97 protein-coding genes, 3 rRNA genes, 4 pseudogenes and 1 riboswitch (1 of these 105 cut by a window edge) are annotated in these 115343 nt (G+C 29.8%); of the genes and pseudogenes, 18 read left to right on the forward strand and 86 right to left on the reverse strand.

Features of this window, described 5'->3' with window-relative positions; genetic code table 11:
- On the forward strand, nucleotides 1-80 hold the end of the coding sequence (locus JJC01_18035; protein ID UDN58036.1) for a hypothetical protein. Its footprint begins 274 nt before the window's first position; 80 of the gene's 354 nt are visible here — the last part of the coding sequence; the start codon falls outside the window, past its left edge; it ends in the stop codon at nucleotides 78-80.
- Here the strand turns inward: JJC01_18035 and JJC01_18040 are convergent.
- The 4 genes from JJC01_18040 to JJC01_18055 form a co-directional block, all read right to left on the reverse strand.
- Nucleotides 64-342, reverse strand: coding sequence for a DUF4368 domain-containing protein (locus JJC01_18040; GenBank protein UDN58037.1), 279 nt, complete (start codon nucleotides 340-342; stop codon nucleotides 64-66). The genes JJC01_18035 and JJC01_18040 overlap by 17 nt on opposite strands.
- A 114-nt stretch (nucleotides 343-456) precedes the next feature.
- Nucleotides 457-2574 carry an AAA family ATPase gene (locus tag JJC01_18045; protein ID UDN58038.1) on the reverse strand — a complete coding sequence of 706 codons (2118 nt, stop codon included), beginning with the start codon at nucleotides 2572-2574 and terminating at the stop codon, nucleotides 457-459.
- A gap of 251 nt (nucleotides 2575-2825) precedes the next feature.
- Entirely contained in the window at nucleotides 2826-3680 is an 855-nt protein-coding gene (locus tag JJC01_18050) for a helix-turn-helix transcriptional regulator (protein ID UDN58039.1), read from the reverse strand.
- Nucleotides 3681-4016: 336 nt separating this feature from the next.
- Nucleotides 4017-4772 carry a LysR family transcriptional regulator substrate-binding protein gene (locus tag JJC01_18055; protein ID UDN58040.1) on the reverse strand — a complete coding sequence of 252 codons (756 nt, stop codon included), beginning with the start codon at nucleotides 4770-4772 and terminating at the stop codon, nucleotides 4017-4019.
- Between JJC01_18055 and JJC01_18060 the strand changes: the two genes are divergently transcribed.
- Nucleotides 4771-5025 (forward strand): hypothetical protein, encoded by a 255-nt coding sequence (locus JJC01_18060; protein ID UDN58041.1) that lies wholly within the window; start codon nucleotides 4771-4773, stop codon nucleotides 5023-5025. The two genes, JJC01_18055 and JJC01_18060, sit on opposite strands and share 2 nt — an antisense overlap.
- 196 nt (nucleotides 5026-5221) lie before the next feature.
- Here the strand turns inward: JJC01_18060 and JJC01_18065 are convergent, their stop codons facing one another.
- The 5 genes and pseudogenes from JJC01_18065 to JJC01_18085 all read right to left on the reverse strand — a co-directional run bounded on the left by JJC01_18065 (nucleotide 5222) and on the right by JJC01_18085 (nucleotide 11029).
- Nucleotides 5222-5578, reverse strand: coding sequence for a VOC family protein (locus tag JJC01_18065; GenBank protein UDN58042.1), 357 nt, complete (start codon nucleotides 5576-5578; stop codon nucleotides 5222-5224).
- A 312-nt stretch (nucleotides 5579-5890) separates the two neighbouring features.
- Complete coding sequence (locus JJC01_18070) at nucleotides 5891-6370, reverse strand: GyrI-like domain-containing protein (GenBank protein ID UDN58043.1); 480 nt, start codon at nucleotides 6368-6370, stop codon at nucleotides 5891-5893.
- 426 nt (nucleotides 6371-6796) lie between these two features.
- A pseudogene (locus JJC01_18075) lies at nucleotides 6797-7641 on the reverse strand (PRD domain-containing protein).
- Between the two features lie 24 nt (nucleotides 7642-7665).
- Entirely contained in the window at nucleotides 7666-9072 is a 1407-nt protein-coding gene (locus JJC01_18080) for a glycoside hydrolase family 1 protein (GenBank protein ID UDN58044.1), read from the reverse strand.
- Between the two features lie 85 nt (nucleotides 9073-9157).
- Complete coding sequence (locus JJC01_18085) at nucleotides 9158-11029, reverse strand: PTS glucose transporter subunit IIA (protein ID UDN58045.1); 1872 nt, start codon at nucleotides 11027-11029, stop codon at nucleotides 9158-9160.
- A gap of 341 nt (nucleotides 11030-11370) precedes the next feature.
- Here JJC01_18085 and JJC01_18090 point away from each other — a divergent pair, with 341 nt between their 5' ends.
- Nucleotides 11371-12558, forward strand: a complete 1188-nt coding sequence (locus tag JJC01_18090; protein ID UDN58046.1) for an MFS transporter — start codon at nucleotides 11371-11373, stop codon at nucleotides 12556-12558.
- A 24-nt stretch (nucleotides 12559-12582) separates the two neighbouring features.
- On the forward strand, nucleotides 12583-13275 hold the full coding sequence (locus tag JJC01_18095) for a FadR family transcriptional regulator (GenBank protein ID UDN58047.1): 693 nt from the start codon (nucleotides 12583-12585) through the stop codon (nucleotides 13273-13275).
- A gap of 438 nt (nucleotides 13276-13713) precedes the next feature.
- On the opposite strand, the gene JJC01_18100 is transcribed toward JJC01_18095, so the two are convergent.
- The 19 genes and pseudogenes from JJC01_18100 to JJC01_18190 form a co-directional block, all read right to left on the reverse strand.
- Complete coding sequence (locus JJC01_18100; protein ID UDN58048.1) at nucleotides 13714-14178, reverse strand: glyoxalase; 465 nt, start codon at nucleotides 14176-14178, stop codon at nucleotides 13714-13716.
- A 163-nt stretch (nucleotides 14179-14341) separates the two neighbouring features.
- Entirely contained in the window at nucleotides 14342-14605 is a 264-nt protein-coding gene (locus JJC01_18105) for a hypothetical protein (protein ID UDN58049.1), read from the reverse strand.
- A gap of 18 nt (nucleotides 14606-14623) precedes the next feature.
- Nucleotides 14624-15046 (reverse strand): hypothetical protein, encoded by a 423-nt coding sequence (locus tag JJC01_18110; protein UDN60215.1) that lies wholly within the window; start codon nucleotides 15044-15046, stop codon nucleotides 14624-14626.
- Between the two features lie 100 nt (nucleotides 15047-15146).
- The gene (locus tag JJC01_18115) at nucleotides 15147-15518 is read right to left on the reverse strand and encodes a DUF2089 domain-containing protein (protein UDN58050.1); all 372 of its coding nucleotides are present in this window, start codon (nucleotides 15516-15518) and stop codon (nucleotides 15147-15149) included.
- 339 nt (nucleotides 15519-15857) lie between these two features.
- Nucleotides 15858-17096: pseudogene (locus JJC01_18120) on the reverse strand (ABC transporter permease).
- Nucleotides 17097-17984: pseudogene (locus tag JJC01_18125) on the reverse strand (ABC transporter ATP-binding protein).
- Nucleotides 17985-18117: 133 nt separating this feature from the next.
- Complete coding sequence (locus JJC01_18130; GenBank protein ID UDN58051.1) at nucleotides 18118-19176, reverse strand: HAMP domain-containing histidine kinase; 1059 nt, start codon at nucleotides 19174-19176, stop codon at nucleotides 18118-18120.
- Between the two features lie 28 nt (nucleotides 19177-19204).
- On the reverse strand, nucleotides 19205-19720 hold the full coding sequence (locus JJC01_18135; protein UDN58052.1) for a VanZ family protein: 516 nt from the start codon (nucleotides 19718-19720) through the stop codon (nucleotides 19205-19207).
- 35 nt (nucleotides 19721-19755) lie between these two features.
- A complete protein-coding gene (gene vanR, locus JJC01_18140; GenBank protein UDN58053.1) occupies nucleotides 19756-20451 on the reverse strand; it encodes a VanR-ABDEGLN family response regulator transcription factor in 696 nt (231 codons plus the stop codon).
- A 574-nt stretch (nucleotides 20452-21025) separates the two neighbouring features.
- Nucleotides 21026-21274, reverse strand: a complete 249-nt coding sequence (locus JJC01_18145) for a DUF961 family protein (GenBank protein ID UDN58054.1) — start codon at nucleotides 21272-21274, stop codon at nucleotides 21026-21028.
- A gap of 20 nt (nucleotides 21275-21294) precedes the next feature.
- Nucleotides 21295-21509: pseudogene (locus tag JJC01_18150) on the reverse strand (DUF961 family protein).
- Nucleotides 21510-21517: 8 nt separating this feature from the next.
- Nucleotides 21518-21937, reverse strand: a complete 420-nt coding sequence (locus tag JJC01_18155; protein UDN58055.1) for a BlaI/MecI/CopY family transcriptional regulator — start codon at nucleotides 21935-21937, stop codon at nucleotides 21518-21520.
- A 506-nt stretch (nucleotides 21938-22443) separates the two neighbouring features.
- Complete coding sequence (locus JJC01_18160) at nucleotides 22444-23496, reverse strand: restriction endonuclease subunit S (GenBank protein UDN58056.1); 1053 nt, start codon at nucleotides 23494-23496, stop codon at nucleotides 22444-22446.
- Nucleotides 23489-25321: an SAM-dependent DNA methyltransferase gene (locus tag JJC01_18165; GenBank protein ID UDN58057.1), complete on the reverse strand. Its 1833-nt coding sequence runs from the start codon at nucleotides 25319-25321 to the stop codon at nucleotides 23489-23491. The genes JJC01_18160 and JJC01_18165 overlap by 8 nt, the downstream gene beginning before the upstream one ends.
- Nucleotides 25322-25365: 44 nt before the next feature.
- Nucleotides 25366-26253, reverse strand: coding sequence for a hypothetical protein (locus JJC01_18170; protein ID UDN58058.1), 888 nt, complete (start codon nucleotides 26251-26253; stop codon nucleotides 25366-25368).
- Between the two features lie 228 nt (nucleotides 26254-26481).
- Nucleotides 26482-26676 (reverse strand): hypothetical protein, encoded by a 195-nt coding sequence (locus JJC01_18175; GenBank protein ID UDN58059.1) that lies wholly within the window; start codon nucleotides 26674-26676, stop codon nucleotides 26482-26484.
- Nucleotides 26677-26683: 7 nt separating this feature from the next.
- On the reverse strand, nucleotides 26684-28036 hold the full coding sequence (rlmD, locus tag JJC01_18180) for a 23S rRNA (uracil(1939)-C(5))-methyltransferase RlmD (protein UDN58060.1): 1353 nt from the start codon (nucleotides 28034-28036) through the stop codon (nucleotides 26684-26686).
- A gap of 32 nt (nucleotides 28037-28068) precedes the next feature.
- Nucleotides 28069-28791: an rRNA pseudouridine synthase gene (locus JJC01_18185; protein UDN58061.1), complete on the reverse strand. Its 723-nt coding sequence runs from the start codon at nucleotides 28789-28791 to the stop codon at nucleotides 28069-28071.
- Nucleotides 28791-29120: a DUF1904 domain-containing protein gene (locus JJC01_18190; GenBank protein ID UDN58062.1), complete on the reverse strand. Its 330-nt coding sequence runs from the start codon at nucleotides 29118-29120 to the stop codon at nucleotides 28791-28793. The genes JJC01_18185 and JJC01_18190 overlap by 1 nt, the downstream gene beginning before the upstream one ends.
- Before the next feature lie 203 nt (nucleotides 29121-29323).
- Here JJC01_18190 and fba point away from each other — a divergent pair, with 203 nt between their 5' ends.
- The gene (gene fba, locus JJC01_18195; GenBank protein ID UDN58063.1) at nucleotides 29324-30250 is read left to right on the forward strand and encodes a class II fructose-1,6-bisphosphate aldolase; all 927 of its coding nucleotides are present in this window, start codon (nucleotides 29324-29326) and stop codon (nucleotides 30248-30250) included.
- A gap of 147 nt (nucleotides 30251-30397) precedes the next feature.
- Here fba and JJC01_18200 read toward each other — a convergent pair whose 3' ends face one another.
- The 8 genes from JJC01_18200 to hadA form a co-directional block, all read right to left on the reverse strand.
- On the reverse strand, nucleotides 30398-32029 hold the full coding sequence (locus JJC01_18200) for a sigma 54-interacting transcriptional regulator (GenBank protein ID UDN58064.1): 1632 nt from the start codon (nucleotides 32027-32029) through the stop codon (nucleotides 30398-30400).
- A 477-nt stretch (nucleotides 32030-32506) separates the two neighbouring features.
- A complete protein-coding gene (locus JJC01_18205) occupies nucleotides 32507-33544 on the reverse strand; it encodes an electron transfer flavoprotein subunit alpha/FixB family protein (protein ID UDN58065.1) in 1038 nt (345 codons plus the stop codon).
- Nucleotides 33545-33562: 18 nt separating this feature from the next.
- The gene (locus JJC01_18210; protein UDN58066.1) at nucleotides 33563-34348 is read right to left on the reverse strand and encodes an electron transfer flavoprotein subunit beta/FixA family protein; all 786 of its coding nucleotides are present in this window, start codon (nucleotides 34346-34348) and stop codon (nucleotides 33563-33565) included.
- Nucleotides 34349-34380: 32 nt separating this feature from the next.
- The gene (locus JJC01_18215) at nucleotides 34381-35514 is read right to left on the reverse strand and encodes an acyl-CoA dehydrogenase family protein (GenBank protein ID UDN58067.1); all 1134 of its coding nucleotides are present in this window, start codon (nucleotides 35512-35514) and stop codon (nucleotides 34381-34383) included.
- A gap of 47 nt (nucleotides 35515-35561) precedes the next feature.
- Nucleotides 35562-36689, reverse strand: a complete 1128-nt coding sequence (gene hadC, locus JJC01_18220; GenBank protein ID UDN58068.1) for a (R)-2-hydroxyisocaproyl-CoA dehydratase subunit beta — start codon at nucleotides 36687-36689, stop codon at nucleotides 35562-35564.
- On the reverse strand, nucleotides 36689-37915 hold the full coding sequence (gene hadB / locus JJC01_18225; protein UDN58069.1) for a (R)-2-hydroxyisocaproyl-CoA dehydratase subunit HadB: 1227 nt from the start codon (nucleotides 37913-37915) through the stop codon (nucleotides 36689-36691). Before hadB ends, hadC begins: the two co-directional genes overlap by 1 nt.
- A 14-nt stretch (nucleotides 37916-37929) precedes the next feature.
- A complete protein-coding gene (gene hadI / locus JJC01_18230) occupies nucleotides 37930-38730 on the reverse strand; it encodes a 2-hydroxyisocaproyl-CoA dehydratase activator HadI (GenBank protein ID UDN58070.1) in 801 nt (266 codons plus the stop codon).
- Nucleotides 38731-38768: 38 nt separating this feature from the next.
- Entirely contained in the window at nucleotides 38769-39968 is a 1200-nt protein-coding gene (gene hadA, locus JJC01_18235) for an isocaprenoyl-CoA:2-hydroxyisocaproate CoA-transferase HadA (GenBank protein UDN58071.1), read from the reverse strand.
- Nucleotides 39969-40656: 688 nt separating this feature from the next.
- On the opposite strand from hadA, the gene JJC01_18240 reads away from it, so the two are divergent.
- From JJC01_18240 to JJC01_18250, 3 genes are all read left to right on the forward strand, one after another.
- Entirely contained in the window at nucleotides 40657-41655 is a 999-nt protein-coding gene (locus tag JJC01_18240; protein UDN58072.1) for a D-2-hydroxyacid dehydrogenase, read from the forward strand.
- 371 nt (nucleotides 41656-42026) lie between these two features.
- Nucleotides 42027-42554 carry a TIGR04002 family protein gene (locus tag JJC01_18245; protein ID UDN58073.1) on the forward strand — a complete coding sequence of 176 codons (528 nt, stop codon included), beginning with the start codon at nucleotides 42027-42029 and terminating at the stop codon, nucleotides 42552-42554.
- 26 nt (nucleotides 42555-42580) lie between these two features.
- Nucleotides 42581-43177, forward strand: coding sequence for a TIGR04100 family radical SAM protein (locus JJC01_18250; GenBank protein UDN58074.1), 597 nt, complete (start codon nucleotides 42581-42583; stop codon nucleotides 43175-43177).
- Between the two features lie 484 nt (nucleotides 43178-43661).
- On the opposite strand, the gene JJC01_18255 is transcribed toward JJC01_18250, so the two are convergent.
- The 11 genes from JJC01_18255 to JJC01_18305 all read right to left on the reverse strand — a co-directional run bounded on the left by JJC01_18255 (nucleotide 43662) and on the right by JJC01_18305 (nucleotide 53228).
- Nucleotides 43662-44525, reverse strand: coding sequence for an EamA family transporter (locus JJC01_18255; protein ID UDN58075.1), 864 nt, complete (start codon nucleotides 44523-44525; stop codon nucleotides 43662-43664).
- Nucleotides 44526-44596: 71 nt separating this feature from the next.
- Nucleotides 44597-45529 (reverse strand): hypothetical protein, encoded by a 933-nt coding sequence (locus JJC01_18260; protein UDN58076.1) that lies wholly within the window; start codon nucleotides 45527-45529, stop codon nucleotides 44597-44599.
- 85 nt (nucleotides 45530-45614) lie between these two features.
- On the reverse strand, nucleotides 45615-46166 hold the full coding sequence (locus tag JJC01_18265) for a helix-turn-helix domain-containing protein (protein ID UDN58077.1): 552 nt from the start codon (nucleotides 46164-46166) through the stop codon (nucleotides 45615-45617).
- Nucleotides 46167-46400: 234 nt separating this feature from the next.
- Nucleotides 46401-46892, reverse strand: coding sequence for a hypothetical protein (locus JJC01_18270; protein UDN58078.1), 492 nt, complete (start codon nucleotides 46890-46892; stop codon nucleotides 46401-46403).
- 28 nt (nucleotides 46893-46920) lie between these two features.
- Complete coding sequence (locus JJC01_18275) at nucleotides 46921-47481, reverse strand: hydrolase (GenBank protein UDN58079.1); 561 nt, start codon at nucleotides 47479-47481, stop codon at nucleotides 46921-46923.
- A gap of 151 nt (nucleotides 47482-47632) precedes the next feature.
- The gene (locus tag JJC01_18280) at nucleotides 47633-48790 is read right to left on the reverse strand and encodes an SAM-dependent methyltransferase (protein ID UDN58080.1); all 1158 of its coding nucleotides are present in this window, start codon (nucleotides 48788-48790) and stop codon (nucleotides 47633-47635) included.
- A 33-nt stretch (nucleotides 48791-48823) separates the two neighbouring features.
- Entirely contained in the window at nucleotides 48824-49774 is a 951-nt protein-coding gene (locus tag JJC01_18285) for a hypothetical protein (GenBank protein UDN58081.1), read from the reverse strand.
- Nucleotides 49775-49860: 86 nt separating this feature from the next.
- Nucleotides 49861-50553: a metallophosphoesterase gene (locus JJC01_18290; protein ID UDN58082.1), complete on the reverse strand. Its 693-nt coding sequence runs from the start codon at nucleotides 50551-50553 to the stop codon at nucleotides 49861-49863.
- Between the two features lie 109 nt (nucleotides 50554-50662).
- Nucleotides 50663-51475, reverse strand: a complete 813-nt coding sequence (locus JJC01_18295; GenBank protein UDN58083.1) for a GTP pyrophosphokinase family protein — start codon at nucleotides 51473-51475, stop codon at nucleotides 50663-50665.
- A 50-nt stretch (nucleotides 51476-51525) separates the two neighbouring features.
- The gene (locus tag JJC01_18300) at nucleotides 51526-52437 is read right to left on the reverse strand and encodes an MBL fold metallo-hydrolase (GenBank protein ID UDN58084.1); all 912 of its coding nucleotides are present in this window, start codon (nucleotides 52435-52437) and stop codon (nucleotides 51526-51528) included.
- Nucleotides 52438-52481: 44 nt separating this feature from the next.
- On the reverse strand, nucleotides 52482-53228 hold the full coding sequence (locus JJC01_18305) for a YkgJ family cysteine cluster protein (protein ID UDN58085.1): 747 nt from the start codon (nucleotides 53226-53228) through the stop codon (nucleotides 52482-52484).
- Between the two features lie 88 nt (nucleotides 53229-53316).
- Between JJC01_18305 and JJC01_18310 the strand changes: the two genes are divergently transcribed.
- From JJC01_18310 to JJC01_18320, 3 genes are all read left to right on the forward strand, one after another.
- On the forward strand, nucleotides 53317-53568 hold the full coding sequence (locus JJC01_18310; GenBank protein ID UDN58086.1) for a hypothetical protein: 252 nt from the start codon (nucleotides 53317-53319) through the stop codon (nucleotides 53566-53568).
- 230 nt (nucleotides 53569-53798) lie between these two features.
- Nucleotides 53799-54218 carry a hypothetical protein gene (locus tag JJC01_18315; protein ID UDN58087.1) on the forward strand — a complete coding sequence of 140 codons (420 nt, stop codon included), beginning with the start codon at nucleotides 53799-53801 and terminating at the stop codon, nucleotides 54216-54218.
- Nucleotides 54219-54242: 24 nt separating this feature from the next.
- On the forward strand, nucleotides 54243-59309 hold the full coding sequence (locus tag JJC01_18320) for a DUF4132 domain-containing protein (GenBank protein ID UDN58088.1): 5067 nt from the start codon (nucleotides 54243-54245) through the stop codon (nucleotides 59307-59309).
- Nucleotides 59310-59487: 178 nt separating this feature from the next.
- On the opposite strand, the gene JJC01_18325 is transcribed toward JJC01_18320, so the two are convergent.
- Both JJC01_18325 and JJC01_18330 read right to left on the reverse strand, forming a co-directional pair.
- Nucleotides 59488-60225, reverse strand: a complete 738-nt coding sequence (locus tag JJC01_18325) for a response regulator transcription factor (GenBank protein ID UDN58089.1) — start codon at nucleotides 60223-60225, stop codon at nucleotides 59488-59490.
- Between the two features lie 18 nt (nucleotides 60226-60243).
- Nucleotides 60244-61179, reverse strand: a complete 936-nt coding sequence (locus tag JJC01_18330; GenBank protein ID UDN58090.1) for a GHKL domain-containing protein — start codon at nucleotides 61177-61179, stop codon at nucleotides 60244-60246.
- Nucleotides 61180-61386: 207 nt separating this feature from the next.
- Here JJC01_18330 and JJC01_18335 point away from each other — a divergent pair, with 207 nt between their 5' ends.
- The 3 genes from JJC01_18335 to JJC01_18345 are packed head-to-tail and all read left to right on the forward strand — an operon-like array spanning nucleotide 61387 to nucleotide 65027.
- A complete protein-coding gene (locus JJC01_18335; protein ID UDN58091.1) occupies nucleotides 61387-63972 on the forward strand; it encodes an FtsX-like permease family protein in 2586 nt (861 codons plus the stop codon).
- A gap of 11 nt (nucleotides 63973-63983) precedes the next feature.
- Complete coding sequence (locus JJC01_18340; GenBank protein ID UDN58092.1) at nucleotides 63984-64646, forward strand: ABC transporter ATP-binding protein; 663 nt, start codon at nucleotides 63984-63986, stop codon at nucleotides 64644-64646.
- Nucleotides 64647-64685: 39 nt separating this feature from the next.
- Complete coding sequence (locus JJC01_18345; GenBank protein ID UDN58093.1) at nucleotides 64686-65027, forward strand: hypothetical protein; 342 nt, start codon at nucleotides 64686-64688, stop codon at nucleotides 65025-65027.
- Between the two features lie 419 nt (nucleotides 65028-65446).
- Here the strand turns inward: JJC01_18345 and adhE are convergent, their stop codons facing one another.
- Complete coding sequence (gene adhE / locus JJC01_18350) at nucleotides 65447-68089, reverse strand: bifunctional acetaldehyde-CoA/alcohol dehydrogenase (protein UDN58094.1); 2643 nt, start codon at nucleotides 68087-68089, stop codon at nucleotides 65447-65449.
- Between the two features lie 854 nt (nucleotides 68090-68943).
- Here adhE and JJC01_18355 point away from each other — a divergent pair.
- The gene (locus tag JJC01_18355) at nucleotides 68944-70542 is read left to right on the forward strand and encodes a putative manganese-dependent inorganic diphosphatase (GenBank protein ID UDN58095.1); all 1599 of its coding nucleotides are present in this window, start codon (nucleotides 68944-68946) and stop codon (nucleotides 70540-70542) included.
- A gap of 761 nt (nucleotides 70543-71303) precedes the next feature.
- Here JJC01_18355 and JJC01_18360 read toward each other — a convergent pair.
- From JJC01_18360 to JJC01_18435, 16 genes are all read right to left on the reverse strand, one after another.
- The gene (locus tag JJC01_18360) at nucleotides 71304-71828 is read right to left on the reverse strand and encodes a peptidylprolyl isomerase (protein ID UDN58096.1); all 525 of its coding nucleotides are present in this window, start codon (nucleotides 71826-71828) and stop codon (nucleotides 71304-71306) included.
- A 64-nt stretch (nucleotides 71829-71892) separates the two neighbouring features.
- Nucleotides 71893-72645 (reverse strand): patatin-like phospholipase family protein, encoded by a 753-nt coding sequence (locus tag JJC01_18365; GenBank protein UDN58097.1) that lies wholly within the window; start codon nucleotides 72643-72645, stop codon nucleotides 71893-71895.
- Between the two features lie 30 nt (nucleotides 72646-72675).
- Nucleotides 72676-73974 (reverse strand): M18 family aminopeptidase, encoded by a 1299-nt coding sequence (locus JJC01_18370; GenBank protein ID UDN58098.1) that lies wholly within the window; start codon nucleotides 73972-73974, stop codon nucleotides 72676-72678.
- 16 nt (nucleotides 73975-73990) lie between these two features.
- Entirely contained in the window at nucleotides 73991-76255 is a 2265-nt protein-coding gene (locus JJC01_18375; protein ID UDN58099.1) for a DUF3553 domain-containing protein, read from the reverse strand.
- Between the two features lie 248 nt (nucleotides 76256-76503).
- On the reverse strand, nucleotides 76504-77325 hold the full coding sequence (locus JJC01_18380) for an energy-coupling factor ABC transporter ATP-binding protein (GenBank protein UDN58100.1): 822 nt from the start codon (nucleotides 77323-77325) through the stop codon (nucleotides 76504-76506).
- Nucleotides 77318-78016 carry a cobalt ECF transporter T component CbiQ gene (gene cbiQ / locus JJC01_18385; GenBank protein UDN58101.1) on the reverse strand — a complete coding sequence of 233 codons (699 nt, stop codon included), beginning with the start codon at nucleotides 78014-78016 and terminating at the stop codon, nucleotides 77318-77320. The genes JJC01_18380 and cbiQ overlap by 8 nt, the downstream gene beginning before the upstream one ends.
- A gap of 2 nt (nucleotides 78017-78018) precedes the next feature.
- A complete protein-coding gene (locus JJC01_18390; GenBank protein ID UDN58102.1) occupies nucleotides 78019-78303 on the reverse strand; it encodes an energy-coupling factor ABC transporter substrate-binding protein in 285 nt (94 codons plus the stop codon).
- Nucleotides 78293-79045, reverse strand: a complete 753-nt coding sequence (locus JJC01_18395) for an energy-coupling factor ABC transporter permease (protein ID UDN58103.1) — start codon at nucleotides 79043-79045, stop codon at nucleotides 78293-78295. The genes JJC01_18390 and JJC01_18395 overlap by 11 nt, the downstream gene beginning before the upstream one ends.
- A gap of 184 nt (nucleotides 79046-79229) precedes the next feature.
- A riboswitch (cobalamin riboswitch) is annotated at nucleotides 79230-79423 on the reverse strand.
- A gap of 137 nt (nucleotides 79424-79560) precedes the next feature.
- A complete protein-coding gene (locus tag JJC01_18400; GenBank protein ID UDN58104.1) occupies nucleotides 79561-81336 on the reverse strand; it encodes a nitric oxide reductase activation-like protein in 1776 nt (591 codons plus the stop codon).
- A gap of 13 nt (nucleotides 81337-81349) precedes the next feature.
- Nucleotides 81350-82279, reverse strand: coding sequence for a MoxR family ATPase (locus JJC01_18405; protein UDN58105.1), 930 nt, complete (start codon nucleotides 82277-82279; stop codon nucleotides 81350-81352).
- Between the two features lie 142 nt (nucleotides 82280-82421).
- Nucleotides 82422-83030 carry a DedA family protein gene (locus tag JJC01_18410; GenBank protein UDN58106.1) on the reverse strand — a complete coding sequence of 203 codons (609 nt, stop codon included), beginning with the start codon at nucleotides 83028-83030 and terminating at the stop codon, nucleotides 82422-82424.
- A 192-nt stretch (nucleotides 83031-83222) separates the two neighbouring features.
- Nucleotides 83223-83339 (reverse strand): 5S ribosomal RNA (rrf, locus tag JJC01_18415).
- Nucleotides 83340-83453: 114 nt separating this feature from the next.
- Nucleotides 83454-86349 (reverse strand): 23S ribosomal RNA (locus JJC01_18420).
- A gap of 263 nt (nucleotides 86350-86612) precedes the next feature.
- Nucleotides 86613-88115 (reverse strand): 16S ribosomal RNA (locus tag JJC01_18425).
- Together the 16S, 23S and 5S rRNA genes form the textbook arrangement of a ribosomal RNA operon.
- A gap of 538 nt (nucleotides 88116-88653) precedes the next feature.
- Nucleotides 88654-91044 carry a cadmium-translocating P-type ATPase gene (gene cadA, locus JJC01_18430; GenBank protein ID UDN58107.1) on the reverse strand — a complete coding sequence of 797 codons (2391 nt, stop codon included), beginning with the start codon at nucleotides 91042-91044 and terminating at the stop codon, nucleotides 88654-88656.
- A 22-nt stretch (nucleotides 91045-91066) separates the two neighbouring features.
- Nucleotides 91067-91432 carry a helix-turn-helix domain-containing protein gene (locus tag JJC01_18435; GenBank protein ID UDN58108.1) on the reverse strand — a complete coding sequence of 122 codons (366 nt, stop codon included), beginning with the start codon at nucleotides 91430-91432 and terminating at the stop codon, nucleotides 91067-91069.
- 202 nt (nucleotides 91433-91634) lie between these two features.
- On the opposite strand from JJC01_18435, the gene JJC01_18440 reads away from it, so the two are divergent.
- Nucleotides 91635-92495 (forward strand): hypothetical protein, encoded by an 861-nt coding sequence (locus tag JJC01_18440; GenBank protein UDN58109.1) that lies wholly within the window; start codon nucleotides 91635-91637, stop codon nucleotides 92493-92495.
- A gap of 902 nt (nucleotides 92496-93397) precedes the next feature.
- Here JJC01_18440 and JJC01_18445 read toward each other — a convergent pair.
- Nucleotides 93398-94486 (reverse strand): hypothetical protein, encoded by a 1089-nt coding sequence (locus JJC01_18445; GenBank protein UDN58110.1) that lies wholly within the window; start codon nucleotides 94484-94486, stop codon nucleotides 93398-93400.
- A gap of 125 nt (nucleotides 94487-94611) precedes the next feature.
- Between JJC01_18445 and JJC01_18450 the strand changes: the two genes are divergently transcribed.
- Nucleotides 94612-95340 carry an HAD-IB family hydrolase gene (locus JJC01_18450; protein ID UDN58111.1) on the forward strand — a complete coding sequence of 243 codons (729 nt, stop codon included), beginning with the start codon at nucleotides 94612-94614 and terminating at the stop codon, nucleotides 95338-95340.
- A gap of 323 nt (nucleotides 95341-95663) precedes the next feature.
- On the opposite strand, the gene JJC01_18455 is transcribed toward JJC01_18450, so the two are convergent.
- The 4 genes from JJC01_18455 to JJC01_18470 form a co-directional block, all read right to left on the reverse strand.
- Nucleotides 95664-96161 (reverse strand): hypothetical protein, encoded by a 498-nt coding sequence (locus JJC01_18455; GenBank protein UDN58112.1) that lies wholly within the window; start codon nucleotides 96159-96161, stop codon nucleotides 95664-95666.
- Between the two features lie 10 nt (nucleotides 96162-96171).
- A complete protein-coding gene (locus tag JJC01_18460; protein UDN58113.1) occupies nucleotides 96172-96615 on the reverse strand; it encodes a hypothetical protein in 444 nt (147 codons plus the stop codon).
- Entirely contained in the window at nucleotides 96605-97444 is an 840-nt protein-coding gene (locus tag JJC01_18465; GenBank protein UDN58114.1) for a hypothetical protein, read from the reverse strand. Before JJC01_18465 ends, JJC01_18460 begins: the two co-directional genes overlap by 11 nt.
- 411 nt (nucleotides 97445-97855) lie before the next feature.
- Nucleotides 97856-98470, reverse strand: coding sequence for a TetR/AcrR family transcriptional regulator C-terminal domain-containing protein (locus JJC01_18470; GenBank protein ID UDN58115.1), 615 nt, complete (start codon nucleotides 98468-98470; stop codon nucleotides 97856-97858).
- 265 nt (nucleotides 98471-98735) lie between these two features.
- On the opposite strand from JJC01_18470, the gene JJC01_18475 reads away from it, so the two are divergent.
- Entirely contained in the window at nucleotides 98736-99380 is a 645-nt protein-coding gene (locus JJC01_18475) for a nitroreductase family protein (protein ID UDN58116.1), read from the forward strand.
- A gap of 365 nt (nucleotides 99381-99745) precedes the next feature.
- Here the strand turns inward: JJC01_18475 and JJC01_18480 are convergent, their stop codons facing one another.
- The 15 genes from JJC01_18480 to JJC01_18550 all read right to left on the reverse strand — a co-directional run bounded on the left by JJC01_18480 (nucleotide 99746) and on the right by JJC01_18550 (nucleotide 115169).
- Complete coding sequence (locus tag JJC01_18480; protein UDN60216.1) at nucleotides 99746-101131, reverse strand: amidohydrolase; 1386 nt, start codon at nucleotides 101129-101131, stop codon at nucleotides 99746-99748.
- A gap of 164 nt (nucleotides 101132-101295) precedes the next feature.
- Complete coding sequence (locus JJC01_18485; GenBank protein UDN58117.1) at nucleotides 101296-102039, reverse strand: cytoplasmic protein; 744 nt, start codon at nucleotides 102037-102039, stop codon at nucleotides 101296-101298.
- 19 nt (nucleotides 102040-102058) lie between these two features.
- Entirely contained in the window at nucleotides 102059-103321 is a 1263-nt protein-coding gene (locus JJC01_18490; GenBank protein ID UDN58118.1) for a M20 family metallopeptidase, read from the reverse strand.
- A gap of 154 nt (nucleotides 103322-103475) precedes the next feature.
- On the reverse strand, nucleotides 103476-104474 hold the full coding sequence (locus JJC01_18495; protein UDN58119.1) for a ribose ABC transporter permease: 999 nt from the start codon (nucleotides 104472-104474) through the stop codon (nucleotides 103476-103478).
- Entirely contained in the window at nucleotides 104458-105969 is a 1512-nt protein-coding gene (locus JJC01_18500) for a sugar ABC transporter ATP-binding protein (GenBank protein ID UDN58120.1), read from the reverse strand. The genes JJC01_18495 and JJC01_18500 overlap by 17 nt, the downstream gene beginning before the upstream one ends.
- Before the next feature lie 50 nt (nucleotides 105970-106019).
- Entirely contained in the window at nucleotides 106020-106976 is a 957-nt protein-coding gene (locus tag JJC01_18505; GenBank protein UDN58121.1) for a substrate-binding domain-containing protein, read from the reverse strand.
- Between the two features lie 47 nt (nucleotides 106977-107023).
- Nucleotides 107024-107917 (reverse strand): ribokinase, encoded by an 894-nt coding sequence (rbsK, locus tag JJC01_18510; protein UDN58122.1) that lies wholly within the window; start codon nucleotides 107915-107917, stop codon nucleotides 107024-107026.
- Between the two features lie 41 nt (nucleotides 107918-107958).
- The gene (locus JJC01_18515; protein ID UDN58123.1) at nucleotides 107959-108972 is read right to left on the reverse strand and encodes a LacI family DNA-binding transcriptional regulator; all 1014 of its coding nucleotides are present in this window, start codon (nucleotides 108970-108972) and stop codon (nucleotides 107959-107961) included.
- Nucleotides 108973-109201: 229 nt separating this feature from the next.
- The gene (gene bioB / locus JJC01_18520; GenBank protein UDN58124.1) at nucleotides 109202-110179 is read right to left on the reverse strand and encodes a biotin synthase BioB; all 978 of its coding nucleotides are present in this window, start codon (nucleotides 110177-110179) and stop codon (nucleotides 109202-109204) included.
- A 207-nt stretch (nucleotides 110180-110386) separates the two neighbouring features.
- Entirely contained in the window at nucleotides 110387-110650 is a 264-nt protein-coding gene (locus JJC01_18525; GenBank protein ID UDN58125.1) for a hypothetical protein, read from the reverse strand.
- A gap of 69 nt (nucleotides 110651-110719) precedes the next feature.
- Entirely contained in the window at nucleotides 110720-111793 is a 1074-nt protein-coding gene (locus JJC01_18530; protein UDN58126.1) for a DUF362 domain-containing protein, read from the reverse strand.
- A gap of 404 nt (nucleotides 111794-112197) precedes the next feature.
- Entirely contained in the window at nucleotides 112198-112956 is a 759-nt protein-coding gene (locus tag JJC01_18535; protein UDN58127.1) for an ABC transporter permease, read from the reverse strand.
- Nucleotides 112953-113870, reverse strand: a complete 918-nt coding sequence (locus tag JJC01_18540) for an ABC transporter ATP-binding protein (protein ID UDN58128.1) — start codon at nucleotides 113868-113870, stop codon at nucleotides 112953-112955. The genes JJC01_18535 and JJC01_18540 overlap by 4 nt, the downstream gene beginning before the upstream one ends.
- Entirely contained in the window at nucleotides 113870-114070 is a 201-nt protein-coding gene (locus JJC01_18545; GenBank protein UDN58129.1) for a PLDc_N domain-containing protein, read from the reverse strand. Before JJC01_18545 ends, JJC01_18540 begins: the two co-directional genes overlap by 1 nt.
- A gap of 4 nt (nucleotides 114071-114074) precedes the next feature.
- Nucleotides 114075-115169, reverse strand: a complete 1095-nt coding sequence (locus JJC01_18550) for a helix-turn-helix transcriptional regulator (protein ID UDN58130.1) — start codon at nucleotides 115167-115169, stop codon at nucleotides 114075-114077.
- Between the last annotated feature and the right edge of the window lie 174 nt (nucleotides 115170-115343).

Raw genomic sequence — 115343 nt, forward strand, 5'->3', positions numbered from 1 at the left:
TTTTCAACGTCAAGCACAGTGCACAAATTATTCAAACAGATATAATATCAACGAAAAAACTTATTAACACGATAAAATAAATTGATTAAACTGGAGAATCGTAAGTGATACCCCAGTTTCTTTCAAATAATGGCGACACGGGTTCTTGCCTTGATAAACTTCTGGTAAGGGCATATACGCCCTTAGCCAGCCATATCCTCTGATCGGAGGACTACCTTCTTGGCTACCCTTGCGGTAACGCTCATGCACAACAAGGATTTTTTCAACAAACTCATTAAGCATAGTTGTTGTCATGGTGTCAAAGTTTTTGTATTTGTCAATGAGGTCAATAAGCTCCCCCATTAAGAGTACAAGCGGAAAAGCACATGAAATCAGATTTTCAAGTAATTGAGTGTCAAGATGTTATACCTCATAATAAGTTAGAAAAATCAATCTTTACAATGTAAACTATATATCTCAATTAAGTTCTATCAACTGTGTTAAATTTCCAGTGTATGTAAGCTTAAGTTTATGCATAGCCCGTGTACAAGCAATATATAATAAACTACGGTCGTAATCATTGTAATATGTTTTATTATTTACTGAAGGAATAACAACTTCATCAAACTCTAGCCCCTTTGACATCTTAATAGAAGTAATTGATACACCTTTTACAAAACTAGAACTTTCAGGAGATATTAAATTAACATCATATTCTTGCTTAATAACATCATATATTGCTTTAGCCTTGCTGTTGGTTTTTAGTATAATACCAAGGGTAGCATTGTTGCTTTCCTCAAACTGCTCAATCTCCATTTTTATCTTATCTATCTCATCTGGTTCGTTACTGCATTTAATCACAACAGGCTCCTCACCATGTCTTTCAATAGCCTCCAGCGAAGTTATATTTTGAATTTTCTTGGCAAAATTAATAATCTCAAAAGTAGAACGATAACTCTTGTTTAACATTACTAGCTCTCCATCATCATAAATATGTACCATATCATCTAATGTATGTAAATGATTAGGGTTGATTAGTTGTCCAAAATCTCCAAGAATAGTTTTTTTACATTTGAAAAGCAAGTTTATTACAGCATATTGAATAGGAGTGTAATCCTGCATTTCATCAATAACAATGTGTCTTATCACTTTGTCTTCTTGTAATCCCTCATATGCAGCATGAAGATATATAAATGGATACACATCTGCCCACTCAAGAGTATTCTTTGATGGCATTACAAACATATCTTGAATATTCATCTGTTTGAAGAAGTCCTTATATAGTGCTAGAGTATTTTTTATTGTTAGCATTCTATTTAAACTTTTCAGTATATTTTTTACTTTTGGTAAGTCATCTTCCATAATATTATCTGATTCAAATCTATAATGAATATCTTCTGCTACCATCTCCAGTCTTCGCTTAACTGGATATTTATTGTATGCATCAAATCTTTTTCGTATCCAGTCACTTTTAGCTATAAAACCTCCAAAAGTGTAATCTTTAGGAATAAAGACCATATTTGGCATTTGCTTTATATATTTATCCATAAGCTTTAAAAAATCTAGTGTAGATTTGAAACGTACTCTTTTTTCCCATTGTGCATCATTTACTTCCAGAGAATCTTTTTCTCCCTCAAAATTAATAATTCTTTCTAATTGAACTTCTGCTATATCTTCAAAACTTAATTCACATAGTGGTTCTTCTCCTAGCTCAGGAAGTACATTAGAGATATAGTCACCAAAAACTTTATTAGGTGATAGAATAATTACATTATTTGCTGATATCTTATCTTTAAAACGATAAAGAAGAAAAGCAATTCTATGTAAAGCTATAGATGTTTTTCCAGAACCAGCTACTCCTTGAATAATGAGGGTGTCAGCCTTGTCATTTCTAATAATTTGATTCTGCTCTTTTTGTATTGTTGAAATAATGGATTTCATCTTTTCATCTGAAGTATTACTAAGTTCCTTTTGAAGAATATCATCTTGTATATTCATAGAACTTTCAAGTACATACTCCAGTGTTCCATTTTTAATTTTAAACTGTCGTTTACGTGTTATTTCTCCATCTATCCATCCAAGTGGTGCATTATACCCTGCTGGTCCTATCTCACAGTCATAAAACATACTGGCCATTGGAGAACGCCAATCTAGTATTAGAAGTTCATTTTCATAATCAAATGCAAATCGACCAATATAATACTTTGAATCATAACCTTCATCTTTTAGTTGAAAATCTATCCTAGCAAAATATGGCGAATCTTTCATTTTAGCAATCTTGTCTCGAACTTTTACCATAAAAGCCCCATAACTATCTATTTGCTTTAGTGCCAGTTCATTTTGGAACATTTCATGTGGGTCTATCTCTCCACGATTTTTTACCATATATAATTTAGCATCCATGTAATCTTTATCTAGTTTATCAACTGAATTTTCTGCATTCTCCAAAGCATTATCCAGCTTATTATTTATATCTATAAGGTATGCAATCTCATCTGGAAAAGATGTTGCTAACTCCATCTCTTGTCCAGATATATTATGTTTAGGATTGGATGTAATAGAATTACAACTTTCTAATTGCTGATTTTTAGACATTTGAATCCTCCTTGCCAATTAAGTATTATCTTAAATCATTATACTGAATTGAATTTTATATTTTTTAATCATTCTTGCTCTTTGATTCAAATTTAGTTTTTGCTTTAAATTTCAGCCTCAAAATTTATATTTCTTTTTAAATAAAAAATACATTTTCTTATATTTATAATCAAAATTATGAGAAACATGGACAGCAAAATAAATACACCTAAAAATGTAAAATTATTTTTTAATACAATAGATTATTAGTACTATTCAGTGTCTTTTTCATTTTCAGAAGACAGAATAAATTTTTGAGTAGGATACCCAAATTCAGTCAATAATTCAGCTTCTGCAAAACCTAACTTCTTTATCATATTCCGATGTCCTGTATCAGCTTTATCTCCTTCTCTAAAAGTTGTGATTGAGATAGATTTATCTATCAAAAAATTCTCAATAACCTTTTTTAGAAACACCTGTGCAATATCTGAATTACGATATTGAGGGTGTATTCCAAAAAAGTCAATGCTCCCAGTTTCTTTATTAAATACCATATTTGCAATAGCAATGTTATTAAACTTTAATATCAAGGCTCTTTCTTCCAAAATATATTGTTTTAATTGAGAGATATATTCTTCCTCCTGTAAGTTTGGGAATCCATCTATGACTAATCTCACTAAACTCATCCATGATGGTATATCAGATATTTTAGCAAGTGTAATATCTTTTTCTAATTCCGATATATCTTTTGAAAATAGATTTTCTTTTTTCAAAACAAATCTTAGCTGCAAAGGATAAAATTCTTGTTCTTTTCGATATTTATTTGGAGATTTTTTATACATATCTTTAAATACAGAAGTAAATGCTTGTTGACTTTCATAGCCAGCTATCAATGCAATTTCAATAATTGTTTTTTTAGAAAATACTAATAGTTTTGCTGCCTCTGTGAGTTTTCTTCGTTTTATATAATCATGCATTGTCAACCCAACAGAAGTTGTAAAAGTTCTATGTAGATGATATTTTGAATAATGAACAGCATTAGCAACTATATCTAAATCCAGCTTTTCTGATAAATGCTCCTCTATATAATCAATAGCAGTTATAACATTATTTACTTTATAAAACATTGCAGCTCTCCTCCTTTTATCCATGAGACATTATATCAATTACTTCTTAGTCATATTTAATAAATCTTGCTATTTTTTATAATGTGAAAATTATTTTTTATATGTTTATCTCATCCTGTAACCTATTTTTCAATTTTCTTACATATTTCTAACTTAATAATATCCATTTTTTCATATAATATAATCATTGAAAAAGAAAAATAGAGTATTTCATTTGAGATTCTTAATATTCTCTTGAAATACTCTTCTTTATATAAATATTTCTTTATTTTTAAATATACACTTAATTTATTTAACTCTAAATAAACTTTTAACTTTAAGATTTACTATCTTCTATTATTTAATTAAAGACTCCAACCCTTTAATTTTCAATAGTTTTTCGTTTAATAAATCTAAAAATTTATCTATTATTTCCTGTTTATTAGATTCTTTAACTAAATAATAAATAAACCTATCTGGTGGAGCATCTTTTATGTAATGTATCTCGATATTAGATATTTCTTTAAGGTGATATGCTACTGATACTGGCACAATGGCCCATACATTTTCTTGTCTCATAAAATACTCTAAAAGAGACATTTGGTCTAAAAATACTTTAGGTTGAAGAGTTGAACGAAACCAAAAATTATGCCACAAATCATATTCAGGATTCCATGGAAGTCTTATTTCATCGGCAACATCTAAAACAGATGGATGCAATTCTCCATTGTATTTTGAGCCATAACTTGTTACCAGTAACATGGCTTCTTTAAATATTGGTATTGTTTCTATGTCATTAAAAAACATATCATCTGAAATAAGAGCTATATCAACTTCCCCCTTGGAAACATAATCATATGCTTCATAAGAATGATAGTTATAAAAATTTACATTATACTCTGGATATGTATTCATAAAACAGGAAAATACATCTGGAAGTATGTATGAGCTAACACTTCCTATAGAGGATATATTTATAATTTTACTTCTATCAATCTTAGTTATATACTTAGCTTCTTGTAAGAGAGTTTTATATTTTTCTGCTAAGGCTAGTATTAAATTTATGATGAATAATGCCACTGATAGAATTATGGTAAATGGCATAGAGTACATGAAAACTATCGCTATTTTCTATGTTTTATGTTTTATAGGAAGTGCATTTGTTGGATGGTATAGAGGAAGTGGAAAAGTAAATATCCCTGTAATTGGAACCGTCTTACATATATCAATTCGTGTTATTATTTCTTATTTGTTTATTCAACAATTTGGTTTAAAGACAATTGCATTTGCTACTGGCATAGGATGGGTTTCTGTTGTGACATTTCAGTATATTATTTTTTGTAGGTCAAAAAAAATAGAAAGGTGAACTCTATCCAAAGTTCACCTTTTATGTAAATAACTTTTTTTATTTTGATACATATTAATCTAATTTATAATATATCAGAGTTAAGATTAACAAATTAAACTTTTGAGTATATAATATATTACCCTAAGCTATTTATTAATAACTCTATTTTAAAGTTAATCCTGTGTTTGAGTTAATCCCATATTTTGAGCTAATTTTATTTTGTATGCTGAACATACTCTATAATTGTGCCATCTGGATGTTTTACTGTCATATTATATCCTGTAGGAACTTTTTTCTTATCTCTTATTACTACTGCTCCACTTTGTAGCAGATGACTTCTCCATTCATCCACAGAATCAACCATAAAAGTAGCTTTCGTTTCTGTAAATGGCTTAAGAGCAGTATCAGAACCAGATAACAGCAAAACATTTCCTACTTGAGCCAACTCTAACCCCACTTCTTTATAAGAAAAACGTAAAGAACATTTATCTTTTAAAAGATTTTCATAAAAAGGAATTGCATTTTCTATATCCTTAATATAAAAACGTGTTAATACATCATATATCTTCATATTATTTACTCCTTTATTTATCTGTCTTGTTTCTTCTCGATTATATCATTTTGCAAATATTATGATAATATCTCAATCATTAAACCACAACTATAATAATTACCCTAACAAGTCCTTATTATCACATAACAGGTAGTAACTTTCAATAAAAACGTCTATTAGTCACTCATCAAGTAACAATTCAATCTGTCATATCATAAACAATCCATATAAAAAACAAGTTAACTACCATTCATAGTAAAATGGTAGTTAACTTGTTTTTTATTACAGCTAAACCTATGTATCCACAGAATTTCTATTCTGTTTTGTTATTTATAGAATAGGTAACATCATTTTAGTGAGATACTCACTTTCAGGACGATTTAAATCATTCAAGTACTGATAATAGATATCTCCATGAAGTTCATATCCACTATCCTTAGCCCACAAAAATAATTCTTCAAGTGTAGGGTCTTGCAGTTCATATGGTCCTAAATCAATTGCAGTTATTATTTTCTGTGTTGGAACAATCTTTTGCAAAATTTCATTTTCTGTATCCATATTATTAAATACAGAATGATTAGCTACAGGAAAACCTACTTCAACATCTAATTTTTCTAAGTCCATGTTATGAAAGCATACAATTGGTGCTCCTGCAGACAATATTCCCTTTTCTTCCAGATAGTTGGAAATTTTTCGAAAACTTTGCTGTGAAAACTCTGAAAATTCTACCATAAAGTCAATAGTTTTTCGTATTGCTAAAATGCAATACGAAGGCTGTTCAGCCATCGTTATATTAGATATTCTAGCCATTTCATATCCTCCATTACTTTATTTTTATTTCTTAGCCTCTGTTTCGTAGTTTTTATTCTTAGTTGCATCTTTATATTAACAGTATAACAAAACCAATATTATGATGCTTGTCACACAGTGCTCTTATTTTGAGTAAATACAAATGGATTGAAAATAATGAATAACTCAAATAAGAAATAGTACTGCTTATTATAAATCACTAGTATTCATCCTTGAAATTCATAAAGAAAATCAATATTAATCTTGTAGTTCTTCTAATATATAAATAACATTAGGATTAAACATATTTTCTAGGTTACTACTTTTAGAGTCATTTTTTGCATAAAATTAAGAGATAGTTTAATAGCTATCTCTTAAAATAATTCTACTATTTAAATTTAACTAAATCTTATTTTTATTATCAAGTTACTAATATACTAAAACATTTTAACAGTTTTCATCTAGCTCCCCTAGAATCTTATGAATATGAATCATTAAATATAATTCCTCCTGACGAGGCAATTTTCTAGAGTATTCCTTGTGTATATAGGCTCCTATTTTCTTTACACATTCATATTCTTCCTTACAATTTTTACGCACTTGATTATATATAAAATCTATCTTTTCTTTTGATGGTTCATTAGCCAGAAATCTTTGAGAAAAAGCCTTTAGATGCATTACAAATCTCATATAATAAAATGATTCTTTATTATATACAATAGAAAAGTGATAATGAACTATTTGTAAAATGGCATTCACAATTTTAGCACTTCTCTTGTTTCTATCACTATAAGGATTGTCTTGTTGTGCATTTATAAAATGGCCTGCTATATTACCAATTTCCTCTTCTGGTAGGTCTCAAGAACCTCCTTAAAAACAGTAATCGCATATTTTCCTATATCATATTCTTTTGGATTAAATTCTTTAATTTCAAACAAATAGTAATTCTCAATCATTATACCTTCTTTAAAGCGTCTCACTGCAAAGGCGATGTGGTCAGTTAAAGCCAAATATATATGGTTCATAAGTTTTAAATTATACTTTTCTATTCCATATGAGATTATCATTTGAGCTATACCAAAGTATTCTGCATCTATTTCTGATGCAAGTTGTACAATGCTCTTTTTTATATTTTCATCATGAAGAACGAAAGTTTTTTCTATATCTTCTTTATTTAACTCAGACCCAATCTTATAATTATGACCAATTCCTTTTCCCATCAATATTATCTCTTCGTCATTATCATCCTTTGCAAGTAGCAACGAATTATTTAATACCTTTGTAATGTACATACTAAAAACCTCAATATATTATATTTATTTTGTTATTCCATTACTCTTTATGACTTCTTTATACCAATAAAAACTATCTTTCTTTATTCTTTTTAAATCTAAGGTTTCATGGTCTGTTCTGTTTATGTAAACAAGCCCATAACGTTTGTTGAAACCTTGTGAAGAACTTAAAAGGTCTGTAAATGACCATAGACAATATCCCATCATTTCTACACCATCTTCAATAGCTAATTTACATGCATTTATATGAGTATTTAAATAATCTATACGATAGTCATCATGAATTTTACCATCTTCAAGGACATCTTTAGCTCCAAGACCATTCTCCGTTATTATAACAGGTAAGTGATACCTTTGCCAATATTCATTCAATGCAACTCTAAGTCCTGATGAATCTATTGATGCTCCATACTCTGAAGCCTTTAGATTAGGATTCATTGACATCTTAAATAATCCATACATACTAAAGTCAACGGTTCCTTCTCTTAGTCCAAATGGATGTTGTGAATCCTCAGGTAAGGCCTCTGCACAGTTTGTTCTATAATAATTTACAGCTATGAAATCCATTTTAGCTTTTTTAAGTACTTCTTTATCTTCATTTTCCATATGAGGGACTATATTTCTTTTCTCAAGATAATTCATATAATACCCTGGATACTCTCCATAATAATGCATATCAAGCATGTAGTACACTTTAAAGTTGTCATTCATTCTTGCTGCATATACATCTTCTGGTTTAGATGTAAGAGGATATGTTACAGATGATGATACTGCTGCTCCAATCTTGCTTCCTTCTACCATTTCATGGCATGCATTAACTGCCAATGCATGAGCTAAACAAAGATTATAATCCATTTGAGCACGCATTTTATCTATCTTCCATGGGTCTGTTTCATTATATATATTAATTCTCTCTTCTACTCTAACTATTAAATTCTGTTCATTATGAGGTTGCCAATATTTCACTCTATCTCCAAAATGCTCAAAGCATACTTTGGCAAATCTTTCAAAGGCATAAACAGTCTCTCTACCTTCCCAACCATTATACTTCTCCACTAGTGCAAAAGGTAGGTCAAAGTGATATAAAGTTACAAATGGCTCAATGTCACACTCTATTAATTTATCTATTACTTTATTATAAAAATCTATTCCCTTTTGGTTTATTTCTCCTTCCCCATCTGGAATTAGCCTTGCCCATGAAATTGAGAAACGATAAGTTTTCATTCCTAATTCTTTCATCAGTTCAATATCTTCTTCATAATTATGATAAAAATCTGATGCTACTTTAGTGTCTGCTTGCAAGTGAGACTTTTTAAAAGAATTGTAATCAGCCACTGTTTTTCCTTTATTATCTTTATCCCAAGCTCCTTCCACTTGAAATGCTGAAGATGATGCTCCCCATAAAAAATCTTTTGGAAATCCTGTATTCATAAGTGTCACTCCTTTTATATTAATGTTTTAATCGTTTTATTTGTTGCTTTATTGCACTAAGCCAATTTTTATAGTTCTAATCAATTTAATTATTAACTAATGAAATTATTTTATCATTTGTAGATACATGACTGGATTTACAAGAAATCACCTGTGCAAAATCAAATGTATTATTTACTATAACTGGTGTAGTTACATCATATCCAGCTTTTTTTATTTCATCTATATCAAAGGTTATCAGTTTAGAACCTTTTTTCACTAAATCTCCTTGATTAACATGTTTTACAAAGTGTTTTCCATTTAACTCTACTGTATTAATTCCAACATGTATCAACATTTCTGCTCCATTATCTAGCTTTAATCCTATTGCATGTAGTGTTGGAAATAAAGAAGCTACTTCACAATCAGTAGGAGCTATTATTACGCCTTTTGTAGGTAATACAGCTATACCTTCTCCCATAGCTTTTGATGCAAATACATCATCTTTTACTTCTGATAATTCTATACAATCTCCTTCCACAGGTGAAATTATATCAACAATGCCCTCTTTTGTTTCTACTTTTATAGTAGAGCTATTTCCTTTAGAAGATTCTTCTAAATCTTCAAACCCAACCAGATAAGTTAAAATAGCTGAACCAAAAAATGCTATAGCACAACCTCCTAGATAACTTAAAAAACCTAACGTTCCTGCTTCAGCATATACAGGTATAGTTAAAACACCTTGGTTTGCGAATGCGTTACCATAAGAGCCACCCATTCCCATTATGCCACCTCCAATTGCACCACATATTACAGCACATACCATTGGTTTTTTTAACCTAAGATTAGCTCCATATATTGCAGGCTCAGTTATACCAAATAGTGCCGTTATAGTTGCAGACATAGAGATTGTCTTTAATCCTTGATTTTTAGTTTTAAAGAATACCCCTAGAGCAGCTCCTGCTTGCGAGAAGTTTGCGGCTCCTGCAAAAGCCAATAAATTCTGTCTTCCAGTTTGAGCAACATCACTTATACCTATTGGTAGTAGTGCTCTATGTGCACCAAATATAACTAATACGCACCATAATCCACCTATGAATGCTCCACACAATGCAGGGCTTAGTTCATAAATATACTTGTAAACAAAGTTTATAACATTTCCTATATATATCCCAATTGGTCCAAATAAAAACAATGTTGCAGGTAAGATTATAACTAATGATAAAGTTGGAACCATTATTATTTTAATTACTTCAGGTATATACTTTTCCAGTATTTTTTCAACATATGAAAGAGCCCATATAGCAATAATTATTGGAATAACAGATGATGTATATGTGGCCTTTGTTACTGCTAATCCTAAAAATCTAACTGTTTCTTCCCCTGCCATCAAAGCTGTAAAGGCTGGATAACAAAGTGTTGCCCCTAATACCATAGATATTATTTTATTTGCATTAAACACTTTAGCCGCAGTATATCCTAGTATGATAGGCATAAAATAGAATATAGAATCAGCCATAGCATTTAGAATAATATAACTTTGAGTCTCTTTTATATCTACACCATTTTTATTCATATAGTACATAGCAAGAACTGATAAAATACCTTTAATCATACCAACCCCTGCTATAGCAGGTATTGTAGGTGTAAATATTCCAGCTACAGCAGATAATATAGAGTTCATGATACCTTGTTTTTCTTCATTTCCATTTTTATTATCTATTTCACTTGATTGAGGTACCATTTTTACAATCTCATCATACACTTTTTTTACTTTATTACCAATTACAACTTGTATCTGACCCATACTCTCTACAACAGTTATTACTCCTTCAGTTCTGGCTAACTTATCCTTATTAACCTTAGAGGTAATTTTAACTTTGAATCTAAGTCTCGTCATACAGTGAGTAACTTCATTTATATTCTCTTTTCCACCTACATTTTGTAGAATTTCTTGAGCTACTTTTTTATAATCCATATATAAATCCTCCATCTTTAATTATAGGCTTTTTGTTTTTATGGCCAATTAAACAAAAAAATCGAACCAAATAAATAGATTATACCCATAGTACTATATAGGTAACCTATAAAAATTGATTCGATCTTGCCTGCATCACCAGTAACACGTCTACTGTAATATTCAAATTTGTTAACTTTATAGTAACATAAGCGTTTTCTTAATTCAACTATAAAATATAATTTTTCAACAAATAATTCTTATTGTTATATCGAAATTTATTTTTAAAATTTTAAAATACTTGATTTACTAAACAAAATGGTATATTATTTCCATTATAAACATACCATTCGGAGGATAATATGAAAAAAATATTTAATCAAAAATTACTTTTACTCTCTATTGTTGTATTTTTCTGGTTTTCACAATACGTATACATACCTTTTCAAAATCCATATTTAAGTATATGTCACGTATCTACAAACATGATTGGTATAATAATAGGCTCATATGGAATCTCACAATGCTTACTAAGACTTCCTATTGGGGTTTTTGCAGATTCTATAAACAAACATAAAATATTTATACTATGTGGAATTTTATTTGCTGGTTTGGCATCTCTTATAAGAGTTATTTCTCCTGGAGGAGAAGGATTTCTTATAGCTAATATCTTATCTGGAATAGCATCATCAACTTGGATTTCTTACATGGTTCACTACACTGATTTTTTTTCCATAGAACATCAACAAAAAGCTACAAGTACAATAATTTTGGTAAACAACCTAGGAATGTTAATTGGATTTGTCATGAGTACCTTATTTTATGAAAAATTAGGAATGGTAAATTTGTGTATTATGAGTGTAATATCTTCAATCATTGGTACACTTCTAGCCTTAAATGTAAAAAATCATCACTCAGGAAAAATAACCGAAAAAATCCCATTTAAAAATTATTTATCTATATGCAAAGACAAAAGACTTGTATTTTTTTCTTTTATGGCATTGATTCAACAAGGAATCCAAATGTCTACAACAATGTCATTTACTACTCAAATTCTTAAAGAACTAGGCTCTAGCTCTACCATTATAGGCTTATCTTCTATATTTTACATGGTATGTGCTGTTGTATCTTCTGGATTTGCTTCTACTAAATTTTGTACAAAGCATGGACCAAAATTTTGGATTCCCTCAGTGTTTTTTTTGATTTCAGTTTATTGCTTTCTAGTTCCAACAGTAAAAAGTATTAATATAATATTTATGCTACAATCGTTACCAGGAATATCTACAGGTATACTTCTTTCTTACCTTACTAGTGAGTCTATGAAAAATATACCAAAATATCAAAAATCTACTGCAATGGGATTTTTTCAAGCAGTTTATGCTATAGGAATGTCTATATTTCCAATGCTAGTGGGTAAAATATCAGATTATATTTCAATACAATATGGTTATTTTACTTTAGCTTTTATTGCTATAATTGCTTCCATATTATCTTATACATACTATAAAAAATTAAATTTACCTCTTAATTGTGATATAATACACTCATAAAAAATTATATGTTTAGGAGTTTTTATGACAAATTTAAGTGCCACTGAACAAATTATTGATTATATTAAAGTAAATATTCTAAATGGAAATTTTAAAATTAATAGTAAATTGCCAAGTGAAAGAAAGATTGCTGAACTATTTAATATAAGTAGAATTCCTGTAAGGAATGCTATAGACAAACTTTGTAAAGAAGGAATACTTAGGTCTATTCCCTATTCAAGCCCCATAGTTGAAGGATTTAAAAAAGTTGACCTTTTTTCTGATAATGAAGTTTATAAAAATCATAATATACAAGAATTTTACGTTGAATCTTTAAGAGCAAGACAACTTATAGAAAGTGAAGCTACTAAGTTAGCCATTTTAAATGCTACTTCTGAAGAACTTCAGAGAATAAGATATGCTTACTTGAAATCTGTAGAAGAACTAGACAAAGTTTCACAAGGCTTAATAGAAGAATGTTATGACGCTGACCTGCAATTTCACAAAGAAATAATTTTAGCTTCTCATAATCCAATTTTTATAAAGTATTATGAATTAATACCTAAAACTGTGTCTTCTAATCAACACTTTGGCTTTAAATATAGAAATTCACTACAAGATATGATTAGTCATCACAATGAGATAATGATGGCTTTTGATAGTAAAGATGCTAATTTGGGTTATACATCAATGTATAACCATTTAGAGGGAGTTATTCAGTTATTTCAGCGTGATTAAACTTCTATTTGTAGGTCTTATAGTTAAACTCGTGAGAATTATAGGTCTAATAGTTCAGACTTATGAGAACTAAATATTTATAATATGTACTATAAAGAGCTTATTTTAATATACTACTAAATATAGTGTCCAAATAAGCTCTGTTTTACTATTCATAGATTATTTTATTAAGTATTATAATTAATATTAGATTGTATATAATCGTTACTTAAAAATAAAATTGACTGTAATATAAACAATTATAAAGCATTATTTGGCAGCCTTCTTTTTTCCTAGTTTAGGTATTTTTAATGATTATCATATCATTTCTTTAATTATGCATATAAAAAACAGCAAATCATGAGAATTTACTGTTTTATATTTTGATATTTAGAATTACTTAGTTTGATATTCAAACTTACTTAATTTGATATTGAGATTTACTTAATCAGCCATAATTTAGCCTTGTAAAATTTGATTAACATCATCAATAGTTATATCCATTCTTGTAGCTATTTCAGTAAGATTCATACCTTGTTCTTGGAATCTATTAACTACTGATTTCATAGACTCACCTATTTCAATTAAATGATTATCCAAGTCATAAATTCGAACTACCTTTTGCCCCCATGGTGCTTCTTCTACATCACGAAGTAAGGTAACATCATTTCTTGCATTTAGTTTTGATAGAAACTCTTCAAAAGACTCTGCTTCAAAGAATATTTCACAATTATTCTCTTTGTCTTTCATATCTTCTTTCGAGATTCCTGTCAACCAATCAAAATCTTGTTGCAATGACAATCCACCCTCAAATACAATGTTTTTTCCATAGTCAACAATAACTTTTAAATCAAATAATTCTTCATAGAATTTACGAGCAATTTGAATATCTTTTACTGCAAATAAACAACCTGCATATTTCATAAGTTACCTCCATCAACATTAGTAAATAGATTATAACATTAGTACTAGAAAAAAATATTGTAAAAAACGGACATGTTTTCGTCATTTTTAAGTCAATAAATATAAGTATTCTCAGTAAATGTAAGTTCTCTAAATAATAGTAATATACAAAATAAACACTACTTTATAAGCGAATGGATACAAAAGTGCCATCCTGAGTTTCCACATGAACAATCTCAAGTCCCTTGTACTGCTTAAGAACAGACTGACATTCTCGAACGAGTTCCTGTAGAAATTTTTTGTTAATGACTTCCTGATATGGCTCTGGAAGTGATTTTTTAATCTCTTCAATAACCGATTCTGGCAACAAAAGAACTGCAGTATTTGCTAGAAACAATGGTATGGGTAGCCACAAATTTGTTTCTTTTGAGCGGACAATAATGCGCATAAACCTATTCTCCTAGTATTATTTTATAAAAACTTTAACTGTAGTGCCATCAGCAGAGTCAACCTCTATGATATTGCCAAGTGTTTCATTATCCAGACATTCAAGAATAGAGGTAGTAAGAGCATCTAGGTCTATACCTTGCAAATCTTCACTCTTAATTGGCAACTTACCTGTCATTTTCAACACTTGACGTATAATCTTTACAGGAAGTTGCACATTTACTTTATCACCATCTGGAGTGTCCACAATAATCTTCAACATCTTATTTTCATATGAAGTACTGCTTTGTTTAGTAAAAGCTTGACTATCAAAGTCTTCTGAATAATTCGTATACTCCTCTTGAGATGTAGTTTTATCTAATGCATCAATCAAGTCAATTGCCTCTTTGGCAGAAAGCTTTCCCTCCTCTACCATTGTTAAAATCCTCATTTTTTCATCCATATTATTTTCCTCATTTCTGCTCTTCTGTATCCATTCCAACAGAAATAGCCTCATATTTTGGTCACTACTCCTGACTACTGTCAGAAATAGAGATAGAGCTTCATTTATTTTCTTTTATTTGTTCTAATGCCTCTGCTGGAGTGATTTCTCCTTTTTCCAGTGCATCTAAAATCTCCTTTTTATGTGAATCAGAAGAAGATGTCACATTAGATTTTCCGTCTAGTTTTTGGATAATATCATCTAACCTAGAACGAACAGTTGGATAAGAAATCTTTAGTTCTTTTTCCACTTCTTTTATATTACCACGACATTTTAAAAATGTTTCTGCAAAGAATAAATCATCTGCAGATAGATAGTCAAATGCACTGAGGCAGAAATCATTTTCAATCACTGTATCACAGTTTTCACATTGTAGCTTGACAACTTTAAGTTTTCTTCCGCAGACAGGACAGCGGCTGATAACTTGATACATCACATCACCTTCTTTCTATCTAATGTTTATAATATAAATCAAAAAATTAATAAAGTCAATATATACATTAAAATAATTAATATTTATATTAAAATAATTAATACATATCTAAAATCAGCAATAGATATATCAAGAATAGTAGATGTACCAATTGAGGAACTATTCATTTTCGATTAATTTTTGTATCATTGATAATATGTTTTAAATACACATTAGAAAATGGCTACTTTGATTTTATTTCAGATCCACCATTTTACTAACACCTATATTTAAGATGAAACATTTCTATTCCTAAACAAAGGTTTTTAACTACTAAACAGTTGTTCACAGAATGTTGATTTATATAACCTGATGTTTGTTATAAGCCCGTATAGCAAGAAGAAGAAATACAGGAATTTCAATTATTGATGCCACTATTATGACATAGGGTAACCAGATGCTTGCCTGTCCAATATGCAGATAATTAAAGCTAGTCAATTGGTACAGTAAACTATTTTGCATACCTATTCCTGCTGATGGTAAGATAAAAGTAAGCCAATTGGCTCCAGCCGAATACGTAAATATTGGAAGTAAACATGTTACAATAGCAATTAGGATAACAGAGAGTGAATCCTTGCATTTAGCTGATAAAAACAGTGTGAAACTGACAGTTGCCAGCAGTGAAATAAGCCCTCCTATTGCCAAAGTAATCTGAAGCTGCCCTAAATTAAGTGCAGGCAGACTGATAACTGAAAATAGCATCTGCATAGATGTTTTCATACACTCAGTTCCAAATGCTAGATTTGAAATTGTCAAATGAATTGAAATACATATGACAAATGCTACAGTAAAAATAGTAAGTGCAGCCATAATCTTTGCAATTGCCAATCGAGAATGTCCATGTTTTGTACAGCGCAAAATACTATCTGAACCCGTTTGGTATTCATTAGAAAACGTAGGGGTCACAGCCGCTGTACAAAGAATGACTAGGAGAAAAATAAATAGAATAATATAATCAAATGCATCTCTTGAATATCCAGTATAAAGCTGAAAAGGCGTATTTACTTCTACATATTCTTGTATCGCATGTTTCTGTGCGGTTGGATATTTCTTTTGCTCCATCTGCATGATATCTTTAAGATGTTGCGTAGTCTGCTCATAAAAACCATCTAATTTATTAGGAGAAATATCCATTAAGCTTATTCCCTGACCAGTCTTTGGATTAGAATAGGCTTCTGGCAGTCTTGCCAATAGAGATTGAATGGGAAATACCTTTTTTATATAAATATCTGTAGGGAATTCACCACTACTAAGGCTGTCTTCTCCATATGGCAAAACTGCACTTTGATAGATATTCAAAGCTTCTTTGAGTTTTTCCATAGTAACTTCTCCATTATTTTCAGAGCGAAGTGATTTTTTATAGGCAATTGCTTCCAGACCATTTAATTCTGCTACCTTGTTGCCGTTTTTATCATATTGATTGATGTCCTCATACAATACCGGAAGCCAAGCCATCACAACAGACATGAATAGTTAAATAAGTAATAAAATGATAGAACGACGTGATTTCAACACACGTTTTATTTCAAGACGATAAATTTACTTTCCCTCCTCACTTATTTCCTCTTGCGGAAATAACCATAAATATAAGTCCTCCAAACGGGGCGAAGCCATTATTGAGTCACTTGTTTTGGCTTCATCTGCCAAATAACGAACTGATACCTGATTATTACCTTCACTACGTTGATTAATAATACGAAGCTGCATTTCATACATAGGCATCTTTTAAGCAGGTATGATACAATTCCAAACTTTACCTGTAACTTGTTTGACCAATTCATCTGTTGTCCCTACATCAAGAATTCTTCCTGATTTCATAATGGCATTTTGAGTAGCAATATACTCAATATCAGATACGATATGAGTTGAAATAAGGACAATCCTGTCATGAGAGAACTCTGAAATAAAGTTTCGGAAACGAACTCGCTCTCCAGGGTCAAGTCCAGCTGTTGGTTCATCCATTATTAGAAGTTTCGGGTCATTTAACATTGCTTGTGCAATTCCCACTCGACGTTTCATTCCACCAGATAACTTGATAATTTTTTTATTTTTGACATCAGTCAAGGTAAGTGTATGCAGCAGACTGTCAATCTTTTTTCTTGTTTCTCTAGCAGGAACGTCCTTTAATGCAGACACATACTCCAAATAGTCCTTTACTGTAAAATCTTGAAAGAAACCAAAATCCTGTGGCAAGAAACCGAATAGATTTCTGTATTCTTCTCCCATTGAATGAATATCCTTACCATCAAAAACAATTTTTCCACTAGTTGGTTTTAGAATATTCGCAATCATTTTCATAAGCGTAGTCTTACCAGCACCATTAGCTCCAAGAAGCCCCCACACACCAGGTGTAAGATTTAAACAAACATCATCAACTGCGGTTTTATTCTTAAAATTTTTTTTAAGATTTGTAATTGTTAATTCCATGTCTTTTCTCCTTTTTTATAATACAAAGACAAACGTCCTTGTTCAGTTTTATTTTACTAAACAAGGACGTTTTAAACTTTAATATTAACAGGATAAATTCCTAAGAAAATCCTAATATCCAATTAATGTTTTCCTAAGACTGAATTGGAAGTAATACAGTAAAAATAATCCTATCATTTTCACTTTGAGCCAAAATTTCTCCACCATGTAAAAGAATAATTTCATTGGCAATAGAAAGCCCAAGACCTGCACCACCACTGTCCGATTTACGAGCATCATCTAAACGGTTAAATTTTTCAAAAATTGTAGATAATTGTTCTGGTGGAATAGTATGTCCTTGGTTTTCAAATTTAATTTTAATCTTATCCTGTTCCTTTTGAACGTAAATAAGAATTTCTGTATTAGGATAACTGTACGCAACAGCATTTTTGAGCATGTTGTTAAACACTCTAGCTAGTTTCTCAGAATCAGCATAAACCATCAAATTCTCATTTGCGTTGAGTATAACAGAATTTCCTTTAGCAGATAATACAGGATAAAACTCATCAATGAGTTGCACAAACATATAGTATAAATCTACATTTGTTTTTGTTAGTTGAATTTGCTGTGTATTGTACCTTGTGATTTCAAAAAATTCATCAATGAGCTTTTCCAGACGCATAGACTTCTTCAAAGCAATTCCAACATATTTTGCTTTCTGTTCTATAGGCATGTCAGGTGCTTCATCCAGCAGACTTAAATAACCTATTACAGAGGTAAGAGGTGTGCGAATATCATGAGCTAAATACATGACTAATTCATTCTTTTTGTTTTCAGCTTCTTTTACAGCTTGCTGGCTAAGTAGAACAGCCATTTTTATTTGGTTCATCTGCTTTTCCATATCTTTGAGTGGTTCAGATAATTCAATGGTGCTGTCATTTAGTTGATATATTACTTTAGTGGCATTCATAACTTCCTGCAAATATCCCCATGGTTTTTTCCAGTAATGATAAAAAGTACAGAAAAAACCTATAATCAAATATAGAAAATAAATTAAGTCAATTCTAAGATGTAGCCACGGAAAAAATGTGTTTGAAAATCTACTGAATCCATAATCGAATAATATTACCAAAATATACCCAGCTAAGGTATATATAATTAAGCTTATAAATAGTTTCATACGTAATTTCTTTTCTGTACCAATATTTGTCATTGCTATCACCTCCATATCTATACATTTATTAATTGGATAACAGAAGAACTGTCATCAGTGCTAAAAAAAGAACTGCAAAGATTCCAGCTAGAGTTGAAATTACTATATCTGTTTTTTGCTTATCTTTTAGTATTTTCAGCAGTAATGCATATAGACCAATACCAATTATTCCACCAAACATATTGGTGATTAAGTCTGTAATATCTGTACTTCCGATAGCAAGAATATACTGAATCATTTCAAGGATAAAACTGCTTCCAAAAATAATAAGAACTTTATTTTGTAGTTTCATTCTTGATGACAACATGGAAAGTAAAACTCCGAAAGGAATAAAAATTAAAATATTATCTCTCACTTCCTCAAAATGAAACTGTTCTCCAACAGAAGTAGAGTAATGAAATGGAGTCAAGTTGATACTCCTTATGTAACCTATATCGCTTATTCTGAATTGTAGTTTAAACAATATAATCCATACTAATAAAATTAAATAAAGTATGAATAATACACAACTAATTCTTTTTAAATGTTTCTTTTTTTTATTCATAGCGTAATTTTTCCTCTCCTCATAGTGAGTTGTAGTTAAATTTTATAACCGACTCCCCATATAGTTTTGATATATTTAGGTTTTTCAATAGTATCATCCATTTTTTCACGCAAATGTCGTATATGAACAGTGATTGTATTGTTACTTTTGCTATAATACTCATCTTGCCATATTTTATAAAATAATTCCTCTGAACTAACAACAGTTCCCTTGTTCTGTAGCAAAATACAAAGTATGGAATACTCCGTTGGTGTAAGTGAAATAGGATTTCCGTCAATTAGACAATCATATGTCTTAGTATTAATTTCTAAACCTAAATAACATAAAACAGAACTTGTATCAGATTCTTCTTGTATAGGATTGTATTTTTTATATCTACGCAGCTGTGCCTTTACTCTAGCAATTAATTCAAGGGGACGAAAAGGTTTTGTGACATAATCGTCAGCTCCTAAAGTTAATCCTGTGATTTTGTTAGTTTCCTCATCTTTTGCAGTTAGCATAATAACTGGAAAATTGTACTTCTCACGTATTTTTCGACAAATATCAAATCCATTTACATCAGGCATCATAATATCCAAAATAGCAAGGTCAAGCTCTGTATTTTCTATACAAGCAAGAGCTTCCTTAGCTGAATAATACTTAAATACGATATAGTTTTCATTTTGCAGATAGACCTCTATTAAGTCCGCTATATCATGTTCATCATCTACTACAAGAATTTTATCATTCATAACTGTTTTCCTCCTTTCGCGCATATACAAGATATTTTATTATTGTATCAAAAGAATCTTCACTATTTATGATTTCCTGCATAAGAAATTATTAAGAATTTCCTAACTCTACAACTTTTTACGATTATCTTTCGGTTTTTCTGCTTCTTTTTATATCCACCAGATACGACTAAAATGTATAATACTTGGTATTCATTTTCTTTACAGAGTTTTTGTACCTAAGTTCTGAAGTACCCCATTTTTTAGTAGCTTATGGGGAAAATATATAATTCATAATCATATTGTCCGACCTAAGCCAATACTAAAATTATATACAGTTAGCCGAATAATAATAATAAAATAGGTAATTTTCTCTTTGAAACAGAGAAACTAATACTTTAAAGAATCAGTCAGATTGTACCTGCTACCTTTACTACCACTTGTTTTCCAGAATCATCTTCGCCAGCTTTTGGCGGTTATAAAGCTATTTTACATTATCGCAGTGGTAATGATAAAACTCCAATACTGCCTCCATACACACAATATCTGCCACGCCCATACTAATAATCAAATAAGATATATTAATATTGTTTATCTACAAAAGGGAGAGGTTCTTCCAGTTCGTCTGCATGATTGCCTTGCCATAAAACAGTAGAGCAATTATCAGAAATATCTGGAGCATGCACCCCTGATCTTTCGATTTCAAATCATAGGTACACTCCTTAATCTCGTCAAACATGGCTTCGACTTCATTCTGGATATGAAGGTAACAGCGGAGAGTAGAAAAGTTAAAAGTAGCAAAGGTTGCTTCCTTATCAATTACAATTCCATTTGCTAATCTCATAAATAAATCTCTATCTTTCTTTATGCTTTTACCATATCATCAACGTGCAAAATATAGTTTGTAAAACTACGATTACCGATTTTGTAGCCCTCCGAATATCTGAGTACAGGTTAAAGTTGTGTGACAGTAGGGTCATTTTTCCGTTGATTCTTCACTGTTATACTATGTTTTCTCTGGCAAATTCCAGACTGCCGAATGTCTTTTCCTTGTTTGGGATAACAAATTTCAGCTTCACATGTTTTTCTAGCTGTCCTTTCTTAAAATCAATGGTTTACATATCCTCATTCTGCTTTGCGGATAATACTTGTCTGCTTCTAACTTATCTAATTTATCATAATCTAATTCTTCATCATCTCTATATAATGCTGAAATTAAACTCTTAACTGAATTTTTATGTATATTTTTTATAAATTCTCTTGTTTCAAATCTTTGATATTGCTTTTCCTTTACTAGTACCTTATAGTGAGTACGTTTATCTATTTTCTCTGTTTCTAAAAACTCTCTTCTTTGTAATCTTTTTAATACTGTAAAAATAGTAGTATCTTTCCATTTATGTTTTTGTTCCATGGCTTCAACGATTTCTCTTGATGTCAATATTCTATCTGATTTGCAAATACATCTCATAACTTTTAACTCTGCTTCTGGTAATTTACTAATTTTCATGTTATATACCCCCTTGTCGATTCATGTACAGATAAATTCTATCTTAATAAAGTTTTCCAAACAACATAATTAGCATAAATATCACTTCCAATTTATACCATATCATTCTTCTAAATTCCTATAATACTCTTCTAATTTATCCAATTTTACCTTCAACTAAATCTTTTAACTCTATATCTTTATAGCTTTCACTACCATATCCCTGACCCTTTTCTAAAGTGCTATACATATTATTTACATCTTCGTCATCAAAAAAACATATCATTTATGTAATTTTTCTTAATAAAAAAATGGCAAACAGATACACCATTTCTTTGATATATCTGTTCACCACTATTTTCCCATTTGTCGATTTTCGACAATGATGTTTGACAAGTTGTATCCATTCAATTATATTTCGTCACACCCATAATTGTCTCGGTGGATTTGCACATGAACTTGCCATTTACCTGATACCATCTGTCGGACTTTTGCTCGTAAACCTAGTTATATTAAACTATTAAATTTTAAATAAAGCAAGTAATAAGTTGCTCCGCTTTTGCTTGTATTTGTTGCATATATTTCTCCATGTAATCCCAATCTGGTGTACCATCAGTTATTATAGGCAATTTTATTCGAAAATCTCTTTTAATATGAGCATTCAATTCTTTAATAAAAGCCTGATAATTATTTTGACTTTCAACAAAAATTATGCTAGCAATAAATTGTTTAATATTATAGCTCATTTCACGATTGGGAATTAACACAACAACATTTTGACTCGTATAAAATTCATCCGGTTGAACAAAACATGACCCTAAGTATGCCCCACCTAAAGCTAAAGTAAGATTTCCTTTTTTATAAGGTTTTAAACCCTCTATCATTTTCACTTTTGCAGTAATTCCATTATTCATGTTAGAACGTCCAACAAAAGAAATCTCTTCATAATTCATATCCATCTTTACTTTATCCAGCTTTGTTCCTGCATCAATAGTAAACAAGTTTTTATCATAGAGATGAAATTCACCCCAATCAGAAACATCAATCTTTCTTTGTGATATATCTCTTACTGATTCTAAGTGTAATAATGAATTACAAACTCTACTCTTGATAGTATTCATATAATACTCCATGTAATCCCAATCAGGCTCACCTGATGAACTTGATGGAAGTTTTATTTTTTCTTTCACAATAACACTAGAACTTAACTGGTCATTATATGAATACTTAGTAAGTTGATTTCTTATTACGGATGCAATGAATAAGCCTCTCATTAAATTCAATTTGTCATTATATAAAAGAATAATTGCTGAACCAGCACCTCCACGCCCTAAAAAATCATCCTTTTGATAAAATGCAGACCCATCTAACGGACTAACAGTAATACAATTGCTTTTGTCAAGCTTTTCACCTTTCAAAGGCTGACAATATTTAATAATTCCATTATTATAATTACCAGATGCAACAAATGGAATATCACCATCATCATAATACGATTGACTTCTTTTTGTGGGTCTTTTGACAATAAATAATTTTCCTATTTCAAACTCTTTCCAGTTAGTGATATCTATTCTATTCATCAATACCACCATCCTTCAAGGCGATTTTCACACCATTTTCATCTGATGTAATATCACTACTGTACATTGTTTTTTGAAGTAATGTATTACCAAATTCTTTTACATCAATACCCCGTTTAAACATTTCATAATCCATTAAAGTTTTAATAAAATCTTCCTCATGAATTTGAAATGGTTTTTCAGGCATTTGATATGACAAATGTTCTTTCGGATTGACAACCTGAATAAATTTCCTCACATCATTTGCTTCACTGCAAATTGGATTCTCGATAATTTTCACCCATTTATCTTCAATCGCTTGCCATTTTCCTTTAATATCCTGACGACCTTGATTCTTAACTGTCTCAAGACCATCATCTTCAATATAACAAGCAAAAATCTCTTTCCCATCCTGTGGAACACCCGATTCAAAGATAAAAATACTTGTTGTAATACCAACTCCAAAGAAAAGATTTTCAGGCAACTTAACAATCTTTTTTAAAGTATGATTTTTCAATAATTTATTTCCATACTTCTTGTCTGTAAAATCCTTCTCAAGTTTTTTATCAGGCAAGATAAAAGCACATTCTGTATGTACTAGAACATTATCAAGAACGTTTTGAACAATCTGCATGCAACCATATTTTCTCTCATATGGTGGATTCATTAAAACCTTTGTAATGTCTTTACTTTTAATCCAATCACACGCTTCTTGTCCACGTGTATCTAACTGCTCGAGATTTGTTTTTCCATCTTTGTGAATAAGCATGTTAGCACATGCAAGGGCATAAATTTCTTTATCCCATTCGATGCCAAATAACTGTGCTTCTTTAATATCATCAGCCTTTGTGGTATTGATACCACCTGCTTCTTTAATCATATTGCACATTGCTTTCACAAGAAACGCACCACTTCCACAAGTTGCATCAAGAATTCTGTCATTCATATCACAATGAATTAAACGATACATCATTGATGTAACATGGTCTGGTGTGAAAATCTGACCATTTTCTGATTTTGCCTTGTATCTATTGAATTCATTGAAAAAGATACCCATAACATCCTCACCATTCCAGTTATCAGATGTAACATAGCCTGAAATCTCTTTCACCCAACCAATAAAATCATCAATTGCAGTTTGATTGTCAGGAGAATTCATTTCAATCTTTGTATAAATATCAGACAATAGCTGTAATTTATTATTTCTCTTTTTGCTTTCCCTTAATGATTTATTCAGCTGATTAAGGATGGCATTATGAAAGTCATTATAATCCATACCTTTTGCAAGCGTAGCACCTTCTTTTGTTGCTACTAATGCACATGCTGTAAAAATCATTCTATGATATAAATTCTTAACCCCAAAACGAATATGAAGACAATTATTGATTCTTGCTGTCAATGTATAAATAGCCTGCTTATCAACAGCCAACTGATTGTAAATAGAGAGATAATAAGATTTATCCTGTAATTTTTTTGATAATCCTTTTAACTCCTCATAATATTTGAAAATGCGAATATCCTGACCATTATAAAGAATACCAACAATTCTATCATATTGCATTTCAACAACTTTGATATTATCAAATAACTCTTGAACCCATTTGTGATTTGTCAAATCCTCTTTTTCAGATTTTGTTTCCAAAATCATTGCAGGCATACTTTTATCATTTGGTAAATACCATCCATCAGGCTTTCTGTTAATCCCCTGAAAGCCTAATTGATTAAATGTTGTAATCTGTCCTGTTCCTTGTTTGATGCCAACTTCTGTTTTATCAAATCCTAATATCAATTTTGCATCATCACGAACTTCATCCTCTGTTCTATATTTTGGTGTCACTTTGCTCATTTAAAATAATCCTTTCATCAACAAAGATGTTCTTACATCATTGTTTATTTTCGCTTAATAATTTTATTTAAGACTGGGTCATATAACAACAATACTCCACTATAAGTATTTGCAATTTTAACTGGTTCATACTTACCAGTCAGCCAAAACCAATTTACGCATTTTATCAATGCATCAACTCGCATTTCCTCATATGCATCTAGTTCTTCACTGAATTTTTCTTCAGCTTCCTTTTGTTTTTCTTGCTGTAATTGCTCCGCAGATTTCACTGTACCATATTCAAGAAATTCAGATGGCAAATTGTCAGGATTGGAAACCTTATTAGAATAAGATTCCTCAAACATATGAATAGCATAAATAACAGACTTGCCAAAACTCGTTAAGACTTTTTCTTTTGCTTTTCCCTCCAAACGTTGCATAATAGCTTTCATTGAGCCTTGCATCGTTTTAACTGCACTTAAATCATTATTAACAAATCCTTTGTTTATGAGAATATCAAAGTCAGTTTCTCGAATTCTCAATATCATAGGGAATCTTCGCCATACCTGATTTTCATCTTCGACTTGATGGAAAACACCATGTTTATCTGTATAAGTACCAACAAAACCATCAACAAATTCTTCATATGGCTGAGCACCATTAATAATATTCAGAGCATTCGTAAGAATCGCTCTGGAATGTTTAGCTTGCTGTGCTTCTTTATCTGGATGTGTATCCAATATATTATAAGTGACATTCGGTTTGAACTGTTGAATAAAGTCAGTAACACGAAAATCATTCCAGATAATAACTGATTCGCCATCATATCCGTAGAAAGATACTCTTTCATCATTTCCAATAGAAAAATAAAGTGTATCAAAAGCACCAAATAATGTTTGTGCAATATAACGACAAAACGATGTCTTTCCAATTTCCTGCTGAACCATCGACATAAATGTTAAATCGAAAAGGACAAGGTACTAAATCAAGAAGATAACATAATCTTAATGACGGAAGTGTACTTCTAATTTTTGCAAATAGGGTCATCATCTCTGCACACTCTCATTGTCCAACCAGCACGCATGACATGCATTCTCATAACATCTGATAATGTCTTTTCACCAGCAAGTTTTCCATATTGAGCACGATGAACTTGCAAATTTGTAAGTTCTTTTCTAAAATCAAATCCAGCCTATGCAACAATTATCAAATCCACATTTATCCTTTATCTGTGCTATATAAAGATTCTTTACATTAAAGCCGTATTCCTGCTTTATCCACTCACGAATCTCTTTATATGTAGCACTTCCACGCATACCCTTTAAATACTCTGAATCCTTTTGTTCATAGTCGAATATAAGAATATTGAATATCATCAGCATTTTACCTATCTAAAAGAACTACAGTCTCGCAATGTGGAGTATTTGGGAACATATCCATACACTTGACCAATTTAATCTCATAACCATAACTCTTAAAATCAACCAAATCAACAACCAAAGACTTAGGATTACAAGAAATATAAACAATCTCCTCCGCACCAAATCCACAAATATCTCTAATAGCATCCTTATGAATCCCTGGTCTAGGAGGGTCAACAATAATTAAATCAGGCTTATCCTTTAAATCTTTAACAACCTTAGCAACATCTCCAGCAATAAACTCACAATTAGTAAGTCCATTTAACTTGGCATTCTCATTAGCCGCAGCAACAGCTTCCTCAACTATTTCAATACCATACACCTTCTTAGCTGCACCAGCCATAACCTGTCCAATAGAGCCAGTCCCACTATATAAATCAAATACAACCTTATCATTGTAATTTCCAATAAAATCTCTGGCAATACTATAAAGAACCTCTGCTCCTTTAGTATTGGTTTGGAAAAATGAAAATGGAGAAATCTTAAATTTAAGCCCTAAAATTTCCTCTTGTATATAATCTCTTCCATATAAAACTCTTAACTCATCACATTGAACAGCATCTGCTAGACCATCATTAATAGTGTGAAGTACACCTACCAACTCAGCTTTTAAATTAAGTTCTAAAAGCATGTCCTTAAATTCATTCATATTAAAATCTTCCTGAGAAGAAGTAACTATATTAACCATAATCTCATTAGTATAAATCCCTTTTCTAACTACAAGATGTCTTAAATATCCCTTGTGATTCATTGTTCTATAATAAGGAAGATTTTTTTCATTGAAAAATTCTACACTAGATACTAATACTTTTGAGAAGTCTTCATCAACTAACATACATTCTTCAACAGTTTGTATATCTATATGCTTTCCTTTTTTATGAAGTCCTAATGTTAAAGGTCCATTTTTTACTTCATCTCCAAAAGTATATTCCATTTTATTTCTATAGTACTTGTTTTCAGGACTTCCTTCTATTCCCAAAAACTGAAACCCAAATAAGTCTTGCTTTAAAAATAAATCCATAACTTGTTTTTCTTTTATTTCTAATTGCTTTTCATATGGCACTGATAGTAATGTACATCCTCCACATTCTCTAAAGTGCTTACAAGGTGTTTCGGTTTCAAGAGGTGAATATTCAAGTAACTCCATCATCTTAACTTCTGCTTTTTTGCTTCTAACTTTTTTAACAGCAGCTTTTACCTTTTGACCACTTATTCCGCCCTTCATATGGATAACTCTATCTCCAACTTGGCTTAAGGATGTGCCTCCAAACTCCATTTTATCTACTTCAAATTCTATAATATCCTTTTTCTTCACAAATTCTCCTCCAATTTACTATAGTATCTTTATTATCTTTCTTCAATCAATTTTACTTCTTCATCTGTTAACTCTCTATATTCGCCTAACTCTAAACTTTCATCCAACTTTAAATTACCCATAGACAATCTTTTTAAGTATACTACTTTTTTATCTACGCTTTCAAACATTCTTTTAACTTGGTGAAATTTACCTTCATGTATTGTAAGTTCTATCTCTGATTCCTCATCACTCTTTAATATTTTTAACTGAGATGCCATAGTTTTGTACCCATCATCAAGTACTACTCCTTCTGCAAAAGCTTCTACATCTTTTTCAGTCACTATCCCATCAATTTTTGCATAATAAGTCTTAGGCACATGCTTCTTAGGCGATAAAACTCTGTGAGAAAGCTTCCCATCATTAGTTAAAACTAACAATCCCTCTGTGTCTTTGTCTAATCTTCCAACAGGAAATGGCTCAAATGCTAAGTATGATACATCAATCAAATCTAAAACTGTTGGGTCGTATTTATCTGTAGTTGCTGATATATATCCATCTGGTTTATTCATCATTAAATATATATATTCTCTATAGAAAACTTCTTCTCCATTGAATAATATTTCATCGTTTTCAGTATCCACTTGAGTCCCTGGGTTTGAAACTTCACTTCCATTTACTACTACAGAACCTTGCTTACAATATTTCTTTATCTCACTTCTACTTCCATAACCTAAGTTTGAAAGAATTTTATCTATACGTTGCTTCTTAGCCATTAAAAATGTTCTCCATTCTCATAATATTTTTCTTTTTCAAATAATGTAAATGCTAAATCCATACTTTCAACATCTAAATTATTTCTTATACTATCAGTTATTATTCTTGCTACTGTATCTTGTACTTCTTGTCCTCTATCAAACCATGCTATCTCAACAAAAGGATACACTTCTGCTATTTTACCATCTCTTATTGCAACTGATTTTATACATTCTATCTCAAAGTAATCTCTTGGACATTTTACAGCTTCAACTAAAGCATCTATCATTTTTTCACTTATTTTACATATATCATTTTCATGAATTCCTCTTATCTTTATCTGTGGCATATTGACTCCTTTATTTAACCCTTCTTTATTTTAATTCTTCCTAAATTGTTTCTATTCTTTATTATTCTGCCTAATCCTATTATCTTCTATTTAACATTATACTTGTAATTTATAGTTATTACAATTTACTATGTACTTTTTTTGATTTAACGTTATAATATAAGTGATGGGTAAATTTTAAAAGTTAATAGGAGGAGTTTAAAATGGCATTAATTAATACAAAAGAAATGTTTAAAAAAGCTTACGAAGGTGGATTTGCTATAGGTGCATTTAACATAAGTGACTTAGAACAATTACAAGGTGTTTTAAAAGCTGCTAAAGCTAAAAATTCTTATGTTATGATACAAGCTTCTATGTCAGCTGTTAAATATGCTGGACCTCATACTTTAGTTGAGATGGTTAAAGCTGCTTCTGATGAAATAGGTGTAGATGTAGCTCTTCACTTAGATCATGGTCCAAATATGGATGCTATTAAAACTTGTATTGATGCTGGTTTCTCTTCAGTTATGATAGATGGATCTCATTTTGACTTTGAAGAAAATGTTAAAATAACTAAAGAAGCTGTTGAATATGCACACTCTAAAGGTGTTGTTGTTGAAGCAGAACTTGGTGTTTTAGCTGGAACAGAAGATGATGTTACTTCTGATGTTCATAAATATACTCAACCTGCTGAAGCAGTTGAATTTGTTGAAAGAACAGGAGTTGATTCATTAGCAATAGCTATAGGAACTTCTCATGGTGCTTTCAAATTCAAAGGAGAAGCTAAATTAAGATTCGATATACTAGAAGAAATCCAAAGCAAATTACCAGGTTTCCCAATAGTTCTTCATGGTGCATCTGCTGTTGACCAAAACGCTGTTGCTACATGTAATGAATTTGGTGGAAATATAGCTGGAGCTAAAGGTGTACCTGTAGACATGTTAAGAAAAGCATCTTCTATGGCTGTTTGTAAAATAAACATGGATACTGACTTAAGACTAGCTATGACTGCTGCTGTTAGAAAATTCTTAGCTGAAAATCCAAAAGAATTTGACCCAAGAAAATACATTGGTGCTGGTAGAGATGCTATACAAGCTGTAGTTGAAAGTAAAATAGATGATGTTTTAGGTTCTGCTAACTCTATAAACTAATATAACTTTTAAATATTTATAAAAGAAAAGAGATGACTTAGAGTAATTAAATTTATTTCTAAGCCATCTCTTTTAAGTTGTATATAGGTTATGTATTTAAAAATATATTTTTTTATAAAATTAATTAATATAGCATATAATTATCTACTAAACACGAATATATCCGCTTTTTATCTTTCTATGTATTGTAGAAGGATATATGCCTATCACTTCGGCTGCCTTTGTTATTGAACCATATTTATTTATAGCCTTACTTATCATTATTTGGTCTACCATTTTATATGCATCATTCAGATTCATAATTCCATTTACCACTATTGGTGATAAATCATTTGATTCGTTATCAATCATATCCAGATTTATAAGCATATTAAATTCATCTTCTCCAATTACGTTTTTGGCTGATAATACTACAAATCTTTCAATAATATTTTTTAACTCTCTTATATTTCCTGGCCAAGAGTATTCTTCCAATAATTCAATAACCTTAGGTGAAACTTCTACTTCTCTATTGTACTTATCATTATAAAGTTTTAGGAAGTAGTCCACTAATGGAACTATATCTTCTTTTCTCTCTCTAAGTGGTGGTATCTTTACTGGAATAACACTCAATCTATAGTATAAATCTTGTCTAAATTTAAGGTTGTTTCTAAGGTCCTCATGAGAAATATTAGTGGCACTTATATATCTAACATCTATCTTTATAGGTTTACTCCCACCAATTCTAGTAATTGTGTTTTCTTGTATAACTCTAAGTAATTTTTTTTGCATTTGCATTGGCAATTCACCTATTTCATCCAAGAATATAGTTCCACCATTTGCTTCTTCAAAAAGTCCTTTTTTACCCTTTTTCTTAGCTCCAGTAAAAGAACCTTCTTCATATCCAAAAAACTCTGATTCCAATAATTCATTTGGTATAGCCCCACAGTTTATAGCTATAAAAGGCTTTTCCCTTCTTGAACTATACTTATATATTGTCCTAGCTATAATTTCTTTTCCTACGCCTGATTCTCCATTTATAAATATAGAAGAATCTGATGCTGCAGCTCTTTTGACAACTTTTTTTATATTGTCCATAGTCTTACTTTGGCTTATATACTCTGTATCTTCTGATACATCACTATATCTTATCTGAGATTCAAGTTTAATAACCCTTGATATATCTCTTCCTGTAAGTACTCCTCCTGTAAGTTTTCCTTTTGAGTCCCATATTGGAACGGCTGTATAAGCGATAAGCTTTCCATCAGGATAAACAATATTTCTATAAATCTTTTTCTTTACCTTAAGCATATTTAATATTATTGGTTCTTCAACTAACCCCTGTCTGACAAGATCTGTTATATTTCTACCAAGTACTTCAGTTCTTTTAAAAGGTAAAATCTCATCACTGACAGTATTCATCTTTTCAATTACTCCATCTTTGTTAAATACAACGACAACTTCATCTATATGTTCTATTATATCCTCAACTATTTTGTCAGATATTACAGACTTCTCAAATAAATAAACTATGTTATTTTCATTATCATTATCTTTCATATTATAAATATGTGCAGTCATTCTTAATTCTCTAAAAGCTATTTTCTTTTTATTATTCACCAGTATATCTTTTTTGTCAAAATTTGAATCTAATTCATTTATATTTTTAGGTCTTTTTATATCGAGAAAGCTAAAAATATTATCTATTAGATGATTACAGTATATTATTTCGCCTGACTCTTTGCATAAAATAACTGGATTTTCTACATGTTCTATAAGCCCTATCAAATTATTATCCATCAATATTCGCACCTTTCATTAAGTAATTTATTGAACTACATACAAAATTTATTGTTTGCTTACAATAAATACTATTAGCACATACAACCAACTCCTTATTTGTCTTTTTTTAATATCTTGCTTCATTAAAATACAACTTACAGATAATTTTAATGGTCATAGTTTGTTAAAAATTTCATTTTGCTTTTAATTGTATTTTATCACATATTCGGTAATTATTTGTCTGTTTAACACAATTTAATTAAAATTAGTGCTTATTTTTGAAAATAAAGATAATCCTTATAGAATATGACTCACATTTTGTAAGTAATATACATATAAGGATTATCTAGATATCTTGTATTATAAAATTTTATTCAAACAGACTTTTTAATAACTGACAAATACAATTTAGTAATAACCATATTATGTAATAATATTTATGTTACTAACTAATAAGGCTTATTTCATCAGTAATATTTAGGTACTTGTTACCTATTAAGCTTTTATAGCTTCTAATAAATCATCAACGCTATCTAATTTATCTATAAGCATTGGAACTATTTCATGTAAGTCACCAACTACTCCATAATCAGCAATTTCTAATATTGGAGCTGCTGGGTTTTTGTTTATAGCAATTATGAAATCTGATGATTGCATACCTGCTAAATGTTGTATTGCTCCTGATATACCACAAGCTATGTATAGGTTTGGTTTAACAGTAGTTCCTGTTTGACCTACTTGGTGAGAATGGTCTATCCATCCAGCATCTACAGCTGCACGAGAAGAACCAACTACTCCACCTAATTTGTCAGCTAATTGTTTAAGCATTTCAAATCCTTCAGGTCCACCTAATCCTAGACCACCTGATACTATAACATTTGCATCTGTAAGAGATACTAAATCTTTTTTACTCTTAACTGTTTCTAAAACAGTAGTTCTTATATCATCTTGAGTTATTTTGTAATCTAATGCTATAACTTCACCAGTTCTTGTTTCGTCTTTTTCAGCTTTATCCATAACTCCAGGTCTAACTGTAGACATTTGAGGTCTATGGTTTGGACAAATGATTGTAGCCATTATGTTTCCACCAAATGCTGGACGAGTTTGTTTTATTTTCTTATCTTCTGGGTCTATTTCTAGTTTAGTACAGTCTGCTGTTAATCCAGTTCCTACTCTTGAAGCTATTCTAGGTGCTAAGTCTCTACCTATATGAGTTGCTCCGAAAAGCATTATTTCTGGTTTTATTTCATCTATTGCATCTTTTATTACTTTTGTATATGCATCAGTTGTATATTTTTCTAAAAGAGCATCGTCTGCAACATAAACTTTATCAGCTCCATAAGAAATTAATTCTTTAGCTAATCCATCAACATCTTTTCCTAATAATACTGCACAAAGTTCTGCATCTACTTCTTTAGCTAATTTTCTTCCTTCTCCTAATAATTCGATAACTACTGGAGTTATTTTTCCATCTCTTTGCTCTGCAAATATCCATACGTTTTTATAAGAACTTAAATCTTTTATATCATTCATAGTTTGTACTCCTCCAACTTATATAATGTGCTTTTGTTTTAGACCTATTATTATTTTGTTAGCTATTTCGTCAGCTTTACCTTCTAAGATTTCTCCTTTTCCTCTTGGCTCAGGAGTAAATGATCTAAATACTTTAGTTGGTGATGCTTTTAAGCCAACTTCTTCTTTATTTACGTCTAAATCATCAATTGTCCAAACTTTTACATCATGTTTATATGCTTTAACTATTTTATCAACAGACATATATCTAGGTGCATTTAATTCTTTTACTGCTGTTAAAAGTACAGGTGTACTTACTTTAATTAATTCATATCCATCTTCTAATTGTCTTTGAACTATTATGTCTTTTCCTTCTATTTTGAAGTCTTGTACATATGTAACTTGAGGAATGTTTAATTTTTCTGCAATTTGTGGTCCAACTTGTGCAGTATCTCCATCTATTGCTTGTCTTCCTGCAAATATTATATCATAGTCACCTATTTTAGATATTCCTGCTGCGATAGTATTTGATGTAGCCCAAGTATCAGCTCCTCCAAATGCTCTATCACTTAATAATATTGCATCATCAGCCCCCATAGCTAAACACTCTCTTAGCATAAAATCTGCTTGAGGAGGTCCCATTGTTATAACTGTTATAGTTACATCATCATGCTCATCTTTAATTTTTAATGCTTCTTCTAATGCATTTGCATCATCTGGGTTTAATATACTTGGAACTCCATCTCTTATAAGAGTACCTGTTTCTTTATTTATTCTTACTTCGTTAGTATCTGGAACTTGTTTTACGCAAACTAATATTTTCAAAGTCTATACCTCCAATTTCATTAGATTATTTATTATTTTAATACGTTTGATGAAATTACCATTTTTTGAACTTCTGATGTTCCTTCGTATATTGATACGATTCTAGCATCTCTGTACATTCTTTCGATTTCATAATCTTTTATGAATCCATATCCACCGTGAAGTTGTAATGCTTTATAAGCAACTTCATTTGCAACTTCTGCTGCATAGTATTTAGCCATTGCAGATTCTTGAGCAACTCTCATTCCTGCATCTCTCTTTTGTGCTGCATCATAAACTAATCCTCTAGCTGCACAAACTTTTGTTTCCATATCAGCTATAGTAAATTGAGTATTTTGGAATTTAGCTATAGGCTTACCAAATTGAACTCTTTGTTTTGTATATTTAACAGCTTCATCTAAAGCACCTTGAGCAATTCCTAGAGCTAAGGCAGCAACACCTATTCTACCTACTTCTAGAGTACCCATTGCTATTTTAAATCCATTACCTTCTTTTCCTATAAGGTTTTCTTTTGGAACTTTAACATTTTCAAATATTAAGTCAGAAGTTTCAGTTCCTCTTATACCCATCTTATCTTCATGAGCTCCTGTTGAGAAACCATCCCATTTGCTTTCTACTATAAATGCTGATGTTCCTCTAAGACCTTTAGATCTATCTGTAACTGCTATTACTATAGCTATATCGCAGAATGGTCCATTAGTTATGAAAGTTTTTCTACCATTTAATATGTAGTGGTCTCCTACTAATTCTGCTGTAGTTTGTTGTCCACCAGCATCAGAACCAGCTCCTGGCTCAGTTAAACCAAATGCTCCTATTAACTCACCTGTTGCTAAACCTCTTAAGTATTTTTGTTTTTGCTCTTCAGTACCATTGTAAAGTATTGGTAATGTAGCAAGAGAAGAACCAGCTGTAACGAAAGTAGCTGTTGAAGCACATCTTCTAGCTATTTCTTCCATTATGATAGCGTAAGAAACATATCCTGCTCCCCCACCACCATATTCTTCTGGGATATTACTGCTTATAAATTTTGTTTCAGCTAATTTTTTGATTAATTCCTTAGGCATTACACCTGTTTTATCCATTTCTGCTGGTAAAGTATCTAATTCTTTACTAACAAAATCTCTTACTGCTTTTCTTAAAAGTTCTTGTTCTTTGTTATATAACATAGCTTCCTCCAATTTTCATATTTTATAGTAAATTTATTTTAATGAACTTAAGCTAAACTCATCATCTCAGCAAAAGTTTGAATACGAGTTCTTGCTTGTTCATTATTCTGAGTTTGTTGGTCAATTTCAACATATAAAGTAGGTATTCCACTATCTTCTATATCTTTCTTAACTAAAGGATAATCGTATTCTTCTGGGTCACAGAATTTCATCATACAGAAGATAACACCATCTACATCTTTCTTTTTAACTTCATCTACTATAAGTGACCCACGTTTTTTCTTAGGGTCATAAGCTAATGAACAACCTTCTATGTTTGACCATTGTCTTGCTAATCTTTCTAATGCATCATCACCTGCAGGTACATCTGTTCTGAATTGTCTTGTTTCTTGAGCTAAATCATCAGCTACTACTGCTATATTATTGTCTTCTAAAATATCTAATATATCTTTAGAATCTGCTAATATACCTGTCAATAAAACTTTCTTTCCAGAACAGACTTCTTCTGGCATTGTGTTTAATTTTGCTATCAAATCTTTTACTAATTTAGTGTGTTCTTCTTTTCTCATAAAGAATCCACTTTTAATTACTAAGCTTCTTATTGATGGTTTTATAGTATTAGAATGTTTATAAGCTACTTCAACAAAGTCTCTCATAGTTTTTCTATGTTCATTGTAAATTTCTATACTTTCATGAATTTTTGCTTCTTCTATTTCATAACCACATATTTCTTCAAGTTCTCTTTTTACACCTTTGTATTCACTGATTAGGTATTTTACACCAGCTTCAAGTTTTCTGTTTTGTGGGTGTACTAATGATATATATTTTATGTGAGGTACTGCTGATTTCCAGTTTTGTCCTAAACAAATTAATGTGTCACACATACCTGGTATGATAACTCCAGATAATTCATCATATGCACCTTTTAATCCATACTCTAGACATGATTGCATTATTGAACATGCAAATGCAGGGAAATATTGTTTAGCTAAATCTAATTCTGTTTGTCCTCCCCATATACCAACTGGAAGCATTCCAGCTGCATGTATAATTTCTTCTGGGCAATAAACTGGGAAACAACCTATAGCTTTTTTACCAGTTGCATTTTTATATTCTTTTACAGCCTTATTTGGATTTTCAACTACTTCTTTCATTTTAGATAAAATAGCTTCCATTATATCTCACCTCTATTAAGTTTTTTTCTTTCTTCCATTACTTCAACTAAACCTTGAATTCTTGTTTCAAATTGAGCATTAGTAAAGGCTCTAGGGTCAGCTTGGTCACCATCAAATCCAGCATATGGTAATCCAGTTTCTTCAGCTGCTCTTCTTTGCATTTCATATTGTATTAAACTCATAAGTTTACAGCTTCTGTTCATATGATAGAATGCTCCATCACATTTACCCTCTACTAAAGAATCAACTCTATATTTTGTCATACGGTCTAAGTTTACATTGTTAAACATAGTACTGTATGCTACTGCCATTCCATCTAAATCATTAACTTCATATTGTAATGCCCAAGCATGTGGATAAACACTACCTGTCATATTAACTCCAAATTTAGCTAATGTTTTCATTTTATATCCAATATATGGCCAGCAAGGTATACCTTCCATCATTATTCTATACTTTTCTTCTCCTCTGAAAGAAGATTTTCCAGTTTTCATATTATCTTCTAACTCTTCTATAAGTAATTTAAATGCTTCTGTAGTTTCTTTTTTACCTCTAGCACAAACTATTACAGCCATATAAGTAAATAAATCAAATCCATTCATTGGTGAAGGAGAAGAATCTGCTGGTAAACTCATAGAATATTTCCATAGTCTTCCGTTCTCAGCTGATACTTTCATTACTTCTTCAAATTTCTTAGGGTCAAATTTCTTTCCTGATATAATTTCTAACTGTTTTATAGCCTCTTCAAATTGAGCTTTTATATAGTCTATTCTAGATTGAGTTACTTCATCTTCATTATTGAAAGTTGTATCAATCATTATTAAAGGTATATCTAATTCTCTTGAAATATTTTCATACCATTTTATAACTTGATTACATATATTATTACAGCAAAGTAGGAAATCTGGAGCTGGCATATCTAAAGCTTCACATCCACCATTTTCTAAAAGACCAAAGTTTGTTCTTGCATATGCACATAGGTCGATAGAATATCCTTTAGATTCAGCCATTTCACATAATTCTAAAGAACCTTTTTTAGCCGCTACCCCAGCTGCTTGATTTTCTGGATATAATACATTTAAGTCAAATACTTCTGCTAACTCTTGAGGAAATACTGATGTTGACCAACCTACAGGTCTTCCTTCTTCTTTAGCTTTAAATGCATTTGCATATTGTTCAGCTAATAAATCGTTTATTACTACTCTAGCTTCTTTTTTTTCAGACATTGTCATCCCTCTTTTTATATATTTTTCACTTCTTTTTGTGATTCTTTTGCTTCATCAAAAGCATATAATGCTGCTCCTAAAGCACCAGTTAATTGAGGTATATCAGGTACAATAATTTCTGTATTGATTTCTCTTGCCATAGCTCTTACAATTCCACTATTTCTGGCAACTCCACCAACCATTACTACGTTTCTTTGTACTCCTATTCTTTTTGCTAGGCTAGAAACTCTCTTTGCTACTGAAGTGTGAATACCTGCTACTATATCTTCAATTTTTGCATTTTCTGATAAGTGTGATATAACTTCAGATTCTGCAAACACTGTGCATGTACTACTTATTGATACTTCATTTTGAGAATTCATAGATATACTTCCGAGTTCAGATACATCAACCTCTATTATTTTTGCCATTACATCTAAAAATCTTCCTGTACCTGCAGCACATTTGTCATTCATAAGAAAGTTTAGTAATCTTCCATTCTTATCTAGCTTTAGTACTTTAGCATCTTGACCACCTATATCAATAATGGTTCTTGTTTCTGGAATTATGAAGTTTACTCCTCTAGCATGACAACTTAACTCACTTATCTGTTTGTCAGCATCAGAATATTTCATTCTCCCATATCCTGTAACTACTATTTTTTCAATGTCTTCTCTTCCAAGACCTGACTCACTGTATAATTTTTCCAAAACTCTTGATGGTCCAGTAGTCCCAGTACCAGAAGATATCGTAGCTGAAGCCACAATATCCTCTCCATCTTTTAAAATTACTCCCTTTGATGCAGTTGAACCTATATCTAATCCCATTGTATACATCTTTAGTATTCTCCTTTCCCAAAATCTAGAAATACTAATTAGTATCTTACAACTTTATCTTCTTTTAAGTTATTTATTTTTGATTCGTCATATCCTAAAGTTTTTAATACTTCTATAGTATGTTCCCCTACTTTTGGTGCTGGTGTATAATCTTTTATTCCTTCATTTCTAAACATAACTGGAGTATTAACTAAAACACCTGTATTTCCACTATCATATGTCTTCTTAAATAAGAAGTCATTTGCCCAAGCTTGTTCATCATCTAGTAAATCTTCACAGCTTTGGATTTTTTCAAATGGTAAGTCTGCTTCTTCTAATAAAACTGACCACTCATCTAATGTTTTTTCTAACATAGCTTCTCCAACTATCTTAACTAAATCTTCAATGTGATTAACCATTGAATCTATGTTGTTGTATCTATCATCTTCTAATATATATTCTCTATTTATAACCTTACAGAATTTGCCTAACCATTTATTGTATTGTATTAAAGCTAATTGAATCCATCTTCCATCTTTACATTTATATGTAGTCATTAATGGGCTGTTTGGATTTTCTCTTGATAAAGGCATTTCATTTCCATATTGTGCTGTTGTTATCATTGTTCCCATTCCATATATAGCTGTATGGAAAAGACTTACTGTTACTCTTTCACCTACACCAGTTTTTCCTTTTTTATGTAATGCTGCTAAACTTCCTGCTGCTAATGCTAGACCTGCATAGTGGTCACCAAATCCTGCTGCTGTATTTGCTGGAGATGTTCCTTTTTCCATTACAGATTGGCTAACTCCTCCTCTTGCAAAGTATGCAGTATAGTCAAATCCTGGTTTATCTTTTAAAGGTCCTTTTTCACCATATCCTAATATTTGAGCAAATATTAGTCCTGGATACTTATCTTTTATTTGGTCATAAGCTATACCCATTTTTTCTAATGCTTGAACTCTAACATTAGTTACAAATATGTCTGCTTCTGATATTAATTTATGTAATATTTCTATTCCTTCTTTTGATTTTATATTAATACTTACACCCTTCTTATTTCCATTTTCTAATTCAAACATAGGGTTTTCATCATCTGATGCTGGAGATTTAAATGTTCCACCCATAACTCTTATTCCATCACCTTCTATAGGCTCAACTTTAATAACATCTGCACCCCAGTCACCTAACATTTTTGCACAACATGGTGCTGCGATGAAACTTGAAAGTTCTACTACCTTAACTCCTTCTAAAAGCATAACGTTTTCCTCCTTAATAGTATCAATTATAAAAATTCAATTAAATCACATATAAAGTACTTTTTTCTGATATTAACTATTTGATGTCAAAGTTCCTAATCTTATTGAGATAACTTATAAAATTATTAAAAGTTATAAATGATTATTTTTTATATTTTTTATTGTCTTACACCTATATTGTTAAGCATTTATCGTGCCAACTTTATATTTAAGCAAAATATCGCTTGATTTGAATGTTTTTTAACAATATACAATTGCATTATTAATTTCATATCGTGGCATCATGCAACTCTCCATAGCATTTTGCCATTTTTTTTATGCCTTTAAAAGTTTTTTTTATATATTTTTTTATGAAAAAGCTTGACTTTTCAAAAAAAATTTTCATTGCTAAACTCAAAAACACATGCTATCATTGTAATTAATCAATTGATTAGTTAACTAATTTAAAACTTAGATAATTTTTTAATAATATTTAATCTAAAAAATAACAATTTCTTTGATAAATGTTTAGAGCAATTATTATCTTAAATAAAAAATAACTAAATATCAAAATAACACAGGGAAAACAATTTCAAAACTAAATTTTTAACCTTAAAAATTTTGTATAAAAATATAACCTTATATTGCTACATATTATTTCTAAATGAAAAATTACCATATAATTTAATAATTACAGGAGGGTATTGATATGAAAATACTAGTATTTGGAGCACGCGATTATGAAGAACCAGTAATAAAACAATGGTCTGAAGAACATAAGGATGTTCAAGTGGATATTTATCCTGAAAACATGACTGAAGAAAATGTAGTAAAAGCTAAAGGATATGATGGTATATCTATACAACAAACTAACTATATAGATAACCCTTATATTTATGAAACTTTAAAAGATGCTGGGGTTAAAGTTATAGCTTCAAGAACTGCAGGGATGGACATGATACATTTTGGTTTAGTTAATGAAAATGGACTTATTGTTACAAATGTTCCTTCTTATTCACCTAATGCAATAGCTGAATTAGCTGTTACTCAAGCTATGAACCTTTTAAGAAAGACTCCTTTAGTAAAGAAAAAAGTCTGTGAAGGTGACTATCGTTGGATAGCTGAACTTCTTGGAACAGAAGTTAGATCTATTACAGTTGGTGTTATAGGTACAGGAAAAATAGGTGCTACTTCTGCCAAATTATTCAAAGGCTTAGGAGCTAATGTAATTGCATTTGACCAATATCCAAATAAAGATTTAAATGATATATTAACTTATAAAGATTCTTTAGAAGACCTTCTTAAAGAAGCTGACCTTATAACATTACATACTCCTTTACTTGAAGGAACAAAACATATGATAAATAAAGATACTTTAGCTATAATGAAGGATGGCGCTTACATAGTAAATACTGGTCGTGGTGGTTTAATTAAGACAGGGGACTTAATAGAAGCACTAGAAGCTGGAAAAATAAGAGCTGCTGCCCTTGATACATTTGAAACTGAAGGATTATTCTTAAATAAAAAAATGAACCCAGGTGAATTAACTGACCCAGAAATCAACAAACTTCTTTCTATGGAGCAAGTTATATTTACTCATCACCTTGGATTCTTCACTAGTACAGCGATAGAAAATATAGTTTATTCTAGTTTAAGTAGTGCTGTAGATGTTATAAGCACAGGAACTGCTGCTAATAGAGTAAATTAGTATTTTATAAATATATTTTTTCATTAATTAGCTATTATCTAACAAAATAGCCTTTAATTTCCCAAATATAAGAGAGTCTATTCAATATACATTGAGTATGACTCTCTTATATTATTTTTCTTATTTTATATTATTTGTATACACCTACTATTTGTTATATTTTATATCAAATTTACAACAACCTTTCTAATTATCCTATTAAATTATCCCAATTACAATCTACTTTTCCATCAAAAGACTTTGAATGGGTACAATTCACTTTTTACCAGAAAAATACCAAACAAACTATGAAAATTGTATGATTAATATTAATATATTTATAAGAAAACATTACAAGAATACTAGTTTGGGATTTTTGAGGAGGGATTATATTGGAAAAAATGAATAAAGCTACTTCTAAAAAGACGACCTGCATCGTCACTTCAGCGCTATTTGCGTCTATAATATGTTTGACAATAGCTTATATATTACATATTCCAGTTGGTGGAAACAATGGATATGTTCATATAGGAGATGCCTTTATTTATCTAGCTGCAACTATTTTACCAACAAACTATGCTATAGCAGCCTCTGCAATAGGCGCTGGTCTAGCTGATTTATCTACAGGAGCTGCAATATGGGTAATACCAACTATAATTATAAAGCCAATACTCGTATTATTTTTCACTTCTAAAAGTGACAAGATAATAAATAAACGAAATATAATTGCTTCATTTGTAGCAGGCATAGTAGGTCTAGTTTTATATATGTTTGCTGAGGGAATAATTATTGGAAGCTTTACAAGTGCTTTTGTAATGAGTTTACTTGGTTTGTTACAGCCAATAGGAAGCTTTATTGTGTTTGTACTTCTAGGGATAGCACTTGATAAACTTGATTTTAAAAGACGTTATTTTAACTAAAAACTTAAATTTATGGAGGGAAAATTATGAATATCTTATATACAATTGAAAACAGTATCTATGTAAATATGACTAATACATGTCCATGTAGCTGTGTGTTTTGCATAAGAAATGAAAAAGATGAAGTAGCAAATAGTGGTAGCTTATGGTTAGAACACGAACCAAGTATTAATGAAGTAAAAGAAGCCTTTGACAAATATAATTTAGATGAATATGATGAAATTGTATTTTGTGGATATGGTGAACCACTAATGAGAATAAATGAATTAATAGAAGTTGCTAAATTTGTAAAAGGGAAAAGTAATATCAAAACAAGAATAAATACAAATGGTCTAAGTGATTTAATACACAATAAAAAAACTGCTATTATGTTAAAAGATGTGATAGATGCAGTATCAATAAGTCTTAATGCTCCAAATAAAGAAGCTTATAATAGAGTTACTCAACCAAAGTTTGGAGAAAAATCATTTGACTACATGTTAGATTTTGCAAAAGATTGCAAAGAATATATAAAAGAAGTTGCCTTTTCAGTAGTAGATGAAATATCTCCAGAGGAAATAGAAGAATCTAAACAATTAGCAAAAGAACTTGATATACCACTTAGAGTTAGACATAAAAACTAACAATTATAAATTAGTATTTAAAACCTTAATACAAAGTTGACATATGAAAATAGTTAACTATAGGTGGGTCTTTAAAATAACGTAATAAAACATTATCTATTTAGTTAATGTTTTATTACTTTTAATACCTTTCTTGATAACAGAATCATTCTTTGCTATAACCCACATGTAAGTCAGAAGAAATATGACTATGTCTAACAAGACCAGAAAACTTTTTAAGAAAATACATAAAAAATAGAAAAAATAGAAAGTAGTGAATTAGAGAAAAAACTTGATAATATTTCCTTTGCCTATGATGGTATGGAAATTATAGTCTGAAGCATTGAATAATAAGCACAATGAAAAGTCAGAAAATATTAATATATAGTTTGTCTAAAGTCTGAGCTGGTGCAAATTCTCTGCACCAGCTACAACATGTTTTACCCCATCATGTTTCTGTTTATCTAGCCCTTTATAGACTTCCATCATCTCTCTGATTTATCAATTAAAGCAATAACAACCATCCACCAATTAATATAAGAATTGAACCTGGTATTTTCTCCTTGATATTTTCTTTAAATATAAAGTGAGCAAGTATTAAGGTTATTATCATAGAAACTTGAGAAAATGGTTCTGCTATACTGAGTTCTAAATTATTTAAAGCAATTAATAATGCTAGATAAGAATATCCATTAATAGCACCACTTAAAATTGAAAGTCCCTTCTTATTACTAAATATTTCATAGATTACTCTTTGTTTCTTTTTAAATGCTAAAAAGACAAATAGATTTAATCCAACAAAAAAGTAAAGTATCGTTGAATATAGTATAGGAGATACTTGAACATAAAATGCCTTATCTAATACCCTTCCTACTGATTGAAAAAATATGTACAAAAACATCAATCTACATGGTAGATTATTTAGAATGGCAGATGCATTTTTTAATAAAGAACTTACATTTTTTAATATAAATACTCCACCTATCATAATTATAATTCCTGCAACTTTTGCTAAACTAAAACTTTCGCCTAAAAATACAACTGATAAAAGCAATAGAAATAGTGAGTTTAAACTGTTTATTGGAGTTACAAGTGAAACTTCACCAGTTGCTAGAGATGTTACATATGCTACTGACCCAATCGAATAAACTAAGCTACTTATATAGCATGGTATTAAAAAGGACCAATCTCCAACCTTACTCATTATACTAAATGGTAGTAAACATACTCCACCTATAAAGAAAAATAAAAATGATGAAGCTATATTTTTATAAATATCGCCTTCTTCATCACCTAATAATCTTACAACTACTCTTTCAAAGGCTAACAGCACTACTCTAATTAATAGTGCAAAATAAGATATTATCATTTTTGACCTCACTTAAAAATTAATCTGAATTACTGAATATACTTACTAAATCTCATTATTATAAATCAAATCTACCATATAGGCAAATCTTTTGGGTTTTTCAATATCTTATGTTTAAACACAGGTACCTTAAGCTTTTCCCCTAACTTACGACATTGTTCTTTATAAGTCCCCTTTAATTTATCATGAAAAACTATACCATCAATTCCACCATCAATACTGTCTACACACTTTTCTAATTTTTCAAATCCATCTTCATTATCATACATTCCACTTACAATCCATTGATTTGGTAATACATGCCCAATTGATATATTGTATTCTCCATTTTTTATAATGTCTGAAAAAGAATTTTCAAAGTGAACTCCTCCTACACACAGTAAAGTTTTTATAGGCTCATCACTATCAAATACTCTAATTAGAGACTTCGATAATACTTGTATTGCTGTCTTATTATTAAAACTATTACTATTACTTCCTATCTCAATATCTAACATAGGTACAGAATATTCTGTAATTAATTTAGCTACTTCACCATATGTAGTTCCAGACCAGTGAGTTGCTTCTGTTAATGTAGTGAATTCATCAAGGGAGTTTTCATTTTTTATATCTTCAATTGCATTAATTAAGTTTCTAAAATATTTTGGATTTGAATTTCCAAACTCGCCTGTTGGTACATCTCCAATAGTATGAGCGGTTAGAATATTTTCTGGAGCATGCTCTCCTTCATGCCAATTCACAACTCCTGCAAAATCAAAATCTTTGAAATACTTATTTAAAATTGGCAGATAATATTTATAATCATGACTTATTACATTTTCCGTTTTTACAAACTGGAATAAGTTATTGTTTTCATCTATAAATTCTAATACAAAGTTATCATCAACAATAATATCAGTCTGCTTTAAATCCATTACTTCCTCACAACAGTTAATTACATTTTTAGCCACTGGGTCTTTATCTAAATTATTACAAAAGAAGAAAACTGCTTTTTTGTTATTCATCTATAAATCACACTCCTATTATTTAAATATTATATACTCTCCTACTTAAAATCATCTAAATATTACTATATACTCCATTCAATTATTATACATAATATACTACCATACTTATTTTAGCTACACCTCTCCCTGAGTTTCTATATACATGTGATACATCAGCTTTAAATCTTATAGAATTCCCACTAGATACAATATAATCCTCTCCATTTATTTTAATAGTTATTTCACCACTAAAAACTGTAATAAACTCTTGAGTTCCTGGAAGTTCCGCATTTGAATCCAACGTTCCACCCTCTTCTATCTCAATCATAAATATTTCAAATCTTCTCTTGGAATCAAATGGAAATATAGGATAACTTACATATTTTCCATCATCTTCAATAAAATGGTCTACATCCTTTTTATCAACCAATTCTATCTCACTTTCTTGTCTTTCCATCAATGATGTAAATGATATTTTTAATCCATTCGTTATTTTCTTGATAGTAGATATAGTTGGATTCACTTCACATTTTTCAATTTGAGACAACATACTCTTACTTACTCCACTAAGTTGAGAAATTTTATCTAAGCTAAGATGTTTTTCTTTCCTTATTTTTTTTAAGTTTTCAGCAATTATTTCATTTAAATTCTGCATAAATTCACCTCGACTATACTTATACAATCATAAGCATATTTAATTATTTTATCTAAAGACAGTAACTTATTTTAAAACATTCTAGACAATATACTGTACATTATGTTTAATATATAATACTTTTTTAAGAATGTAAATACTATTCTAAAGTTTTCTTTAAAAATAAGCAAATAAAAAAGCTAGAAGTTTATGTTTTTACAAGACTACTAGCTTTTGCTATCATAAAATTGTATTTTAACTATAAAACTTAGATGCTCCTATCAGTTGTCTTTTGGAAACAATCTTAGCTAGATTAGCTAATGAAGATATTTTTATATCCTTAAAAGAAACTAAAAATACAAACTTAAAATCAGTGAATTCTTGATTTATATTATATATATCAAAATAGCATCTCAAATTATCAAATAGGTAATTTTCTTGCAAATCTGCTTCTATTTCATCAGTAGCATCTTTTAAATATGCTCTTACATCTTCAAATAAGACATTGAAATAAGACTCATCTATTTCCTCACCCAATTCTTCTAATATTTCTTCTATATCTAAATCATCCATATCAAAAGAATTTCCTGTCAATTGACAATCAAACACCAATATATTCTCCTGATTTATAGTATTTGATATATCTTGTACATATTCAAAGTCTGGACGTAATTCTAAAATGTCTTTTATCTCACTACTCTTTACATGAATTTTTCCTTTTCTGTTTTCTAGTTTTAAATCTATCATATGCTCCCCCTTTCAAATTATAAGTCTTTTAATTACTTTCTTCTATAATCTTTTTAATATCTATCCAGTTATTAACTCTAATTATGTTTTGATGTTCAATATCTTTATTATAGTTAGTATCTAAAAGTATTACTTTAACACCTGCATCAGCCAATTGGACTGAGTTTAAAGGGTTATCTTCTATAAATATATCACAACTCAGTTCTCTTGCCTTTTCAACTTTATAATCACTTCCTAATAAGTAAACATCTATATCTAAAATTCCTTGTCTAATTAACCAGTTTTTAGTTACATCAGTTAAACACTCATGTCTAGCTGTTACAAAAGATAAATTATGCCCCTTAGATAATTCCTCTATTACTTCAATAGCTCCTTCTACAATTTCTGCTTCATCATATGAATGTACATACTTATCATTAAATTCTGCATATACATCCCTTATTCCTGAACCATATAATTCTTCCCAATTGTGAGTTATACACTCTGACTCTGTAATGTTTTTATTGAATATATCATTTAGGTATGGAAGAAAATGATAAGGGCTAGTTATTGTTCCATCTATATCAATACATATATTTAATTTGTTCATTTTTACCTCCATGTAACATTTATTGATTTTATTAATCAAATATTATAGCACAGCTTTAATTATAAATCAAAATCATATATATGACTATACCTATATAATACCAAAAAGCTTGCATATTTAAGCAAGCTTTTTGTAAATTTTACATTTTCAACTAATATATAAGTTTTTCTAAAGTTGGTTCTACTCCAAATTGTGTTTTTAGTTCTCTATATTCATTTAATGCTTTTTCATTATTTGTTTTAGTTTTTATTGCTCTTATCATTAAATTTTTTGGTGTATCTAATGGGGATATGTATTCTACCACAGAAGTATCGTATCCATTTCCTTCTAGCAATAACGTTCTTAAACCATCAGTTATTAAGTCTGCAAATCTAGCTTTAAATACTCCATGTTTTAATATTGGTTCCATAGCTTCATATTTATATTGTCCTAATAACTCCTTATGACAGCATGGTACTACTACTATAGCTTCTGATTTTGCTCTAATTCCTAATCCTATAGCCATATCTGTTGCTGTATCACAAGCATGTAAGCTTATTACAAGGTCAACATCTCTATTAGGTGTATAATTAGTTAAATCCTCTTTTATAAATGACATATTTTTATAGCCTAAGTTTTTAGCCATCTTCTTTGACGCTTCTATAACTACATCTGAATAATCTATTCCTATAAAATAACAGTTTTTCTTTAATACTTCTTTTATATAGAAATTTAGTACAAAACTTAGATATGATTTACCACAAGCACAATCTAATATTGTTATACAGTCTTTGTCTTTTATTTCTTTTAAAATATTGTCTATAAGCTCCACAAAGTGGTCTATTTGATTATACTTTCTTATTTTATCATTTTTTATTTTACCATCTTTTGTAAGTACTCCAATTTCTTTTAAAAGTGCATTTGCTTGTCCTACTTTTACATAGTACTCTCTGTTTTTTATTTGAGATGCTGTAAATTCATCTATTTTCGGTACTTCTTCTTTATTATCTAGATACTTTACATTTACTTTTTTATTGTCTCCTTCTATTACGACAATAGTACCTCTTTCAATATATCTAAATACTAGCCCATCATAATTTTCCGCTTCTTTAGATATATTTTTTAACAATTCACTAAATGTATGTAACTCTGACTTGCCTTTAAAATTAAATTTGTACTTACCTTCTTCTTCTATTGCAATTCCTTTAAATTCTTTTCTTCCTGATTTAAAAACTACTTCTAATTCAATAAAAAAATCTTCATTTTCAAGGTTTCTCTGAGTAATCCCCATAAAAAACATATTTAGTTTTCCTATACTCTGCTTATTCATACTAATCTCCCTTTTAACTTATCTCTTTAACTCTTAATCAATAGTATTTGACCCATCTATTTCTTCATTTAAATCATTCAATCTATTTTTAAAACTTTCTATCTGCTTATCTGATAAATCAAGATACTCAGTTATCTTGCCTATATATTTAGGACTTTTAGTATTTATTAATTTTAAGGCACTATCCATGGACTTTTGTCTAAGTTCATACGCCTTTTTTACATCATCTCTAGCACTACTTAATACCTTTGTATATTCATCCTTAGAAAGTTCTGGGATTTGCATATTCTCATATTCTTCTATAACTTCTTTACACTTATTTCTAGCATTTGTAACATCTTTTTTTATACTAGATAATTTAGTTATATTTTTTGCAATATCCTTAGTATAAGGTATACATTCTCTCATTGGTACTAAAGCTACTCTTTCTATATTATAAATTTCTTTCTTGAAAATTCCTATACTTTCTAGGTCTATTTTTTTTATATCTTCACTATCATTTTCTTTACTTGTATAAGTATCTTTGTTTTCTCCAGTATTTACTTGTTTTTCTGATTCACTATTTGTTGAAGTATTTCTTTCTAAATCATTATTCTTTGTTACATCTTTTTGATTTTCTTCTTTATTATTTTCTTCTTTATTATTTTCTGTACTTTGTGTATTTTTCTCTTGCTTATTATCTACTTTTTTGTTGTTTGATTCTTTGCTATTTTTTTTATCTTGTTTTAAATCTTCTTCTTCTTTTTCATTAAAATTTGATACATATTTCTCATCATATGTCTCATCAGAAATATAATTATGATAATACATAGATTCTTTTATCTTATTAAGTCCACTCATATAGATGTTACTTATCATTATTGTTGTAGCTAATACTACATAAATACTACTGTAGATACAAGACCTCTTAAAATTCTTGTAATTTCTGAATATCACTATCAAAGGAATAAGATATAAAAATATAAAAACTAATATCCACCTCATAAATCGTGTCTCCTTTCTCAAAACCGAAATCCCTCAAATATTTATTTTTAATCATGTATCTTATAGTATTTACCAATTTATGTTTTTTAATCGTGAACTTTTATTAAATTAAATTCTGTATAATCACAAGATGCTAATATATATTCAACTCCATTTCTAATTCCTTTTAGACCCATTTTAAAAGACTCTTTACCATGCAAGTGACCATAAATCACCTTTTCAACATTATATTCTTCAAATAATTTTGTAAATAAAGACTCCTCTAATCTATCATTTGTAGGAGGATAATGAGTGATTACTATTATTTTGGAATAACCTTTTTTACGGGCAGACTCTAATGACAGCCTTAATCTATTTTCTTCTCTTCTATAAACTTTTTCATCAGTCTCATCAAATTTAACATCATTGGGACATATCCAACCTCTACCTCCACAAATTGCATACTCTCTATATTCATAGAAATTTGTTTGAATAAAACGCATATTTTCATATAGCTTATTCAAACTTGTAACTGTTGTCCACCAATAGTCATGATTTCCCTTTATAAGTATTTTTTTACCTGGAAGTTCATTTATTATATCTAAGTCTTTTTTAGCTTCTGATAAATTAATTCCCCAAGATGTATCTCCTAATACTAATACTACATCTTCTTCTGTAACAACCTCTTTCCAATTATCTATAATCTTTTTTTCATGACCATCCCAATTACTGCCAAAGATATTCATTGGCTTATTTACTGATGTTGAAAAATGTAAATCACCTATTGCATATAAACTCATAACATCATTCCTTCCTTGATTAAACTAAATAGGCTGTCTCTTCTTAGAAATTATTTTCCATTAAGAGGCAGCCCCATTAATATTTAGTAAATTTTCTCTATAAGTAGCTTTATTGAACCACTCTATCATCTACCTTGTTATCCTTATATTGCTCTAATAACATATCTATTTCTTGTTTTAATTCTAAAATTTCGGTTATGTTTTTGTCTGTTTCAGTTCTATCCAACTTTCTTTGATACTGCATAGCTTTATGTGTATCACCTAAGTCATATAACTCTTGTATTCTATTTAGAGTGTCTCTAATTGCTATAGACTTCATTTGATACATAGCCTGAGCTTTCATTATGTCCTCTCTTATTTCACTCATTTCTTGGTCTAAGAGAAACGCAGCATCAGATGCTCTTCTAAGTCTTTCTGCTAGAGTCTCAGGTATGTAATGGTCATATTTATATTTTAATGAATGTTCTATTGTAGCCCAGAAATTCATTGCAAGAGTTCTTATTTGTATTTCACATATAATTTCTTTTGAGCCCGCAATTGAGTTTATAGGATATTTTATTATAACATGATAGCTTCTATAACCACTATCTTTGTAGTTTGTAATATAATCTTTTTCTCCTATTATAGTCATATCATTTCTTACTTTTATCAAATCAACTATATAATATATATCTTCAACAAACTGGCACATTATTCTTATACCAGCAATATCATCAATTTCAGTTTCTATATCTTTCGCATTTAGCCTTTTTAACTTAGATATTATGGAAGATATTTTTTTTGTCCTTCCTGTGACAAATTCTATGGGAGAATACTCGCCTTTTGCTAAATATTCTTTTCTTATATTTTTAAATTTTATTTTCAATTCTTCTACTGCATGTTCATAAGGTGCTAGTATTTCATTCCATTTTTCGTATTCCATATTGCTCACCCTTTATTTGTTTTTTATGACCTTCTTTATTTTATCATAATTTATTTTGTTTTTGTATAGTAAAGCAATTCTCCATCTTCTAAGATATACCCTATTTCGTCTAAATCAATTAGGTAACTTATAACAGATATCAATGAAGATTTAAAAAAATGATACTCTTTATAATTATTGCTTAAATTATTGTTATTTATAATATTTTTTAGTAAAATTTCTAAAGATTTTGGTTTTTCAAGTAATTGTCTTATTTGGTATAAATATTTCTCTAAAGCATTCAAATGCTTTTCTATTAATTTATAAGCATCTTCTTTTGATATCACTTGTTTTCCATGTCCCAAAACCAAATACTCAAAATCTATACCTTTTAACTTTTCTAACGAGTTCATTTGCTCTTGTATATCATATAAAAATAAGAAATCGAATTTTGATAGAATTTCATCTCCTATCAAAAGGTCTCCCACAAAAATCACCTTATCTTTAGTTAAAACAGCTATACTTCCAGGTGTATGTCCCTGAAATTCAATTATATCAAACATTTCATTATTTAGTTCCAGCCTACCTGCATCTATAGTTTTATCTATTTCTATATCATCTAACATTTTACTTTTTAAAATACTATCCATAAATATATTGCTTTTCCCCCCAACAATATACTTTGAAAATAATTCTGGGTTTTCTATATATAACTTATCGTATTTTGATGACATTACACACACATCTTTATAGTGTTCTTTAAATTGATTACATGCCCCATAGTGGTCATCATGACCATGAGTGTTTATAATATATCTAACTTGTATTTTATTTTCATCTAATACTTTGGTTACTCTTCTGGGCCTCGAACCACATAATCCTGGGTCTATCATAAGTGCTGTATTATCCTCAAACACATATATTCCTGTATTTGTACCACCTTTTATAAAAAAAGTATTTCCTTTTACTTTTGTTAGATTCACCATCTTCACCTCATTTTGACAATATTTATACTACAAGTTATTATTTATTTAATATAAGACTCTAGTAGAATAAGTCTTTTTATTCTATTAATAGTTCTTTTTTTTATTTTAGGTTCTTTAGATATCCTTATTTTTACATTATATGCTAAATCTCTGTAAAATAGCGATTCTATAAGATATTCAACTATGCCTCTATCCTTAAAATCTATATCTATAATGCTATTAGAATATAGTTTTGAATCTAGTATCATAAGTTCATCAAAAAAGCTTAATCTCTCAGATTTACTCAAATAATCTTTACTTGGAATAAAGCTTTCACAATAATCTATTCTATAATTTACCACTTCATCATTTATTTCAAATCCATGTTGTCTCTTCATCAAGTCTTTATAAGCATTATTTTTCTTAGTCACATTATCTAGATTTTTGTTATAGTCCTCTTTTTTCCAATGTCCAAATAATCTACAATTTAGTGGTCTGACTTCATATATTAAACACCTATTATTATCATCTTTGAATGGACATGAATTTTTTTTAGAATACTCTTCAAAATAATAGTCTACTATTTTAATTATACATCTTCTTCTTAAATCCGCTCTATCTTCAAGATAACAAAATATATTCAAAAACTCAATTAAATTTATACCTACCGACTCCATACAACAATTACCACAACCAGAACAATTTCCAGTTGGTAAAGATTCATATACATCATTTAATTTATTAAAGAGCTTATTTTTAGTGGAATAATCTATACAATTTAAAATATCTTTATTTTTTATACTAGTCATTATTATTACTCCTTGTTATAATTATTAAGTTAATACAAACAATTATTATAACATATTTTTTAAATTTAATCGCATGAGGAGGCATTTTATGAATAGATATACAAAAATCATTAATATGATGGGAAGTTACTATACAAAAGACTTTGAAAAAGAAAAAAAGAATGTAATAAAAGTTAGAGAAGTTAAAGAGGATACTGTCAGAAAATTTTTCTTACAAGGTGACTGTGAAGTTCTAGTAGTATTTGAAGATACTGGCAAAGAAATCCTTATTGACGATTTTTCTCCTGAAGAAGATATCAAAAAATACTTAGGAGTAAAATTTATAAATAAAAAAAGATAGTTATTAAAACTAAACATCTAAATTAAATTTTAATAACTACAAGTTATTATTATATGCTTTCATAATTAAAAGTTATCTTTTATCTCTTTTTTAGACTTTAAGATAGCTTTTTTTCTATTTTTTGTAAAATAATTCCATAATACACACTAATATTTCACAAAATGATATAATATAACAAATAGATAAATTTTTTAAGTTTCTTAATACTTAATATTTTGCGAGGTGATTTTATGCAAATTTATTTTAGAGTTAAAGCTGTTGGCAAACGTAGACCTATGCTAGAACTTACCCCCTTTGATTTATCTGACAACATCAATTGCCTAAAAGAGGCTATCTCTGAAATTGTATCTAAAAATGTTCTTGAATATAATGAAAAGACCCCAGAAAAATCAATAATAAGCTTTTTAACTAGTGAAGATATTGAGTCTCAAGCTACCATTGGAAAAGTTGGATTCGGCTCTATCTACAATGAAAACAAACAATCTATAGAAAAAGCTATAGAAGTTGCACTACAAGCATTTGAAGATGGAATCTATAAAGTTCTTATAAACGAAGATGTTATTGAAGAACTCAATTCTCCTATAAATTTAAAAGATAGTGATATATTCACTTTTATAAGACTCACTCTACTTGCTGGAAGGATGTTTTAAAATAAATAAATTGGAGGTACATAAATGTCAGAACGTACTAGAGTAGAAAAAAATCCTAAAATAATTGAATATTTTAAAAACAATCTTACTAAATCTTCTTCAAAACCATATTACGATTTAACTGAAGCTCTTTGGGATTGTGTAAAAGACGAATCATACTATTATGATGTAAAAGATGAAAATAAATTCTTAGATATGATAAAAAAATACTATAATTGTTATTACTATGAAATTGAAAGTGTAGACACATTACTCTCTGGCCCTTTAAAAAATGCTTTAGAATTAATGTTTACTTCTGAGCAAGTAGAAGAACTTTGTCAATTAATTAAAAGAAAAATGAATTATACATATTCAGGAGGATACTATCGTAAAGGGTATCGCTCAAATAAACTTAAAGATTATTTTAGAAGTATAATTAGGCTTATTTCACATTATGTGAGTTTGATATATTACGATTTTTCTGTATTAGATTATCTTACACTTCCAGATAAAGTTCTTCAATATGATTATATAATGAGTGATAAAATCGCATTAGAAATAGATAATGGAAATGATGATGTAATCAATGCTTTAGAAGAAGTAATTTTTGGAGAAAATCAAACTGCCCTACTTACTAGACAAATGATAATTGGTATTATGAAAAGTCATAGTGAAAAATGCTATGAAATGCTTTCTAAACTTCTTTTGGCTGCTAAGCAACAAGAAGGTCTTAGACAACAAATTGTAGAAAGCCTAGACGAAGGTACAATTCCTGCATCTGTCTATATGTTAAAAACTATCCTAGATAACAATTTAGAAAGATTTAGTTCTGTTATAAGAGCTTTAGATACATGGACAGGGCTTGGTTTTTCAGACCAAAAACCTGGAATAATTCGTAAGTGCTTAGAACTTTCATATAAATCATTGACTGATAAAGAGTTTTGTATAGAGTCAATTAACAGTAAGGATAACCTTGAAATTTATTTTAGTTTATGGGCAGCTGCAACTTACAATATCTATGATTCATACACTCTTATTGAAAAATTGCTTTCATATGATGAAAAGTACAAAAAACTTGTAGCTCTTTACTTCTTATCAAATACAGAAAGTACATATTTTAAACACTCTGTTGCATCTAAAAATATTAAAGGCGACGATTTAGAGATACTTGCATGGGTAGTTAGAAATTTCTATGTAGAAAGTTCTGTTGGTTACTACTATAATTGGCAAAACCAAAAAGTTGATTTTGACTTATCAAATTCTCCTATTAATAAAGACTTTGATGCTAGAAAGGAACAATTTGAAAATCTAAAACATACTTTAGAACTTTTAAATTCAAAAACTAAGGAATTTTCTGGCAGTGTATTTCCATGGTCTTGGGTCGAAATTTCTTCTTACAGTATCCTTAGATGCATGATGACATTAACAGCATATGATATGAATACTCAATTTATGGATGTTCTAATGGACAACTATCTTCTTATGAGTTCTGATTTAAGAGCTTCATTTATAGCTAATTTTATAAATGAGCCAAAAACAGATAAACAACGTAGTTTCTTATTAGAATGTTTGAGCGATAAGAGTGTTTCTAATAGAGAAATTGTATTAAGTCTACTTAAAGAACTTGACTTATCAGATGTAGAGTTAGACAGAATAAACAACTTACTTACTTTAAAAACAAGCTCTATCAGACAAACAGTAATAAAGATTTTACTTGAACAAGATGATTCAAAACTAGAAAATATTGCTTCTTCTCTAATAAAATCTTCAAATTCGCAAAAATGTCTTGGAGGACTTGAAATTGTAAACTTATTAAAAGACAATACTGATAGACAAGAACTATACAATAAACTTATTTCATTAGTGGAAAGTGTTGATAAGTCTAAAAAGAATACATCTCAAGTTCAGATATTAATTGATAATTTATTAGGTAAAGCAAAAAATGATTATTGTAAAGAAAATGGATTTGGGATATACAATCCTGAAAATAAGCTTCAAATTCCTGAACAATTTGATTTTAAATACGATTCCTCTACTCCATCAAAACTTAATAAGATTATTTCCAATTTAAGCTTATCTTCTAATGAGGATTCTGTTTCTATATCAACTAAAAAAGAAGCTAAGAAGATTCTCGATGTAGATATAAATAAAATATTAAAAGTATATGAAAAATTTGATGAACTTATTATTGAAAATGCAGATTATGAGTATGAGGTTGAGAGATGGTCAGGTAATATGGATAAAATACTTTTAGGTTACTCTACATATAATCTAACTCCTATTAAACATATAACTGGAAATAATAAGGATACTATTGATAATTATCCATTAGCTGAACTTTGGAGAGAAACTAGTAAGAAACTTAATTTAGATTATAAAATAATCCTTGATATTTTATTTTATAGCATACGCTCATGCTCTTATCATGAAATAGAAAAAAGTTGGTTTTCATCTATATACTCAAATGTCCTTGATGAAAAAAAACAAAAAAAATTATATACAAAATTAGATAAATTAAAATTTGATGTTCTTACAAGAAAAATACTTGCAGTATTACTAAATGAATTTGACCAGAAAGAAATGTTTGAATACTGTTTAGATACATACTACAAACTTAGAAACCTATTAACTACTGAACAATGTAAAAAGCAAAGAGTTGAGTTTACTAAAAACTACTATAGACAAAATGAATACTGCCCTGCTTTAGATGCACCAATTTTAAACTATTGGCTTGGAAAGGCACATTCATTTATTTATGATGATATTTCTTTTACTAAGTTCTTCTATACTACATTTGCAAATTATCAACTTTTAGAATATAAATTCCCATTTTATACTAATATAGATATATTTGCTCGTGCATATGAATTGGGATTAATGACTGAGGAACAAATCAATCGAGAAATTGTAACTGGATACAATGCAACAAATATAATACGAATTTTGACAAATCCTAGATGGGGTGGTGATACATTAGAAAAACATCCATGGCTTGAAAACAATATAAAAACAGTTACAAATAGAATTATAGAAATCGAATCACGTAGGGGTGATATGCCAACAGAAGTTTCTCATCTAGCTGATAATATACAACATTTTGAGGGTATGAATTATTTCGTAAATATCTTAGTTGCTCTTGGTAAAGAAACTTTCCAAAGAGGATATTCATATGGTAGTAATTATTCAAAAAAAGATGTTTTGAGTTCTCTACTTAAAAATTGTTATCCTACTAAAGAAGATAATTCTAAAGAATTAAAAAAATTACTTAAAACTACTGATATTACTGAATTAAGATTAATAGAAGCTGCTATGTATGCTCCTCAATGGGTAAATATAATTGAAAAATATTTAAACTGGAAAGGTTTAAAGAGTACAATTTGGTATTTCCATGCACATATAAATGAAGGCTTCTCTGCTCAAAAAGAATCAGAAGTTGCTCTATTCTCTCCTATATCACCACAGAGTTTCATGGATGGAGCATTTGATGTGGATTGGTTTTTAGATTCATATAAAACTATTGGAGAAGAAAGATTCAATCTCCTTTACAAATCAGCTAAATACATAACTAGTGGTGGAAACTCTCACAGACGTGCACAACTTTATGCTGATGCTACACTTGGAAAACTTGATAAAGATATGCTGATGAAAGAAATTGAAACAAATAGAAATCAAGATAAATTGAGAAGTTTCTCTTTACTTCCTATGAAAAAAGGAGACCTTAAAGAAGCAACTTTCCGTTATGAATTTATTCAAAAGTTTGCTAAAGAAAGTAAACAATTTGGTGCACAACGTCGTGAAAGTGAATCAAAGGCTTGTGCTATAGCAATGGAAAACTTAGCTAGAAGTGCTGGTTTTGAAGATATCAATCGTATGATGTGGGCTCTTGAAACGGAAAAACTAAATGAGGTTGCTCATATATTTAAACCAAAGAATATTGATGGAACTTCACTTTGGATAGATGTTGATGAAAAAGGAAAAACATCTATAAAAGTCCAAAAAGGTGATAAGACTTTAAAAAGTGTACCAAAAACTCTTGCAAAACATCCATATGTACTTGAACTTAAATCAGTACAAAGAGATTTAAAAAGTCAGTATTCTCGTGCAAAACAAAGTTTAGAGCAAGCTATGAAAAATGAAACAGTATTTACAGTTAAGGAAATCTCCAATATTTATAAAAACCCAGTTATTTGTCCTTTAGTTAAAAATCTAGTTTGGCTATGTGATGATACTATCGGATATATATATAATGATAAGTCTAAGTTCTTTATTTGTGATACAACTGGTGAACCTTATAGATTAACTGCAAAAAATAAATTAAAACTTGCACATCCAGTTCATCTGTTTGAATCTGGTAAATGGAGTGAATTCCAACATGACTTATTTGATAAGCAAATTGTTCAACCATTTAAGCAAGTGTTCCGTGAATATTATAGAATAAATGCTGACGAATTATCTGAAAAAACTATATCTCGTAGATATGCTGGCCATCAAATCCAGCCAAAGAAAACTGTAGCACTTCTTAGAAATCAACTTTGGACTGTTGACTATGAGGAAGGTTTACAAAAAGTATTCTACAAAGAAAATATAGTAGCAAAGATGTTTGCACTTGCAGATTGGTTTTCACCAGCAGACATTGAACCTCCAACTATTGAAACAGTAGAATTCTTTAATAGAAAGACTTATAAAAGCTTAGAACTAGCTTCTATACCGCCAATTCTTTTCTCTGAAGTTATGCGTGATATAGACCTTGTTGTAAGTGTTGCTCATGCTGGTGGTGTTGACCCTGAGACAAGCCACTCTACTGTAGAGATGCGTATAGCTATTGCTAAAGAACTACTATTGCTATTAAAGATTAAGAATGTCAATTTTGAAGGCTCTCATGCTCTTATAGCAGGTAATTTAGGTGATTATTCTGTACATATGGGTTCTGGTATTGTACATAAAAAAGGAATGGGTGCTTTAAATATACTTCCTGTACATTCTCAAAGTAGAGGTAAGATATTCCTTCCATTTGCTGATGAAGACCCTAAGACTGCTGAGATTATGTCTAAGATATTATTACTTGCTGAAGATAATAAGATTAAAGACCCTAGTATCTTAAGCAATTTATAAATATAAAACTATCTCTAAAATATATTGGACTTTCTAATTTTTTAAAGAAAGTCCAATATATTTTACACTATAACTTATATAAATTAACTCATAATTATAAATAATTTTTATATAAACTTTTCTTATATATCATCTTTATAATACTTATTGTATAACAGAATTTGTTCCTCTCTTTTCACTAGAATCTTTTAACCCTATAAAATCTATATAGAAAATCTTTTTCTAGAGATTTATTTAATATGGCATTTTCTTGAAAATTTATAAACCTTATCTCCAAGGAAGATTTATTTATAGGTATAATCTTATGTATAAGCCTTAAATTTACTATGTATTGTCTATGAGTCATAAAGAAATTAGGAGGTAGGCGTTTTTGCAAGTCATCAAAGTTCTCGTAAAATTTTATTGTATCTTCATCTTTAGTATATAGATTGATAGCCCTTGAATTTTTCTCAAACATAACTATATCATCAAAGTTAATCATATGTATCTGTTTCCTTATTTTATATACAAAAAGAGTGTCTTCTATAAAATTATTTTTAGCAATTTTATGAGAGTTAATATGGTCTATTGCTATGTTAATTGAATCAAGTATTTTTTCTTTTTTAAATGGCTTAACTATAAAATCTATAGGATGTACTTTAAAACTCTCAAGACTGTAATCAGCAAAACCTGTTACAAATACTATATGTATATCTTTATCTATAGAAAGAATTTCTTTGGCAGAATCAATCCCATTTTTATATGGCATATCAATGTCAATAATCAATAAATCTATTTTCTCATTTTTTATAAATTCAATTGCTTCTATACCATCCTTGACTTTCTTAACATAATCTACATATCCAGACTCTTTAACTATATTTGCTATATCATCTCTTACAATTTTATCATCATCACAAATCAAAACTTTTATCACAGACTTCTCTCCTCCTAACTAATAATATTTTGGTATTAAAATTACAAATTCAGTTAAAAAATCGTCACTATTTACAAGTATACTATAATCATACTTATCTAGTATATTTTTAACTAGATATAACCCAAAACCTCTGTCTTGCCCTTCTTTAGTGCTAAATCCATCCAAAAATATACTTTCGACATTATGTATTTTAGGACCATTATTTTTTATGGCTATAATATACTGAAATTCATCTTCATATGCATGTAATCTTATATACTTCTTTTCCTTTTGTATAGCAGACAAAGATTCTATTGCATTGTCTATTATGTTTAATAGCACTGAACTCATATCATTAGGTTCAATCTCTAAATTATCCATAAAATCTTGGATATATACATCAAAAGATATGTTCTTTTCAAGACATTCCTCATATTTTAAGGAAGCTATAGCATCTAAATAAGATACTTTCCCATATCTTGAATTTTTTGATTTAAAGCTATTTGATATATTCGTTATATATTCTTTGGCATCTTCAGCTAAGCCAGTATTTAATAGAGAATATACTACTTGTAAATGTTTTAAATAGTCATGTTTTTGACTTCTTAATTTTACGATTATATTGTCCTTATGATTTATTTTACTGTCTAATTTTTGTAGCTTATACTCTTGTTTATTGTTATTGTCTAGTAATCTTATAAATTTAAATCCTATATAAAAGCTTAAAATAATTAAAATTAAAAAAAGTATAATATTTAATACTCCTTCAAGTAAAAAATTATATCCTAAACTTAATTGTATATACTCAATACCCTCCATGAATAAAATCCATACAAAACACGATACAAAAAACGTTAATATTCCTCTTTTTAATATGTCTAATTCTTTATAAAACCTGTATTTATTCATTATAAGATTACTAAATATAAACAAAGTTAGTATTACTATAGGAAATATAAAATTATTCTCCATAATTCCCCTCCCATCTACACTTTATATGAGGATTATATCATTTTAGAAAAATTATGTAAAAAGTCAAATTTTACATGTACATTAATTAAACTTGCAAAAACACATATAAATTTGTACAATTAAGTACTCAAAACTTGAAGATACTTACTTTGCTATATATTTTAAATAAACATATAATTGAGTTAGCTAAGAAAGGAAGTGGTAAATATGAAAGATAATTTGAAAATAGTACTAAGATACATAAAAAGTTATAAAGCAAGATCTTTAGCAATTACTCTGAGTATAATTCTTGCTACATCACTCATTGTCGGTATTGGCACCCTCTCAAGAAGTGCTCAGCAAGCAACTGTAGATAGCTTTAAAAAAGACCTTGGAACTGACCATGTATACTTTAAGGATATAAATAAAAATCAATTAGAATACATAAAGTCTAGCAAAGATATTAAAAATTTAGGTATAACATCTCACTATGGCTATACAGATCCTAATGAAAAATTACCTATAAACTTAGAATATGCAAATAAAAATTACTTAACTAATCAATCTAAACTTATAAAAGGTCACCTTCCAAAAGCTAACAATGAGGTGGTAGTAGAAAAATGGGTTTTAAATAGTATGGGTCTAAAACCAGAAATAAATCAAAACCTTACGTTTAAATTATATCAAAAAGAAAAACCAGAGACATTTAAAGTTGTCGGAATACTTGAAGATAGATCTATTCAGAAAAAACAAGGTATGTGCGAAATTTTTTTGAATCTCAATGAATCAAAGTTGGATAAGTTTTCTTACACATATATTGAATTTAATGAGGGTAGTGATATAAATACAAATATAGATAATATAGTAAAAGCTACTATGTTGGATAAGAATAGTGTTGGAAAAAACAAAATGCTTATAGAAGCTACTATGGAAAATGGCACTTTAGATAACTCAAATAAATACACTGCAATTGCTATGAGCCTATTTTCTGGTATTGTAATATATAGTATCTATGTTATATCAATATACCAAAGAATACAGGAATATGGTATCTTAAGAGCTATTGGCGCCACTAACTTTAAGATTTTCAAGCTTATGTTTTATGAACTTTTCATACTTGCCTTAATAGCAATACCTATAGGTATATGTGTAGGTATTGGTGGTGCACAAATATTTAATAGGACTGCAGGAAATATTCAATTTGAAGGAAATGTAACAGTTACTCCTTTTGTTATCCCAGATAAAATAATCCTTTTATCAATTGGATGTATAATACTGACAATACTCATTATAAGTTTCTTTACATATTTAAAGATAAGAAGAATTTCTCCTATTGACGCTATAAGAAAAACTTTTGGAACTGATAAAAATATAAATAAGGTCAATTCTTTGATATCAAAATTAACTTTAAATATATCAGTAACAAAATCTATATCTGCTAAGAATATCTTTAGGAATAAAAAAGGATTCATTATAATTATATTATCTATGACTCTAGGAGGTATAATGGTCATAAAGGAAAATTATAAATATTCTTTTTCAGATATACAAAATAAAGATGGTCAAGAAAGAACATATATGAATGCAGATTTTATTCTAACAAATTATTTATTCAAGCTAAATGGAAACTATAAAGCTAATTCTTTCAAGGATATAAAAGGTCTTAATGATAATCAGATAGACAAAATTAAAAACATAGATGGAATTGACAAAGTCAAAACTGCCAGCATTTTAAATACAAGAATAGACTTGTATAAAATAAATAGATTAGATCACTACAAAATGGTGAATTCAACTCCTTATTATAAGGACTATCCCCTATTAATAAAAGATAATACTACTGGCAAATATACGATGAGACAAAGGTTAAGAGGTTACAACGACGAGATGATAAATTCATTAGAAAAATATCTAGTGCATGGAAGCATAAATCTGGATAAAATGAAAAAGGAAAATCTAGCTATATTATATGTCCCACAAATTTCTAAAACAAATAAATTCAATCATAATTATATTCCTGGCACAGGAACGCCTGTTGTAAATACAAAAGTAGGAGATACTATAAAAATCAAATATCCAAAAGGTGAAATAGATACAGAACTTTATGAAGGACAAAAAGATAATTATGAATATCTAGAATATGAGTTTAAAGTTGGAGCTATTGTAAGTTATCCTTTTGTAGATAATAATATGTATTCTGGAGATTTTGGTGTAGATGTAATAACAAGTAGCGAATATCTAAAAAAATTAACTGGAGTAGATAAATATAATGCAGTTTATGTAGATATTAATGAAAATGCAAACATAAAAAAAATAGATACACTCTTAGGTAAAATAGGAAGTGAATCTCCTGGAACTACAGTAGTAAATATGTCAGTGGAAAAAGAAAACTCTGATAAGATGACAGCTAGAGCTCTGATTTATGCTTATGGAATAGTAGCAGTAATGTTTATAATTAGTGTACTTAACATAATAAATAATATAAGTTATAACTTAACTTCAAGAACTAGCGAATTTGGAATGTTAAGAGCTATTGGTATCTCTGAGAGAGGATTTAAAAATATGATACTTTATGAAGGAATATTATATGGAGCACTCTCAAGTGTAATTACTATTGTGGTAAGTCTTATAATACAATTTAGAATGTATTACACTTGTAATTTTGTATCGTATGGCTTGGGATTTTCAATAGATTACAAAATATATATCCTAGTTGTTTTAGCAAACATAATTGTAGGTATTCTAGCTACATATATTCCATTAAGGAAAATAAATAAAATTAGTATAGTTGAAGCTATAAACATTACAGAATAGGAGGATTAATTATGCCTATATTAGAGATTCTTAACTTAGGTAAGATTTATGGAAAAAAGGAAACATCTGTACATGCACTAAAGGATGCAAATTTAAAAATAAATAAGGGTGAATTTGTTGCGATAATTGGTCCAAGTGGAAGTGGAAAAAGCACATTTCTACATTTAGTAGGCGGTCTTGAGAGACCAAGTAGTGGAACTATAAAAGTCGATGGTAAAGATATATGTTGCCTTTCAGATAAAAGATTAGCAAAATATAGAAGACAAAAAGTAGGATTTGTCTTTCAACAGTATAACCTAATTCCAGTATTAAATGTAAAAGAAAATATAGAATTACCACTAAAGTTAGACAATAAAAAAGTCGATGAAGAATATATCGAAGACATTATAAATTTATTGGGTCTTAGTGAGAGGAAAAATCATCTTCCAAATCAATTATCTGGTGGTCAACAACAAAGGGTTGCTATTGCACGCGCTTTATCTGCAAAACCAAGTATAATCCTAGCAGATGAACCAACAGGAAATTTGGATAGTAAAACTACGGAAGAAGTCATGGATTTACTAAAAAGTTCTATAAAAAAATATAACCAAACTCTTATAATAATAACACATAATGAAAATATTGCTAGAAAAGCAGATAGAATTATATCTATAATAGATGGAGAGCTTAGTTAAACTAATACTCTAAAACTACTTATAGAAAAGAGGATTTAAATGTTATTGGTTTTAGGTAATTTAAATTTAGACTTGGATTTTGACTATAGAATAATAAGAGAAGAAAACGATGATGTAGATGTATTTATAGATATTAATTATCGTAGCTTAGATATAGATACTGATGGTTCTAACTTATTTAATTCTAGAATCCAATTTCCATTTGTAAGAGCATTAATTCTAAGATTAAATAAGAACAAGCAATGTATGACAATTCATTTGTTAAGAGATATAGATTTATTTTCTGCCTTTGCTAACTTCGAGGTAGATTACAACGACTCTGTCATAAATATAAAAAATCAAAATGAGAAAGTTATTCTAAATAAATCTATCAAAAAGTAATAAGGGGGCCTTAATAGGCCCCAGTTTTTTTGTTTTCTATACCTATTATATCATGATAAATAGATTAGTCAATAGAATTTTCTGAATATTTTTATAATTTTTTCATAAAGTTTTTTATATATTATACTTTAAAATTATATGTAATAAAAAAATTTTGTGACTAATTTTAAAGTTAATTGATTAAATATACATATTCAAAATCAATATAAATTTTCTTACCTTTTATCATTTTTATTTAGGTTTTAAGTTATAATCTATCATTAACAAATATTTATATATAGCTCTAATAAAACTCTATTTATATGCAAATCTAATAATTTATATACAAGTCTAATAACTTATATACAAGTCTAATAACTTATATTCAAGTCTAATAACTTATATTCAAGTCTAATAGAATTAATATTCTAAAAGAAATATTATTTACCATAATAAACTTTTAAATATATCTCTTTTAATTCACTCATCAATGGATATCTAGGATTTGCACCTGTACATTGGTCATCAAATGCTTGTTCAACCATAGCATCCAATCCCTCTAAGAATTTAGCTTCATCTACTCCTGCCTCTTTTATAGTCTTAGGAAGACCCACTCTTGCCTTTAATTCATCTATTGCTTTTATAAGATTATCCACTTTTTCTTGGTCTGTATTTCCTTTAATTCCTGCGAAAGAAGCAAATTCAGCATATCTTTGTATACAATCAGGGTATCTGTATTGTGAAAATGCGCCCATCTTATTTGGAGCCTCTGCACAATTGAACTTAATTACTTCATTTATTAACAATGCATTTGCAACACCGTGTTGAACATGGTGGAATGCACCAAGTTTATGTGCCATAGAGTGGCAAATTCCTAAGAAAGCATTTGCAAAAGCCATACCAGCCATAGTAGATGCCATTGCCATTTTTTCTCTTGCTACTTTATCAGTCTTTCCATTTTTATATGCACGAGGTAAATATTCAAATATTATTTTGCCTGCTTGAAGTGCTAGTCCATCAGCTGGTTCAGTTCTTAGCATAGATACATATGCCTCTAGTGCATGTGTTAATGCATCAACACCTGATGCTGCTGTTAATCTTGGTGGCATTTCCATCATCATATCTGCATCAATTATAGCCATATTTGGCATTAATTCATAATCTGCTAATGGATATTTTACACCTGAATCTTGGTCAGTTATAACTGCAAATGGAGTTACTTCTGAACCAGTTCCTGCTGAAGTAGGAATAGCTGCAAAGTATGCTTTTTCACCCATCTTAGGGAATGCATATACTCTTTTTCTTATATCCATAAATCTCATTGCTAAATCTTGGAAATCTACTTCTGGATGCTCATACATTACCCACATTATCTTACCAGCATCCATTGCACTACCTCCACCTACAGATATTATTAAGTCTGGTTGGAAATCGGACATAGCCTTAGCCCCTTCTCTTGCACAAGCTAGTGTTGGGTCTGGAGCAACATCAAAGAATGTAGTATGCTTAATTCCCATTTCATCCAATAAATCAGTTAGTTTTTTAGTATAACCATTATTGTAAAGGAAAGAGTCTGTTACTATAAAAGCTTTCTTCTTGTTCATGACATCTTTAAATTCTCTTGCTGCTACACCTAAACATCCTTTTTTGAAATAAACTTTTTGTGGGGCTCTAAACCAAAGCATATTCTCTCTCCTTTCAGCTACTGTCTTGATATTAAGTAAATGCTTAACTCCTACGTTTTCTGATACTGAGTTTCCACCCCAAGAACCGCAACCAAGAGTAAGAGATGGAGCTAATTTAAAGTTATATAAATCACCTATACCACCTTGTGATGATGGAGTATTAACTAATACTCTACAAGTCTTCATAGCATTTACAAACTTCTCTACTCTCTCTGGTTGATTGATAGAGTCTGCATACAATGATGAAGTATGACCATACCCACCATCAGCAACTAATTTTTCAGCCTTAGCAACTGCATCTTCAAAACTCTTAGACTTGTACATTGCAAGGACAGGAGAAAGTTTTTCATGTGCAAAAGGTTCCTCTACTTCAACAGATTCAACTTCGCCAATTATTATCCTAGCTGTTTTTGGCACTTCTACATCTGCCATTTTTGCTATTACATGAGCTGGTTGTCCAACTATTTTTGCATTTAAAGTTCCATCAATTATTACTACTTTACCTACCTTTTCTGTTTCTTCTTTATTTAAGAAATGTGCTCCACGATATTTAAATTCTTTTTTAACTTCTTCATATATTTTTTCTGGTACTATTACTGCTTGCTCAGAAGCACATATCATACCATTATCAAATGATTTTGATACTAATATTGAACTTACAGCCATTTTTATATCTGCACTCTCATCTATTATTGCTGATACATTTCCAGGTCCAACTCCAACAGCTGGTTTACCTGAAGAATATGCAGATTTAACCATTCCAGGTCCGCCAGTAGCTAATATAAGGTCTGCTTCTGCCATAACAACATTAGTCAATTCAATTGAAGGCACATCTACCCAACCTATAAGACCTTTTGGTGCTCCTGCCTTAACTGCTGCATCATGTACAACTCTAGCCGCTTCTATAGTACAGTTTTTAGCTCTTGGATGAGGGGAGAAAATTATACCATTTCTAGTTTTTAGTGCTATTAGGGACTTGAATATTGCAGTTGATGTAGGGTTAGTTGTTGGTATAACTGCTGATAATACACCTACTGGTTCAGCAATCTTTGTAAATCCAAATGCCTCATCTTTTTCTATAACACCACAAGTTTTAGTGTCTTTATAAGCATTATAGATATACTCTGAAGCGAAATGGTTTTTTATAACTTTATCTTCAACAATACCCATACCAGTCTCTTCAACTGCCATTTTTGCTAGGGGAATTCTTTGTTGATTTGCTGCAGTTGAAGCAGCTAAGAAAATTTTATCTACTTGCTCTTGTGTAAATGTTGCAAATTCTTTTTGTGCTAATCTAATTTCCTCTAGCCTCATTCTTAATGTCTCAACACTATTGACAATCTCAGGGCTACATACTTCAACAGCTACTGTTTCTACAACCTTTTCTTTTTTCTCCATAACTAAAAACCTCCCTAAATAATTATGCATCTCCTATTTTTATAAATCTTAAATGCATCATCTATTATATTTTTAACCTATACTTAAAATAATTTTATAGATTTCATATCTATACTTTAGATTTTATTTATTTTATGCCCTTAGGTCAAGAAGTTTTTTTCTGAATATTTTGTCAATTTATTTTTTAACAAATATATTATTTTTTTTACTTTTATTAAATTTTTTTATTTAAATAAGATATATTTCATTTGAATAATTTACTTTGACTAAATAAACTACTAAAATGATAATTTATATCTTTCACTTTTTTTATTTATTAAATTTTATATGTTATTTTTACAAGTAAGACATAATATTTTTGTCATATTTTCATAAAATAACACTTATTTTTGATTTATATGCATTTTTTCTTTTGATAATGACTATGTAATTTTTAAAAATATATAAATTAAAAACATTTTAGTTTCTATAAGTTATTTTTAAGTCAATATCTTAAAATAATATTTTTCATGTAGATAAACAATTTTTATATCAACCTCGTTAATTTTTTACTTACAATATGTATACAAAAAATTTTACAGCACAAAATTATTTATAAATTCTTAGTTTATTATCATATTAATTAATTTTTTCTCAGGTATATCCAATCAATTAATTGTGAATAAAAATTAATTTAATTGGGTAAAAGTAGATATCATAAAAAATTTTATATTAAATTTGTAGTACTTATATAAGAGATAAAATTTCCTATAATATTTTTTCATTAAATTTTTTCTTTTACAACAAATACTTACTACCTTTTGATATAATATTTTTATCAGTTATTATATTCAGGTTTTGAAAGGAGTATTAAAATGAGTTTATTAGTTTTCGGACATAAAAATCCAGATACAGATTCAATATGTTCTGCAATTTCATTAGCACATTTAAAAAACAAATTAGGGATAGAAGCAACAGCTTATGCTTTAGGAGACATCAGAAAGGAAGCTAAATACGCCTTAGATTACTTTAAGGTAGATGCACCTGAAATCTTAGATAACGTTAGAATACAAGTTAGAGATTTAAATTATGATAAGGTAGTACCTTTAACTCCAACTTCTTCTATATTAGAAGCCTATAATCTTATGGATGAAAAAAATGTTAAAACATTACCTGTAACTTATGAGGATGGAACTTTTGCTGGTATTATTACCATGAAAGAAATAGCTAAAAACCTTCTTCATCAACATTTTACAACTATACACACATCACTATCAAATATCTGCAAAAACCTTAATGGTAATATCCTTGTAGATTGTGGTGAAGATGTAAAAGGTAGAGTTGTTACTTTATCATTTGGTATGGAAACCCTGATAGAGACTTTAAAAGAAGGGGATATAGCTATTGTTGGTGATAGATATGATAGTATTGAATACGCAATTGATACAAAAGTTAAGCTTTTAATACTTACTAATCATACAAAAATTTCAAAAGACTTACTAGCTCTTGCTAAAATAAATGGAGTGTCTGTTGTTTCTGTTGAAAGTGACAACTACAAAACTTCTAATGTCATAAATCAATGTAGTTTCTTAGATTCTATAGAAGCCACAGATAATTTGATTACATTTAAAGAAGATGACTATATGGATGAAATAAAAGAAATTATGTTAGAAACAAATTTTAGATCTTATCCTATATTAGATGATGACAATAAGTTTTTAGGATTAATTTCAAAAGGGCATCTATTAAATCCATCTAAAAAGAATGTTGTTTTAGTTGACCATAATGAATATGCTCAAAGTGCTGATGGAATTGAACAAGCAAATATAGTTGAAATAGTTGACCATCATAAACTTGGTGGTATTTCTACTGATGTTCCTATGTATTTTAGAGTTATGCCTGTTGGATGCAATAGCACTATAATTTATCAAATGTATAAAGAAAATAATGTTGAGATACCTTATGAAATAGCTGGTCTTCTTTTATCTGCTATATTATCTGATACATTATTATTTAAATCTCCAACAACTACTGATATGGATAAGAAAGCTTGTGAAGAATTAAGTAAAATAGCAAAAGTAGACATGGAAAAATATGCTATGGATATGTTTAAATGTGGTACTTCTTTAGATGAGTTTACTATAGAACAAATAGTAAATATGGACTTTAAAGAGTTTAACATGAGTGGACATAGAGTTGGTATAGGACAAGTATTTACTTTAGACACAGACTCTATATTTGCTAAGAAGGATGAATTTTTATCTTATATAAATTCAACTGATTATGACAAATTAGTTCTTGCAGTTACAGATATAATAAAAGAAGGTTCTTATTTAATCTACAAAGCAGAAGATAGATTGATTGCTGATGCATTTGGTATTGAAGGAGTTCAAGGAACATTTGCTCCAGGTGTTGTATCTAGAAAGAAACAATTAGTACCTAACTTAACTACTGCAATTAAAAATTTTAAATAATATAAAATCTTTAAACAACACAAAAACTGTTTCAAATTTAAATTTGAAACAGTTTTTTATATTTTTATTAAACCTTTCAATATATTTAATGTCTTTGTTAAAGTACATACTTAGTTACAATATGTCACTTAAAAATTTACTGTTTGAAATTCTTTTATAACAATATTAAATTCCATAAAAAAATACACTATTAGAAAACTCTAATAGTGTATTTTTCTCTTCTTATTATATATTACACTTTAAATTATTCCTTGACTGGTTTAGCTGGTGTAAACTAAACCAGTCTCTCTCAAATATTAAGCACTTTTTTCTTATTATGTTCTTTAGGATTTATTGTCTCTATTATTGTAAACCAAAGTTATGAAATTGTAAATAGAATATATTACCATTATAATGTTTTTTCTTAAATAAAAATATACAAATAACTTTCTTTTCTTAAATAAAATCGCTAAAATAGCTTTAAAAAATGTTAAAATAAATGTTTTCCATCTATCTTCTATATTTATTTTAATATATTATATATTAAAAACTTAATCATAAATAATTTAATATAATTATTTTTCTATAATACTTTAAGATGATGTTCTGATAAGATTACTGGAGTTATTTAGTATAATAAAAATTTAATAGATAATTAAATTTCAGTAAAACAAATTATAATAGAATAAATTAAAAAGTGAGATGTTATTATATTCTCTAGAAAATATAATAACATCTCACTTTATCTTTAAGTTGTATATATTTTTTCTTTTATCTGTGTCCTAGTTTTTTTCAACGTCTGAGTAATCTACTCCAAAAGTTTCTACAGTTACAGCTTTCATAACTTGCGGAGTCTGTGGCTTGTCCGCTGCTCCTGTTCTAACTGATGCTATTTCATCAACTGTATCCATACCTTCTATAACTCTACCAAAACCTGCATATTGACCATCTAAATGTGGTGAATTTTTATGCATTATAAAAAATTGAGAACCAGCTGAATTAGGTGCCATAGTTCTAGCCATTGATATAACGCCTCTTTCATGCTTTAAATTGTTAGTGAATCCATTTCCACTAAATTCACCTTTTATAGAATGTCCTGGACCACCCATTCCAGTACCATTTGGGCATCCACCTTGTATCATAAATCCTGGTATTACTCTATGAAATGTTATTCCATTATAATATCCATCATCTACTAATGATACAAAATTTTTAACTGTATTTGGTGCTATATTTGGGTACAACTCAATTTTTATTTCTTTTCCATTTTCCATTACTATAGTTACTATAGGATTTTTATTTTCCATGACTTATTACCTTCCTTTTTATTAATTAAATTACACAATTACATTTATTATATTATACTCTAAATTAAACTCTAGCAAGTATATTTTTTCCTATTTCATATCCTTCTTGATATATAGTTTTACAAAACTCATCATCAAAGTTAAGAGTATCTTTAGGTGCAAATTGAGTGTTAGGTCTAACTACTATTATTTTATCTTCATTATATATTTTTTTGATGTCATCTGGTAAATCATAATTATACTTTGTGGATATCAGAATAATTTTATCCACATTATCCACAATTAAAGGCTCAATTAACGCACTCCTAATTAGACCTCCATCCAATTTAAAACCATCATAAATACCATCTTGCACATCCTTCATGAATTGTTCTTTAAATCCAAGAGTAGCATTTGGATTTGATGGTAACAATCCACTATATGAAATGCTTAAAATTGCTTCGTCTTTAGGCATTTTTGACACATTTACAACCTTTTCTGATACTACCTTATTATTAACTTCTACATAGTTAACATAGAAGTTCATTTTCTCTATTTTACTACTATCTAGTTCTCTCAGATTATCTATAGCTGGAGAATTATCCACAGTATTATTTACTATTTTCACATTTCCGTTCTGGATATCTTTTATATTTGTCCACATTTTTTTCAAGTTATCAACATTACCTGTGTATAAATAATATCCATTTATTGCTCCTATTGATGTTCCTGAAATTGAATAAAAATGATTTATTCCATTATCATACAAAGCGTTAACTACCCCTGCTTGGTAAGCTCCCTTTGCTCCTCCACCTTCTAAGCATAGTCCTAGTTTCATAGTTTCATCTCCAAATTGTTTATCTTATATTTATATTTCAAAAAACTTACTAAATGTTTTATATATACTATAATGGTCTTCAACATTACCTAATTCCCTTATAGAATGCATTGCTAAAATTGGACTTCCTACATCCACAGATGGTATATCTACATGAGTAGAGGATATTGGACCTATAGTACTTCCACCCCTCTCATCTGACCTATTTACAAATTCTTGATACTCGACATTAGCTTCTTTACATATATTTTTGTAAACAGCTATAGAATATCCATCACTTGTATATGCTTGACTTGCATTTATCTTTATAACAGGCCCTTTTCCCATAACTGGTTTATTGGTTGGGTCATGTTTTTCTGGAGTATTTGGATGAATAGCATGAGCTAAATCTGATGATATCATGAAAGACGAATAAATAGCCTCAAAAAATCCTTCTCTATCTTTCCCTATTGATAAACATATTCTCTCCAATATATTTAATAGCATATTTGAATCTGCACCTTGTTTAGTAGAACTTCCAACTTCTTCATTGTCAAATACAGCCATTACATTTACACCACTTTGTCCTTTAGCATCAACTAAAGCATTTAAACTAGCATGTACCATTGCAAGATTATCTTGTCTTCCAATAGATATAAATTCCTCATTAGCCCCTATTAAACTTCCTTTTTCAAATTCATATAAGAACAAATCAAAGTCTATTATATCTTCCACTTTTACATTTAAATTAGATGATATTTGTTTTAAAAGAAAGTTATCTTTTTCTAATGTATCGTTTAATAATCCAACTAGAGGTAACATATCTTTTTGCTTATTATATGAATGACCATCATTTATGCTTCTATTCAAATGTATAGCTAGATTTGGTATTATACAAATTGGTTTTTTAAAGTCGATAAGTTTTTCCTTTGGCTTAAGTACACTATCTCCTTTTAAGACTACTCTTCCAGCTATACCAAGTGGTCTATCTAACCATGTACTTAATATTGCTCCTCCATAACATTCTGTATTCAGCTTCAAATAAGCTTTCTCAGCTTCTATTTCTGCATTTGGCTTAATACTAAATGTAGGAGAATCTGAATGAGAACCTATTATTCTAAACCCACCTTCTTCTATATTATCTGAGTTAACTACAAAAGCTACTATAGCAGATAAATTTTTAGTCACGTAGTATTTTCCACCTACTCTTAGATTCCATTTTTTATTTAAAGCTAACTCTTCAAATCCATTTTTATCTAAAACTTCTTTAGCACTATCAACTGCGTGAAAAGATGATGGGCTATCGTATATGAAATCTATTAAATTTTTAGCAAAGCTTATACTATCCATTCCTAATTTTCCTCCATTATAAAATATCTAGTGTTGTATATTCTTTATTTATTTTTTTAATTCCTTGCTTATCAAAGGCTATAGTAACATCTGTTCCAGTTATAGACACGACTGTTCCAACCCCAAATTTAGGATGATGTACTTTAGAACCAAGCTTTATGTCTTCTGGATTAGTCTCTTTATTTGAATCTTTTATTGTAGCATTAACATTATCTGCAACTTTAGATTTACTTATAGTATTCATATACTTTTTAGTATATTTATCTAACATATTATAACTTGCTTTAGAATAACTTAATTCTTTTTTCATTTTGTACAATCTTTCTATACATTCTTCTGGTAACTCTTCCATAAATCTTGAAGCTATTGCAACATTTGTTTTACCATATAGCGTTCTTTTTTCAGTTAGTGACATGTATAACTCTTCTTTAGCTCTAGTTATACCAACATAACAAAGCCTTCTTTCTTCTTCTATTTGAGATTCACTCAGAGACTTTATAGCTCTTGATATAGGAAATAGTCCTTCTTCCATCCCTGTTAAAAATACAACTGGAAACTCCAATCCTTTAGATGTATGAATTGTCATAAGAGAAACTCTATCATTGTCCTCTTCATCATTAGATTCGGATGTAAGTGCTATACTAGTTAAAAATGTCTCTAAATCTTTATTTTCATAAGTGTCATCACTACTACTTTCAAACTCTAGTGCTATAGATATAAATTCTCTTAAATTATCAATTCTATCTTGAGCTTCTTCACCTTTACCAGTTAAATCTTTTTCATTTTTATTTTTTATATCCACAAGTTCATCCATATATCCTGTAGTATCTAAAACTTTTTCTATTAACTTACTAACAGGATAGACTTCTTTTATAGTTCTAAGTGTACCTATAATATCAACAAATCCACTTATACTTGCTCTAGCTTTTGTAGATATATCAGAGTTTGTTTCTATATCAATTAAAACTGAATATATACTCTCTTGTTTCAGATTGGCTCTATCCTCAATTTTTTCTATAGTTCTAAGCCCTATACCTCTTCTAGGAACGTTTATAATTCTTTTTATAGATATGTCATCCTGTGGATTTTGAATAACTCTTAAATACGCTACTAAGTCCTTTATTTCTTTTCTCTCATAAAACTTTGTACCACCATATATATTATATGGTATTTGACTTCTGTTTAAAGCGTCTTCTACAGGTCTTGCTTGTGCATTTGCTCTATAAAGTACTGCAAAATCTTTGTATGGTCTATTCTCTTTTCTAGCTATTTGTGCAATTGAGTCAGCTATAAAATCAGCTTCTTCTATTTCACTACCAGTTAGTTGTATCTTTATAAGTTCTCCTTCTTTCTTTTCACTCCAAAGTTTCTTTCTTTTTCTTTCTATGTTATTTGATATAACTTTGTTAGCTGCATCTAATATTACTTGTGTTGATCTATAATTTTGTTCTAGTTTCACAACATGTACATTATCATAATCTTTCTCAAATTCAAGTATATTTCTTATATCTGCGCCTCTCCATCCATAAATACTTTGGTCATCATCTCCAACAACACAGATATTTTGATGTTCTCTAGCTAATAATTTTATTAGCTCATATTGAGCTTTACTCGTATCCTGATACTCATCTACCATTATGTATCTAAATCTACTTCTGTAATAAGCTAATACTTCATCATTAGCCTTAAAAAGTTCTACAGTTTTAAGTATTAAATCGTCAAAATCAAGTGCACTATTTCTCTTTAAACGGTCTTGATATAATGCATAAATATCTGCAATTTTAACCATTCTATTATCCGACATATTCATATCTTTAAACTGCTTTGGCGTATAAAGCTTATCTTTTGCTCCTGAAATAGCACTTATAACGGCCTTTGGTTCAAATACTTTATCACTTAAATTTAATTCTTTAAGGCAATCTTTGACTAAGGTTACTTGGTCTGCAGCATCATAAATTACAAAACTTCTATTGTAACCAATTTTATTTATATCTTTTCTAAGTATACGAACACAACAAGAATGGAATGTACTTATCCACATTTCCTTAGTTTCCGAACCTATATTTTGTTCGACTCTTTCTCTCATTTCATTTGCAGCTTTATTTGTAAATGTTATAGCTAATATACTAGGTGCTTGTACACCTTTATCTTCCATAAGGTATGCTATTCTTGTTGTTAGTACCTTAGTTTTACCTGAACCAGCACCAGCTAATATAAGTACTGGCCCCTCAGTTTTTTCTACTGCTTCTCTTTGAGCAGGATTTAATGTATCTAAATTCATATTTCTCCTCCTGTTAACAGCCATAAATATATTTTAATCTAAAATATGAATTACTTCAAATTATAATTATGTATTATATTAATAGATTATTGTCAAATTTTAACAATTAGATAACACTTACTTATAAAATTTATTTTTATATCTATAAAAAAATAACCTTATGATTTGGGGAATCATAAGGCACCTTTAAGGGGTCTAGGTTAAGGGTTATTATATATAAATCTATTTTTTTAAAATAGGTTTAGGGCTTAATTATTTATTTGTACTAAGTCTCTTTCTTTCCAGTACTTATACAAATCTTCTTCTTTCTTAAATAAAGGTAAATTCATATTTTTATGTACCTTTACTAACCATGGAGATTCTAATCCAGCTTGTATAATATTGTTCTCATTTACAAATACACTTTCTGCATTTCCTTCATCAATTAAAATCCCCTTATCCAGTACATATATATAATCGCATATTTCATACATTAAATTCATATCATGACTGGATATTACTATTTTTATATTATTTTTATCTAATCCCTTTATTATATCTACAATAGACCTAGTACTTACTGGGTCTAATCCAGCTGTAGGTTCATCAAGCAATATAATTTCATTTTCCATTGCTATAACTGATGCAATTGCTACTCTTTTTTTCTGACCATAACTTAAGAAGTGTACTGGTCTATCTATAAAATCTATTCCATTAACAGCTATCAAAGCTTTGTTTATTCTCTCTTTAATAATTTTTTCATCCATCCCAATGTTTCTCATCGCAAATGCTATATCATCATATACTTTTGAGTAAAATATTTGTTTTTCTGGGTCTTGAAAAACAATCCCTACATTCTTTCTAAGATTATACAAACTCTTCTTATCATACTTTAACTTTTCTTCTTTGAAAAGTATTTCTCCAGATGTAGGCTTTAATATTCCCATTAAATTCATAAATAAAGTTGACTTTCCTGAACCATTTGAGCCTATTATACCTATAACATTTCCCTTTGAGAAATCCATATTAATGTTCAATAATGCACTAGCATTTTTTTCATATTGATATGTTAAATTATTTATTTTAAACATCATTATCCCCTACTATGTGAAATTTACCATCATACAATTTTATGTCTAATGATATACACATATCATCATACCTTGTCATAAGCCTTTTGTACAGCATACTTCCAAGAATCCCTAAAGATTTATATGAAGTTTTTAAATTTATGTACCCAAATCTTAGTTCTTGTGATTTATATATCTCTGAAAATTCTTCTAAAAATATAAATATAAATCTATATATTAACATTGATAATTCAACAAAGGTGTCTGGTAAATGCAATTTTTTGAAGAAAAATATTAACTGATTAAAAGGTGTTGTAAGTATACAAAAATACACACAAGTTAAACAAGACATAGCTCTAAATAACACATGAATAGACATGTCAATAGATGCCTTTGATATTCCTATATAAAAACTAAAAAATTGAAAACTATATAGTAAATCTACTTTATTAAAAGATATATTTACAAGAGTTATACCTATACTAAGAAATAAAAAATACATTGGTATTTGAAGTAATTTCAAATAATTTTTTAAATCTATCCCCGCTACACAAACAACTAAAATACTCATTAAAATCATAATTCCACTTAAGATAAATACATTTTTTATTACCATAGAAGCAATTAGAAAAATTGCTCCTATGGCTACTTTTTTATTTGGATTTACTTTACTCAATCTATTTGTATATGCATATTTATCAATTATAAGCATAATTAACTTCTCTTTCCTTTTTGAATACCTAATATGTATCCTATTACACCTGCACCTAAAGCTGCTTGTGCAGAGAATAATAAACTCTCTATTTCTCCACTTGGTGGCTCATATGGGCTACTAAACCAAGGCTCATAATTTGGATTTATCTTAGTAATTTCACTTTCAGCTTGACCATCTGCTCCTCCATATTCAGCACCTGAATTTACAAGTAATGGGAATATAATAAGAGCTACTACTAATAAAAGTAATAATATGTTAGTTTTTGTTTTTGTTTTAGCACTCATTAGCTTTAACTCCTTTATCATTATTTTCTAGTATGCTTTTTTCTCCATTTTCTGTAATTAAATTATATACAATTACAGTAAGGATACCTTCTGCTATTGCTATTGGTATTTGAGTCATAAAGAAAATTCCTAAGAATTTAATTGCTGAAGCCATCACTCCACCAGATGGGTCTGGAAAAGCCAGTGCTAATTGTATTGAAGTTATTGTATATGTGGCTAAGTCTCCTATTGCTGCTGCAAGAAATACTGGTATAGCATTATTTCCATCCTTTTTCTTTAATGCTTTAAATATTAAAAATGATATAATTGGCCCTATTATAGCCATTGAAAAAGCATTAGCTCCTAAAGTAGTTATTCCACCATGTGCTAGTAATAATGCTTGGAATATTAAAACTATAGTTCCAAGAACAAACATTACACTTGGTCCAAACATTATTGCTCCAAGACCTACTCCAGTAGGATGTGAACAACTTCCTGTTACTGAAGGTATTTTTAATGCTGATAATACAAAGACAAATGCTCCACATAGAGCTAATAAAACTTTCTTCTTAGGGTCTTGCTTTACTATTTTACCTATTGATTTTAATCCCACTAAGAAAAATGGTATAAATATAACTCCCCATGCTATAGACCATTTTACTGGTAAGTAACCTTCCATTATATGCATTGCATTTGATGTAACTGGAGTTAAAATTATTAACATAAGTGCAGCTATAACCCCTAATTTGATATTTTGTTTCATTTGAGTATCCCCTCTCTCCCTTTCTAATAATTAAAATATGAATAATACATGTATCCTTCATTATAGCAAAATAAAAAAGCCTAACTCGATGGCTAGGCTTCTAATTTTCGACAATCTAAATACAAACACATAAAATAAACATATCTGTATAATTATTATAAGAAACTTTCTCCATCCCCGAAGAAATCACTTTAATATTTTAGGCAGGTCTCCTGACTTAGCTTCATCCTACTCCTCTTCCTTCCCATGAAATATAAAAACATATTATCATAGTGGCTAACAAAAGTTTCGTCTGCATCACAGTAGCGGGGGCTGTAAAGGAATTTAACCTTCTTCCCTATTAATCTTGCTTAAAGAACCTATAATATTATATATTTAATTTTTAATATTACTTTATTTTTAATTCATTTTCTATATAAATCATTGTATACCTTTTCTGTGAAAATTTCTACATTTTTTACAAATTTTATTCATTTTTATATTTTTATGTATATAAATTCTTTTTTATAAATCTATTAATTCCTAATTATTTTCTTTAAATACATTGAAACTACATCAGAAAATCTAGTTATATCTCTTGAATATATAAAATCATTTCCATAGATTAATCTTTCAGCTTCAAGTTCTGATTCTTTGCCTGTAAATACTCCTAATACTAATATATTTTGTTTCCTAGCTTTTCTTACTTCATTAGCTGTATCTCTTAAACCAACAACACCTCTATAAGCTTTTTCACCTCTTAAAGTTCTCTCACTGTTTTTTCCTATCTTTACATCATTTGGTCTTCCATCACTAAGGACTATCAAAATTTTATTTTCTTCATCTCTATTTATCAAACCACTACATATAGATTTTATAGCTAAACCATCTCTATTGTTACCAGCGCAGAAGTATTCAAAGATGTTTTCACTATTTTTAATACTGTCATCATAATCCTTAAATCTTTTTAATATCGTATAATCTAAGAAACTAGAAAAACCCATAACTCTATTTGGTATTCCAACTTCCGTCAAAGCATTTGCAATTATGTAAGCTTGAATTGCTACATTTCCTTGGTTTCTACTTTGAGAACCACTTGCATCCAACAATATATCAATAACATATTTTCCTTTTTCATTTTCTATATCTTTATAAAATATTTTATTATTATTACTCCTTCCAACTCTCCAGGCTCTATTTGCTAATATAGTACCACAATCAGAATATACTCTATTTTTAGCATTTTCTTCTACTAAAATCCTAGAAAGGCTTTCTTTTAATCGCTTTATTTGTTGTCTATACATCCTAGCATATTCTCTAAATTTGCCTAAATTATTTTCTTTTTGTCTTGTCACATATTTTAGCTGAAAAACATTATTACATTCACTTCTAAGAACACCATCTGTGAAGTGAATTCTACATCCTTCATGTACGTTTCTACAATTTTGTGTTTCAAGCTTTTTAATTTCACCCTTACTTAAATAAGTTTTCCCATAGTAATGTTCTATTTTAGTGTATATTTTATTTACAGTCTCTTCATCAACATATATAACTCTATCTGCTGAATTGTTAGCTTGAGAATTGTCAAAGTCTCCTACTCCCTCTATAAGCATTGATGAGGAGATTGAATCTATATCACTTTCAACGATATTTTCATCTTCATCGCTATATAGTTCTTCATACATAAAATCAGCAAACGTATCAAAGTTTACTTCAACATTTTTTACATTGTTTTCATCATATGTAGAATTATTTTCTTCACTATTCAATATATATTCAAAATAAGTTAAATATATAACATCTAATGCCTTTAAAATCTCCATAATATCCTGATTTGTATCTATAAGCCTTATATCATTTACTATTCTTTTAGTTATACTATCTAATGCTGGATGTTTATCCATGCTATAAAGTACAAATGCATATTTAATCTTGTCCATCATATTGTTATTGTATATCTTGGTAAAACGTGAAACAATATCTTTATATGCTCTTTTTCTAATATCTTCTATTCCAGGTCTATCTTTAATAGCTTTTTCTTCAACAATTGTATTTAGTATAACTTGAATTAGACCTAATATAACATCCTTATCATATCCTTTTCGTATTCTATTTGTGAGGTATTTTTTAACTATATCCCAGTCTACATATTTTCTTCTAGCTCCTGCAATTATTGCAAAGTATAGACCTATTTCCTTTGAAGAATAATCTTTTTCTGATATATCTATACTTTCGTTATAATCACCAGCTATTGTCCAAGATAAGTTATTTGCTCTATTTTCAAATTCATAATCATCATATATCCATTTCATAATCTCACCTATATTAAATATGACTTATTGGAAATATATCTGCACTCTCCCATTTATTAGGTATTCTTGTTTTAATTACATCTCCAACCATTTCTTTTTCATATATATCAAAAGTCTTTCCTGTAAGCCCCATATTAATTGCAAGAGTTGGCTTTAATCCTCTTCTTATAGTTTTAAGAGATGCCATAAGACCTCTTAAATCAATAGCTTTACTAGATATTTCACCATTTTGAGATTTTAATTGTAAATCTAAAAATATCCCTGCAAATTGTGCTAATTTTTCTTCATCAGCATCTGAAAATTCATTTTTCAAAATCATCATTAACTTCTCCTCTTCTACAGGAGGAATATCTATTACCATAAACCTAGAAACTAGAGCTTCATTAAGTTCCTTTGTTCCCGCATACTCATAATTCATAGTTCCAATAAATCTTGTTGCTGGGTGCAGATTAACTCTCTCATAACCTGGTACATCAATCACTCGACGATAATCTAAGGCTGAATGAACTACAACTATGGCATCATTTTTTGCCATATTAATTTCATCAAATATTCCAAATCCTCCATTAACAGCACACTCATAAACTGAACCTCTTCTAAGTTTAACTTCATTATCTATAAATGTATCTGTACCTATAAGTGTTGAACTATCTGTATTTATATGAAACGAGGTATTCCATTGGGGTCTATTAAATATCTCACCTAAATTATCAGCAAGTAAATTTTTCCCTGTTGCCTTTGGCCCTGACAATAAAATATTTTCTTCTTCTAAAATAGCTGTTATACACATAGATAATATCTCTTTACCATAAAAATAAGTTTTAGATTTTGTTACTCTGTATTCTAAATCTTTTTCTAAGCCATAATAATTTCTGAAATGCAATACATCTTCAATAAGTTTCTCATCTACCCCTTGTATCCTTAAGTTATCTATTATATCCATATACTTACCCCTTTTATATAAAATAGTATTTGTTTTATTTCTTAACACCATTTTAGCACAAAAGGATATAGCCTAAAATTAATTTTATAAATTAATAACAGCCCTTTCTGTATTCTACAAAAAGGGCTGTCCATATATATTTTTATAATCTTATTCTATTGTGTTTTTTATGTATATGTGACTTAATAGCAAAACCAACAATAATTATAGCTATTGGTATAATTAGAACCATAAATTTATAATCATTATAATGTGACATTATTTTTACCCAACTCTCTGAAAAAATATACCCAATACTAATTAACGAAGTATTCCATATGGTGATACCCACAATAGAGGATACAATAAAAGTTATAATATTCTGACCTGCAATACCTGCTATAAAAGATATGTATGTTCTACATAGAGGAATTAATCTACATACACAAACAGAAATAGAAGAGTATTTGTTAAAATAATCTTGTGATGTAAAAATTCCCTTTTTTGCCTTTGGACATATCTCTACTATCTTATTTATGATAGGTTTTCCTCCCCAATTACCTATTGTATAACAAAATATTGAACCAAGTATACCTGCAACTATACTTAAAATTAAAATAGTTAGAAAACCAAAATGATTTCTTGCTGCAATAGCACCACAAAGTGGCAAAACTACTTCACTAGGTAATGGAAAACAAGCATACTCAATCATAATTAATACAAATACAGATATTAATCCATATTGTAAAATAAAACTATTGATTACAGACACCCACTTATCTATCTCCTTTCTTATTTAAAAGTACATACCTATAAAACCTCACATCCTACATTATAAGAATTAATTTATAAAAAACTCTTTAAAATATTATATGTGTTTATATAAAGCATTTATAACAGACTTATGTTTTTTTAATAAGAAATTTGAAAATAAGAAACTTGACAACAAAAAATAAAAAAAATTACGTGGCTACGTCCTACTCTCCCAGGCAGTTTCCCACCAAGTACCATCAGCGCTAGAGAGCTTAACTTCTGTGTTCGGAATGGGAACAGGTGTATCCTCTCTGCTATTGTAACCACATAATCTTTATGCTTAATATTACTATTAAGTTATTGAAACTAGTAAAACTAGATTCTTTAGAGTTAACACTCTAAAAACTACATATATATTTTAATCAATGAACATCAAATAATATTGGTCAAGTCCTCGACCTATTAGTATCGATAAGCTAAATACATTGCTGCACTTACACCTTCGACCTATCAACCAGATAGTCTTTCTGGGGTCTTACCCTTGCGGTGGGAAATCTTATCTTGAAGTTGGCTTCGCGCTTAGATGCTTTCAGCGCTTATCCATTCCGTACATAGCTACCCAGCCATGCCCTTGGCAGAACAACTGGTACACCAGAGGTACGTCCATCCCGGTCCTCTCGTACTAAGGACAGGTCTCCTCAAATTTCCTACGCCTGCGACGGATAGGGACCGAACTGTCTCACGACGTTCTGAACCCAGCTCGCGTACCACTTTAATGGGCGAACAGCCCAACCCTTGGGACCTACTACAGCCCCAGGATGTGATGAGCCGACATCGAGGTGCCAAACCTCCCCGTCGATGTGGACTCTTGGGGAGATAAGCCTGTTATCCCCAGGGTAGCTTTTATCCGTTGAGCGATGGCCCTTCCACGCAGAACCACCGGATCACTAAGTCCGATTTTCATCCTTGCTCGACCTGTATGTCTTGCAATCAAGCTCTCTTTTGCCTTTACACTCTACGTACGATTTCCGACCGTACTGAGAGAACCTTTGAGCGCCTCCGTTACCTTTTGGGAGGCGACCGCCCCAGTCAAACTGCCCACCTGACAGTGTCCCAAGACCAGATTCATGGCCTATGGTTAGAGTCCCAGTACTACAAGGGTGGTATCCCAAGGATGGCTCCGCCAAAACTGGCGTCCTGGTTTCAAAGCCTCCCACCTATCCTGTACATGTAGTACCAAGACCCAATGTCAAGCTACAGTAAAGCTCCATGGGGTCTTTCCGTCCTGTCGCAGGTATCCGGCATCTTCACCGGAATTACAATTTCACCGAGTCTGTTGTTGAGACAGTGCCCAAATCGTTACGCCTTTCGTGCGGGTCGGAACTTACCCGACAAGGAATTTCGCTACCTTAGGACCGTTATAGTTACGGCCGCCGTTTACTGGGGCTTAAGTTCACTGCTTCGATTACTCTAACAGATCCCCTTAACCTTCCAGCACCGGGCAGGCGTCAGCTCCTATACATCGTCTTGCGACTTAGCAGAAACCTATGTTTTTGGTAAACAGTCGCTTGGGCCTATTCTCTGCGGCCACCGTATGGTGGCACCCCTTATCCCTAAGTTACGGGGTCATTTTGCCGAGTTCCTTAACAACAGTTCTCTCGCGGGCCTTAGGATACTCTCCTCACCCACCTGTGTCGGTTTGCGGTACGGGTACCTTTAACCTCGATAGAGACTTTTCTTGACAGTGTGAAATCAGCTACTTCGCTACTAAATTTCGCTCCCCATCACATCCCAGCATTATCAAAGCGGATTTACCTACTCTGACTGCCTCAATGCTTGGGCACACATAACCAACAGTGTGCTTAGCTTATCCTACTGTGTCATCCCATCTCTCAAACGGTTATCGGTAGTACAGGAATATCAACCTGTTGTCCATCACCTACGCCTTTCGGCCTCAGCTTAGGTCCCGACTAACCCAGGGCGGACGAACCTTCCCCTGGAAACCTTGGGTTTACGGCCTGTGGGATTCTCACCCACATCTCGCTACTCATGCCAACATTCTCACTCCCATACTGTCCACATGTCCTTACGGTCATGCTTCAACCCGTATGGGAAGCTCCCTACCCATCATTACTGATGCCGTAGCTTCGGTAGTAAGTTTTAGCCCCGGAAATCTTCGGCGCAGGATCACTCGACCAGTGAGCTATTACGCACTCTTTGAATGAGTGGCTGCTTCTAAGCCAACATCCTGGTTGTCTGTGCAATCCCACATCCTTTACCACTTAACTTACATTTAGGGACCTTAGCTGACGATCTGGGCTGTTGCCCTTTCGACTATGAATCTTATCACCCACAGTCTGACTCCCAAGTATAAGATGACGGCATTCGGAGTTTGATAGTCTTCGGTAGGTGCAATACCCCTAGGACATTCAGTGCTCTACCTCCGTATCTCTCACCTTGAGGCTAGCCCTAAAGCTATTTCGGGGAGAACCAGCTATCTCCGGGCTCGATTGGAATTTCACCGCTACCCACAAGTCATCCCCGAGCTTTTCAACGCTCGTGGGTTCGGACCTCCACGAAATTTTACTTTCGCTTCATCCTGCTCATGGGTAGGTCGCCCGGTTTCGGGTCTACGTCAAGTAACTGAACGCTCAGTTAAAACTCGCTTTCGCTACGGCTCCACACCTTAAGTGCTTAACCTTGCTACTTAACGTAACTCGTTGGCCCGTTCTACAAAAAGTACGCGGTCACACAAGAAATGTGCTTCCACAGCTTGTAAGTGCAGGGTTTCAGGTTCTATTTCACTCCCCTCCCGGGGTTCTTTTCACCTTTCCCTCACGGTACTATACGCTATCGGTCACTAGGTAGTATTTAGCCTTGGAGGGTGGTCCCTCCTGCTTCCCACAGGGTTTCACGTGTCCCGTGGTACTCTGGATCATATCTGAAGTTTTCTCGTTTGACATACAGGACTATTACCTTCTGTGGTGGGTCTTTCCAAACCTCTTCAATTACGATACCTCTTCGTTTAAGATATGTCCGCAACCCCAATAAAGAAAACTTTATTGGTTTGGGCTATTCCGCGTTCGCTCGCCGCTACTTACGGAATCGAATTTCTTTCTCTTCCTTCAGGTACTTAGATGTTTCAGTTCCCTGAGTTCCCCTCATTAAGCTATGTATTCACTTAATGATACTTAGACATTACTCTAAGTGAGTTTCCTCATTCGGAAATCTTCGGATCAAAGTTTACGTGCAACTCCCCGAAGCTTATCGCAGCTTATCGCGTCCTTCATCGGCTCCTAGTGCCAAGGCATCCGCCCTGCACCCTTAATAACTTGACCAGTTAAAAAGGTTTGATAGATTAGAAGCTATCAACTTCGATAATTTTAAAAAGTTATCAGCTTTATATATTATAAATTAGATGTCATATCACTAAATATATATATGCAGTTTTCAAAGTGCTAAGGCACAGCGCCAACAGATAAATCCTGTTGCTTAAAGTGCTAACGCACGTCGCCAACGAATAAATTCCGTTGCTCAAAGTGCTAATTGAGTATTCGTAAAAACGAACCCTCAAAATTAAACAGTAGGCAATTCTCCTTAGAAAGGAGGTGATCCAGCCGCACCTTCCGATACGGCTACCTTGTTACGACTTCACCCCAGTTATTGATTCCACCTTCGACGACTTCTTCCAAAAGGTTAGATAATCGGCTTCGGGCGTCTCCAACTCCCGTGGTGTGACGGGCGGTGTGTACAAGACCCGGGAACGCATTCACCGCAGCATTCTGATCTGCGATTACTAGTAACTCCAGCTTCATGTAGGCGAGTTTCAGCCTACAATCCGAACTGAGAGTAGCTTTAAGGGATTAGCTCCACCTTACGGCTTGGCAACCCTCTGTACTACCCATTGTAGCACGTGTGTAGCCCTAAGCATAAGGGGCATGATGATTTGACGTCATCCCCACCTTCCTCCAGGTTATCCCTGGCAGTCTCTCTAGAGTGCCCAACTTAATGATGGCAACTAAAGACAAGGGTTGCGCTCGTTGCGGGACTTAACCCAACATCTCACGACACGAGCTGACGACAACCATGCACCACCTGTCACCAATGTCCCCGAAGGGAACTCTCCGATTAAGGAGATGTCATTAGGATGTCAAGCTTAGGTAAGGTTCTTCGCGTTGCTTCGAATTAAACCACATGCTCCGCTACTTGTGCGGGTCCCCGTCAATTCCTTTGAGTTTCACTCTTGCGAGCGTACTTCCCAGGCGGAGTACTTAATGCGTTAGCTGCGGCACCGAGGGGGGTAACCCCCGACACCTAGTACTCATCGTTTACAGCGTGGACTACCAGGGTATCTAATCCTGTTTGCTCCCCACGCTTTCGTGCCTCAGCGTCAGTTACAGTCCAGAGAGCCGCCTTCGCAACTGGTGTTCCTCCTAATATCTACGCATTTCACCGCTACACTAGGAATTCCACTCTCCTCTCCTGCACTCAAGTCTCCCAGTTTCAAGAGCTTACTACGGTTGAGCCGTAGCCTTTCACTCCTGACTTGAAAGACCGCCTACGCACCCTTTACGCCCAGTAAATCCGGATAACGCTAGCCCCCTACGTATTACCGCGGCTGCTGGCACGTAGTTAGCCGGGGCTTCCTCCTCAAGTACCGTCATTATCTTCCTTGAGGACAGAGTTTTACGACCCGAAGGCCTTCATCACTCACGCGGCGTTGCTGCATCAGGCTTTCGCCCATTGTGCAATATTCCCCACTGCTGCCTCCCGTAGGAGTTTGGACCGTGTCTCAGTTCCAATGTGGCCGATCACCCTCTCAGGTCGGCTACTGATCGTCGCCTTGGTAAGCCGTTACCTTACCAACTAGCTAATCAGACGCGGGTCCATCCTGTACTGGCTCACCTTTGATATTCAAGAGATGCCTCTCAAATATGTTATCCCGTATTAGCATACCTTTCGGTATGTTATCCGTGTGTACAGGGTAGGTTACCCACGCGTTACTCACCCGTCCGCCGCTCTTTACCGAAGTAAATCGCTCAACTTGCATGTGTTAGGCACGCCGCCAGCGTTCATCCTGAGCCAGGATCAAACTCTCAAATAAAAGTTTATCAGGCTCAGATACTATTGTTATCTAAATATCTGGCTTTATGGTTTGTTTCTTGTTTTTATAAATTAACCTACTGTTTAATTTTCAAAGTTCATTTTTCATGTTTGCCCTTTTCTTAAGGACAAGTAATACTATATCACCTTAAAAATAATTCGTCAACACTTTTTAAATTATTTTTTTGATTTTTTTTAATTTCCATTGTCATATATTCCATCATAATGTAGTAATACCATAGTCTCAATCAATTTTAATATATTTATAATTTTTTATAAAAAATCACATTTGCTTATCTTAACTATTAATATTTTAAATATTTCTATATACAAATTCAACAGTTATAATAGAATTATCCCTATATAGATTGAAAAAATACAGTAGAAAACACAGACAATAAATAAGAATATAGAAATAGATATAAATAAATATAATAATAAAAGAAGAAGTATTAATACAGTTAGAATAAACTTATCAATACTTCTTCTTTTATTATTTATCTTTTAATATTATAATCTATTCATTTTTAACTTACATATTATCTCATAGCTCTCATAGCATTTAGTACTGCAATAAGTGCTACCCCTACATCAGCAAATATAGCCTCCCACATAGTAGCTATTCCTCCAGCTCCTAATGCCATAACTATAACTTTTACACCTAGAGCAAATATTATATTTTGCCATACTATCTTATTAGTCTTATTTGCTATTTCAATGGCTTTAGATATTTTACTTGGTTCATCTGTCATAAGTACCACATCTGCTGCTTCAATAGCTGCATCTGAACCTAAACCTCCCATTGCTATACCAACATCCGCTCTGGCTAAAACTGGTGCATCATTTATTCCATCACCAACAAAAGCTATTTTTTCTTTTTCTGTTCTACCTTCATACAACTCTTCTAGTCTATCTACCTTTTCATTAGGAAGTAAATTAGAGTAAACTGTATCTAACTCCAACTCTTTAGCAATGTTTTTTGCTACTTTTTCATTATCTCCAGTTAACATTACAACTTTTTTTACTCCTATTGATTTTAAACTTCTTATGGCATTTTTACTATCTTCTTTTATCTCATCAGATATAACTATATAACCTCTATACATTTTATCAACAGCAATATACACTACTGTTCCTACTTCTTTAGCTGGTGAATAGAGTATATTTTCCTTTTTCATAAGTTTTTCATTACCTGCCAATATAAGTTGACCATTGTATTTTACTCTGATTCCATAGGCTGCTATTTCCTCATAACTATCTATTGTATTTAAATCAATTTTTTTACTATAGTAGCTTAATATAGACTTTGCTATTGGATGATTTGAATTTACTTCTGCAAGAACTGCATATTGCAATAATTCTTCTTCTGATATTCCCACAGGATTTAACTTAGTTACATTAAACACACCTTTAGTAAGAGTTCCTGTTTTGTCAAACACTACTGTATCTACACTTCTTAAAGCCTCTAAGTAATTACTTCCCTTTATAAGTATTCCATTTTTAGATGCAAATCCAATCCCACTAAAGAAACTAAGTGGTATTGATAAAACTAATGCACAAGGACAAGAAACAACTAAGAATATCAACCCTCTGTATAGCCAATCACTAAATACTTCACCTGAAATAACAAGTGGTGGTACAAATGCTATCAATAAAGCAGCTATAACTACTACTGGAGTATAGTATCTTGAAAATTTAGATATAAAATTTTCTGTTTTTGATTTTTTAATGCTAGAATTTTCAACAAGGTCAAGTATTTTTGAAACTGTTGACTCTCCAAAGCTCTTTGTAACCTCAATAGTAAGTAAAGCATTCTTATTTATAACACCTGATAAAATTTCGTCTCCTTTTTCAACTTCCCTTAATACAGACTCACCTGTAAGTGCAGAAGTGTCTAACATAGATACTCCATCTACTACTACACCATCCAATGGCACTTTTTCACCAGGTTTTACTACTATTATATCACCTATATTTACTTCTTCTGGAGATACTACTTTCACTTCAGAGTTAACTTTTAGGTTTGCATAATCTGGTCTTATTTGCATAAGTGAAGTTATAGACTTTCTAGACTTTCCAACCGCAACACCTTGTAAATACTCTCCTACCTTATAGAAAAGCATAACTCCTACTGCTTCTGATAGTTCTCCTATTAATAATGCCCCTACTGTTGCTAGAGCCATTAAGAAGTTTTCATCAAATACTCTTCCTTTTGATATATTTCTTATTGCTCTTAAAAGTACATCTCCACCTACTATCACATAAGCAACTATAAATACTATATTGCTAAATTGACTTTCAAATCCTGTTGCTGTTTGATATATACCAAAAATATATACAAGAGCTCCTATTATAAGTGGAATTAATTCTTTTTTATTTGTATCGCTCACAGTTTCTGACTTTTCAACCGTTCTAGATTTTGTTTTATCAGAAGACTCTACTTGTATATCAAGTCCTGGTTCTGTTGAGTCTATTATTTCTTTTATTTTATTTATAACAGCATCTTCTTCAAAAGTACTTATTATGTTTACTGTAAGTTTTTTATTTACAAAATTCAAATTAGAAGATTCAACCTCTTTTAGTTTAGAAACTTTGTTGTTAATCTCTTCTGCACAATGTGCACAATTTAACCCTCCTAATATAAGCTCCTTTTTAGCTGATGTTTTGTTGGCTATTGTATTGTCTTTAGAGCTTATTTGTATATTAAGTCCTGGTTCTGTTGAATCTATTATCTCTATTATCTTTTCTATAGTATTTTCTTCATCAAAACTATTTTCTATATTTACTGTAAGTTTTTTATTTATAAAATTTAGATTAGAAGACTTAACCTCTTGTAGCTTAGAAACTTTGTTGTTAATCTCTTCTGCACAATGCGCACAATTCAATCCTCCTAATACAAATTCCTTTTTAATTATATTATTTGCTTCCATATATATTCACTCCTCTCATTTATCATTTATAAGTCTCTCTAATATGATTTAATCCACAGTCAAATATTTGACTTATATGGCTATCATCTAATGAGTAATATACCGTCTTTCCTTCTCTTCTAAATTTTACTAACCTAGCCTGTTTTAATACTCTAAGTTGGTGAGATATTGCAGAGTGAGTCATATTTAATAAACTTGCTATATCACATACACACATTTCATTTGCAAATAATGCATATAATATCTTTACTCTAGTAGTATCTCCAAATACTTTAAATAATTCTGCTAAATCATATAACATTTCTTCATCTGGCATAGTTGACTTAGCTTCTGTTACTATTTCCTCATGTATTATATTACAACTACAATCATTTATCTCTTCTCTCATTATATAATCCTCCATTATTTTAATATATGAATAACTGTTCATATGTTCATTATATGCTATTATATATAATTTCGCAACAATATTTTTTTATTTATTTAATAATAATTAGAATGCACATATTATGGAGTTTTTTAATATATATATTATTAGAATAAGTTTTTGTAAACTTTTTTATAGTTTTTCTAGGAGGTGCAAGTTTAATATGAGTAATAAGAAAAAAAAGAACTTAGATACTAGCTACATGCCTTACTTAGACCCTGCTAATTATGCAGATTATATTACTAATGAAGAAATTCCTCAAGATGAGTTGAGAAATGACCCACAAATCCCTAGTGGTTATACAAAAATACCTAATAATCAGAATATAAGTAACATTTATCCTAATAGCGTAAATAATTATCCTAAAAGTAGTAATTCTCCAAACAACTTGCCTAACACAAATAATACATCTGGAAATATGAACTACAACACATCTACTCCAAACAATATGCCTAACAACATGAACTATAATACATCTAATAATATGAACAATATGGGTGTACCCACTAATATGTCTGGTAACATGAATAACAATATGGGTATGCCTAACAACATGTCTGGTAACATGAATAATAATATGGGTATGCCTAACAGCATGTCTAGTAACATGAATAATAATATGGGTATGCCTAATAACATGTCTGGTAATATGAATAATAATATGGGTATGCCTAATAACATGTCTGGTAACATGAATAACAATATGGGTATGCCTAACAATATGTCTGGCAACATGAATAATATGGGGTATAATATGAATAACATGTCTGGCAACATGAATAATATGGGATATAATATGAATAACATGGGTATTCCTAACTTATCATGTAATCAAAATATGCCTCCTAATGTACTTATGATGATACCAGGTGTTATATGTCATAATACAATGAATGGTATGCCTGTAGTTATGCCTAGTAATATGCCTTCTAACATGTATCCGACTCCTTATGGTTCTAGTAATATGTCTATACAAGGCATGCCACAAACTAATATTGAGGAGTTTGATGAGGAAGAAATGTAAAATATTTTTATTTTTTAAATAAATTGTATAAGACCTTAATAATTGAACATAATAGTAAATGTATTCCTCATAATATTCCCCCAATATTATTATAGGTATAAAATTTTGATTGAATATCCTTTTATTTAGTCAAAAAATATTAACATAATCTAATAAAATAAATGTAAATAAAAAATCAGATAAAATAAAATTTTATCTGATTTTTTATTTACATTTAACTTAATACTTAAAAAATATCCCTGCATATCACTATTTGTTTGATGTTTATGGAAGTAACCCACAAATCCTTGAATGGAGTAATCAATTACATCACTTATATCTTCATTAACTATACCAAAAAACATGCTGGCATTTTCTTCTCTTTTAGATTGTCAAGGATACATGGTCTACACTCTTTCTCATATTTTTTGGATTTATTTGGCAGTTCTCAACTTAAGTTTACTAACTCTATGTTATAATGACTCTAACAAGTCATTATCTTGTTTATAGTAGGCATTATTTTGAATAAAATATGTGTATTTTACTTTTCTGGAACTGGTATGATTCTAATATATTTACAAATAAATAAAAGCTAGTAATTCTATTATAACTATCATTCATGACTCTTTAAGATTATTTTATTTTCATTATAAAACTTCATTGCTTCATCATATAACAATCATAAAATATATCTTACTCCCTATATATCTAGTAATATGTTTAGATACGGTATGCTAAAAACCAATATTGGCAAATATTATAAAAAAAAGAAATAAAATATTTTTATATAAATTGTATAAAATTTTAATAATTGACCACAATAATAAATGTATTCCTCATAATATTCCCCCAATATTATAGAAATAAATTTAAGCGAGATTAAATTCAGTTAATCTCGCTTAAATAATGTCAAAAATCATATACTATTCCAAAAAATCATCAAAGTCTATTGAATCTGACTCTGCAAAATCGTATAAAGCATTTTGCTCAAAGAAAAATTTTTCTTCAAATTTAATATATTTGCTATAATTAGACTGACTTATTTCATTAATACAATTACAATCATTATCACTATAAGTCCCTATAAAAAACTTGTTTCCCATTAAGTAATATATAGCTTTCATATCATTATTTATTATATATACATTTTCTTTAACATGGTCATTATTAAAATTAAATCTAGTAAAAAATATACCTTCATTCATATTACTTTTTAATAAGAACGGATTTTCTTCATAAAATACTTTTGCAAATTCCTCAGGTGAACTTACGCTATATACACTTACAAATTCACTCTTAGAAATTTCATCAAAAACTTCAAAATCGTACATAGGCTCTTTATCTGTTACTAGCATAGAATTGATTTTAAAACCAGTATCATTACATTTACTTATACAAAAGGCTATTTTACATGTATAATACCCATCATTATCTTCATATAAAGCCTCACTAATATACCTACCTTGTCCTTTATTGCTTACTGTATTTTTAAGTAATGTACCATTGATATTTGTAATATGCATATTTGCAATCTCGTCACTTCCTGAAAAGTATCTTAGGCTTTCTCTATCCCATGCTATAAACCTCATAGTCATATAGTTTATGAATTCAACTTCCTCATCAACTCTTTTACATATTTTATTATATAATTTTTCTATAGTTAAATCTGTTTTATAATTTTTTATAATGTCAATGTATTCACATTTATCTCCTGGCAATATATTGTTATAACAAATATTCTTATTTCCAAAATAAGATACTAAAAACAGAGATTCCTCCTCTGTTAATCCAATTCTATCTGAGCCAAATCCACCCATTAATCTTTCTTCTTCCCTATAAGCTTCTTCTTGTGTTGGATTTTTTAAACTCACATAATCCGCCAGACCTAATCCTTCTGCATCCAATAAAAAATATTGACAAAAGTGATTGTTTTTATTGTCTATCCAATTTATTATAAGACCCAAGCTCCCCATAAGTCTAGAATTTGTAACCTTTGCAAAATTAAAATTCATACAATCACGTCCTTTAAAATTTAAAATCTTTGTTTTTTAATATATAAATTATTATACATATATTTTAACAACTTAGGTATAATTTATAATATAATATAAGGAAATGATTAATTGAGGTGGTTTTTATGAAAAATATAGCAGCTTTTTTTGATATAGATGGTACTCTTTATAGGGACTCTCTTATGGTTGAACATTTTAAGAAATTAATTAAATATGATATAATTGACCAAAAAAATTGGTATAAACACGCCAGAGATACATTTATGGATTGGGATAAAAGACAAGGCAACTATGATGATTACTTACTAGAAATATGTAATCTTTATGTTGACTCCTTAAAAGGCTTAGACAAAACTTGCATTAATTTTACAAGTGACCAAGTAATTAAATTAAAAGCAGATAGAGTTTATAAATACACACGTTCAAGAATAGATTGGCATTTAAATCAAGGTCACATAGTTATCTTTATTTCTGGCAGCCCTGGGTTTTTGGTTGAAAAAATGGCTAAAAAATACAATGTAACTGACTTCTTAGGAAGTGATTATGTATTTGAAGATGATATATTTACAGGAACAGTCATACCAATGTGGGATTCTATAAGTAAAAATAACGCTATAAATGATTTTGTTGTAAAATATGATTTAGACCTATCAAATTCGTACGCTTATGGAGATACTAATGGCGATATAAATATGCTAAAAAGAGTTGGAAATCCAATAGCAATAAATCCTACAAAAGAACTTTTGGCTCAAATATCACTTAATAAGGAAATTTCTAAAAATGTTGAAATAATAGTAGAAAGAAAAGACATTATCTATTCTTTATCTACAGATGTGAATATGGTAGATATTTAATTTATATTAGCTCTTTTAAAGACTTATACAACAAAAGTCTTATTATAATAAAGGATGTCATCATTGAAGTGATATCCTTTATTTTTATTCATATTATATATTTTAGTTCATAGATGGTAAGTATCTATTTCAAATATAAAAATTGTTATTGCTAAAACATTAAAAGTTTGTATAACAACATAAAAAGACTCTGATATAAAAATCAAAGCCTTTTTTATTAAATAAACTCATACATATGTTAATTTTATTTTTATATTTCAATGTACCTTTGCAAATGTATTATTCATATAAAAATTAAAACCATTCTAAAGTAAAACATTAAGTCAGTTGTTATTTTTAAATAACATCTTTCTTAGTCTATTATTGTAATAATCTATAAAAGAACTATATACATAATCGTATATTATAAAGGCTACCTCAAATGAAGCTACTATAATAATATTTATTGGAATATAAACTATTGTCCTTAATATAAAGTACAATATAACTATCATTATATTTGCAAATACTACTTTCATAAGATACTCAATATATATTGACCTATCTTTTTCTATAAAATATTTAACAATACCATATATCCCAAAAGTAAGAGAATATACAATCCATTGAGATTTACTTGCCATTACTATAAATCCTAATGCTACAGAACCTATATAAAAAGCAATTCCACTTTTAAATCCCCATTCCATTATTACAATTGATACTAAAAGCGATGCTAACCCCATAATAAACAATGTATTTACAGGAATAATATTTGTAAGAGTTAACAGTATCACATTTAATGCTAATAAAACTCCTCCATAAGCAACTTTTATACTCATATTTATCATCCTAACAACAAGATATTAAATCTCCACCAAAACATTCACAACAGGAATCTAGACACCAAAGTTTAGCGCAGTTTTCACAACAATCATCACCTAGACAGCAACAACAGTCATCACAACAACAGCAACAACATCCATCTAAATCATTACGTCTTCTTCTATTATAATTATCAGCTCTATTGTTATATTCATTTCTATATTGTGTATAACTTCTAAGTGCATCATTGTATTCTTGATTTTCAGGCTCCATGAATTTTGCTCTCTTTAAGAAGTCTTCTCCTTCTTCATAATATCCAATATTCATCGCAGAAAAACCAGTTAGATAATACCACTCTGCACATTTGTCAGTTAATGTTTTTAAAAAATCATAGGCTTTTTTAAATTCACTATTTTCCATAAAAGCTCTTGCTCTCATAAAATTTTCATTATTATAAGTATTACTGTACATTCTTTCCACCTCTACTTTCTAATATATTCATGTATCTTAAATAAACTCCAGAATAAATTATATTTTCTATTATTCCAACGTTTTTATTTAGATTTAAATTATCAATTCCCCTAGCTAAAAAACCTAATGATGTTACAATTATTTTTTTTACTTTTTCTTTTAACTCATCATTTTTATCTATATATTCTATAAAAGGATTATATCTTCCTTTCTTAAAATCTTCATCTAAATCTTCATATGCATCTAGTAAATATATATATTTACCTATATTAAAGCCTATCATTCTTAGATTTCTCTCATTTTCATCTTTTTTATATGCAAATACTTCTCCCATTATATTTCCAAAGACATTAGACACTTCATCTATATTTATATTTTTGTCCTTTTCCAACTTATTTAATTCATTTAATTGTTGCTTTATATACTCAGCTTTTTCAGGATATTTCTCATAGGCTAAGTTTAATTTGTTTTTATATATATAATATGCTAATTTATCTTTTATGCGTTTATCATCCATTAAATTATCTTCCAATTTATAATACGTTAAAAGAACATTCATACTTGCTGCATATTCGGTAATATCATTTGTTATTATCTTTTTCTTCTTAAATGGACTGACTACACACACTTCTTCTGTACTTATAGACTCTGGCTTATATACTGAAGTTAATAAGATAATTAGAAATGTTATATCGTAGTTTAAAGAAAACCTTGAGATTTCTCCATGATTTCTTTTTAGATATTTACATAACCCACAATAATAAGCTTTGTAATGGTCATATTCTCTAAATGTTAAATCCATTTTGTTTATTTTAACATATCCAAACATAAATACTCCTTCTTGTACTACTTTTTATATAATAAATTATAATTTGTATTGTAACAATCTATATCTATAAATATCGCATTTAACTCTTTTATATTCACAATACTTCTTTATGGTTTATAAAAAGTATTGTGACTTACATAAATATTTACTTTGTTATCTATAAACTCATTATATTTATTTTCTAAATCATTTATTATATAGTACATTTATGTAAGTTTTTACTCTTTTTTACTTACTAATGTTATATATCCTTTTGACTTACTATGTGTTATCTCTAAGTTACTTATATCATTTAACAGTAGTATATCCTTTGCATTTGAACAAGTCATTATTTCTCTATTTTTTATTAATTATTATTATATCATTAATAAAATTATAATTCATTGTTTAGAATTATTTTTCTGATGGTTTTTATGAGTCTTTACGAATACCTACTGCTCTTAATGGACCAAGTAACGACATTCTAGCAAGTATCAGTGCCATTTCATCAGGAGATTCTTTCATGTTTTTTTCAAGCCAATATTGAATTACACCTAAGTCCGCTGAAAGTATATATTGTATAAAATATTCTTCCGAAATTATTGCCTCATCTATGTTAAAATTTTTTAATTTTTGTTTCTCAAACAGATTGATTTCAATAAATTTTTTTATTTTTCTTTCAAAGGTAGGGTCACCTTTTGGACCTAAAATAGATTTAATAATTACTGAATTTTTTCTAAAATATTCAAAAAGCTTTACCATAAATGGAAGAGGTTCATTTGAGGCATCCATGTTCATCATGTTGACTGAATCAAGGTGCTTAGTCTCTTCTTCAATTTCCTGTATTATTTCATTTTCAATTTTCTCTAACAAGTCATACTTATCAACATAATGCAGGTAGAAGGTTCCTCTATTTATATCTGCCCTTTGAGTTAAGTCAGTAACTGATATATTGTTAAATCCTTTCTCATCTATTAACTCTGCTAATGCAGACCTAATCATTTTTTTAGTACGTATTGTTCTTCTATCAACAGATACTTTTTTCATGAATTATTTCCTCGCTCTATATAAATTTTTTTAATTTTAATTGACAATTTTATATTAAATGTTTATTACTTAACAATTTAAATATTATTGTTCATTGCATAAATCAATATACATATTATAATATACATATAGATTATTAATCAACAATGTGTTCATAAAAAATAGCGAATTGATTTGAAGTAAATGTTTAATATGACCTAAAATTTCGCCTTTATATGAATACATTATAGGATATCTTAAGAATAAGTATTAATGGAGGATAAAAATGAACAATTTAGATAAAAACAATGTTAATGAAGTTTTGGATATGCTATTAAGAACTCGAAGATCCATAAGAAGTTTTACAAAAGAAGTACCTTCAAAAGAACTGGTTGAAAAAATAATTGAAACTGGAAGACTTGCACCTTATGCAATACTTGCAGTAGCAAAACAAACAGATTTCAGACATTTCTTTGTTATCTCAAATAACAGTTTACAAATGGATAAAATAAAAACTATTCTTATTGATGTTATTAAAACTCAAATATCAACCCATGAGAAGAAGGCCGATAATGACATAGCTCTACAATCCTTCATTACTTCTTTAAAGATGCAAGTTAAAAAAGGGGTTCTTGGTGTAGGGTCAGCACCTTATCTTATTATTGTGGCAGAACGTCGTGGAATACCAGCCATAGAACAAAAGTCATTATCTCATGTTATGCAGAATATGTGGCTTAAAGCAACTGCTTTAGGATTAGGTTTTGAACTTGTTAGTGTAATAGGAAGATTAAGTAATAATAAAGATTTTTGCGATATTTTAGGAGTACCAACAGGTGAATATGGCTTTGATGCCTGTACAATTGGTTTCCCTACAACATCTGTAATTAAGGAAGGCAGAGCCATTCCTCATCCATCAATAAAATGGATATAATAAATAATATTGAAAACCAAATATTTATAAACTATTCTTACATATTTTTAATAATAGATGACATGCTGTTTCTCAGAGGAATCTATAATTTAACTGAGCCTAAGATAATCAAATTAATTACAAACAAAGAATAAATATAATAAAAGGACTTATAAATTATAAGTCCTTTTATTGAGCCTGAAATTAAATTCTTTTCCTTCAACCCTGGTAAATAACTTTCCTGTATTTCTTTTAAAGTATATGTATACCATCATAATCAATTATTTTTACTTTTGTTTGTGTCTTAGAATTAATCGTTCCTATGGCTCTCAATATATATTTATACTAATTCATACAATTCAATCTTACTTACATTAAGTTAATTTTTAAATAATTGGAGTATATTCAAAACTGCCTAAAGTATCTTTTAATTCCTTTTTTGCTTTATCTACAATAGATTCATCAAGCATTACATCATTTATTGAACATGCTATAGATTTTGATGCTAACAACATCGCTTTAAATCCCATGTCAGAACCTGCACTAGCGCAAGATTGCCATGTATGAGCAGAAATACCAATAGGCCAAACTGAACAAGAACATTGTGCTGTGGGAGTTATGTAACTAACATCTCCAATATCTAATGATAGTGATATACAGTTATTATGAGTAAAGGTATCATCTGTAACTTCATCATGTAGATTCATCTTAGTAATTTCCTTGTTTCCACTTAATACACTAGACACACTAATTCTTTTATCTATAGAAACTGTTTCAACTAATTTTTTTGCAAAATAGTAGTCATCTTCATCATACTTTTGTACTCCTATCAATTTCATGTTTTTTGATAAAACATCTGTTAATATTGTATTTGGAATATAGTCATATACTCCACTTACAATATTATATTCCATACTAGTACCAGTCATCAATGCTGCTCCTTTTGCTATATCAACAATTCTGTCAAATACATCTCTTACATGCTCCATTTTAACTCCTCTTATGTAATACCATACTTCTGCAAAGTCTGGAACTATGTTTGGCATTTTTCCACCATTAGTAGTTACATAATGAACTCTACAGCTATCAAATATATGCTCTCTTAAATAGTTACAGCCTATGTTCATAAGTTCCACTGCATCAAGTGCACTTCTTCCGTTATAAGGAGCTTGTGCTGCATGTGCGCTAACACCCTTGTATCTAAACTTTACAGAATAATTAGCAAGAGTTGGAATTCTTATTGGAGTGTTTATATCAAATGGATGCCAACTAAATGCACAATCAATTCCATTAAAGAAACCTTTTTTTATCATTAATACTTTTCCTGACAAATCTTCTTCTGCTGGACATCCATAATATTTTATAGTTCCTTTCAATTTTTTTAGTTTGATTAGTTCCTTTATTGCAATTACAACTCCTATTGAACCCGTACCAAGTAAATTATGTCCACAACCATGACCCGCACCACCATCTGAAATAGGTTCTTTTGTAATGGATACTTTTTGAGACAAACCATCTAATGCATCATATTCACCTAAAACTGCTATAACTGGCTTACTTTCTCCATAGCTAGCTACAAATGCTGTATCCATATCCTCTAATTCATCTACACTAAAATCATGTTTTTTTAAATATTCTTTTTGTAAGTTTGAAGCATAATATTCTTTATATTGAAGTTCTGGATTTTTCCATATTTTATCTGATATATCTCTTAACTCTCCTTGTATTTTATCTATATAATCCATTATAAATTTTTTATTTGAATCATTTATATTAACCATATTCTCCTCCATAAGACTAATAATTATATTATTTGATTATATAAAATAATTATTTTTTAAATAGCTTCTATATTATAATCATTTTATATAAGAAAACCTCTTGACTTGTAAATTACACTTTATCAAGTAAGAGGTCTTTTAAATTTATAAAATTTTTAGCATGTTAACCAATCAAGCATATTAACCCATAATTTATTATAATATTTCCAATCAGTAAATTCTCTTGGACCCCAATGAGGTGCACAATCAGAACTAAAGATAGCAGATTTTCCTTTTCCAAATTCGCCAACAGCTACAAATGGGTCTCCTCCAATAGTCGCTAGCACAGGACAATTATCTTTAGCTATTGTCTTATTATATCCTAAAAACTGTGGCCATTCCTTTGGTATATCTTTTAAAACTGGATGTTCAGAATCAACAACGACTGGAGTTATTCCTGCTGGTTTTTCAACCCTATCATCTTTATCTATCATTGTTATTGGCAATACATCTTTGATAGCAGTTTCTCCAAATCTAGCTTTTGCATCTATACCTGTAAATGACATATATCCACCTACCATGATTAATGCTCCACCACTATTTACATACTCTTTAACTAACTCAAGTCTATCTGGTTTACTATTACAATCTATAAATGTACTATTAGATAATAAGAATGTATTAGAACCTATATCAGATAATATTATACAATCATACTCATTTAACTCTTCCAATTTATATGGAAAACTGTCTGCTGCTACATGTGCAGGCATATGAACTGCTTCATATCCTCCAGACTCTACTGCTTCTTTTAACCATTTTACTGCTTCTTCATAATGTGTTGTAACAAATGTGTCAAATCCCTTTATATGAGTTATATTTTTTACCCACGATTCCCCTACTATTAATACTTTTTTCATCTATATATTCCTCCTACTTTTATAAGTTTAATATTAGACTGGCATACATAAGTATACTGTCTAAATACTCTTGAATTTCAACATACTCATCTATTGAATGACATTGTTCTATTGAACCTGGCCCTAATATTAGTGTTGGGATTTTAGCTAAGTTTTTCATCAGTCTTGCATCATTTCCAGCCGTTGACCCCTTTATATTTAGCTTTCTTTCTAAGGTTTCTTCTAATATCTTTTGAGTATTAACTATAAATTCAGATTGCTTGTCCATCTCAAAACCTAATCCTGATTGATATATATTTATCTCTGGTTTATTATCTTTAAGCCACAAATCTCCATCAGCTCTTGTCATTATAACCTTAGTTATATCTTCCACAACTTGCTCATAACTCATTGTATTTGGCAAGAAATGTACACATAAATTAAATACACATTTATCTGGTACAGTAGAGCCTGCTGTTCCACCATTTATTACGCCTAGATTTATTGTAGGTGGAGGTAATAAAGCATGTTTATATCTCATAAGCCAATTATGTTCTAACTCTTTTATATCTTGGAGTAATAACATCGCCTTTTCTATAGCATTTACACCTTCCCACTTACTTCCACAGTGGAGAGATACACCTTTAACTTCAACCTCAAAGAATACAAATCCCATATGTGCAATTATTATGTCTTTCTCTGATGGTTCACAAATTACACAGTAATCTCCATCAATTCCATTCATAACTGCATTTATAGTTCCATTTCCTCCGCCTTCTTCATCTACCACTGACATTACCTTTATATTGCCAGGTATATTTAAGCCACTATCTTTTATAAGTTTTACAGCTAATATTGAAGCCATTAGACCAGATTTCATATCTGCAGTTCCAAGTCCATAAAGCTTCCCTTTATCTTCTGTAGCACAATATGGATTATATCTCCATTTTTTTATATCACCAGGTGGCATAGTATCTACATGACCATTAAAAACTATTGTCTTACCAGGCAAATTATCACTGTACTTACATATTAAATTATATCTATCATCATAATTGTGACCTAGATTACCTTCTTTATATATGTCTTTTGCCTTTTTAATTAAATCTTCGCTCATTTCTTGCCTATTTACACTAAAACCTATGGAATTTGCAAGTTTTTCAATATATTCTTGACCTTCCTTTTCAAATCCACCTAGTATTCCATGACCTACATCTTCGGTTTTGATACTTACAAGCTCTTTTAAATAGTCTATATATTCTTTTTTATTGCTATTTAATGTATCTAAGAGAATTTTTTTCATATTTCCTCCTAAGATTTATTTTCACATTTAAGATTTCAAAGTTAATATCCTCTGCTTAAATTACAATCTTTCTTTTTATTTAATACCTATCCTTTTTATTTAGCACCTATGCAAAACTAATAATTCTTATAGCTTACTAGTTAAGTAATATTTATTATTTTACTTTAGCTGATTTTTTTAATTTTATGTTATTTATCCATATAGCAAATAACATTACCAAACCTTTTATAATCATCTGATTATATGAAGATACACTCAATAGGTTTAATCCATTTCCTAATATTCCTATTATTCCAACACCTATACATGTACCTACTATAGAACCAGAACCACCCATCATATTAGTACCTCCAAGCACAACTGCTGCTATAGCATCCAATTCGGCTCCATCTCCAACAGTTGGTGAACCTGATGCTAAACGTGAAGATAATATTATTCCAGCTAAAGCTGTTAATAATCCAGCTAAGGCATATACTTTAACTATAACTTTATTTACTTTTACTCCACATAGTCTAGCTGCTTCTTCATTCCCACCTACAGCATGTACATGGCGTCCAAAATCAGTTCTTTTTAAGAGAAAATGTCCTGCTATTACGACTATAATCATAATTATAACTGGTATTGGTATTGGTCCAACATATCCTCTACCAAGCATCTTAAATGCATCTGTGTTTACTGATATAGGTCTCCCTCCTGTAAACACAAAGCTTGCTCCACTTATTATTGTCAACATAGCTAAAGTTACGATAAATGGTGGTAATTTTTGTGTCGAAATAATTGCACCTTTTATGATACCTAGTATTGTTCCAATTGCTAATGCCAGTAACATACCAACCCATACAGGTGCATTGTAATTCACTACTGTTGTAGCCCAAAATGTACCTACTAAAGCAATTACTGCTCCTACACTTAAGTCTATTCCTCCTGTAATTATTACAAAAGTCATCCCTACTGCAAGAATTGCATTTATTGATATTTGTCTTCCAACATTAATTAAATTATCTAAAGTTAAAAAATTAGATGAAGCTACACTCATTATTATAAAAATTATTACAAGTCCTATAGCTGCACTCCCCTGGTCTTTAAATACACTTGTTAATTTTGATAATAATGGAGATGAAGCATTTTCTTTATGCTTAGTTATTGAACTCATTAATTTTACCTCCAAAAGCCAATTTTAATACATTATTTTCAACCATTTCTTCACCTTCTAAAAAGCCACTTATATGACCCTCTCTCATAACCATTATCCTGTCACTCATTGATATCAACTCTGGTATCTCTGAAGATATCATTATGATACTTACGCCATCCTCTACCAAGTCACCCATTAGATTGTATATCTCTGCTTTAGCATTTACATCTATACCTCTAGTCGGTTCATCCATAATTAATATGTCTGGTTGTAATAAAAGCCATCTGGCTATTATAGCTTTTTGTTGGTTACCACCACTTAAGCTCTGTATAACCTGATTCATATGTGGAGTCTTTATTTTTAAAGCTTCTATGTATTTTTCTAAAACTTCTTTTTCTTTTTTTCTATCTATAACTGATTTAAATTTAGATACTTTCTTTAATCCTGCCATAGTTGTATTTTCTTTGACACTCATCTGTAAAAATAATCCAGTGCCCTTTCTATCTTCTGTTATCAAACCTAAACCATTTTCAATTGCATCCGATGGTGTTTTAAATTTAATTTCTTTATTATTTAAATATATTTTCCCAGAACTATATGTTCTAAGTCCAAATATAGCCTCTACGATTTCACTTCTCTTGCTTCCAACTAATCCACCTATTCCTAAAATTTCTCCTTTTCTTATATTAAAGCTGACATTATTAAAAACATTGTTTTTAGTTAGATTTTCTACCCTCATAATTTCTTCTTTGATTTCTACCTTTCTTTTAGGGAAAAATTGGTCTAATTTTCTATCTATCATTAAATTAACTAATTCTTCCTCAGATGATACTTCTTTGGTATTCAAAGTCGAAATCGTTTTCCCATCTCGCATTATAGTTATTCTGTCACAAATCTCAAAAAGTTCTTCCATTCTATGAGAAATATATATTATACTAACTCCACTACTCTTTAAATCATTTATAAGTCTAAAAAGTATCTCAGTTTCTTTTTTACTTATTGAAGATGTTGGCTCATCCATTATCAATACCTTAGTTTCTGATGATAAAACTCTTGCTATTTCAACCATTTGCTTTTGAGCTATACTAAGTTCTTTGACTAAGCTACTTGGATTTATATCTATTCCCATATTGTCAAAAATCTTTTTAGATTCTTCATTCATTTTTTTATCATTAGTTAAGACCTTGCCATTTATTTCTTTTCCCATAAAAATATTTTGTGCTACTGTCAATTCATCAAATACTGTTAATTCTTGATATATGGCATTTATACCTATTTTTTTAGAAATATCTGGTGATATATTTTCTATCTCTTTTCCTTCAAAAATAAATTTACCAGCAGTCTTTGCATGTGCACCAGTTAAAATCTTTATCATTGTTGATTTACCAGCACCATTTTCACCCAGTAGTGCATGAACTTCGCCATGAAATAACTCAAAATTAACATTATCCAACGCCCTAACTCCAGGAAATTCCTTAGCAATATTACTTAACTTTAGAATTATATTACTCATAATGACACTCCTTTTTAGATAGGATTTCTTTTAAATAATCTTATTTTTTATTAATTCTTAAAGTCTTTTATATTTTCTTTATCATAAAGTAAGGCTGGTACTGGTATATTTTTCTCTACCTTTTCACCTTTTATAGCCTTTACTACTGCTTCTACTGCCAAACGTCCCATTTCTTTAGGTTGTTGCTGAATCATAGCAAGAACAGTTCCATCTGTTATTCCAGTTGCTGCTTCATCAGTTAAATCAAATCCTACAATCTTAACATCCTTATTTTTTGCAGATTCAAGTGCAGCTTTAGCTCCTAATACACTATTTTCAGCTGTTGCATATATTATATCTACATTTGGATTAGATTGAATTAAGTTTTCTACAGTATTAAGAGATTCTTCTCTATCATATCCTGGTTGTGAGTTTAATATTTTAACATTAGCTGAACCTTTTAATGCTTCTTTAAACCCATCTATTCTTTGCATTTGTATTTGAGATTTTAAATCTGTTACTATTGCAATTTCTGATTTTCCACCTAAGTTTTCATCTATATACTTTTTAGTGTATTCGCCTAATTTTTTACCAGCATCGTAACTAACTGTTCCAACATAACTTGTAATATTTTCAGTATTTAATACAGCATCTACTGTAACTACAGGCATTTTTTCAAATGCTCCCTCTACAGCTGGTACTATAGCTGAATTATCTGTTCCAAGTACTATCATTCCATCTACATCCTGTTGTATAAAATCTTCTATAGCTGATGTTTGCTTAGCTACATCTTGGTCTGGGTCATTTACTATGACTTTTACACCTAGTTCTTTAGCTTTTTCTTTTATCCCTTCATCAATGTCTATAAAAAATTGATGTTGAAGAGTTATTGTAGATACCCCTATAGTTAAATCTTTCTTAGCTGAATTATCCTTCTTTTCTGATTTACCTGGTCCATCCATTGAACATCCTGTTAACATTCCTACTGCTAGTGTTGCAACAATTCCTAAAGATAAAATTTTTCTCATAATTACCCTCCATTTTTAATAGTTTTAGATTTGAACAATTTTAATTTTTATTTATTAATATCTAAATATTTTTCAACATCTTCCCTATAAGGCATTCCAGATTGAGCACCTAATTTTGTTACAGATAGTCCTGACACTACTACAGCATACCCTACTGCTGTATATAAGTCTTTGCCTTCTGTTATAGCTACTGACAATGCTCCATTAAAAGTATCACCTGCCCCTGTAGTATCTTGAACATCAACATTTATACAAGACACATGTTTTACTTCTTTACCATCATAAAATCTAGCTCCATTTTTTCCTTCTGTTACTACAAGTTTATTTGGATGTTTTTTTAATACTTCTTCTATACTTTCCTCTGTGTCAAAAACTATCTTATATTCATGTTCATTTGGTGTTAAATAGGTTACTTTTTCTATTATATCTTCATCTAATCTTATTGCTGGTGCTGGATTTAATAAAACCTTTATATTATTTTCAAAACAGAAATTTACTACATATTTTATTGTTTCTAGTGGAATCTCTAACTGTAGTAATACTATATCTGCATTCTTTATCTCTTCTTCATTCTTTTTAATTAAGTTTATATCTACTAGTTCATTTGTTCCTGGCACAACAACAATACTATTATCATTTTCACATAGTGTTATGACAGCAACACCAGAACTTTTTTGATTATTTCTAGCTATCAAATTATAATCAACTTTATTCTCTTTAAAATTTCGTATCAATTCTTCGCCTAAGCTATCTTCCCCTACACAAGATATCATTTTTACATTTGCACCTAACTTAGATGCTGAAACTGCTTGGTTAGCACCTTTTCCCCCAGGTGATGTAAAAAAGCTATTACCTAGTATTGTTTCTCCTTTTTCTGGTCTTTTATCTACAGAACATACCATGTCCATATTTACACTTCCTATGACAACTATGTTTCCCATTACGTTACTCCTTTACATATCTATTTATGCTTTTCATGCTGTTAATTACTTTCTTTAGTTGAAGCTCTTATCACTAGTTCTGCCTTAAAAATTAATTCATCAAAGGATTCTTTCTTATCTCCTCTTAAACAATTTATTAATATTTCACTGGCTTTATATCCTATATCATAAGATGGTTGTCGTACTGTTGTAAGTGGAGGACTTATTAAACTAGAAGTTTGAATATCATCAAATCCCACAACGCTTACATCGTTTGGTATATTTAATCCTCTTTCTTGAAGACCTCTGATAACACCTATTGCAATTAAATCATTTGCACAAAATATCGCATTAAAATCTATCACTTCTAATTTTTTTATAAATTCTTGGCCCCATTCAATCTTATATTTTCCTTCAAATACATAATTAGAATTGTAATCTAAATTACACTCAGTTAAAGCTTTTTTATATCCTTCTAATCTATCTATTGCTATTTCATTTTGAAGTGGACCACTCAAGTATATTATTTTCTTATTTCCAATATCTAATAAATGTTTTGTAGCTATATATGCACCCTCAAAGTTATTTATTTTAACTATGCCTTTTAAGGTTTCTTTATTCATACTTATTTTCTTATCGATTAATACTGTTGGTATTTTTATATCTTTGTAATTTGCCTCTTTCCAGTTTGTATTTGATGATGCTGCAAATATAATTCCATCTATCATTCTTTCTGATAATGTTCTTATCCCTTCATATTCCTTTTTGGCATCTTCATCTGTATTACATAAAATTATATTATAACCTTCCTCATTAGCTTTATCTTCCACACCTCTTGATACATCTGTGAAAAATGGATTTCGTATATCTGGTATAAGAAGTCCTATTGTATTTGTTCTTTTAGTTACTAAACTTTGTGCTAATTTATTTGGAACATAATTTTTTTCCTTCATTATTTTTAAAATCTTTTCTCTTGTTGCTTGACTTATATTTTCATCTTTATTATTAATGACTTTTGATACAGTTGTTTTGGAAACACCAGCCAATTCGCCAATCTCTTTTATAGTTATACTCAAGAAGTTCACCCCCACAATTTAGGAAACCGTTTTACTTAACCGGTTACCTAGATACTATCATATCTTTTTTCGCTTTGCAACTACTTTATACAAATTTTGATATTTTTCTTATTTTTCATAATATTGCAATTTATAAATTCAAATTTAATATTTATATTAATATACAAAAAAAAATTAATATACTTTTATAATTATTTAAAAGTACATTAATTAATTTAAGTAATCTTTATTAAAGTTCAAGTCCTTGTCCTATAATCATTTTTTTATCATTTTCAATTCCATTTCCTACAGTTGTTAAATAATCACCTACAATTGCAGAATTTACACCACCATTAAATCCAATTTTGTCATACCCTTTTAAAGATAGCCTTCCACCAGCATATCTTATGTATACATTAGGAATTATAAATCTAAATACTGCTGTTGTTTTTAATATTTCCATAGGCTCTAATACATCATAATTTTCCATAGGAGTATTCTTAATAGGGTTTAAAATATTTATTGGAATTGATTTGGTATTTAATTCTCGTATTTCAAAAGCCATTTGTAGTCTTTGTTCTTTACTTTCATTCATCCCAATGATTCCACCTACACATACATCTAATCCAGCCCTTTTAGCTTCTTTAATTGTTCTTATTCTGTCTTGATAAGTATGTGTTGTACATATATTATCAAAATTATCTTTAGATGTCTCGACATTATGATGATATGTAGTCACACCTACTAGTTTTAGCTTTTTAGCTTGCTCATAATCTATAATTCCTAGAGATGCACATAATTTTAAATTAGTATTTTCTCTTAATCCTTCATAGATATTTAAAATATCATTAAACTCTTTTCCTGTTATACCTTTACCACTTGTAACTAAAGAGAATCTATGTACTCCTTTACTTTCCATTTCTTTGGCTCTCTTTAAAATCTCATTATAATCTAGTAATGAATATTCTTCTATCCCAGTTTTATAATGAGATGATTGTGCACAAAATTTACAGTCTTCACTACATTTGCCAGACTTAGCATTCATTATTGTACATAAATCTACTTTTCTTCCCATAAAATATTCTCTTATTTCATTTGCAGATTTTAATAAGATATCAAAATTGTTTTTGTTATTAGTATCAATACTTATTAAATTAAGAGCTTCTTCATAATTTATTTCTTTTCCACTCAATATTTTATTTTTTAATTTGACTATGTATTTTTCCATATATCCTCCTATTTGTCAACTTATATTTTTTATATAGTTTACTTATTATATATAGTATTACATAGACAACATTTATTGGTCAACTTTATTTTATATATAGGTTTACTATTATAAAAAAAAATACTGTTCTAAAATAGTATTTGTATAATATCTTATACGTATCATTATTAAAACAGTATTTTTTATTAAAGAATCATTCTTATTAATTTATAAAACTATTCTTGTCTTAACTCCATCCAAGCTTTCCATTGTAACAACCTCTAATCCTTCATACTCTCTAAATAGCCATTTTAAATCCTTCATAGCTTGATTAACCTGACTTTTTGTTAGATTATTTATAAAATATTCTTTTCTAGTTTCCTCATACTCTTTGCTAGTTAAAAAGTTTCTTAGAAAATTAAATGCAAATACACTTGGAATATTGTTTACATTAGCTTTCTTGCTATTTTCTTTCTCATAGTAAATTTTCATAAATGCATACTCCTTTGATACTTTTAAATTTCTCTTACAATAATTATATGCATTTAAGTCCTACTATTCTTATAATTTTATTAATTCATATTCTTTATTTCCCATTCCCATTTCACACGCATAGTCTATTATTCTAGTTCCATTTACATGAGGATGCTCATGTTTAAACACATCATGACCCATTTCCTTACAAACCAAATCATAGCATGCTTGTTCAATTGCTACTGGGTCTGTTGATGCTAATATTCCTATATCATGTGCAATCGGTCTACCTGACCAAGGCACACAATCACAAAGTGGAGTCACATTCATAACAAAAGTTATATATCCTACCTTATCTTTTTTGTTTGATACTGCTCCATAAGCGTATTCTGCCATCTTTTCAACAAATACATCTGAGTCACTTTCCCATTGTATAGTTACTGCTCTAGTTGGACAGACAGTTGGACATTCTCCACATCCATAACACACATCAGAATCTATAATCGCCTTCTTATCTACTATACTTATAGCTTTTGTAGGACAAGAATTAACACATTTTCCACATCCTACACACTTCTTCTCTTTTACTACTGGTGTAACATCAGAATGTTGCATTTGCTTTCCTGCTGCACTTGCACACCCCATAGCTAAATTTTTTAATGCTCCTCCAAAACCTGCTGCTTCATGACCTTTAAAATGACTCATTACTATCATTGCAGAAGAATTATAAATTTCGCCACCTATTTTCACACTTTCAAAATGTTTTTTATCTATTTGTACATTTTCATAATTTCTACTGTACAATCCATCTGCAATTATTACTGGTGCATTTACCACTGCATAGGCAAAACCATTTTCTATAGCTGTTGTAAGATGGTCTACAGAATTTGTTCTACTCCCTGTATATAATGTATTTGTATCTGTTAAAAATGGCTTTCCTTCACAATCTTTAATCTTATCAACCACTTGTCTAACTGCTACAGGACTCATATATGTAGTATTTCCTTTTTCTCCAAAGTGAAGTTTGATTGCTACTTGGTCATTCTTTTCTATTAAATCTTTGAATCCTGCTGTATCAAATAATCTTCTTACATTGTTTGGCACATTTTTATTTTGCGAATTTGAGTATAAGTCACAAAAATATACTTTTGACTTTTCCATATCTACACCCCTTTAAAATATTTACTTGAATTAATTTTATCACTTTTAAAGTAATTTTTTAGTATATTTTACCACAATTAAAGATTCTTATCTTTATTTAATAAAAACAATATTATTTTAACTCCTTACTACATTTTTTTAATTCTTTACTAGTTTAGGCTCTATATACTATAGCATATCTTAAATAACCTATAATCACTATATTATAATCTATCTCCTTTTTTATTTTTAAACAGTTCCTTAAGGTAATAATTTAATTATTATAAAATATAATGAGTACGACTAAAACAAAAAAAAGACTTGAAACTTAAGTTCAAGTCTTTTTTACTTAGATATATTCTTATATATTACTAAGCATATTTTTACACAATACAGTGATATTTACAATTATAATAAAGATATCATTAAACTGGTTTTTTATTAAATAAAATAACAGCTGATAACAGACACACTATTGAAATAATAATTGTTACAATGATTGGAATAATAAATTCTGGAGCTGTCACTTTACCTGAAATCAAATCTATATTTTTTGATACTATGAAATTAGGTGTATAAGGTGCAATCTGTTCAGGAATAGAAATTAAACTCAAAACAAGAGTTACTACTAATACAAGTAATACACTTGCAAATGCTGGTCTAAATAGTACACATCCAAGAATTAATATAGTAATATACATAATACCAATTATCCATAAGTTAAATGCTGAAAATACAACATGATTAAGATTTGCAGTTGGCCAAAAATACATTGTATAACCATAAGTACATAAAAAGCTCAACCAGAAACCAATGGTCATAATAATTACTGCAATAGAAAATTTAGACAATACTACAGACGAACGTGACAATCCTTTAGTCAACATAATGACAAGTGTCCCTTTAGAATATTCGTTTGATAAAATATTACAAAAAATAATTAGAGTTAAACTCATTCCAAGACCAGAAATATTGCCAGAAAACTGTGTCCAAGAATCTAAAGCAGTTGGTAGAGCAGTAACTTTTAAAGTTGGGGCAAAATGAGCAATCAAGTCTGGCATAAATTTAGCAGAAAGAGGACTCATTATTCCAAATATCAAAAATAAAATAATTAGACTAAATAATTTATAATTTCTTACGTTCTCTACAAATTCTTTTTTTGTAAATGCTATGTATTCTCTCACTTTACTACCTCCAAAAATAAATTTTCAAGTGACAATTCTATTAATTCCATCTTTCTTGGACAAAGATTCATTTCTGCAAGTGTAGATATAACTGTTTGTTGTATTGATTTTATATCTTTACCATGGAAAATAATTTCCATATTAGTCTCTTCTGAATCTTTAAGTAAGGATTTAATACTACTACTAGACTTAAATGCTTGTATTTCATCATTACTTGAAAACTCCAATAAAAGTCTATCTTTTCCGTGCATACTTTTTATTTCTGAAAGTGTACCACTCAGAGCGATGCTTCCGTTATTTAATATAGCAACATGGTCACAAATTCTTTCAACATCTGACAGTATATGTGTTGAAAATATTACGGTTGTTGAGTCTTTGATTTTAACCATAATATCTAATATTTCTTTTCTACCAACAGGGTCAAGTGCACTTGTTGGTTCATCACAAATAAGTAATTTAGGACGTGAAAGCAATGCTTGAGCTATCCCAAGACGTTGCTTCATTCCACGAGAAAATCCACCTATTCGTTTCTTTTCATTTCCAAGTCCCACAAGTGTCAACAACTCTTCACTTCTTAACTTTATTTCTTGTTTTGAAAGCCCTGTGATTTCTCCACAAAGAGAAAGATATTCAAGTGGTCTCATATAGTTATAAAACTCTGGAACATCAGGTAGATAACCTACATGGCGATTAGAACTTGTTCTTCCATAAGTCACCTTCTCACCAAAAACATTTATAGTTCCACTATCTGCTTCAAGTAACCCAAGCACCATTTTCATTGTTGTAGTCTTGCCTGCACCATTCTTACCTACAAATCCAAATACTGACCCTTCTGGTACAGTAAGATTTAGCTTATCTATTATCTTTCGATTACCAAAACTTTTTGATAACCCATTTATTGAAACAATATTCATCATTCATCACCTCTTCCTATAGTGAAATATAAAATTGGACCTATTATACTTATAAATAGCACTAAAATAATCCATATTGCCTTATTACCAATTTTATAATTTGGATGTTTTATTATATGAATAAGTGCAGTAATTACAAGTATTAAATTTAAAATAATAACAGGAAGTAAAAGTGGTAGATATTCCATTAAATTTTCCATAATCTTATTCCTCCAATAAAGATAATTTTTCTATAAGAAATCTGTATTCCTTGTTCTCATTTAATACAGAGAACATAGGATTATTCTTAATAGCAGCAACAATACCTGCCTTTACAATTGTATCATCACGTGTGATACCTGTTCCAATCTCAGAAATCCAGCAATCAATATGATTAAAAAAGTCATCACTATGTAGCATAATTGGATATATATCACTTATTGCCAAATCTACATATCTTTGTAACGACTTAATAGCTCCTTTAGTATTTCCATGTATTAAATTCATTTGTATCTGAGTCAAATATACAGAAAACATAACACCAGGAGATAATTCATTAAGGTCAAATGTATCTGAAATTATTAAAATACGTCTTTCTATTTCTTCAATTTGTGATTTATCTGAGTTTTGCAGAAGTCCCACTAAATCTTGAACTAATAATGTAAGATTCTGATATGCTCCAATCTGTAACGTTTCATTAGCTTCATTAGTTTGACCATTCATCATTTGTCCCTGTGCAAGAAGTATGCTTTCATTTACCATGGGAAAATTGCTATCTTGAAATAAATCAATAACTTCTATAGGTTGATTTAACAAGATATAACAAGTTGCCTCCATACCTTTTGACTGACGACAAATTTCTATATCATCACTTGTTTCTCGTATTCGAATAAAAATTTCTAATGCTTCACTAATTAATAGTTCACGTTTTTCTTCATCTACAAGGTCATAATGATTAATTATCAAAATACCCATCTGATAAATCAAAGGAAAGCATGAATAATATTTTTTTATGGTTTCTCTTATTTCATCCATAACTTCATCAAATGGTTTAACAGTAAAATCTTTACACAATCGCTGATATAGTTTATTAATATCTTCCTTAATCATTTGTGGTTCGTAGCAAATTAATTCATCAACTGTAATGTTGAAATATGTCGCGAGTTGTGGTAAAAAAGTGATATCAGGATAACTTTGCCCAGTTTCCCATTTAGACACAGAAGCTTTAGAGATACCTATATAATTTGCAAGTTCATCTTGTGTAATTCCTTTTTCTTTACGCTTTAAAATTAGTGTTTTTGCAATGTTTAATTCATTCATATCAACGCCTCCTTTGTATAATTATATCCTTAAATACATAAACCTAACAAGCGATTTGAAGTTGACTTTTGATGAAAAAATCAACCATAGAGAAACAAATAAGCAGGTATCTTAGATACCTGCTTAAATATATTTTTAAATTCAATTTATATAATTTTTTATTTATTCCAATCA

Source organism: Clostridioides sp. ES-S-0010-02 (assembly GCA_020641055.1).
Taxonomy (GTDB): Bacteria; Bacillota; Clostridia; order Peptostreptococcales; family Peptostreptococcaceae; genus Clostridioides.

Excerpts from the sequence above, each read along its gene's own strand:
- JJC01_18040 (UDN58037.1), bottom strand. The coding sequence starts at position 342 with ATGGGGGAGCTTATTGACCTCATTGACAAATACAAAAACTTTGACACC.
- JJC01_18045 (UDN58038.1), bottom strand. The coding sequence starts at position 2,574 with ATGTCTAAAAATCAGCAATTAGAAAGTTGTAATTCTATTACATCCAAT.
- JJC01_18050 (UDN58039.1), bottom strand. The coding sequence starts at position 3,680 with ATGTTTTATAAAGTAAATAATGTTATAACTGCTATTGATTATATAGAG.
- JJC01_18060 (UDN58041.1), top strand. The coding sequence starts at position 4,771 with ATGAAAACTATCGCTATTTTCTATGTTTTATGTTTTATAGGAAGTGCA.
- JJC01_18055 (UDN58040.1), bottom strand. The coding sequence starts at position 4,772 with ATGTACTCTATGCCATTTACCATAATTCTATCAGTGGCATTATTCATC.
- JJC01_18065 (UDN58042.1), bottom strand. The coding sequence starts at position 5,578 with ATGAAGATATATGATGTATTAACACGTTTTTATATTAAGGATATAGAA.
- JJC01_18070 (UDN58043.1), bottom strand. The coding sequence starts at position 6,370 with ATGGCTAGAATATCTAATATAACGATGGCTGAACAGCCTTCGTATTGC.
- JJC01_18080 (UDN58044.1), bottom strand. The coding sequence starts at position 9,072 with ATGAATACAGGATTTCCAAAAGATTTTTTATGGGGAGCATCATCTTCA.
- JJC01_18085 (UDN58045.1), bottom strand. The coding sequence starts at position 11,029 with ATGGATTATAAAAAAGTAGCTCAAGAAATTCTACAAAATGTAGGTGGA.
- JJC01_18090 (UDN58046.1), top strand. The coding sequence starts at position 11,371 with ATGAAAAAAATATTTAATCAAAAATTACTTTTACTCTCTATTGTTGTA.
- JJC01_18095 (UDN58047.1), top strand. The coding sequence starts at position 12,583 with ATGACAAATTTAAGTGCCACTGAACAAATTATTGATTATATTAAAGTA.
- JJC01_18100 (UDN58048.1), bottom strand. The coding sequence starts at position 14,178 with ATGAAATATGCAGGTTGTTTATTTGCAGTAAAAGATATTCAAATTGCT.
- JJC01_18105 (UDN58049.1), bottom strand. The coding sequence starts at position 14,605 with ATGCGCATTATTGTCCGCTCAAAAGAAACAAATTTGTGGCTACCCATA.
- JJC01_18110 (UDN60215.1), bottom strand. The coding sequence starts at position 15,046 with ATGGATGAAAAAATGAGGATTTTAACAATGGTAGAGGAGGGAAAGCTT.
- JJC01_18115 (UDN58050.1), bottom strand. The coding sequence starts at position 15,518 with ATGTATCAAGTTATCAGCCGCTGTCCTGTCTGCGGAAGAAAACTTAAA.
- JJC01_18130 (UDN58051.1), bottom strand. The coding sequence starts at position 19,176 with ATGACAAATATTGGTACAGAAAAGAAATTACGTATGAAACTATTTATA.
- JJC01_18135 (UDN58052.1), bottom strand. The coding sequence starts at position 19,720 with ATGAATAAAAAAAAGAAACATTTAAAAAGAATTAGTTGTGTATTATTC.
- vanR (UDN58053.1), bottom strand. The coding sequence starts at position 20,451 with ATGAATGATAAAATTCTTGTAGTAGATGATGAACATGATATAGCGGAC.
- JJC01_18145 (UDN58054.1), bottom strand. The coding sequence starts at position 21,274 with ATGAGATTAGCAAATGGAATTGTAATTGATAAGGAAGCAACCTTTGCT.
- JJC01_18155 (UDN58055.1), bottom strand. The coding sequence starts at position 21,937 with ATGAAAATTAGTAAATTACCAGAAGCAGAGTTAAAAGTTATGAGATGT.
- JJC01_18160 (UDN58056.1), bottom strand. The coding sequence starts at position 23,496 with ATGAATAGAATAGATATCACTAACTGGAAAGAGTTTGAAATAGGAAAA.
- JJC01_18165 (UDN58057.1), bottom strand. The coding sequence starts at position 25,321 with ATGAGCAAAGTGACACCAAAATATAGAACAGAGGATGAAGTTCGTGAT.
- JJC01_18170 (UDN58058.1), bottom strand. The coding sequence starts at position 26,253 with ATGTCGATGGTTCAGCAGGAAATTGGAAAGACATCGTTTTGTCGTTAT.
- JJC01_18175 (UDN58059.1), bottom strand. The coding sequence starts at position 26,676 with ATGATATTCAATATTCTTATATTCGACTATGAACAAAAGGATTCAGAG.
- JJC01_18185 (UDN58061.1), bottom strand. The coding sequence starts at position 28,791 with ATGGCTAAGAAGCAACGTATAGATAAAATTCTTTCAAACTTAGGTTAT.
- JJC01_18190 (UDN58062.1), bottom strand. The coding sequence starts at position 29,120 with ATGCCACAGATAAAGATAAGAGGAATTCATGAAAATGATATATGTAAA.
- fba (UDN58063.1), top strand. The coding sequence starts at position 29,324 with ATGGCATTAATTAATACAAAAGAAATGTTTAAAAAAGCTTACGAAGGT.
- JJC01_18200 (UDN58064.1), bottom strand. The coding sequence starts at position 32,029 with ATGGATAATAATTTGATAGGGCTTATAGAACATGTAGAAAATCCAGTT.
- JJC01_18205 (UDN58065.1), bottom strand. The coding sequence starts at position 33,544 with ATGAATGATATAAAAGATTTAAGTTCTTATAAAAACGTATGGATATTT.
- JJC01_18215 (UDN58067.1), bottom strand. The coding sequence starts at position 35,514 with ATGTTATATAACAAAGAACAAGAACTTTTAAGAAAAGCAGTAAGAGAT.
- hadC (UDN58068.1), bottom strand. The coding sequence starts at position 36,689 with ATGGAAGCTATTTTATCTAAAATGAAAGAAGTAGTTGAAAATCCAAAT.
- hadB (UDN58069.1), bottom strand. The coding sequence starts at position 37,915 with ATGTCTGAAAAAAAAGAAGCTAGAGTAGTAATAAACGATTTATTAGCT.
- hadI (UDN58070.1), bottom strand. The coding sequence starts at position 38,730 with ATGTATACAATGGGATTAGATATAGGTTCAACTGCATCAAAGGGAGTA.
- hadA (UDN58071.1), bottom strand. The coding sequence starts at position 39,968 with ATGCTTTTAGAAGGAGTTAAGGTAGTAGAACTTTCAAGTTTCATCGCA.
- JJC01_18240 (UDN58072.1), top strand. The coding sequence starts at position 40,657 with ATGAAAATACTAGTATTTGGAGCACGCGATTATGAAGAACCAGTAATA.
- JJC01_18250 (UDN58074.1), top strand. The coding sequence starts at position 42,581 with ATGAATATCTTATATACAATTGAAAACAGTATCTATGTAAATATGACT.
- JJC01_18255 (UDN58075.1), bottom strand. The coding sequence starts at position 44,525 with ATGATAATATCTTATTTTGCACTATTAATTAGAGTAGTGCTGTTAGCC.
- JJC01_18260 (UDN58076.1), bottom strand. The coding sequence starts at position 45,529 with ATGAATAACAAAAAAGCAGTTTTCTTCTTTTGTAATAATTTAGATAAA.
- JJC01_18265 (UDN58077.1), bottom strand. The coding sequence starts at position 46,166 with ATGCAGAATTTAAATGAAATAATTGCTGAAAACTTAAAAAAAATAAGG.
- JJC01_18270 (UDN58078.1), bottom strand. The coding sequence starts at position 46,892 with ATGATAGATTTAAAACTAGAAAACAGAAAAGGAAAAATTCATGTAAAG.
- JJC01_18275 (UDN58079.1), bottom strand. The coding sequence starts at position 47,481 with ATGAACAAATTAAATATATGTATTGATATAGATGGAACAATAACTAGC.
- JJC01_18280 (UDN58080.1), bottom strand. The coding sequence starts at position 48,790 with ATGAATAAGCAGAGTATAGGAAAACTAAATATGTTTTTTATGGGGATT.
- JJC01_18285 (UDN58081.1), bottom strand. The coding sequence starts at position 49,774 with ATGAGGTGGATATTAGTTTTTATATTTTTATATCTTATTCCTTTGATA.
- JJC01_18290 (UDN58082.1), bottom strand. The coding sequence starts at position 50,553 with ATGAGTTTATATGCAATAGGTGATTTACATTTTTCAACATCAGTAAAT.
- JJC01_18295 (UDN58083.1), bottom strand. The coding sequence starts at position 51,475 with ATGGAATACGAAAAATGGAATGAAATACTAGCACCTTATGAACATGCA.
- JJC01_18305 (UDN58085.1), bottom strand. The coding sequence starts at position 53,228 with ATGACTAGTATAAAAAATAAAGATATTTTAAATTGTATAGATTATTCC.
- JJC01_18310 (UDN58086.1), top strand. The coding sequence starts at position 53,317 with ATGAATAGATATACAAAAATCATTAATATGATGGGAAGTTACTATACA.
- JJC01_18315 (UDN58087.1), top strand. The coding sequence starts at position 53,799 with ATGCAAATTTATTTTAGAGTTAAAGCTGTTGGCAAACGTAGACCTATG.
- JJC01_18320 (UDN58088.1), top strand. The coding sequence starts at position 54,243 with ATGTCAGAACGTACTAGAGTAGAAAAAAATCCTAAAATAATTGAATAT.
- JJC01_18330 (UDN58090.1), bottom strand. The coding sequence starts at position 61,179 with ATGGAGAATAATTTTATATTTCCTATAGTAATACTAACTTTGTTTATA.
- JJC01_18335 (UDN58091.1), top strand. The coding sequence starts at position 61,387 with ATGAAAGATAATTTGAAAATAGTACTAAGATACATAAAAAGTTATAAA.
- JJC01_18340 (UDN58092.1), top strand. The coding sequence starts at position 63,984 with ATGCCTATATTAGAGATTCTTAACTTAGGTAAGATTTATGGAAAAAAG.
- JJC01_18345 (UDN58093.1), top strand. The coding sequence starts at position 64,686 with ATGTTATTGGTTTTAGGTAATTTAAATTTAGACTTGGATTTTGACTAT.
- adhE (UDN58094.1), bottom strand. The coding sequence starts at position 68,089 with ATGGAGAAAAAAGAAAAGGTTGTAGAAACAGTAGCTGTTGAAGTATGT.
- JJC01_18355 (UDN58095.1), top strand. The coding sequence starts at position 68,944 with ATGAGTTTATTAGTTTTCGGACATAAAAATCCAGATACAGATTCAATA.
- JJC01_18360 (UDN58096.1), bottom strand. The coding sequence starts at position 71,828 with ATGGAAAATAAAAATCCTATAGTAACTATAGTAATGGAAAATGGAAAA.
- JJC01_18365 (UDN58097.1), bottom strand. The coding sequence starts at position 72,645 with ATGAAACTAGGACTATGCTTAGAAGGTGGAGGAGCAAAGGGAGCTTAC.
- JJC01_18370 (UDN58098.1), bottom strand. The coding sequence starts at position 73,974 with ATGGATAGTATAAGCTTTGCTAAAAATTTAATAGATTTCATATACGAT.
- JJC01_18375 (UDN58099.1), bottom strand. The coding sequence starts at position 76,255 with ATGAATTTAGATACATTAAATCCTGCTCAAAGAGAAGCAGTAGAAAAA.
- JJC01_18380 (UDN58100.1), bottom strand. The coding sequence starts at position 77,325 with ATGTTTAAAATAAATAATTTAACATATCAATATGAAAAAAATGCTAGT.
- cbiQ (UDN58101.1), bottom strand. The coding sequence starts at position 78,016 with ATGCTTATAATTGATAAATATGCATATACAAATAGATTGAGTAAAGTA.
- JJC01_18390 (UDN58102.1), bottom strand. The coding sequence starts at position 78,303 with ATGAGTGCTAAAACAAAAACAAAAACTAACATATTATTACTTTTATTA.
- JJC01_18395 (UDN58103.1), bottom strand. The coding sequence starts at position 79,045 with ATGAAACAAAATATCAAATTAGGGGTTATAGCTGCACTTATGTTAATA.
- JJC01_18400 (UDN58104.1), bottom strand. The coding sequence starts at position 81,336 with ATGAAATGGATATATGATGATTATGAATTTGAAAATAGAGCAAATAAC.
- JJC01_18405 (UDN58105.1), bottom strand. The coding sequence starts at position 82,279 with ATGGATATAATAGATAACTTAAGGATACAAGGGGTAGATGAGAAACTT.
- cadA (UDN58107.1), bottom strand. The coding sequence starts at position 91,044 with ATGGAAGCAAATAATATAATTAAAAAGGAATTTGTATTAGGAGGATTG.
- JJC01_18435 (UDN58108.1), bottom strand. The coding sequence starts at position 91,432 with ATGAGAGAAGAGATAAATGATTGTAGTTGTAATATAATACATGAGGAA.
- JJC01_18440 (UDN58109.1), top strand. The coding sequence starts at position 91,635 with ATGAGTAATAAGAAAAAAAAGAACTTAGATACTAGCTACATGCCTTAC.
- JJC01_18445 (UDN58110.1), bottom strand. The coding sequence starts at position 94,486 with ATGAATTTTAATTTTGCAAAGGTTACAAATTCTAGACTTATGGGGAGC.
- JJC01_18450 (UDN58111.1), top strand. The coding sequence starts at position 94,612 with ATGAAAAATATAGCAGCTTTTTTTGATATAGATGGTACTCTTTATAGG.
- JJC01_18455 (UDN58112.1), bottom strand. The coding sequence starts at position 96,161 with ATGAGTATAAAAGTTGCTTATGGAGGAGTTTTATTAGCATTAAATGTG.
- JJC01_18460 (UDN58113.1), bottom strand. The coding sequence starts at position 96,615 with ATGTACAGTAATACTTATAATAATGAAAATTTTATGAGAGCAAGAGCT.
- JJC01_18465 (UDN58114.1), bottom strand. The coding sequence starts at position 97,444 with ATGTTTGGATATGTTAAAATAAACAAAATGGATTTAACATTTAGAGAA.
- JJC01_18470 (UDN58115.1), bottom strand. The coding sequence starts at position 98,470 with ATGAAAAAAGTATCTGTTGATAGAAGAACAATACGTACTAAAAAAATG.
- JJC01_18475 (UDN58116.1), top strand. The coding sequence starts at position 98,736 with ATGAACAATTTAGATAAAAACAATGTTAATGAAGTTTTGGATATGCTA.
- JJC01_18485 (UDN58117.1), bottom strand. The coding sequence starts at position 102,039 with ATGAAAAAAGTATTAATAGTAGGGGAATCGTGGGTAAAAAATATAACT.
- JJC01_18490 (UDN58118.1), bottom strand. The coding sequence starts at position 103,321 with ATGAAAAAAATTCTCTTAGATACATTAAATAGCAATAAAAAAGAATAT.
- JJC01_18495 (UDN58119.1), bottom strand. The coding sequence starts at position 104,474 with ATGAGTTCAATAACTAAGCATAAAGAAAATGCTTCATCTCCATTATTA.
- JJC01_18500 (UDN58120.1), bottom strand. The coding sequence starts at position 105,969 with ATGAGTAATATAATTCTAAAGTTAAGTAATATTGCTAAGGAATTTCCT.
- JJC01_18505 (UDN58121.1), bottom strand. The coding sequence starts at position 106,976 with ATGAGAAAAATTTTATCTTTAGGAATTGTTGCAACACTAGCAGTAGGA.
- rbsK (UDN58122.1), bottom strand. The coding sequence starts at position 107,917 with ATGGGAAACATAGTTGTCATAGGAAGTGTAAATATGGACATGGTATGT.
- bioB (UDN58124.1), bottom strand. The coding sequence starts at position 110,179 with ATGGAAAAATACATAGTCAAATTAAAAAATAAAATATTGAGTGGAAAA.
- JJC01_18525 (UDN58125.1), bottom strand. The coding sequence starts at position 110,650 with ATGAAAATTTACTATGAGAAAGAAAATAGCAAGAAAGCTAATGTAAAC.
- JJC01_18530 (UDN58126.1), bottom strand. The coding sequence starts at position 111,793 with ATGGAAAAGTCAAAAGTATATTTTTGTGACTTATACTCAAATTCGCAA.
- JJC01_18540 (UDN58128.1), bottom strand. The coding sequence starts at position 113,870 with ATGAATATTGTTTCAATAAATGGGTTATCAAAAAGTTTTGGTAATCGA.
- JJC01_18545 (UDN58129.1), bottom strand. The coding sequence starts at position 114,070 with ATGGAAAATTTAATGGAATATCTACCACTTTTACTTCCTGTTATTATT.
- JJC01_18550 (UDN58130.1), bottom strand. The coding sequence starts at position 115,169 with ATGAATGAATTAAACATTGCAAAAACACTAATTTTAAAGCGTAAAGAA.